Source organism: Microbacterium sp. ARD31, from assembly GCF_031844425.1.
This window is the reverse complement of sequence record NZ_JAUZVE010000001.1, coordinates 339,313-452,157: the sequence shown is the minus strand read 5'-3', so window position 1 is coordinate 452,157 and position 112,845 is coordinate 339,313. Positions and strand designations below refer to the sequence as shown.

General features: G+C 70.7%; 111 protein-coding genes and 5 tRNA genes (2 of these 116 cut by a window edge). 28 read left to right on the top strand and 88 right to left on the bottom strand.

Annotation, left to right across the window (positions count from 1 at the left end):
* Positions 1-868: the 5' portion of an aminopeptidase N gene (pepN, locus tag Q9S36_RS02265; protein WP_311283771.1), read on the bottom strand. Its footprint begins 1,682 nt before the window's first position; 868 of the gene's 2,550 nt are visible here — the first part of the coding sequence; the start codon lies at positions 866-868; the stop codon falls past the left edge of the window.
* Between the two features lie 124 nt (positions 869-992).
* On the opposite strand from pepN (Q9S36_RS02265), the gene Q9S36_RS02260 reads away from it, so the two are divergent.
* From Q9S36_RS02260 to lnt, 6 genes are read left to right on the top strand one after another with little or no spacing between them, the layout of a single operon-like run.
* Positions 993-1,529, top strand: coding sequence for a ribose-5-phosphate isomerase (locus tag Q9S36_RS02260; RefSeq protein WP_311283770.1), 537 nt, complete (start codon positions 993-995; stop codon positions 1,527-1,529).
* Complete coding sequence (locus Q9S36_RS02255; RefSeq protein WP_311283769.1) at positions 1,529-2,521, top strand: DNA-formamidopyrimidine glycosylase family protein; 993 nt, start codon at positions 1,529-1,531, stop codon at positions 2,519-2,521. Before Q9S36_RS02260 ends, Q9S36_RS02255 begins: the two co-directional genes overlap by 1 nt.
* A 22-nt stretch (positions 2,522-2,543) precedes the next feature.
* On the top strand, positions 2,544-3,188 hold the full coding sequence (locus Q9S36_RS02250) for an FMN-binding negative transcriptional regulator (protein ID WP_217531846.1): 645 nt from the start codon (positions 2,544-2,546) through the stop codon (positions 3,186-3,188).
* Entirely contained in the window at positions 3,185-4,687 is a 1,503-nt protein-coding gene (locus Q9S36_RS02245) for an amidohydrolase family protein (protein WP_311283768.1), read from the top strand. Before Q9S36_RS02250 ends, Q9S36_RS02245 begins: the two co-directional genes overlap by 4 nt.
* Before the next feature lie 10 nt (positions 4,688-4,697).
* Positions 4,698-5,228, top strand: a complete 531-nt coding sequence (locus tag Q9S36_RS02240; protein WP_253034435.1) for a gamma carbonic anhydrase family protein — start codon at positions 4,698-4,700, stop codon at positions 5,226-5,228.
* 47 nt (positions 5,229-5,275) lie between these two features.
* Positions 5,276-6,829 carry an apolipoprotein N-acyltransferase gene (lnt, locus tag Q9S36_RS02235; RefSeq protein WP_311283767.1) on the top strand — a complete coding sequence of 518 codons (1,554 nt, stop codon included), beginning with the start codon at positions 5,276-5,278 and terminating at the stop codon, positions 6,827-6,829.
* A gap of 3 nt (positions 6,830-6,832) precedes the next feature.
* On the opposite strand, the gene Q9S36_RS02230 is transcribed toward lnt, so the two are convergent.
* The 4 genes from Q9S36_RS02230 to Q9S36_RS02215 all read right to left on the bottom strand — a co-directional run bounded on the left by Q9S36_RS02230 (position 6,833) and on the right by Q9S36_RS02215 (position 9,495).
* Entirely contained in the window at positions 6,833-7,204 is a 372-nt protein-coding gene (locus Q9S36_RS02230; RefSeq protein ID WP_311283766.1) for an RNA polymerase-binding protein RbpA, read from the bottom strand.
* A 109-nt stretch (positions 7,205-7,313) separates the two neighbouring features.
* Positions 7,314-8,087 carry a glycerophosphodiester phosphodiesterase family protein gene (locus Q9S36_RS02225; RefSeq protein ID WP_253034437.1) on the bottom strand — a complete coding sequence of 258 codons (774 nt, stop codon included), beginning with the start codon at positions 8,085-8,087 and terminating at the stop codon, positions 7,314-7,316.
* Entirely contained in the window at positions 8,084-9,028 is a 945-nt protein-coding gene (locus tag Q9S36_RS02220; protein WP_217531858.1) for an SPFH domain-containing protein, read from the bottom strand. Before Q9S36_RS02220 ends, Q9S36_RS02225 begins: the two co-directional genes overlap by 4 nt.
* Positions 9,025-9,495 (bottom strand): NfeD family protein, encoded by a 471-nt coding sequence (locus tag Q9S36_RS02215; RefSeq protein ID WP_217531859.1) that lies wholly within the window; start codon positions 9,493-9,495, stop codon positions 9,025-9,027. The genes Q9S36_RS02220 and Q9S36_RS02215 overlap by 4 nt, the downstream gene beginning before the upstream one ends.
* 136 nt (positions 9,496-9,631) lie before the next feature.
* On the opposite strand from Q9S36_RS02215, the gene Q9S36_RS02210 reads away from it, so the two are divergent.
* Positions 9,632-10,393, top strand: a complete 762-nt coding sequence (locus Q9S36_RS02210) for an SDR family oxidoreductase (protein ID WP_311283765.1) — start codon at positions 9,632-9,634, stop codon at positions 10,391-10,393.
* 13 nt (positions 10,394-10,406) lie between these two features.
* Here the strand turns inward: Q9S36_RS02210 and Q9S36_RS02205 are convergent, their stop codons facing one another.
* A complete protein-coding gene (locus Q9S36_RS02205; protein ID WP_311283764.1) occupies positions 10,407-11,180 on the bottom strand; it encodes an AEC family transporter in 774 nt (257 codons plus the stop codon).
* A gap of 85 nt (positions 11,181-11,265) precedes the next feature.
* Here Q9S36_RS02205 and Q9S36_RS02200 point away from each other — a divergent pair, with 85 nt between their 5' ends.
* The gene (locus Q9S36_RS02200) at positions 11,266-11,730 is read left to right on the top strand and encodes a DUF2975 domain-containing protein (RefSeq protein ID WP_253034457.1); all 465 of its coding nucleotides are present in this window, start codon (positions 11,266-11,268) and stop codon (positions 11,728-11,730) included.
* Positions 11,730-11,957 (top strand): helix-turn-helix transcriptional regulator, encoded by a 228-nt coding sequence (locus tag Q9S36_RS02195; protein WP_217531867.1) that lies wholly within the window; start codon positions 11,730-11,732, stop codon positions 11,955-11,957. The genes Q9S36_RS02200 and Q9S36_RS02195 overlap by 1 nt, the downstream gene beginning before the upstream one ends.
* A gap of 149 nt (positions 11,958-12,106) precedes the next feature.
* Here the strand turns inward: Q9S36_RS02195 and Q9S36_RS02190 are convergent, their stop codons facing one another.
* Positions 12,107-12,619, bottom strand: a complete 513-nt coding sequence (locus tag Q9S36_RS02190; RefSeq protein WP_311283763.1) for a hypothetical protein — start codon at positions 12,617-12,619, stop codon at positions 12,107-12,109.
* Positions 12,620-12,750: 131 nt separating this feature from the next.
* Entirely contained in the window at positions 12,751-13,053 is a 303-nt protein-coding gene (locus Q9S36_RS02185) for a DUF427 domain-containing protein (RefSeq protein ID WP_311283762.1), read from the bottom strand.
* Between the two features lie 66 nt (positions 13,054-13,119).
* Between Q9S36_RS02185 and Q9S36_RS02180 the strand changes: the two genes are divergently transcribed.
* Positions 13,120-14,433, top strand: coding sequence for an MFS transporter (locus tag Q9S36_RS02180; protein ID WP_311283761.1), 1,314 nt, complete (start codon positions 13,120-13,122; stop codon positions 14,431-14,433).
* Between the two features lie 58 nt (positions 14,434-14,491).
* On the opposite strand, the gene Q9S36_RS02175 is transcribed toward Q9S36_RS02180, so the two are convergent.
* The 6 genes from Q9S36_RS02175 to polA all read right to left on the bottom strand — a co-directional run bounded on the left by Q9S36_RS02175 (position 14,492) and on the right by polA (position 22,456).
* Positions 14,492-14,749 carry a DUF6458 family protein gene (locus Q9S36_RS02175; RefSeq protein ID WP_064002034.1) on the bottom strand — a complete coding sequence of 86 codons (258 nt, stop codon included), beginning with the start codon at positions 14,747-14,749 and terminating at the stop codon, positions 14,492-14,494.
* A 90-nt stretch (positions 14,750-14,839) separates the two neighbouring features.
* Positions 14,840-15,601, bottom strand: a complete 762-nt coding sequence (locus tag Q9S36_RS02170) for an SGNH/GDSL hydrolase family protein (protein ID WP_311283760.1) — start codon at positions 15,599-15,601, stop codon at positions 14,840-14,842.
* Positions 15,602-15,621: 20 nt separating this feature from the next.
* Entirely contained in the window at positions 15,622-16,971 is a 1,350-nt protein-coding gene (locus Q9S36_RS02165) for an MFS transporter (RefSeq protein WP_311283759.1), read from the bottom strand.
* A 35-nt stretch (positions 16,972-17,006) separates the two neighbouring features.
* Positions 17,007-18,038: an LLM class flavin-dependent oxidoreductase gene (locus Q9S36_RS02160; RefSeq protein ID WP_311283758.1), complete on the bottom strand. Its 1,032-nt coding sequence runs from the start codon at positions 18,036-18,038 to the stop codon at positions 17,007-17,009.
* Positions 18,039-18,120: 82 nt separating this feature from the next.
* Positions 18,121-19,797 carry a DUF885 domain-containing protein gene (locus tag Q9S36_RS02155; RefSeq protein ID WP_311283757.1) on the bottom strand — a complete coding sequence of 559 codons (1,677 nt, stop codon included), beginning with the start codon at positions 19,795-19,797 and terminating at the stop codon, positions 18,121-18,123.
* 31 nt (positions 19,798-19,828) lie between these two features.
* Positions 19,829-22,456 (bottom strand): DNA polymerase I, encoded by a 2,628-nt coding sequence (gene polA, locus Q9S36_RS02150; RefSeq protein WP_311283756.1) that lies wholly within the window; start codon positions 22,454-22,456, stop codon positions 19,829-19,831.
* Positions 22,457-22,539: 83 nt separating this feature from the next.
* On the opposite strand from polA, the gene Q9S36_RS02145 reads away from it, so the two are divergent.
* Positions 22,540-22,986: a hotdog fold thioesterase gene (locus Q9S36_RS02145; protein WP_311283755.1), complete on the top strand. Its 447-nt coding sequence runs from the start codon at positions 22,540-22,542 to the stop codon at positions 22,984-22,986.
* A gap of 6 nt (positions 22,987-22,992) precedes the next feature.
* Here Q9S36_RS02145 and Q9S36_RS02140 read toward each other — a convergent pair whose 3' ends face one another.
* A complete protein-coding gene (locus Q9S36_RS02140; RefSeq protein WP_311283754.1) occupies positions 22,993-23,505 on the bottom strand; it encodes a GNAT family N-acetyltransferase in 513 nt (170 codons plus the stop codon).
* Positions 23,506-23,515: 10 nt separating this feature from the next.
* Positions 23,516-24,139, bottom strand: coding sequence for an ANTAR domain-containing response regulator (locus Q9S36_RS02135; protein WP_064002042.1), 624 nt, complete (start codon positions 24,137-24,139; stop codon positions 23,516-23,518).
* A 57-nt stretch (positions 24,140-24,196) separates the two neighbouring features.
* On the opposite strand from Q9S36_RS02135, the gene Q9S36_RS02130 reads away from it, so the two are divergent.
* A tRNA-Leu gene (locus Q9S36_RS02130) sits at positions 24,197-24,282 on the top strand.
* Positions 24,283-24,331: 49 nt separating this feature from the next.
* Here the strand turns inward: Q9S36_RS02130 and Q9S36_RS02125 are convergent.
* From Q9S36_RS02125 to pyrR, 34 genes are all read right to left on the bottom strand, one after another.
* A complete protein-coding gene (locus tag Q9S36_RS02125) occupies positions 24,332-24,598 on the bottom strand; it encodes a GlsB/YeaQ/YmgE family stress response membrane protein (RefSeq protein WP_064002043.1) in 267 nt (88 codons plus the stop codon).
* A 148-nt stretch (positions 24,599-24,746) separates the two neighbouring features.
* Positions 24,747-26,195 carry a pyruvate kinase gene (pyk, locus tag Q9S36_RS02120; protein WP_217531877.1) on the bottom strand — a complete coding sequence of 483 codons (1,449 nt, stop codon included), beginning with the start codon at positions 26,193-26,195 and terminating at the stop codon, positions 24,747-24,749.
* A gap of 49 nt (positions 26,196-26,244) precedes the next feature.
* Complete coding sequence (locus Q9S36_RS02115) at positions 26,245-27,711, bottom strand: glutamate synthase subunit beta (RefSeq protein WP_311283753.1); 1,467 nt, start codon at positions 27,709-27,711, stop codon at positions 26,245-26,247.
* Positions 27,704-32,308 (bottom strand): glutamate synthase large subunit, encoded by a 4,605-nt coding sequence (gltB, locus tag Q9S36_RS02110; protein WP_311283752.1) that lies wholly within the window; start codon positions 32,306-32,308, stop codon positions 27,704-27,706. Before gltB ends, Q9S36_RS02115 begins: the two co-directional genes overlap by 8 nt.
* Positions 32,309-32,361: 53 nt before the next feature.
* A complete protein-coding gene (gene lgt, locus Q9S36_RS02105) occupies positions 32,362-33,333 on the bottom strand; it encodes a prolipoprotein diacylglyceryl transferase (RefSeq protein ID WP_253034450.1) in 972 nt (323 codons plus the stop codon).
* Between the two features lie 10 nt (positions 33,334-33,343).
* Positions 33,344-34,144: a tryptophan synthase subunit alpha gene (gene trpA / locus Q9S36_RS02100; RefSeq protein ID WP_217531885.1), complete on the bottom strand. Its 801-nt coding sequence runs from the start codon at positions 34,142-34,144 to the stop codon at positions 33,344-33,346.
* A complete protein-coding gene (gene trpB / locus Q9S36_RS02095) occupies positions 34,141-35,400 on the bottom strand; it encodes a tryptophan synthase subunit beta (protein WP_311283751.1) in 1,260 nt (419 codons plus the stop codon). The genes trpA and trpB overlap by 4 nt, the downstream gene beginning before the upstream one ends.
* Positions 35,397-36,173 (bottom strand): indole-3-glycerol phosphate synthase TrpC, encoded by a 777-nt coding sequence (gene trpC, locus Q9S36_RS02090; protein WP_217531889.1) that lies wholly within the window; start codon positions 36,171-36,173, stop codon positions 35,397-35,399. The genes trpB and trpC overlap by 4 nt, the downstream gene beginning before the upstream one ends.
* A gap of 1 nt (position 36,174) precedes the next feature.
* Positions 36,175-36,402, bottom strand: coding sequence for a DUF6704 family protein (locus tag Q9S36_RS02085; protein WP_217531891.1), 228 nt, complete (start codon positions 36,400-36,402; stop codon positions 36,175-36,177).
* Positions 36,403-36,488: 86 nt separating this feature from the next.
* Entirely contained in the window at positions 36,489-37,079 is a 591-nt protein-coding gene (locus tag Q9S36_RS02080; RefSeq protein ID WP_217531893.1) for a Trp biosynthesis-associated membrane protein, read from the bottom strand.
* Positions 37,076-37,435: a phosphoribosyl-AMP cyclohydrolase gene (gene hisI / locus Q9S36_RS02075; RefSeq protein WP_064002052.1), complete on the bottom strand. Its 360-nt coding sequence runs from the start codon at positions 37,433-37,435 to the stop codon at positions 37,076-37,078. The genes Q9S36_RS02080 and hisI overlap by 4 nt, the downstream gene beginning before the upstream one ends.
* Complete coding sequence (gene hisF, locus Q9S36_RS02070; RefSeq protein ID WP_064002053.1) at positions 37,432-38,196, bottom strand: imidazole glycerol phosphate synthase subunit HisF; 765 nt, start codon at positions 38,194-38,196, stop codon at positions 37,432-37,434. The genes hisI and hisF overlap by 4 nt, the downstream gene beginning before the upstream one ends.
* A gap of 1 nt (position 38,197) precedes the next feature.
* A complete protein-coding gene (gene hisG, locus Q9S36_RS02065) occupies positions 38,198-39,040 on the bottom strand; it encodes an ATP phosphoribosyltransferase (RefSeq protein ID WP_217531897.1) in 843 nt (280 codons plus the stop codon).
* 45 nt (positions 39,041-39,085) lie between these two features.
* Complete coding sequence (locus Q9S36_RS02060; protein WP_064002055.1) at positions 39,086-39,349, bottom strand: phosphoribosyl-ATP diphosphatase; 264 nt, start codon at positions 39,347-39,349, stop codon at positions 39,086-39,088.
* A 52-nt stretch (positions 39,350-39,401) separates the two neighbouring features.
* On the bottom strand, positions 39,402-40,085 hold the full coding sequence (gene rpe, locus Q9S36_RS02055) for a ribulose-phosphate 3-epimerase (RefSeq protein ID WP_311283750.1): 684 nt from the start codon (positions 40,083-40,085) through the stop codon (positions 39,402-39,404).
* A 32-nt stretch (positions 40,086-40,117) separates the two neighbouring features.
* The gene (locus tag Q9S36_RS02050) at positions 40,118-41,470 is read right to left on the bottom strand and encodes a transcription antitermination factor NusB (RefSeq protein ID WP_311283749.1); all 1,353 of its coding nucleotides are present in this window, start codon (positions 41,468-41,470) and stop codon (positions 40,118-40,120) included.
* Positions 41,467-42,399 (bottom strand): methionyl-tRNA formyltransferase, encoded by a 933-nt coding sequence (fmt, locus tag Q9S36_RS02045; protein WP_311283748.1) that lies wholly within the window; start codon positions 42,397-42,399, stop codon positions 41,467-41,469. Before fmt ends, Q9S36_RS02050 begins: the two co-directional genes overlap by 4 nt.
* An 8-nt stretch (positions 42,400-42,407) precedes the next feature.
* Positions 42,408-44,357, bottom strand: a complete 1,950-nt coding sequence (locus Q9S36_RS02040) for a primosomal protein N' (protein WP_311283747.1) — start codon at positions 44,355-44,357, stop codon at positions 42,408-42,410.
* 4 nt (positions 44,358-44,361) lie between these two features.
* Positions 44,362-45,555, bottom strand: a complete 1,194-nt coding sequence (metK, locus tag Q9S36_RS02035; protein ID WP_311283746.1) for a methionine adenosyltransferase — start codon at positions 45,553-45,555, stop codon at positions 44,362-44,364.
* A 116-nt stretch (positions 45,556-45,671) separates the two neighbouring features.
* Positions 45,672-45,926, bottom strand: coding sequence for a DNA-directed RNA polymerase subunit omega (gene rpoZ, locus Q9S36_RS02030; RefSeq protein ID WP_064002061.1), 255 nt, complete (start codon positions 45,924-45,926; stop codon positions 45,672-45,674).
* Positions 45,927-46,034: 108 nt separating this feature from the next.
* A complete protein-coding gene (locus Q9S36_RS02025; RefSeq protein ID WP_217531909.1) occupies positions 46,035-46,574 on the bottom strand; it encodes a CoA-binding protein in 540 nt (179 codons plus the stop codon).
* The gene (locus Q9S36_RS02020; RefSeq protein ID WP_311283745.1) at positions 46,571-47,908 is read right to left on the bottom strand and encodes an O-acetylhomoserine aminocarboxypropyltransferase/cysteine synthase family protein; all 1,338 of its coding nucleotides are present in this window, start codon (positions 47,906-47,908) and stop codon (positions 46,571-46,573) included. The genes Q9S36_RS02025 and Q9S36_RS02020 overlap by 4 nt, the downstream gene beginning before the upstream one ends.
* A 25-nt stretch (positions 47,909-47,933) precedes the next feature.
* Entirely contained in the window at positions 47,934-49,952 is a 2,019-nt protein-coding gene (gene acs / locus Q9S36_RS02015) for an acetate--CoA ligase (RefSeq protein ID WP_311283744.1), read from the bottom strand.
* Complete coding sequence (locus Q9S36_RS02010; protein ID WP_311283743.1) at positions 49,949-50,773, bottom strand: ABC transporter permease; 825 nt, start codon at positions 50,771-50,773, stop codon at positions 49,949-49,951. Before Q9S36_RS02010 ends, acs begins: the two co-directional genes overlap by 4 nt.
* Before the next feature lie 2 nt (positions 50,774-50,775).
* Complete coding sequence (locus Q9S36_RS02005) at positions 50,776-51,798, bottom strand: aliphatic sulfonate ABC transporter substrate-binding protein (protein WP_311283742.1); 1,023 nt, start codon at positions 51,796-51,798, stop codon at positions 50,776-50,778.
* Positions 51,795-52,634 (bottom strand): ABC transporter ATP-binding protein, encoded by an 840-nt coding sequence (locus Q9S36_RS02000; protein ID WP_311283741.1) that lies wholly within the window; start codon positions 52,632-52,634, stop codon positions 51,795-51,797. Before Q9S36_RS02000 ends, Q9S36_RS02005 begins: the two co-directional genes overlap by 4 nt.
* A gap of 76 nt (positions 52,635-52,710) precedes the next feature.
* Positions 52,711-53,607 (bottom strand): guanylate kinase, encoded by an 897-nt coding sequence (gene gmk, locus Q9S36_RS01995; protein WP_064002068.1) that lies wholly within the window; start codon positions 53,605-53,607, stop codon positions 52,711-52,713.
* Positions 53,600-54,463: an orotidine-5'-phosphate decarboxylase gene (gene pyrF / locus Q9S36_RS01990; RefSeq protein WP_311283740.1), complete on the bottom strand. Its 864-nt coding sequence runs from the start codon at positions 54,461-54,463 to the stop codon at positions 53,600-53,602. The genes gmk and pyrF overlap by 8 nt, the downstream gene beginning before the upstream one ends.
* A complete protein-coding gene (gene carB / locus Q9S36_RS01985) occupies positions 54,460-57,747 on the bottom strand; it encodes a carbamoyl-phosphate synthase large subunit (RefSeq protein ID WP_311283739.1) in 3,288 nt (1,095 codons plus the stop codon). Before carB ends, pyrF begins: the two co-directional genes overlap by 4 nt.
* Positions 57,740-58,903 (bottom strand): glutamine-hydrolyzing carbamoyl-phosphate synthase small subunit, encoded by a 1,164-nt coding sequence (carA, locus tag Q9S36_RS01980; protein ID WP_311283738.1) that lies wholly within the window; start codon positions 58,901-58,903, stop codon positions 57,740-57,742. The genes carB and carA overlap by 8 nt, the downstream gene beginning before the upstream one ends.
* Positions 58,900-59,433 (bottom strand): hypothetical protein, encoded by a 534-nt coding sequence (locus tag Q9S36_RS01975; RefSeq protein ID WP_253035574.1) that lies wholly within the window; start codon positions 59,431-59,433, stop codon positions 58,900-58,902. The genes carA and Q9S36_RS01975 overlap by 4 nt, the downstream gene beginning before the upstream one ends.
* On the bottom strand, positions 59,430-60,734 hold the full coding sequence (locus tag Q9S36_RS01970) for a dihydroorotase (protein ID WP_311283737.1): 1,305 nt from the start codon (positions 60,732-60,734) through the stop codon (positions 59,430-59,432). The genes Q9S36_RS01975 and Q9S36_RS01970 overlap by 4 nt, the downstream gene beginning before the upstream one ends.
* A complete protein-coding gene (locus tag Q9S36_RS01965) occupies positions 60,731-61,702 on the bottom strand; it encodes an aspartate carbamoyltransferase catalytic subunit (RefSeq protein ID WP_217531931.1) in 972 nt (323 codons plus the stop codon). The genes Q9S36_RS01970 and Q9S36_RS01965 overlap by 4 nt, the downstream gene beginning before the upstream one ends.
* Positions 61,699-62,229 (bottom strand): bifunctional pyr operon transcriptional regulator/uracil phosphoribosyltransferase PyrR, encoded by a 531-nt coding sequence (gene pyrR, locus Q9S36_RS01960; RefSeq protein WP_064002075.1) that lies wholly within the window; start codon positions 62,227-62,229, stop codon positions 61,699-61,701. The genes Q9S36_RS01965 and pyrR overlap by 4 nt, the downstream gene beginning before the upstream one ends.
* Positions 62,230-62,337: 108 nt before the next feature.
* Here pyrR and Q9S36_RS01955 point away from each other — a divergent pair, with 108 nt between their 5' ends.
* Entirely contained in the window at positions 62,338-62,856 is a 519-nt protein-coding gene (locus Q9S36_RS01955; protein WP_311283736.1) for a hypothetical protein, read from the top strand.
* Between the two features lie 166 nt (positions 62,857-63,022).
* Positions 63,023-63,835, top strand: a complete 813-nt coding sequence (locus Q9S36_RS01950; protein WP_311283735.1) for a DUF559 domain-containing protein — start codon at positions 63,023-63,025, stop codon at positions 63,833-63,835.
* Positions 63,836-63,950: 115 nt separating this feature from the next.
* On the opposite strand, the gene nusB is transcribed toward Q9S36_RS01950, so the two are convergent.
* The 15 genes from nusB to Q9S36_RS01875 form a co-directional block, all read right to left on the bottom strand.
* Positions 63,951-64,358: a transcription antitermination factor NusB gene (nusB, locus tag Q9S36_RS01945; RefSeq protein ID WP_311283734.1), complete on the bottom strand. Its 408-nt coding sequence runs from the start codon at positions 64,356-64,358 to the stop codon at positions 63,951-63,953.
* Between the two features lie 7 nt (positions 64,359-64,365).
* Positions 64,366-64,926, bottom strand: a complete 561-nt coding sequence (efp, locus tag Q9S36_RS01940) for an elongation factor P (protein ID WP_064002079.1) — start codon at positions 64,924-64,926, stop codon at positions 64,366-64,368.
* 91 nt (positions 64,927-65,017) lie between these two features.
* Positions 65,018-65,461 carry a type II 3-dehydroquinate dehydratase gene (locus Q9S36_RS01935; RefSeq protein WP_311283733.1) on the bottom strand — a complete coding sequence of 148 codons (444 nt, stop codon included), beginning with the start codon at positions 65,459-65,461 and terminating at the stop codon, positions 65,018-65,020.
* A gap of 9 nt (positions 65,462-65,470) precedes the next feature.
* A complete protein-coding gene (locus Q9S36_RS01930; RefSeq protein WP_311283732.1) occupies positions 65,471-66,004 on the bottom strand; it encodes a GNAT family N-acetyltransferase in 534 nt (177 codons plus the stop codon).
* Entirely contained in the window at positions 66,001-67,080 is a 1,080-nt protein-coding gene (gene aroB, locus Q9S36_RS01925) for a 3-dehydroquinate synthase (protein ID WP_064002082.1), read from the bottom strand. The genes Q9S36_RS01930 and aroB overlap by 4 nt, the downstream gene beginning before the upstream one ends.
* On the bottom strand, positions 67,077-67,622 hold the full coding sequence (locus Q9S36_RS01920; protein ID WP_311283731.1) for a shikimate kinase: 546 nt from the start codon (positions 67,620-67,622) through the stop codon (positions 67,077-67,079). The genes aroB and Q9S36_RS01920 overlap by 4 nt, the downstream gene beginning before the upstream one ends.
* Positions 67,609-68,835 carry a chorismate synthase gene (gene aroC / locus Q9S36_RS01915; RefSeq protein WP_253035565.1) on the bottom strand — a complete coding sequence of 409 codons (1,227 nt, stop codon included), beginning with the start codon at positions 68,833-68,835 and terminating at the stop codon, positions 67,609-67,611. The genes Q9S36_RS01920 and aroC overlap by 14 nt, the downstream gene beginning before the upstream one ends.
* Positions 68,836-68,839: 4 nt before the next feature.
* Entirely contained in the window at positions 68,840-69,670 is an 831-nt protein-coding gene (locus Q9S36_RS01910; RefSeq protein WP_311283730.1) for a shikimate dehydrogenase, read from the bottom strand.
* Positions 69,670-71,022 (bottom strand): endolytic transglycosylase MltG, encoded by a 1,353-nt coding sequence (gene mltG / locus Q9S36_RS01905; protein ID WP_311283729.1) that lies wholly within the window; start codon positions 71,020-71,022, stop codon positions 69,670-69,672. The genes Q9S36_RS01910 and mltG overlap by 1 nt, the downstream gene beginning before the upstream one ends.
* Positions 71,023-71,042: 20 nt before the next feature.
* Positions 71,043-71,495, bottom strand: a complete 453-nt coding sequence (gene ruvX / locus Q9S36_RS01900; RefSeq protein ID WP_311283728.1) for a Holliday junction resolvase RuvX — start codon at positions 71,493-71,495, stop codon at positions 71,043-71,045.
* A complete protein-coding gene (alaS, locus tag Q9S36_RS01895) occupies positions 71,492-74,158 on the bottom strand; it encodes an alanine--tRNA ligase (protein ID WP_311283727.1) in 2,667 nt (888 codons plus the stop codon). The genes ruvX and alaS overlap by 4 nt, the downstream gene beginning before the upstream one ends.
* A gap of 68 nt (positions 74,159-74,226) precedes the next feature.
* Positions 74,227-74,478, bottom strand: coding sequence for an ATPase (locus Q9S36_RS01890; RefSeq protein WP_217531957.1), 252 nt, complete (start codon positions 74,476-74,478; stop codon positions 74,227-74,229).
* Between the two features lie 75 nt (positions 74,479-74,553).
* Entirely contained in the window at positions 74,554-75,183 is a 630-nt protein-coding gene (rpsD, locus tag Q9S36_RS01885; RefSeq protein WP_082886095.1) for a 30S ribosomal protein S4, read from the bottom strand.
* A gap of 166 nt (positions 75,184-75,349) precedes the next feature.
* Positions 75,350-76,252 (bottom strand): tetratricopeptide repeat protein, encoded by a 903-nt coding sequence (locus tag Q9S36_RS01880; protein WP_253034635.1) that lies wholly within the window; start codon positions 76,250-76,252, stop codon positions 75,350-75,352.
* On the bottom strand, positions 76,245-77,564 hold the full coding sequence (locus tag Q9S36_RS01875; RefSeq protein WP_253034634.1) for a replication-associated recombination protein A: 1,320 nt from the start codon (positions 77,562-77,564) through the stop codon (positions 76,245-76,247). Before Q9S36_RS01875 ends, Q9S36_RS01880 begins: the two co-directional genes overlap by 8 nt.
* Positions 77,565-77,693: 129 nt before the next feature.
* Here Q9S36_RS01875 and Q9S36_RS01870 point away from each other — a divergent pair, with 129 nt between their 5' ends.
* From Q9S36_RS01870 to Q9S36_RS01860, 3 genes are all read left to right on the top strand, one after another.
* A complete protein-coding gene (locus Q9S36_RS01870; protein WP_311283726.1) occupies positions 77,694-78,020 on the top strand; it encodes a dioxygenase in 327 nt (108 codons plus the stop codon).
* 58 nt (positions 78,021-78,078) lie between these two features.
* Entirely contained in the window at positions 78,079-79,341 is a 1,263-nt protein-coding gene (locus Q9S36_RS01865) for a DUF349 domain-containing protein (protein WP_374209360.1), read from the top strand.
* A 75-nt stretch (positions 79,342-79,416) separates the two neighbouring features.
* Positions 79,417-79,986 carry a type IV toxin-antitoxin system AbiEi family antitoxin gene (locus Q9S36_RS01860; protein WP_253034631.1) on the top strand — a complete coding sequence of 190 codons (570 nt, stop codon included), beginning with the start codon at positions 79,417-79,419 and terminating at the stop codon, positions 79,984-79,986.
* Here the strand turns inward: Q9S36_RS01860 and Q9S36_RS01855 are convergent.
* From Q9S36_RS01855 to pdxS, 10 genes are all read right to left on the bottom strand, one after another.
* A complete protein-coding gene (locus Q9S36_RS01855; RefSeq protein WP_311283725.1) occupies positions 79,965-82,232 on the bottom strand; it encodes a bifunctional (p)ppGpp synthetase/guanosine-3',5'-bis(diphosphate) 3'-pyrophosphohydrolase in 2,268 nt (755 codons plus the stop codon). The two genes, Q9S36_RS01860 and Q9S36_RS01855, sit on opposite strands and share 22 nt — an antisense overlap.
* 69 nt (positions 82,233-82,301) lie before the next feature.
* Entirely contained in the window at positions 82,302-83,291 is a 990-nt protein-coding gene (gene secF, locus Q9S36_RS01850; RefSeq protein WP_311283724.1) for a protein translocase subunit SecF, read from the bottom strand.
* Complete coding sequence (gene secD / locus Q9S36_RS01845; protein WP_253034628.1) at positions 83,291-85,006, bottom strand: protein translocase subunit SecD; 1,716 nt, start codon at positions 85,004-85,006, stop codon at positions 83,291-83,293. The genes secF and secD overlap by 1 nt, the downstream gene beginning before the upstream one ends.
* Positions 85,007-85,044: 38 nt before the next feature.
* A complete protein-coding gene (gene yajC, locus Q9S36_RS01840) occupies positions 85,045-85,494 on the bottom strand; it encodes a preprotein translocase subunit YajC (RefSeq protein WP_311283723.1) in 450 nt (149 codons plus the stop codon).
* A gap of 76 nt (positions 85,495-85,570) precedes the next feature.
* Positions 85,571-86,602: a Holliday junction branch migration DNA helicase RuvB gene (gene ruvB / locus Q9S36_RS01835; RefSeq protein WP_253034626.1), complete on the bottom strand. Its 1,032-nt coding sequence runs from the start codon at positions 86,600-86,602 to the stop codon at positions 85,571-85,573.
* Complete coding sequence (gene ruvA / locus Q9S36_RS01830) at positions 86,595-87,206, bottom strand: Holliday junction branch migration protein RuvA (protein ID WP_311283722.1); 612 nt, start codon at positions 87,204-87,206, stop codon at positions 86,595-86,597. The genes ruvB and ruvA overlap by 8 nt, the downstream gene beginning before the upstream one ends.
* A gap of 61 nt (positions 87,207-87,267) precedes the next feature.
* Positions 87,268-87,831: a crossover junction endodeoxyribonuclease RuvC gene (gene ruvC, locus Q9S36_RS01825; RefSeq protein WP_311283721.1), complete on the bottom strand. Its 564-nt coding sequence runs from the start codon at positions 87,829-87,831 to the stop codon at positions 87,268-87,270.
* A 53-nt stretch (positions 87,832-87,884) separates the two neighbouring features.
* Entirely contained in the window at positions 87,885-88,649 is a 765-nt protein-coding gene (locus tag Q9S36_RS01820) for a YebC/PmpR family DNA-binding transcriptional regulator (RefSeq protein ID WP_217531651.1), read from the bottom strand.
* A gap of 58 nt (positions 88,650-88,707) precedes the next feature.
* Positions 88,708-89,301, bottom strand: coding sequence for a pyridoxal 5'-phosphate synthase glutaminase subunit PdxT (gene pdxT, locus Q9S36_RS01815; RefSeq protein ID WP_253034623.1), 594 nt, complete (start codon positions 89,299-89,301; stop codon positions 88,708-88,710).
* Positions 89,295-90,185 (bottom strand): pyridoxal 5'-phosphate synthase lyase subunit PdxS, encoded by an 891-nt coding sequence (gene pdxS, locus Q9S36_RS01810; protein ID WP_311283719.1) that lies wholly within the window; start codon positions 90,183-90,185, stop codon positions 89,295-89,297. Before pdxS ends, pdxT begins: the two co-directional genes overlap by 7 nt.
* Before the next feature lie 39 nt (positions 90,186-90,224).
* Between pdxS and Q9S36_RS01805 the strand changes: the two genes are divergently transcribed.
* Positions 90,225-91,577 (top strand): aminotransferase class I/II-fold pyridoxal phosphate-dependent enzyme, encoded by a 1,353-nt coding sequence (locus tag Q9S36_RS01805; protein WP_311283718.1) that lies wholly within the window; start codon positions 90,225-90,227, stop codon positions 91,575-91,577.
* Positions 91,574-92,425, top strand: coding sequence for a pyridoxal kinase PdxY (pdxY, locus tag Q9S36_RS01800; protein ID WP_311283717.1), 852 nt, complete (start codon positions 91,574-91,576; stop codon positions 92,423-92,425). Before Q9S36_RS01805 ends, pdxY begins: the two co-directional genes overlap by 4 nt.
* 21 nt (positions 92,426-92,446) lie before the next feature.
* On the opposite strand, the gene Q9S36_RS01795 is transcribed toward pdxY, so the two are convergent.
* Together Q9S36_RS01795 and thrS are read right to left on the bottom strand one after the other, a co-directional pair.
* On the bottom strand, positions 92,447-92,995 hold the full coding sequence (locus Q9S36_RS01795) for an HIT domain-containing protein (RefSeq protein ID WP_311283716.1): 549 nt from the start codon (positions 92,993-92,995) through the stop codon (positions 92,447-92,449).
* Positions 92,992-95,001, bottom strand: a complete 2,010-nt coding sequence (gene thrS, locus Q9S36_RS01790; protein ID WP_311283714.1) for a threonine--tRNA ligase — start codon at positions 94,999-95,001, stop codon at positions 92,992-92,994. Before thrS ends, Q9S36_RS01795 begins: the two co-directional genes overlap by 4 nt.
* 155 nt (positions 95,002-95,156) lie before the next feature.
* Between thrS and Q9S36_RS01785 the strand changes: the two genes are divergently transcribed.
* Entirely contained in the window at positions 95,157-96,323 is a 1,167-nt protein-coding gene (locus tag Q9S36_RS01785; RefSeq protein ID WP_311283713.1) for an SLC13 family permease, read from the top strand.
* Between the two features lie 2 nt (positions 96,324-96,325).
* Here Q9S36_RS01785 and Q9S36_RS01780 read toward each other — a convergent pair whose 3' ends face one another.
* Both Q9S36_RS01780 and Q9S36_RS01775 read right to left on the bottom strand, forming a co-directional pair.
* Entirely contained in the window at positions 96,326-96,982 is a 657-nt protein-coding gene (locus tag Q9S36_RS01780; RefSeq protein WP_311283712.1) for a DNA alkylation repair protein, read from the bottom strand.
* A 1-nt stretch (position 96,983) separates the two neighbouring features.
* Positions 96,984-97,496 (bottom strand): glycine cleavage system protein R, encoded by a 513-nt coding sequence (locus tag Q9S36_RS01775; protein ID WP_253034616.1) that lies wholly within the window; start codon positions 97,494-97,496, stop codon positions 96,984-96,986.
* A 76-nt stretch (positions 97,497-97,572) separates the two neighbouring features.
* Here Q9S36_RS01775 and Q9S36_RS01770 point away from each other — a divergent pair, with 76 nt between their 5' ends.
* The gene (locus Q9S36_RS01770) at positions 97,573-98,616 is read left to right on the top strand and encodes an NAD(P)-dependent alcohol dehydrogenase (RefSeq protein ID WP_311283710.1); all 1,044 of its coding nucleotides are present in this window, start codon (positions 97,573-97,575) and stop codon (positions 98,614-98,616) included.
* 18 nt (positions 98,617-98,634) lie between these two features.
* Here the strand turns inward: Q9S36_RS01770 and Q9S36_RS01765 are convergent, their stop codons facing one another.
* Positions 98,635-98,985, bottom strand: coding sequence for a YnfA family protein (locus tag Q9S36_RS01765; protein ID WP_064002111.1), 351 nt, complete (start codon positions 98,983-98,985; stop codon positions 98,635-98,637).
* A 136-nt stretch (positions 98,986-99,121) separates the two neighbouring features.
* Here Q9S36_RS01765 and Q9S36_RS01760 point away from each other — a divergent pair, with 136 nt between their 5' ends.
* A complete protein-coding gene (locus Q9S36_RS01760) occupies positions 99,122-99,436 on the top strand; it encodes a hypothetical protein (RefSeq protein ID WP_311283709.1) in 315 nt (104 codons plus the stop codon).
* Between the two features lie 90 nt (positions 99,437-99,526).
* On the opposite strand, the gene Q9S36_RS01755 is transcribed toward Q9S36_RS01760, so the two are convergent.
* The 3 genes from Q9S36_RS01755 to Q9S36_RS01745 form a co-directional block, all read right to left on the bottom strand.
* Positions 99,527-99,598 (bottom strand) — tRNA-Val (locus Q9S36_RS01755).
* 24 nt (positions 99,599-99,622) lie between these two features.
* A tRNA-Cys gene (locus Q9S36_RS01750) sits at positions 99,623-99,696 on the bottom strand.
* 55 nt (positions 99,697-99,751) lie between these two features.
* Positions 99,752-99,823: transfer RNA gene (locus tag Q9S36_RS01745), tRNA-Gly, on the bottom strand.
* A 160-nt stretch (positions 99,824-99,983) separates the two neighbouring features.
* On the opposite strand from Q9S36_RS01745, the gene Q9S36_RS01740 reads away from it, so the two are divergent.
* Positions 99,984-100,056, top strand: a tRNA-Val gene (locus Q9S36_RS01740).
* Between the two features lie 260 nt (positions 100,057-100,316).
* Here the strand turns inward: Q9S36_RS01740 and Q9S36_RS01735 are convergent.
* From Q9S36_RS01735 to zapE, 3 genes are all read right to left on the bottom strand, one after another.
* On the bottom strand, positions 100,317-100,562 hold the full coding sequence (locus Q9S36_RS01735) for a hypothetical protein (RefSeq protein ID WP_311283708.1): 246 nt from the start codon (positions 100,560-100,562) through the stop codon (positions 100,317-100,319).
* 210 nt (positions 100,563-100,772) lie between these two features.
* Complete coding sequence (locus Q9S36_RS01730; protein WP_311283707.1) at positions 100,773-101,990, bottom strand: ammonium transporter; 1,218 nt, start codon at positions 101,988-101,990, stop codon at positions 100,773-100,775.
* A 195-nt stretch (positions 101,991-102,185) separates the two neighbouring features.
* Positions 102,186-103,217: a cell division protein ZapE gene (zapE, locus tag Q9S36_RS01725; RefSeq protein ID WP_311283706.1), complete on the bottom strand. Its 1,032-nt coding sequence runs from the start codon at positions 103,215-103,217 to the stop codon at positions 102,186-102,188.
* Positions 103,218-103,281: 64 nt separating this feature from the next.
* On the opposite strand from zapE, the gene Q9S36_RS01720 reads away from it, so the two are divergent.
* The gene (locus tag Q9S36_RS01720) at positions 103,282-103,986 is read left to right on the top strand and encodes a dihydrofolate reductase family protein (protein WP_311283705.1); all 705 of its coding nucleotides are present in this window, start codon (positions 103,282-103,284) and stop codon (positions 103,984-103,986) included.
* Here the strand turns inward: Q9S36_RS01720 and Q9S36_RS01715 are convergent.
* Positions 103,958-105,184 (bottom strand): alpha/beta fold hydrolase, encoded by a 1,227-nt coding sequence (locus tag Q9S36_RS01715; protein WP_311283704.1) that lies wholly within the window; start codon positions 105,182-105,184, stop codon positions 103,958-103,960. The genes Q9S36_RS01720 and Q9S36_RS01715 overlap by 29 nt on opposite strands.
* Before the next feature lie 25 nt (positions 105,185-105,209).
* On the opposite strand from Q9S36_RS01715, the gene Q9S36_RS01710 reads away from it, so the two are divergent.
* From Q9S36_RS01710 to Q9S36_RS01695, 4 genes are all read left to right on the top strand, one after another.
* The gene (locus Q9S36_RS01710) at positions 105,210-105,791 is read left to right on the top strand and encodes a DUF3000 domain-containing protein (protein ID WP_311283703.1); all 582 of its coding nucleotides are present in this window, start codon (positions 105,210-105,212) and stop codon (positions 105,789-105,791) included.
* Positions 105,784-106,980, top strand: a complete 1,197-nt coding sequence (locus Q9S36_RS01705) for a ribonuclease D (protein WP_311283702.1) — start codon at positions 105,784-105,786, stop codon at positions 106,978-106,980. The genes Q9S36_RS01710 and Q9S36_RS01705 overlap by 8 nt, the downstream gene beginning before the upstream one ends.
* Positions 106,981-107,052: 72 nt before the next feature.
* On the top strand, positions 107,053-108,258 hold the full coding sequence (locus Q9S36_RS01700; protein WP_253034609.1) for a thiolase family protein: 1,206 nt from the start codon (positions 107,053-107,055) through the stop codon (positions 108,256-108,258).
* A gap of 11 nt (positions 108,259-108,269) precedes the next feature.
* A complete protein-coding gene (locus tag Q9S36_RS01695) occupies positions 108,270-110,411 on the top strand; it encodes a 3-hydroxyacyl-CoA dehydrogenase NAD-binding domain-containing protein (protein ID WP_311283701.1) in 2,142 nt (713 codons plus the stop codon).
* Between the two features lie 56 nt (positions 110,412-110,467).
* On the opposite strand, the gene pepN (Q9S36_RS01690) is transcribed toward Q9S36_RS01695, so the two are convergent.
* Positions 110,468-112,845: the 3' portion of an aminopeptidase N gene (gene pepN / locus Q9S36_RS01690; protein WP_311283700.1), read on the bottom strand. 145 nt of this gene lie beyond the right edge of the window; the window shows 2,378 of its 2,523 coding nt (coding positions 146-2,523); its start codon lies beyond the right edge, outside the window — the gene reads right to left on this strand; it ends in the stop codon at positions 110,468-110,470.

Below are 112,845 nucleotides of genomic sequence, written 5' to 3'. Positions count from 1 at the left end.
CGGCATCCGTCACCTTCGAGCGGAACACGTAGGTCTCGGTGAAGGTGACGGCGCCGGCGTTCTCCATGGCGCCCGCGTTGAACTCGGGCACGAACAGCTGGTCGTACTTCGCGAACGGGTAGGGGACGCCGAACTTGTCCTCGAAGTAGGCGAAGCCCTGGCGGGTCTTCTCGAAGACGTAGTCGGCGTCGAGGTACTGCCACAGGCTCTTGCGCGCGTAGACGCCGAGCGAGATCGTGCGCCCGTCCGAGCTCGTGAGCTCCGAGAACACCTGCTCGTACGGACCGGCGACGAGGGCCGTGATGTACGACGAGATGCGCGGCGTCGGCTCGAACGACCAGGTCGCGAGGCCCTCACCCGCGGGCTGCGGCTCGGGGGTAGGGGAGTTGGAGACCACCTTCCACGCGTCGGGAGCCGTCACGGTGAAGCGGAACGTGGCCTTCAGGTCGGGCTGCTCGAAGACCGCGAAGACGCGACGCGAGTCCGGCACCTCGAACTGCGTGTAGAGGTAGACCTCGCCGTCGACGGGGTCGACGAAGCGGTGCAGGCCCTCTCCGGTGTTCGTGTACTCGCAGTCGGCGACGACGACGAGCTCGTTCTCGTCGGTGAGTCCCTCGAGCGCGATGCGCGAATCGGCGTACACCGCGGCGGGGTCGAGCGAGCGACCGTTGAGCGTGATCTCGCGGACGGTGCGGGCGATCAGGTCGACGAAGGTCGACGCGCCGGCGGTGGCGGCGAAGCGGATGACGCTCCGCGACGCGAAGACCTCGTCACCGGTGGTCAGATCGAGGGCGACGTCGTACGCGTGCGTCTCGACGGTCGCGCGGCGCTCCTGCGCTTCGATGCGGGTGAGGTTCTCTCCAGGCACGTTCGTGTCTCCCAGGGGTGAGGGTGGGGTGCCGTGGACAGGCGCTGCTGGCGCCGACGGCAACCGTCCCAGCCTACGCCGACGACTCGCCGGAACGGGGGATCCGCCTCCCTAGAATCGTCACATGCGCATCCACATCGCGACCGATCACGCGGGCATGGAGTTCTCGACCCGCCTGCAGCACCACCTGGCCGAAGCCGGTCACGACGTCGTCGACCACGGTCCCGTCACCTACGACCCCCTCGACGACTACCCGGCCTTCTGCATCCGCGCGGCCCAGGCGGTCGCCGAGGACCAGGCGCGCGGCATCCCGACGCTCGGTGTCGTGTTCGGCGGTTCCGGCAACGGCGAGCAGATCGCCGCGAACAAGGTGCGCGGCATCCGCGCGGCCCTCGTGTGGAACATCGCGACGGCCGAACTCGCGCGCGAGCACAACGACGCCAACGTCATCGCGATCGGCGCGCGCCAGCACACGTTCGACGAGGCGGTCGGGTTCATCGACCGCTTCATCGCGACCCCGTTCCCGGGGGAGGAGCGTCACGCGCGCCGCATCGCGCAGCTCGCGGCGTACGAGACGGACGGCACCCTCGAGGCCGATCCGCGCGCCGCGCAGCCCGACGTGCTCGACGCCTCGGAGACCTTCGACCCGGAAGCGGGCTGATGCCCGAGGGTCATTCCGTCCATCGCATCGCCCGTCAGTTCGACCGCAACTTCGTCGGCCGCCCGGTCGCCGCGTCGAGCCCGCAGGGACGTTTCGCGGAGGGCGCCGCCGTCCTCGACGGCCGGACCCCCACGCAGGTGCGCGCGGTCGGCAAGCAGATGTTCCTCGAGTTCGATGCGGACGTGTGGCTGCGGGTGCACCTCGGGATCTACGGCGCGTGGGACTTCGCGGGTGAGATCCTCCTCGACCCCACGATCGCGTCGGCGAACGGACGGATGGGGCAGACGAACCAGCGCGGGGTCGATCCGGTCTACGACGACGCGGGCGAGAACTCGCTGTCGTCGATCGGAGCGCCCCGTCGCACGCGCGGCGCGGTGCGGATGAGCGAGCAGACCCGCGGACTCGACGAGACGACGGATGCCGAGTGGCCGCCGCCCGTCGTCGGGCAGGTGCGCCTGCGACTGCTGACCGCGTCGACCTCCGCGGACCTGCGCGGCCCCACAGCGTGCGAGCTGCAGACCGTGGACGAGATGCTCGCCACCGTCGCCGCACTCGGACCCGACCCGTTGGTGGACGACGTGGCGGAGGGCGAGGAGCGTTTCGTCGCCGCCGTCCGGCGCAAGCCGACGCCCATCGGCCAGGTGCTGATGGATCAGAAGGTCGTGAGCGGGATCGGGAACGTCTATCGGGCCGAGCTGCTCTTCCGCGCGAACCTCAACCCGCACACGCCGGCGCGCGACGTGCCCGAGGAGACGGTGCGGGGTCTGTGGCAGGACTGGGTGCGCCTGCTCGCGATCGGTGTCGAGACCGGCCAGATGATGACGATGGACGACCTCGACCCGGAGGCGTACCGCCGTGCCATGGCGCACCGCGACGACCGACACTGGGTCTATCACCGCGCAGGGCTCCCATGCCGTGTGTGCGGCACGGCGATCGTCCTCGAGGAGATGGCCGCGCGGAAGCTGTACTGGTGCCCGCGGTGTCAGGCATGATCCGGGACGGGAAGGGCGCACGGTGAGGCAGAACCCGAGTTTCACGATGACGGATGCCGCCGAGCTCCGCCGCGTGATCGACGAGAACCCCTGGGTCACGATCGTGAGCGACACCGAGGCGGGATTGGTGGCGTCCCACTACGCGGTCCTGCTGGACCCGACACGCGAGGACCTGACGATCGTCGGGCACGTCGGACGCCCGGACGATCTCATCCACGGCCTCGGCGAGGCCGAGATCCTCGTCGTCGTCCAGGGCCCGCACGGATACATCTCGCCCGGCTGGTACGGCGACGGCCCCGCCGTCCCCACCTGGAACTTCGTCTCGGTGCACCTGCGCGGTGTACCCGAGATCCTCTCGGCGGAGGAGAACCTCGCTGTCCTCGACCGTCTCGTCGACCGGTTCGAGGGGTCGATGCCGCAGCCGCGCCGCATGTGGGAGGCGCCGAACGACGACGAGTTCGTGCGCCGGCTGGAGAAGGGCACGGTCGGCTTCCGACTGACTCCGACGCACGTGACGGCTAAGCGCAAGCTCAGCCAGAACCGTCCCGACGAGGTCGTCGACACGATCATCGACCGCCTCGACGCCGGTGACAGCCCGTATGCCGATCCGCGTCTGGCCGACGAGATGCGACGCGCCCACGACGCGATCCGGGCGGCACGCTCGTGACGGCGTCGCGCGGCGAGCAGGTCGACGTCATCGCCGGCGTCCGGTTGACCGGCGCCGGGCGGGTCGACCCGTTCGGCGACGCGCCGGTCGACGTGCACCTGCGCGGCGGCGTCATCACGGACATCGCCCCGGCCGGTGCGCTGCCCCGCCGTGGTGTCGTCGTCGAGGGCGACGGCGGATGGCTCGTCCCGGGGCTGTGGGACCACCACGTCCACACCGTGCAGTGGGCCCTCGTCGCGCAGCGGACGCCGCTCGGCGGCGTGACGAATGCGGTGCAGGCGGCATCCGTCATGGGGCACTCTCCCGTCCTCGACGACGGACGACGCGTCGGCACCGGCTTCCGTGACGCGCTGTGGCCCGACACCCCCTCGCTCCGTCTGCTGGACGAGCACACCGGCGAGGTCCCGACGTATCTCATCAACGCGGACGTCCACAGCGTCTGGCTGAACAGCGCCGCGTTCCGCCGCGAGTCGATCGCCCCGACCGCGGACGGCATCCTCCGCGAAGGACCGGCGTTCGAGATCTCGCGCCGGCTCAACGACGTGGATCCCCCCGTCTCGGACGGCTTCGTCCGCGACGCCCTCGACCGTGCCGCCGCCCGCGGCGTGACGGGCATCGTCGACCTCGACATGGCGTGGAACGCGGATGCCTGGGCCCGGCGCCTGAACGCCGGCTTCGATAGCCTTCGCGTCTCGTTCGGCGTGTACCCCGACCTCCTCGACCGCGCGATCGCCGTCGGACTGGCCACCGGCGACGCCGTCGACCCGCTCGGGCTGGTGCGCATGGGCTCCCTGAAGGTCATCACCGACGGCTCCCTCGGCACGAGGACCGCCGCGTGCTCGCATCCCTATCCCGACGATCCGCACAACATGGGTGTCCTGACGGTGGCTCCCGACGAGTTGGTGGACCTGATGATCCGGGCCACCGGCGCCGGGCTCTCCTGCGCGATCCACGCGATCGGCGACGTCGCGAACTCGCATGCCCTGGATGCCTTCGCCCTCACCGGCGCCACGGGCACGATCGAGCACGCTCAGCTCGTCGCGCACGCCGACATCCCGCGCTTCGCCCGACTCGGCGTCGGTGCCAGCGTGCAGCCCGAGCACGCCGTCGACGACCGGGACCTGACCGATTCGGTGTGGGCGGCGCAGACCGCGCTGCCGTACCCGCTGCGCGCCCTCGCCGATTCGGGGGCCAACCTGCTGTTCGGATCGGACGCTCCGGTGTCGCCGCTCGACCCGTGGGCCGCGATGGCGGCCGCCGTCCACCGCACCCGCGGGGGACGCGCCCCGTGGCGCCCCGAGCAGGGTCTCGACGCGGCGACCGCGCTCGGGGCGTCGACGGCGGGCGGCTCCGCCACCGGGAGTGCGCTCGAGCCCGGCCTGACCGCGGACCTCGCCCTGATCGACCGCGATCCTCTCGCCGCCGACGACCCCGGTCTCCGCGCGACACGCGTGGGCGCGACGACGGTCGCAGGCCGGCTCACCCACATCGCCCCCTGAGGAGACCCCGATGACCGTGTCCGACCAGGCCACCCTGCTCGCCCTCCCGGAGGCGACCCCCGAGGTCGCCGACTCCGCCTTCGTCGCCGCCGGCGCGCGCGTGGTCGGCGCGGTCACCCTCGGCGACCGCGCGAGTGTCTGGTACAACGCGGTCCTCCGTGGCGACAGTGCGCCGATCTCGATCGGTGCCCGCAGCAACGTGCAGGACGGCGTCGCCGTCCACGTCGACGCCGAACACGGTGTCGAGGTGGGGGAGGACGTCTCGATCGGCCACAACGCCGTCGTCCACGGCTGCCGCATCGGCGACGGCACCCTCGTCGGGATGGGCTCGGTGATCCTCTCCGGCGCGGTCATCGGTGCGGGATGCCTCATCGCCGGGGGAGCGGTCGTGCTCGAGGGCGCCGTCATCCCCGACGGCTCGCTGGTCGCGGGAGTCCCCGCGACGGTGCGTCGCCCCCTCACCCCGGAGGAGCGGGCGGGGATCCTCCGCAACGCCGCGATCTACCTCGACCACTCCGCCCGTCACGGCGACGCGGCGTGAGGCGGCTTTTCAGCGTCGCCATAGCGGGTCTCATCTAGGCTTCCTCCATGCGCGACCGCCCCCTCCTCCCGCTCTGGCTGGCCCTGCCCGTGGCGGTCGCCGGCGGCGCCGTCCTGGACCTCGCCTTCCCCGACATCGGGGTCTGGCCGCTCGCCTTCGTCGGCGCGGCGATGACCCTGGTGACGCTCATCGGCCGGTCCGCATGGGGTGCGGTCGCTGTCGGTGCGGCGTTCGCGGCATCCTTCTACCTGCTGCACATCGCGTGGGTCACCCGCTACCTCGGCCCGGTCCCGTGGTTCGCCCTCGCCGGGGTCGAGACGGTGCTGAATGCCGTGGGCGCGATCGCCATCACGCTGGCCTACAGATGGTTGCCGAAGGTGCTGCCCGGCCCGTGGGCGCGCGTCGCCGCACTGCCTGCCCTCGTGGCCGCCGCCTGGACGGCGCGCGAGCAGTTCGTCGGATCGTGGCCGTACACGGGGTTCCCGTGGGCGCGGCTCGGGATGAGTCAGTCCGACGGTCCGCTCGCCGAGCTCGCCTCGTGGCTCGGCGTCAGCGGCCTGACCTTCGTCATGGTCTTCCTGACGGCCGCCGTCATCGAGGCCGTCCGCCTGCGGGTGTGGCGTCGCGTACGGCTCGCCGTGCCCGCGGCCGTCGCCGCCGCCCTTCTCCTGCTGGTACCGCAGTTCCCGACGACGGATGCCGGGACGATGCGTGTCGGCGCGGTGCAGGGGAACGGCCCGTCGGGGTACTTCGACCAGCGCGAGCCCTACGCCGTCTTCCGCGCCCAGCTCGCCGCCACGCAGCCCCTGATCGGCCAGGACCTCGACCTCCTGCTGTGGCCGGAGGGAGGCGTCGACGCCGACCCGATCAACAACTCCTCCATCGCCGATGCGCTCGACGACCTCTCCACCCAGGTCGACGCGCCGCTCCTGGTGAACGCCGCGACCGAGCGCGGCGACAAGATCTACAACACCTCGATGCTGTGGCAGGCCGGCGCGGAGAACCCGCTCGCACTCCACGACAAGACGCGTCCCGTCCCGATGGGGGAGTACGTCCCCGACCGATGGTTCTTCGAAGCGCTCGCGCCCGACCTCGTCGGGTTGATCCAGCGTGAGTACACCCCGGGCACGAACCCGCCCTTCTTCGACGTGGACGGCGTCGGCGTCGGGCTGGCCATCTGCTTCGACGTGATCTACGACGACGTCATCTGGGACGGTGCCCGCGACGGCGCCGAGGTCTACATGTTCCAAACGAACAATGCCGACTTCCGCGGGACCGACGAGAACGTTCAGCAGCTCGGTTTCGCCCGCATGCGCGCCATCGAGACGGGCCGCTCGGTCGTCAACATCTCCACCGTCGGGACCAGCCAGGTGATCGCCCCGGATGGCTCCGTCATCGACGGCCTCGCCGCCGACACGGCCGGGGCGCTCCTGGTCGACGTGCCGCTACGATCCGGACTCACCCCCGCGGTCGTCCTCGGTCCGGCCCTCCAGTGGCTGCTGGGGTGGTCGGCGCTTCCGATGCTCGTCCTGCTCGGGATCCTCGCCCGCCGGCGCACAGAAGCGGCGCCGTCCGAAGAGGACGACGCCGCTGGAGTGTGAGGGTCAGGCGCTCAGCTTGTCCGAGCTGCCGCCGCGACGGGCGCGCAGCTGAGCGAGCCGCTCCTCCAGGAGCTCCTCGAGCTCGGGGATGGTGCGACGCTCCATCAGCATGTCCCAGTGGGTGCGTGCGGCCTTGTCACCGGAGTGGTCGACCACGGCGACCGTGTCGCCGATGCGTCGAACGGCCTCGGAACCGCAGGTGCGGCACTCCCAGGCCTCGGGAACCTCGGCGTCTGCCGCGAACGTGAGAACAGTCTCGCGCTCGCACTGGGTGCAGACGTAGGTGTGGTTGGTGCGCTCCACGAACACGACGCCCTCTTCGCTCTGTAGGCTCGAAGCGCCGAGACGCATGCCGCGCAGGCTGCGATCTGCCATTGTGTGGTCCTCTCGTCGTCGTCCTCAGGTATAACGAACTCACCTGTGCGGATCATCCGAGAAGACCTCAACGAGTGTGCTATTCACAGCCGATCTCCAGGACCGCCGGTTATACGCGAGATGCCCTCGTCGAGACGCCGACATCGGTCCGATCGGTCACGACGCCGTCGACGCCCATGTCCCACAGATGGCGCATGCGAGCGGGGTCGTCGACGGTCCACACGTGCACCTCGACGCCCGCCGCGTGCGCGGCGTCGATGAGGCGCGGGGACAGGATCCGGATGCCGCGATGACGCTCCGGGATCTGGAGTGCGTCGAGCCCCTCGAGGTGCCGCGCCGCGAGGCGGGGGAGCCGGGCCGTGACAGCCGCCAGCACCCGCGCGAGCGTGCGCGACCCCGCGGACGTCGCCGGCTCACCACCCCGCCCGCGGGCCGAGGTCAGGGCCGCGGCGCGGCGGGCGTCCGAGAAGCTCGTGAGGAGCACGCGGTGCGACTCGCGCGCGGTGAGCCTGCCGACGGGTTCGGCCGCGGCATCCGCCTTCACGTCCAGATTGAACCGCGCGTCCGGGAACGCATCGAGGACATCGGGCAGCACGGCGAGGCCGCCGCGCGTCGACATGATCTCGACGAGTTCGCGGGTGCGGACGGTCGCGACGGGGCGGGGGTCTCCGGTGACGCGTCGCAGATCGTCGTCGTGGAAGAGGATCACGTCGCCGTCGGCGGTGACGTGGCAGTCGGACTCGAGGTAGACGGTGCCGGTCGCGCGCGCGGCGGCGAGGGCGGCGACGGAATTCTCGACGACCTGCTCGGAGTCCGGCGGCACGAACCCGCGATGGGCGAGCACCCGCGGTGCCTCCTCACCGAGGAACCACGGATGCGTCATGGTGCCGGTGTCGTCCCGTCCGTCGGCCGGGCGGGTCCGCCGAACGCGGTGCTGAACGACTTGAGGGCATCGGTGAACTCGCTGGGGATGACCCAGAGCTTGTTCGACGCCCCTTCGCTGATCTTCGGCAGAGTCTGCAGGTACTGGTACGCGAGCAGCTTCTCGTCGGGGTCGCCCTTGTGGATCGCGTCGAAGACGTACTGGATCGCCTGGGCCTCGCCCTCGGCGCGGAGGACGGCTGCCTGCTTGTCACCCTCGGCCCGGAGGATCTCGGCCTGCCGGCGGCCCTCCGCTTCGAGGATCTGGGACTGCTTGGACCCCTCGGCGGTGAGGATCGCGGCACGCCGGTCGCGTTCGGCGCGCATCTGCTTCTCCATGGAGTCCTGGATGGACACGGGCGGATCGATCGCCTTCAGCTCGACGCGCGAGACGCGGATGCCCCACTTGCCGGTCGCCTCGTCGAGGACGACACGCAGCTGCGTGTTGATGTTGTCGCGGCTGGTGAGGGCCTCTTCGAGGTTCAGACCACCCACCACGTTGCGGAGCGTCGTCGTCGTGAGCTGTTCGACGGCACCGAGGTAGTTGTTGATCTCGTACGTCGCCGCGCGTGCGTCGGTCACCTGGAAGTAGACGACCGTGTCGATGGAGACGACCAGGTTGTCCTCGGTGATGACGGGCTGCGGCGGGAAGGACACCACCTGTTCGCGCATGTCCACCAGCGGGAGGAGCCGGTCGATGAAGGGAACGAGGAGGTTCAGGCCGGGGGAGAGGGTGCGCTGATAGCGACCCAACCGCTCCACGACACCCGCGTACGCCTGCGGGATGATCCGGATGGAGCGGAACAGGACGACGACGACGAAGATCGCGACGACGACCAGGAGGACGACGACGAAGATCTGGCCGACGAACGCGCCGACGTCGACGCGGGCGGGGAAGGTCATGCGGGGTTCCCTTCTTCGGGTGCCACCACGACGGTGGCGCCGCGGACGGCGGTGACGGTCACACGTTGACCCGGGATGACGGATGCCGTGGCGTCGAGCAGACGGGCGGTCCAGGTCTCGCCGTTGTCGAGCTTGACCGAGCCGTCGCCGTCCACGAACGCCGAGACCGCCCGCGCCGACATCCCGGTGAGCGCGTCGACGTTGGTCGGGACGTGCTGGCTGGAGCGATGCAGGGCGCGCAGCAGGAGCGGGCGGATCGTGAAGAGGAGGAGCGCCGACACCGCGGCGGCGGCGAGCACCTGGAGCCACCACACCCCTCCGGCGAGGTTCGCGCCGAGGCCGCCGATGAGGGTGCCGGCGGCGAGCATCAGGAACGTGAACTCGAGGGTGAGCAGCTCGATGATGACGAAGAGGACCGCGAGCACCAGCCAACCGATCCACAGGTACTGGATGAGATCGGGGAACATTGTCGGCTCCTTCGGTGAGCGTGTCCTCGCACCCTACCAACCGGGGTCGACGGCCAGGCCGAACCGCCCCCGATTGATAGGCTCGTCCCCGTCCCGTCCGTCTCGTGCACCCGCCGAGCACCCCGCAGGAGTCCCCATGTCGCAGCCCGTTCCCGCCGCATCCCTGACCGGCCAGACCGCCCTCGTCACCGGATCGTCCCGCGGGATCGGCGCCGACACCGCCCGCTACCTCGCGCAGGCGGGCGCGAACGTCGTCATCAACTTCCGCAACAAGGCACCGCGCGCCGAGAAGCTCGCGACGGAGCTGCGCGGCCTCGGAGTCGATGTGCTCACGGTCGGTGCGGACCTCACGGATCCGGCATCCGTCTCGGAGATGTTCGCCGCGGTGAAGGAACGCTTCGGTTCCCTCGACATCCTCGTGCTCAATGCCTCCGGCGGCATGGAAGGCGGCATGGCCGAGGACTACGCACTGACGCTCAACCGCGACGCCCAGGTGGGAGCCCTCGAGGCGGCGCTCCCGATGATGTCCGAAGGCAGCCGGGTCGTGTTCGTGACGAGCCACCAGGCCCACTTCATCGAGACCACGCCGACCATGCCCGAGTACGAGCCGGTCGCTCGCTCCAAGCGCGCCGGCGAGGACGCCCTCCGCGAGCGGATCCCGGCCCTGACCGAGAAGGGCGTCGAGTTCGTCGTCGTCTCGGGCGACATGATCGAGGGCACGATCACGGCGACCCTGCTCGAGCGTGCGAACCCCGGAGCGATCGCGGAGCGCCGCGAGAGCGCCGGCAAGCTCTACAACGTCGCGGAGTTCGCCGCCGAAGTCGCCCGGGCCGCCGTCGAGCCGATCCCGGCCGACCACACGCGTCTCATCGGCGACACCAGCTCCTTCGGCGCCTGACACCGCCGGCCGCTCAGGCCGAAGGCCCCAGCAGCAGCACCACGAGGAACAGCACGGGGACGCATCCGATCGTCGTCAGGAAGACGGTGTCGCGCGCGATGGTCCTCCCCGTCGCGTACCGCTGCGCGTAGTTGAAGACGTTCTGCGCGGTCGGGAGGGCCGCCAGCACGGTGACGACGAGGACCTCGGCGGGGGAGAGGCGGAACAGCAACGCGGCCACCGCCCAGGCGACGACGGGCATGGCGACCAGTTTCAATCCTGTCGCCAGGAGGATGTCCCGGCGACGCCCCGACGGTCCGAGGACGCGTTGGCCGTTGAGCGAGATACCGTAGCTGATCAGCAGGATCGGGACGGCGGCGTTCGCCACGAGTTGCAGGGGATCGAGGACGATGGGCGGCAGCGGGATGCCGGTCGCCGACACGATCGTGCCGAGGAGCGACCCGACCACGATCGGGTTGGTCACCGTCCGCCGAAGGATCGGCCAGGGACGCCGGCCGGCAGGGGAGGTGAGCGCCTCGAAGATCGCCATCGTGATCGGCGTGAGCACGAGGAGCTGGAAGAGGATGACGGGAGCGGGGTAGGCCGCGCTTCCGAGGACGTAGAGCGACAGGGGGATGCCGATGTTGTTCGAGTTCACCTGCCCCGCCGACAGCGCGCCGATGAGCACCTCACCGGCCGGGCGCCGCCAGATGACGCGCGCGACGAGAACGTAGACGGCGAACATGGCGACCGCCGCGATCGCCGAGACCGGCAGCAGCGACGAGAAGAGCGTGCGGACTGCGAGCACCCTTCGAGCCTAGGGCGGGTCTCCAGTTGCGGAGGACCGGGGGAGAGGCTATCGTTTTTCGATAGATTGAGATCGAAAGGCGATGATGAGCACAGCAACGATCCTGACGCTCCGAACGGCGCTGGTGGCGTCCCTCGTGGGCTCGCTCCTCGTGCAGGTCGGCATCCTTCCCGCGATCTGGCGGGACCTCGAGACCGTGCCGCTCGCGTGGCGGGTGGCCGCCGTCTCGATCCTCGCACTCTGGGTCGTGTGCCTGCAGGTCGTCGCGGTGTGCATCTGGCGGCTCGTCTCGATGGCCGCCGTGGAGGCCGTGTTCTCGGTCGGTGCTTTCCGCTTCGTCGACATCATCATCGGTGCGATCACGGTCGCCGCCGTCCTGACCGCCGGCCTCGCCACGCTGCTCGTGCCCGGAGACGTCGCCCCGGGTGTCGTCGGCCTCATCTACGGAGCCGCCGTGGCGACGGGCGGAGTCGCGCTCGTCGTGGTCGTCATGCGCTCACTGCTGCGCAAGGCGATCGAGATGCGCACCGAGCTGGACGAGGTGGTCTGATGCCGATCATCGTCGACATCGACGTCATGCTCGCACGGCGGAAGATGGCCGTCGGCGACCTGGCCGCACGCATCGGCATCACGCCGGCCAACCTCGCCGTCCTGAAGAACGGTCGCGCCAAGGCGGTGCGGTTCACCACCCTAGATGCGCTGTGCGAGGTGCTGGAGTGCCAGCCCGGCGACCTCCTGCGCTGGGAACCGGAGGCATCGATCCAGGACGAGTCCTGAACGTCTGCGCTCGCCGGCACGTCCGCGAGACTGCACGTGCGCTCCGAGACCGTGGCCTCACCCCGCCGTCTGGGCGCGCGCCTGCAGTTTCCCGGGGATAGAGATGGCACCAGCACTCATGAGCGATCGAAAACAGCCGATAATGCACATTATGTCAACTCAATGATGCGAGCGCTCGGCCCCGCTCTCCTCGACCGAGTGCGCTGAGGATGCGTCGACGAGCTACAGGGCGAGCGGCAGACGGGTCGTCGACAGGCCGACGTCACGAGGAAGCGTTCGAACGGGAAGGTCGCCATGCCGATGGCGACCGAACTGCCGCGAACGGTCGACACGCCGCGTTCGACTCCCGTCATCGCACCGGCGGGCGCCCGCCGCTGCAGTTCGGCCTTCGTGGGATCCACGAGGTCGTCGCCCAGGACCCAGGCCGTCCATCCGGTCAATATGATCACCTCGGGGTCGATGATCGACGCCAGGTCGCCGAGTGCGACGCCGAGGTAGTGCGCGGTCCGTTCGAGCACCTCCTCGACGACCGGATCTCCCCCGGACTCGCGGTGCGTGCGCGCGAATCCGTCGACGAACTCGCGTTGCGGCACGCGGGCCAGTTCGTGATCCGGTGCGATCTCACGGAGGGTCTGCTGGATGCCGGGGGCCATCCCGGCCATCAAGGAAGCGCTCGGCGACGACGTCGCCCCCTCCCCGGTGCCCGCGCTCGACGGCGGCCAGCCCATCCCGTCACCGCGGGTTCGTCCGCGCCGCCGAGCTCGGCCCGCTGCACGAGTGAGCGGATGCGGCGTCAGGCGCCGACCGTGACCCTCGGCGAGAAGGCGACGTAACCCGAGAAGTCCGCGCCGACGCGGTCGAACGCCGACGGGTACGGGTTCGGGTACGACCAGGCGCCGTCCGCGAGGCGCTCGGAGCCCGCCTCGATGTGGAAGTACTGGCACTCGCCCTTCCACGGACACGTGTACGGCGTCGGACTCTCGACGAGCACGCCGTCCTTCACCGACGAGGGCGGGAAGTAGGCGTTCCCCTCGATGCGGATGATCTGGTCGTCGTCCGCCTCCGCGATGACGGTGTCGCCGATGGTGGCCTTCATGTCGTCCTCCGTTCGCCCGGGTGGGGTGGAGCCAGCGTACGCCCGCCGGAGAGTAGCGTGGGCGGGGTGAGTCGAACCGGTCCGAGCGTGCGCGCATGGATCATCTGGGGCACCGGCGTCGCCGCGTACGTCCTCGCCGTCACCAACCGCACCTCGCTCGCCGCGGTCGGCGTCGACGCGGCGGAGAGGTTCCAGGCGGATGCCGCGACCCTGTCGTTGTTCGCGGTCGTCCAGCTGGCCGTCTACGGCGGGATGCAGATCCCCGTCGGCATCCTCCTCGACCGCTTCGGCTCGCGTCCGATCATGACCGCCGGCATGATCCTCATGGCCATCGGTCAGCTGACGATGGCCCTCTCCCCCAGCGTCGGTGTCGCGATCGTCGCGCGCATGCTCCTCGGTGCGGGTGATGCGGCGGTGTTCCCGGGTGTGCTCCGCCTCGTCGCGACCTGGTTCCCCGCGCAGCGCGGACCGCTCATGGTGCAGCTCACCGGCATCCTGGGTCAAGCGGGTCAGCTCGTCGCCGTCATCCCCATCGCGACGATCCTTCACGCGACCTCCTGGTCGGTCACCTTCGGCGGAATCGCCGGACTGTGCGTCCTGTTCGCCGTCCTCGTGTTCGCGCTCGTCCGCAACCGTCCACCGGACCTCGCGCGCGACGTCAGCGTCGACACCGACACGGGGGCGATCCGGGTCGTGACCTCGACGATCGACACCGGTGTCGGCATCCGCGCCGCCCTCGCGCATCCGGGCACCCGTCTCGCGTTCTGGTCCCACTTCACGACCCCCTTCGCGGGCACGGCGTTCATCCTCCTGTGGGGTTTCCCGTACCTGACGGCGGGCGAGGGCCGGACCGTCGCCGAGGCGGGCGCCCTCACCTCGCTCTACGTGTTCGCCGGCATGGCCCTCGGCCCCGTCCTCGGCGAGCTCTCGCGGCGCGTCCCGCACCGGCGCTCCCGCGCGCTCGTCCTGCCGGCCGTCGGCTTCCAGTTCGCGGCGTGGTCGGCCGTCATCCTGTGGCCGGGCCCCGCGCCCCTCTGGCTGCTGATCGTCCTCCTCGTCGCCCTGGCGATGGGAGGACCGGCGTCGATGATCGCCTTCGACCACGCCCGCACGCACAATCCGTCGCACCGGCTCAGCACCGCGACGGGCGTCACGAACGCCGGCGGCTTCCTCGCCGCGCTGCTGGCGATCTTCGCGATCGGCCTCGTCCTCGACCTCCAGGGCGCGGGCACCCCCGACACCTACCGGCTCGAGGCCTTCCGCATCGCCTTCCTCGTCCAGATCCCGCTGTGGCTCGTGGGCGCGACGTTCATCAGCATCGAGCGGCGGCGCACCCGCATCCACCTCGGGATGGATCCGCCCCGCCGGCCGCGCCGGTGACCGCCCGCACGACGAAGGCCCGCCCCCTGGGGGACGGGCCTTCGAAGTCTGTCACGCGTCAGTACGTGCCGTCTCCCGACGTGCGCGTCTCGGAGCGGGTGACCCGCTCCCCCGCAACAGGGTCGACCGTTCGGACGGTCGACTCGCTGGAACGCCGCCGCAGCATCAGCACGAGTCCGATGATGAAGACGACAGCGCCGGCGGCCATCAGGATGTAGCCGATCATGTCGAGGTTGACGTACTGGACGTCGACGTTGACGGCGAACACCAGGATGGCCCCGATGACGAACAGCACGATTCCGGTTCCGATGCTCATGCGCACACTCCCTTTCTAGGCTGTGTGCTCCGATCATCCCGGATGCTGCAAAGATCCTGGATGGTCTTGACAGGACGGTCGAATCCGGTTTCAGCGCGGTTCGACCGTCAGCCACTCCGCGAACTTCGGCTCGCGTCCGTCTCCCGACGAGGTGCCCGTGAGCCGGCGCCGCAACCAGGGCGCGAGGTGCTCGCGGAAGTACCGGCCGCGACCGAGGGCGACCGCCGTGTCGTCCTCCTCCAGCCGCCACCACTCGGTCGGGGGCTGCTCCCCCAGCGCCTCCAGCACGCGCGCGGCGACGCGGTGATGCCCGCGCGCGTTCATGTGCAGCCGGTCCGCCGACCAGAACGACGGGTCCGAGAGCTCGCGGTCGGGCCAGTTCAACGCGACGACCAGGTCGTGGCGTCCGCGGATGCGGTCGGTCACCGCGCGAGACAGTTCGTCGCCGCGTCTCTGGATGAGGCCCGCCAGCGGCAACTGCGCGGACGGGTTCGCCCCCGACAGGACGATCATCGTGACGCCCTCCTCGTCGCAGCGGCGGAGCACGTGCGAGAACGCGTCGGCGATGCGCGCGATCGGCGTGCGCGGACGCAGCATGTCGTTGCCGCCACCGTTGAAGGACAGGTGAGTCGGCCGGAGGGCGAGCGCGCGTTCGAGCTGCTCCTCGACGATCGGCTGCATGAGCTTGCCGCGGATGGCCAGGTTCGCGTACGAGATCGCTGCGCCGCGGGAATCCGCCCAGCCCTGCGCGACGAGGTCCGCCCAGCCGCGGACGCTCCCGTCCGGCAGCTCGTCGCCGACACCCTCCGTGAACGAGTCCCCGATCGCGACGTAGCGGATGTCCTGCGGCATCCCTCCAGCGTAGGACGCGCTCACTCGGCGAGGCTCCGCCCGCGGGACTCGGCGAGCCCCCACGTCGCCGCGGCGGCGACGGCGAAGAACGCGCTGAGGACGACGAAGACCACCGGGACGCCGCCGATCGCCTGGAGCGCGGGGACGGCCGGCGGCGCCAGGATCGACGCGATCCGGCCGATGCCGGCGGCCCAGCCCGCGCCCGTCGCGCGCAGCGACGTCGGATAGGTCTCGGGGGTGACGGCGTACAGGGCGCCCCACGCGCCCAGGTTGAAGAAGGACAGCGCCATCCCGGCTCCGAGGATCATGGCCACCGTCGTGGCCTGGCCGAACACGATCGCCGCCACCGCGGATCCCGCGAGGAACACCGACAGTGTCGCGCGGCGGCCCCACACCTCGATGAGCCAGGCGGCGACCGCGTACCCCGGTACCTGGGCGAGCGTGATGATGAGGGTGAACTCGAAGCTGCGCACGAGACCGAACCCCTGCGAGACGAGGAGCGTCGGGATCCAGATGAACGCGCCGTAGTAGGAGAAGTTCACGCAGAACCACACGGCCCACAGCGCAGCGGTGCGCCGCCGCATCCCTGACGCCCAGAGTCCTCGCAGCCGCATCGCCACGGTCGTGGCCGGAGCGGCCGGCGCCTCGACCGCGTCGACCGCGGCCGGAGCGAGGCGTCCGAACACCGCGGGAGAGGCCTCGAGGCCCGCCACGACCCGTTCGGCGTCCGCCGTCCGCCCGCGGGAGGCGAGCCAGCGCGGCGACTCCGGCAGCCCCCAGCGCACGACGAGCGCGTAGACCGCGGGGATCGCGCCGATCGCGAGCGCCCACCGCCACCCCTCTGCGGCCGTCGGGATCACGAGGTACCCGATGAGCGCGGAGGCCGTCCATCCGACCGCCCAGAACGCCTCGAGCACGACGATGATGCGTCCCCGCATCCGTGCCGGTGCGAACTCGCTCACGTAGGTGCTCGCCACGGGCAGTTCGGCGCCGAGACCCAGGCCGACGACGAAACGCAGCGCGATGAGCGCGACGAGACCGCCCGCGAGCGCACTCGCGCCCGTCGCGATGCCGTAGACGAGGAGCGTCAGCGCGAAGACGGAGCGGCGTCCGATGCGGTCGGCGAGCAGTCCGCCGACGGTGGCGCCGACCGCCATGCCGGCGAAGCCCGCCGAGGCGACCCACGACGTCTGCGAGGTCGATAGCTGCCACTGGTCCACAAGGGCCGCGATCACGAAGGAGATGAGCCCGACATCCATCGCGTCGAGCGCCCAGCCCGTTCCCGATCCGGCGAGGACGCGCAGGTGGGTGCGCGTGAACGGCAGCCGATCGAGACGGGCGGTCAGCGTGCCGGTCGAGGTCGCGGTCATCCCTGCATCGTACGAGGGTCGGGGCCGCGCCCGCGTCACTCGCCGAGCATCTCGCGCACGAGCGGGATGACCTTCGTGCCGTAGAGCTCGACCGAGCGCATGAGCTTGTCGTGGCCGAGGGTGCCGTTGGCGTACTTCAGGTCGAAGCGGCCGGCCCCCAGGGTCCTCACCGTGTCGGCGATCTTCCGCGCGACGGTCTCGGGCGAGCCGGCGTAGATCGACCCCTCGGGTCCGATCTCGTGCTGGAACCGCATCCGGCTGTACGGCGGCCACCCGCGGTCGCGGCCGATCGTGTTGTTCTGCGCCTCGAAGCCCGGGTACGCCTCCTCCCACGCCTGTTCGTCGGTGTCGGCGATGTGACCAGGCGAGTGGATGCCGATGGGCTGCGCCTCGGTGCCGAGCTCGCCGATCGCGCGGTGGTAGAGGTCTACGTACGGGCGGAAGCGCGCGGCCGGGCCGCCGATGATGGCGAGCATGAGGCCGTACCCGTAGCGCGCGGTGCGGACCACCGATTCGGGGGATCCCCCCACGCCGACCCAGGCCCGGATGCCCGCCTCGGTCTTCGGGAAGACGTCCGCCTGCTGCAGTGCGGGGCGGGTCGTCCCCTGCCACGTCACCGGCTTCTCCTGGCGCAGGAGCGAGAACAGCTCGAGCCGCTCCTCGAAGAGCGTCTCGTAGTCCGACAGATCGAAGCCGAAGAGCGGGAAGGACTCGATGAACGACCCGCGCCCGAGGATCACCTCGGCGCGCCCCTCGGAGATCGCTGCGAGCGTCGCGAAGCGCTCGTAGACGCGTACCGGGTCGTCGCTGGAGAGGACGGTCACGGCCGTCCCGACCCGGATCCGTTCGGTGCGCGCGGCGATCGCGGACAGCACGATCTCGGGGCTCGAGACGGCGTACTCGGCGCGGTGGTGCTCCCCGACCCCGATGAAGTCGACCCCCACCTGATCGGCGAGTTCCGCCTGCGCCAGCAGGTTGCGGATCGCCTGCGCGCCCGACACGCGCTCGCCCCGCTCGTCGACGGTGATGTCCCCGAAGGTGTCGAGGCCCAGCTCCACTGCGGTCATGTCCGCCCCTTTCATTCAGCTGAATGAACGATAACGGGGATGCCGGCTATTCCCGGCATCCCCGTTCGTCTGTCTGCGTCGCTCAGCCGTCGCGCAGAGCGGCCCGCAACGTGTCGAGACCGACGCCGCCGAGGCGGAGTGCCCGCATGTGGAACTGCTTGATGTCGAAGTCGGCGCCCCCGCGCTGCGCCGCCTCGTCGCGGATCTGCTCCCAGATACGCTGGCCGACCTTGTACGACGGGGCCTGGCCGGGCCAGCCGAGGTAGCGGTTCACCTCGAAGCGGATGAACTCGTCCGACATGTTGACGTTGCGACGCATGAACTCGAGCGCGTAGTCGGCATCCCACACCCCGGTGCCGTCCAGACGCGGCTTGCCGAGGTGCACGCCGATGTCGAGGACGACACGGGCGGCGCGCATCCGCTGACCGTCGAGCATCCCGAGGCGGTCGGCCGGGTCGTCGAGGTAGCCGAGCTCGGCCATCAGGCGTTCGGCATAGAGCGCCCAGCCCTCGGCGTGGCCGCTCGAGCCCGCCAGGAGTCGGCGCCACGAGTTGAGCTCTGCGCGGTTGTAGACGGCCTGGGCGATCTGCAGGTGATGCCCGGGGACGCCCTCGTGGTACACGGTCGTGAGTTCCCGCCAGGTGTCGAACGAGTCGACGCCCTCGGGGACCGACCACCACATGCGCCCGGGCCGCGAGAAGTCGTCGGTGGGCCCGGTGTAGTAGATACCGCCCTCGTTCGTGGGGGCGATCATGCACTCGAGGCGACGGATCGGCTCGGGGATGTCGAAGTGCGTGCGACCGAGTTCTTCGACGGCGCGGTCGCTCGTCTCCTGCATCCAGGCCTGCAGCGCCTCGGTGCCGTGGAGCTTGCGGCCCTCGTCCTGCTCGAGGAAGGCGACCGCCTCCTCGACGGTGGCGCCGCTCTTGATCTCGTTCGCGATGGCCTCCTGCTCGGCGACCATGCGGGCCAGTTCCTCGACCCCCCACTCGTAGGTCTCGTCGAGGTCGATCGTCGCACCCAGGAAGCTGCGGGAGTGGAGGGCGTAGAGCTCCCGGCCGACGGCGTCGGTCTCGGACGCGACGGGTACCAGCTCGTCGCGCAGGAATGCGGCGAGCTGATCGTAGGCGACCCGCGCGGCGCCGGCGTTGTCGGCGAGGTCGCGGGCCAGCGAGGCGGGGAGGTGCCCTTCGGCGGGCGCGGCCTCACCGACGAAGGACGCGAAGAAGCCCGTGTCGCTCGTGTAGCGCGCGATCTGCGTCACGACCTCCCGGACCTGCCGCTGCGCGGGGACGACACCCTCCGAGATGCCCTGTCGGAGTGTCTCGACGTAACCGGCGAGGGCCCCCGGGATGGCGGCGAGGCGGGTGGCGACGACCGACCAGTCGTCGACCGTGTCGGTCGGCATCAGATCGAACACGGAGCGGATGTCCTGCGACGGCGAGGCGATGACGTTCAGGTCGCGCAGGTGCGACTTCGCCGCGTGGAGGTCGAGGTGGAGCCCCAGCTCGGCCGAGAGGTCCATCTTCGTGACATCGTCGACGTCGTCGACCGCGTCCGCGGCGTCGAGCGCGCGGAGCGTCTCGGCTGCAGCGGCGGCCAGACGCTCGTGCCCGGCGGGCGAGTAGTCGTCCAGTCGGCCGTTGTGCTCCGTGCGCCCGATGTAGGTCGCGAGGCTCGGGGAGAGTTCGGCCAGCGTGTCCACCCAGCGGTCCGCGATCGTGTCGATCGGAGTGGGTGTGCGTTGTGCGTCGGTCATCCTCCGAGCGTAGAGCGTCGCACGCTCCGCGTCAGTGAGCCGCCTCGTCCCAGTCACCGCCCCGGCCGATCTGCACCTCGAGCGGCACCGAGAGGTCGGCCGCGTCGCCCATGCGCGTGCGGACGATCTGCTCCACGGCATCCCACTCCCCCGTGGCCACCTCGACGACGAGTTCGTCGTGGATCTGCAGCAGCACGCGTGAGCCGAGGCCCTGATCGAGGAGGTCCTGGTGGATCTCGACGAGGGCGATCTTCATGATGTCCGCGGCGCTGCCCTGGATGGGAGCGTTGAGCGCGGCCCGCTCGGCGTTCTCGCGGAGCACCCGGTTGGGGCTCGTCAGGTCGGGGAACGGGCGGCGGCGACCGAAGATCGTCTCGGTGTACCCGTCGATGCGGGCCTGCTCGACCGAGGACCGCAGGTAGTCCCGCACGGCGCCGAACCGCGCGAAGTACTCGAGCATGAGCTGCTTCGCCTCGGACTGCTCGATGCGCAGCTGCTTCGACAGGCCGAACGCACTGAGGCCGTAGACGAGCCCGTAGGACATCGCCTTGACCTTGGTCCGCATCGGAGCCGTCACCTCGGCGGGCTCGACGCCGAACACGCGGGCGCCCACGAACCGGTGCAGGTCCTCGCCCGAGTTGAACGCCTCGATGAGGCCGGGGTCGCCGGACAGGTGCGCCATGATGCGCATCTCGATCTGCGAGTAGTCGGCCGTCAGGAGGGTCTCGTACCCCGCCCCGACCTCGAACGCCGCGCGGATCCGGCGCGACTCCTCGTTGCGGATCGGGATGTTCTGCAGGTTCGGATCCGTGCTCGAGAGCCGACCCGTCTGGCTGCCGGTCTGGACGTAGGTCGTGTGGATGCGGCCGTCGTCGGCGATTCCGACCGTCAGCGACTCGATGATCTGGCGCAGCTTCGTGGCCTCGCGGTGCTGCAGCAGCAGGCCGAGGAACGGGTGCGGATTCGTGTCCTGCAGGTCGGCGAGGACCGCGGCATCCGTCGAGTACCCGGTCTTGGTCTTGCGGGTCTTCGGCAGTTCGAGCTGGTCGAACAGCACCTCCTGCAACTGCTTCGGCGAGCCGAGGTTCACTTCGCGCCCGATGATCGCGTACGCGTCCTGCGCGATTGCGTCGGCGCGGGCGGCGAGCTCGCCCGAGAAACCCGACAGCTTGTCGCGCGAGACCGAGACGCCCGCGAGCTCCATGTCGGCCAGGGCGTCGAGGGTCGGGAGCTCGATGTCGGTCAGCACCGCGGAGACGGATGCCGGGAGCTCCGCCCGCTCGGCGGCCGCGACGCGCAGGGCGAACCAGGCGAGCTGACCCGGGGTCGCGCCCTCGGTCTCGGGCACCAGCTGCGACGGGTCGGCCTCGGGGAGCTTCTCGTCCAGGTAGCGGTCGACGAGGTCGGCGAGGTTCTTGTCGGGCAGACTCGGCCGCAGCAGCCACCCGGCGAGGAGGACGTCGAATGCCAGGCCGCCGAGGCGCACACCCGCCCGGCGCAGCGCCTTCACCTGCGGCTTCGCGTCGACCATCACCTTCGGCGCGTCGCCCTGCAGCCACGGGGCGAGCGCCGTGCGGGCGGACTCATCCCACGCGGTCTCGCGCACCGCGTCCGTCGTCGCGACGCCGACGCGGGTCGGGAGCCCGCCGGCGACCGCGACGGTGAGGGCGAGCTCGCCGGTCTGCTCCGCCAGCCACGCTGCGAGGGTCGCGGCATCCGTCTCCTGCGGTTCGGGGGCCGCGACCTCGGGAGCGGGCGGCTCCGCGTCCGCACCGAACGCGTCGAAGACGCGCGGCAGGAGGGTCCGGAACTCCAGGCGGGCGAAGATGTCGCGGACCGCCTGCGTGTCCATCGGCTGGACCGCGAGGTCCTGCGGGGTGAGCTCGAGCTCGACGTCGCGCAGGAGGGCGTTGAGCTGACGGTTGCGGCGGACGTCGTCGAGGTGCTCGCGGAGGTTGCCGCCGACGACCCCCTTGATCTCGTCGGCGCGGTTCAGCAGCTCGTCGAGCGACCCGAACTGCGTGAGCCACTTGACCGCCGTCTTCTCGCCGACCTTCGGGACGCCCGGGAGGTTGTCGCTCGTCTCGCCGACGAGCGCCGCGATGTCGGGGTAGTTCTCGGGCGGCAGGCCGTACTTCTCCACGACGGCGTCCGGGGTGTAGCGCTTCAGCTGCGAGACCCCTTGCACGCTCGGGTAGAGCAGCGTCACGTCGTCGGTGACGAGCTGGATCGTGTCGCGGTCGCCCGAGCAGACGAGCACCTGGAAGCCGCTCTCGACACCCTGGGTCGCGAGCGTCGCCAGGATGTCGTCGGCTTCGACGTCCTCCTTCGTGAGGACCGGCACCCCCATCGCCGCGAGGCAGTCCTGCAGCAGCGGGATCTGCCCCTTGAACTCGGCCGGGGACTCGGACCGGTTCGCCTTGTAGTCCTCGTAGACGCGGCTGCGGAACGACTGCCGCGAGGTGTCGAACGCGACCACGAGGTGCGTGGGACGTTCGGCCTTCACGAGGTTCACGAACATCGACAGGAAGCCGTAGATGCCGTTGGTGTGCTGGCCGTCCTTCGTCGAGAAGTTGTCGACCGGGAGCGCGAAGAACGCCCGGTAGGCCAGCGAGTGGCCGTCGACGACGAGCAGAGTAGGCTGTGCGGAGTCGCTCACCCAGCCAGCCTAGTTCGGGCGTGCGACATCGACTCCCCCGCAGCGGCGCCGGGTCGGCGCCACCCGAAGCCGAGGTCCGAGCCATGTCCGAGAACGCCCCCTCCCCCGACGCCCTCTCCGCCGGCGACGGCCTGAGCTGGGCGAAGGACCGCGGCCTCGGCGCCCTCGCCGAGAAGATGGGGATCGAGCTCGTCGAGTTCACCCTCGAGAAGGCGGTGGCACGGATGCCGGTGGCCGGCAACACCCAGCCGGTCGGTCTCCTGCACGGCGGCGCCTACGTCGTGCTCGGCGAATCGCTCGGATCGATGCACGCCAACCTGCACGCGGGACCGGGGCGCCTCGCCGTCGGCATCGACATCAACGCGACCCACACCCGCTCCGCGACGGAGGGCTGGGTGACGGGCGTGTGCACCCCGCTGCATCTCGGCCGCAGCCTCACGGTGCACGAGATCGTGGTGACCGACGACCGGGGCAGACGGTGTTCGACGGTCCGGATCACCAACATGGTGCGGGACCGGCCGGCATCCTGACCCGGCTCAGCGCGAGACGGCGTATGTGAAGCCGATGTGCGAGTCGACGAAGCCCAGCCGCGTGTAGAACCGGTGCGCCTCGGTGCGCGCCGCATCCGACGTGAGCTGGACGAGGGATGCGCCCACGGCACGCGCCGCGACGTCGGTGACCCACGTCATCATCCCGGCTCCGATCCCGCCCGAGCGCTGCGAGCCGGCGACACGCACGGCCTCGACCATGAGGCGAGTACTCCCCCGCCGCGCCATGCCCGGCACCACGGTCAGCTGCATCGTCCCGACGATGCGACCCTCGCGCTCAACGACGAACAGGTCGTTCCCGTCTGCGGCGAGGATGCGCCGCAGCCCCCGCAGGTAGAGCGGACGAGCGTCGGATGCCGCGACGTCGCCGCGGCCCGCGCTGACGGGGTCATCCGACAGCAGCGCGACGATCGCGTCGAGGTCGCCCTCCTCCGCACCGCGGAGCGTGATCGTGCCGCGAGGGGAGGCGAGGTCGACCGGGAGATCGAACTCGTCGATCACGGCGACCGCGTCAGGACTTCTTGGGCGCGAGCTGCTCGATGATCGCCTTCGCGACGTCCTGCATGGTCAGTCGGCGGTCCATCGACGCCTTCTGAATCCAACGGAAGGCCTCGGGCTCGGACAGGCCCATCTTCTCGTTGAGCAGGCCCTTGGCGCGGTCGACGAGCTTGCGGGTCTCGAAGCGCTCGACCATGTCGGCGACCTCGGCCTCGAGCGTGATGATCTGCTCGTAGCGTGCGAGGGCGATCTCGATGGCCGGCAGGAGGTCGTTCGGGGTGAACGGCTTCACGACGTAGGCGAGGGCGCCCGCCTCGCTCGCCCGCTCGACGAGCTCCTTCTGACTGAAGGCCGTGAGGAGGACCACGGGGGCCACGTGGTTCTTGCTGAGCTTCTCCGCCGCGCTGATCCCGTCGAGGATCGGCATCTTCACGTCCATGATGACGAGGTCGGGACGCAGCTCGGTGGCCAGCTGGACGGCGGTCTCACCGTCGCCCGCCTCGCCGACGACGTCGAAGCCGCTGTCACGCAGGATCTCGACGATGTCGAGGCGGATCAGCGACTCGTCCTCCGCGACGACGACGCGTCGGGGAGCCGGGGCAGCCTGGGGGGCGGTGGAGGGTTCCTGCTCAGTCACCCGTCCATCCTAGGCCAGGGCGACCCGCCATCCTGCGGTATCGTCGTTGAGGCTCGCGCCGGTGTGGCGGAATGGCAGACGCGACCGACTCAAACTCGGTTGCCCGAAAGGGCGTGTGGGTTCGACTCCCACCACCGGCACCACAGCGGAACGGCGCCCCCGCAGGGGCGCCGTTCCGTGTTCTCCGCGTCGTCAGGTGGTCCGACGACGGCCGACGATCAGGCCGTAGATCAGCAGGACGATGAGCGAGCCGCCGATGGCGAGCAGCCACGTCTGAATGCTGAAGAACTCTTCAAGGGGCGCGTTGAACAGCACGCTGCCCAGCCACCCTCCCAAGAGCGCTCCGACGACGCCCAGGATGAGCGTGACGAACCAGCCCCCGCCCTGCTTGCCCGGAAGGATCAGCTTGGCGATGGCGCCGGCGATGAGCCCCAGGATCAGAAAACCGAAGAATCCCATGATGACCTCCTGTGATCGGGTGGTGACTACTTGCCGCCCGACCCTACGCCCGCCGGAATCTCCGGCCGGGGGCCTTCCGCCGTGGCATCCCGAGTGCTAGAAAGCGGGCAGTCCCGAAGGACTGCCCGCTTCCGACGACCGTGAGGCGTCAGCTCTCCGCCTTGTAGATCGGTGCCTTGCCGTGGACGGCGTCGCCGATCTTGTGGATGCGGATGTCGTTGGTCGCCCCGATGATCCCGGGAGGGGAACCGGAGATGACCACGACCTTGTCGCCTTCCTCGAGGAGGCCGCGCGAGAGGAAGTAGTCGTCGACCTGCAGGAACATGAGGTCCGTGTGGGCCACATGCTCGACGAGGGCCGACTGGATGCCCCACGTGATCGCCATCCGGCGACGGATCGCCGGGTCGATCGCGAACGCCAGCATCGGGATGCCGGGGCGCAACCGCGACATGCGGCGGGCGGTGTCTCCCGACTCGGTGAACAGGCAGATGAACTTCGCCTCGACGAACTCCGCGACCTCGTTCGCGGCGAGGGTGATGATGCCTCCCTGCGTCCGCGGCTTGGCCGTCAGCGGCGGGATGCGCTCGAGCCCGTGGGTCTCGGTCGCGTCGATGATGCGCGCCATCGTCTCGACGACGCCGACGGGGTGCTTGCCGACGCTCGTCTCGCCCGAGAGCATGACGGCGTCCGCGCCGTCGAGGACGGCGTTGGCGACGTCGCTCGTCTCGGCGCGGGTGGGGACCGGGTTCTCGATCATCGTCTCGAGCATCTGCGTCGCGACGATGACGGGCTTGGCCATGCGGCGGCAGAGCTCCACCGCGCGCTTCTGCACGATGGGCACCGCCTCCAGCGGGAGCTCGACGCCCAGGTCGCCTCGGGCGACCATGATGCCGTCGAACGCGTCGATGATCTCCTCGAGCGCGTCGACCGCCTGCGGCTTCTCGATCTTGGCGATGACGGGAACCTTGCGGCCTTCCTCCGCCATGATCTCGTGCACGCGCGTCACGTCGGCGGCGTTGCGCACGAACGAGAGGGCGATGATGTCGGCCCCGGCGCGCAGACCCCAGCGGAGGTCGGCCTCGTCCTTCTCGGAGAGGGCCGGGACGTTGACGGCGACACCGGGCAGGTTGATGCCCTTGTTGTTCGACACGTAGCCCGCGACGATGACCTCGGTCGTGACGACGGGGCCCTCGACACCGGTGACCTGGACGCGGACCTTGCCGTCGTCGATCAGGAGGAAGTCGCCCTTCTTCACGTCGTCGGGCAGCCCCTTGAAGGTCGTGCCGACGATCTCCTTCGTGCCCGCGATGTCCTCGGTCGTGATCTTGAAGACGTCGCCCACGGCGAGGAAGTGGGGGCCTTCGGCGAAGCGACCGAGACGGATCTTCGGTCCCTGAAGGTCCACGAGGACGGCGACGGCACGGCCGGCGTCATCCGACGCCTTCCGGACGTTGGCCAGTCGGGCGTCGTGGTCGGCGTAGTCGCCGTGGCTGAGGTTGAAGCGGGTCACGTCCACACCGGCGTCGATGATCGCGCGGACCATCTCATAGCTCTCGGTGGCGGGACCCAGCGTGGCGACGATCTTCGCGCGTCTCACAGAAATAGCTCCGTCGGGTAGTGATTCGGGATCTGGGATCGGTTACAGCCTAGGCGTGCGGGAGACCGATCGCGACGTCGGTCGGACGGACCGGCGCCGGGAGGCTGGTCGATCCCATGAGGTACTCGTCGACAGCCGAAGCGGCCGCGCGTCCCTCCGCGATCGCCCAGACGATGAGGGACTGGCCACGCCCGGCATCCCCCGCCACGAACACGCCCGGGGCGGTCGACTGCCAGTCATCGGCACGCTCGACGTTGCCGCGTGTGTCGAACACCGTGCCGAGCTGCTCCTCGAGGGCGGTGCGTTCGGGGCCGGTGAAGCCCATCGCGATGAGGACGAGGTCGGCGGGGATCTCGCGCTCGGTCCCGCTCTTGGGGACGCGGCGGCCGTCGACGAACTCGGTCTCGGCCACGCGGAGGGCACGCACCTCGCCCGCCTCGTTGCCGAGGAACTCGACCGTCGAGGCGAGGTAGGAGCGTTCGCCGCCCTCTTCGTGCGCCGAGGCGACCTCGAAGATCGTGGGCATCATGGGCCACGGCTGGTGGTCCGGCCGCGACTCCGGCGGCTGCTTGCCGATCGCGAGGTTCGTGACGCTCAGCGCGCCCTGGCGGTGAGCCGTTCCGATGCAGTCCGCACCGGTGTCGCCACCCCCGATGACGACGACGTGCTTGCCCTCGGCGTGGATCTGGTGGGGAACCTGGTCGCCCGCGACCGCCTTGTTCGACTCCACGAGGTATTCCATCGCGAAGTGCACGCCGTCCAGGTCACGACCGGGGATGGCGAGGTCGCGCGGCACGGTGGCGCCGGTGGCGACGACGACCGCGTCGTAGCGGGCGCGCAGGTCCGCCCACGACAGGTCCTTGCCGATCTCGACGCCGGCGCGGAAGCGGGTGCCTTCGTCGCGCATCTGGCGCAGGCGCGTCTCGAGGTGGCGCTTCTCCATCTTGAAGTCCGGGATGCCGTAGCGCAGCAGACCGCCGATGCGGTCGTCGCGCTCGTACACGGCCACGGTGTGACCGGCACGTGTCAGCTGCTGTGCGGCGGCGAGACCGGCGGGTCCCGATCCGACGACCGCGACCGTCTTGCCGGTGAGGCGTCCGGGGGGCTCCGCCTCGACCCACCCGTTCGCGAACGCCTCATCGATCGTCGAGACCTCGATCTGCTTGATCGTGACGGCCGGCTGGTTGATGCCGAGCACGCAGGCGCTCTCGCAGGGGGCCGGGCACAGTCGACCCGTGAACTCGGGGAAGTTGTTCGTCGCGTGCAGCCGCTCGATCGCCGCGCGGCCCTCGCCGCGCCACGTGAGGTCGTTCCACTCCGGGATGAGGTTGCCGAGCGGGCAGCCCTGGTGGCAGAACGGTACGCCGCAGTCCATGCAGCGGCCGGCCTGACGGCGGAGCACGGCCTGATCGCCCTGCTCGTACACCTCCTTCCAGTCCATGATGCGGACGGGAACGGGCCGGCGCGGCGGCAGCTCGCGCTCGGTGACTTTGAGGAAGCCCTTGGGATCAGCCACCGGTCACCTCCAGGATGCGGGTCCAGACGACGTCGCTGTCGGGGTCGAGCCCCTCGGCGGCCGCCTCCTGGCGGGTTTTCAGAACGGCCGCGTAGTCCCGCGGCAGGACGCGCGTGAAGTTCGCGATCTCGGTGTCGAGGTTCGCGAGCAGTCGCTCGGCGAGGTCCGAGCCGGTCTCCTCGACGTGCCGGGTCAACAGGTCGCGGAGGATCTCGACGTCGCCGGCACCCAGCTCGAGCAGCTCGAGTTCGCCGGTCGCGAGCGCCTCGCGGTTGATGAGCGTCCGGTCGAGCCGGTAGATGTAGGCCGAACCGCCCGACATCCCCGCACCGAGGTTCCGCCCCGTGGGCCCGAGGATGACGGCGAGCCCGCCGGTCATGTACTCGAGTGCGTGGTCGCCCACGCCCTCGACGACCGCGGTCGCGCCGGAGTTGCGGACCAGGAACCGCTCGCCGACCACGCCGCGCAGGAACATCGAGCCCCGCGTCGCGCCGTAGCCGATGACGTTGCCGGCGATGACGTTCTTCGATGCGTCGAAGGTCGCCGCACGCGGCGGCCGGACGACGATCTCGCCGCCGGAGAGTCCCTTGCCGACGTAGTCGTTCGAGTCGCCCTCCAGGCGCAGCGTGATCCCCGACGGGAGGAACGCGCCGAAGGACTGCCCCGCCGACCCGGTCAGGTTGACCTCGATCGTGCCGGAGGGCAGACCGTTCTCGCCGTGCACCTTGGTGACGTGGTGGCCGAGCATCGTGCCGACGGCGCGCTCGGTGTTGCGCACCGGCAGGTCGATCGTCAGGTGGCCGCCGTGCTCGACGACGTCGCGCGCCCGGTCGAGCAGGGCGACGTCGAAGTGCTCTTCGAGCTCGTGCTCCTGCTCCTGCACCCGGCGTCGCGGTGCGTCGTCGGAGAAGGCGGGACCCCGCAGGATGGGCGACAGGTCGAGGCCGTGCGCCTTCCAGTGGTCGACGGCGGGCTGCACGTCGAGGACCTCGGTGTGCCCCACGGCCTCGTCGATCGAGCGGAAGCCGAGCTCGGCGAGGTACTCGCGGACCTCCTGGGCGATGAACTCCATGAAGTTGACGACGTGCTCCGCCTTGCCCGTGAAGCGCTTGCGCAGCTCGGGGTTCTGCGTCGCGACACCCACGGGGCAGGTGTCGAGGTGGCAGACGCGCATCATGATGCACCCCTCCACCACGAGCGCACTCGTCGCGAAACCGAACTCCTCGGCGCCCAGGAGCGCGGCGATGAGCACGTCGCGCCCGGTCTTGAGCTGACCGTCGGCCTGCACGACGACGCGGCCGCGCATGTCGTTGATCATCAGCGTCTGCTGCGTCTCGGCGAGCCCGAGCTCCCACGGGGTGCCCGCGTGCTTGAGGGAGTTGAGCGGGCTCGCGCCCGTCCCCCCGTCGTGACCGGAGACGAGGATGACGTCGGCCAGCGCCTTCGCGGTGCCGGCCGCGACCGCGCCGATGCCCGACTGGCTCACGAGCTTGACGTGCACCCGCGCGGACGGGTTGGCGCGCTTCAGGTCGAAGATGAGCTGCTTGAGGTCTTCGATCGAGTAGATGTCGTGGTGCGGCGGCGGCGAGATCAGGCCGACGCCCGGGGTGCCGCCGCGCGTGCGGGCGATCCACGGGTACACCTTGCCGGGAGGCAGCTGACCGCCCTCGCCGGGCTTGGCGCCCTGGGCGAGCTTGATCTGGATGTCGTCGGCATGCGTGAGGTACATGCTCGTGACACCGAAGCGTCCCGACGCGACCTGCTTGATGGAGCTGCGCCGCTCGGGGTCGAGCAGACGGTCGACGTCCTCGCCGCCTTCACCCGTGTTGGACTTCGCTCCGAGACGGTTCATCGCGATCGCGAGGGTCTCGTGCGCCTCCTTCGAGATCGAGCCGTAGCTCATCGCGCCCGTCGAGAAGCGCTTGACGATCGAGGACACCGGCTCGACCTCGTCGATCGGCACCGCCGGACGCACCCCGGTCTTGAGGCGGAACAGTCCGCGGAGCGTCTTGAGCTCGGCGGCCTGTTCGTCGATCAGGTGGGTGTACTCGCGGAAGATGTCGTACCGACGGGTCCGCGTCGCGTGCTGCAGACGGAAGACCGTGTCGGGGTTGAACAGGTGCGGCGAGCCGTCGCGACGCCACTGGTACTCGCCACCGGTCCACAGCCGCTCGTGCGCACGGGCGGCCTGGTCCGCCGGGTAGGCGAACTCGTGACGGGCCAGGTTCTCGCGCGAGATCTCCTCGATCCCGATGCCGCCGAGCTTCGTCTCCGTGCCGGTGAAGTAGGTGTCGACGAACTCCTGCGACAGGCCGACGGCCTCGAAGACCTGCGCACCCGCGTACGAGGACACCGTCGAGATGCCCATCTTCGACATGATCTTCAGCACGCCCTTGCCGAGCGCGTAGATCAGGTTGCGGACGGCCTTCTCGGGCTCGACACCGGTGATGTAGCCCGCGCGGACGAGGTACTCGACCGTCTCCATCGCGAGGTACGGGTTGACCGCCGACGCGCCGTAGCCGATCAGGGTCGCGACGTGGTGCACCTCGCGGACGTCGCCCGCCTCGACGACGAGACCGACCTTCATGCGGTTCTCGTTGCGGATGAGGTGGTGGTGCACCGACGAGAGCGTCAACAGGGACGGGATCGGAACCAGGTCCGAGGTGGAGTCGCGATCGCTGAGGATGATGAACTCGACGCCGTCGGCGATGGCGGCATCCACTTCGGCGTTGATCTCGTCGAGGCGCGCACGGAGCGAGTCCGCGTCGTCGTCGGCGCGGTAGAGACCGCGGATCGTGATGGAGCGCCGACCGGGGAGGGCGCGGTCGATGTTCTGCAGCTTCGCGAGTTCGTCGTTGTCGATGACCGGGAAGTCGAGCGTGATGACGCGCGTGTGGTCCGGTCCGGATGCCAGGAGGTTCCGCTCGGGACCGAGCCCGAGCCCGAGCGAGGTGACGACCTCTTCGCGGATGGAGTCCAGCGGCGGGTTCGTGACCTGCGCGAACTGCTGCACGAAGTAGTCGAACAGCAGGCGGGGACGCTCGCTGAGGACGGCGATGGGGGTGTCGGAACCCATCGCACCGAGCGGCTCGGCGCCCGTCTGGCCCATCGGCGTCAGGAGGATGCGGACCTCCTCCTCGGTGTAGCCGAAGGTGCGCTGGCGGCGCGTGATCGAGGCGATGGGGTGCACGATGTGCTCGCGCTCGGGGAGGTCTTTGAGGCGCACGCGACCCTCGTCCAACCACTCCTGCCACGGGTGCAGGGTGGCGAGGTCGCGCTTGATCTCCTCGTCCTCCACGATGCGCCCCTGCGCGGTGTCGACGACGAACATGCGTCCGGGCTGCAGACGACCGCGACGCTTGATGCGCTCGGGTTCGAAGTCGAGCACACCGGTCTCACTGCCGATGACGACCAGTCCGTCGGTGGTCTCGGTCCACCGACCCGGACGCAGGCCGTTGCGGTCGAGCGTCGCCCCCACGAGCGAGCCGTCGGTGAAGATGAGGGCGGCCGGGCCGTCCCACTGCTCCATCTGCATCGAGTGGTACTCGTAGAAGGCGCGCAGGTCGGCCGGGATGTCGGCCTGCTTCTCGTAAGCCTCGGGCACCATCATCATGATCGCGTGCGGCAGGCTGCGCCCGGTCAGCGTCAGCAGCTCGAGCACCTCGTCGAACGAGGCCGAGTCGCTCTGGCCCGGGCTGCAGATCGGCAGGAGCGGACGGATGTCGCCGAGCAGCTCGGACTCGAGCTGCGACTGACGCGCCCGCATCCAGTTGCGGTTGCCGTTGACGGTGTTGATCTCACCGTTGTGCGCCAGCATGCGCAGCGGCTGGGCGAGCGGCCACGACGGGAACGTGTTGGTGGAGTACCGCGAGTGGACGACGGCGAGCTCGGTCGCGAACCGCTCGTCCTGCAGGTCCGGGTAGAACGGCTCGAGCTGCAGGGTCGTGACCATGCCCTTGTAGCCGAGGGTGCGGCTCGAGAGCGAGACGAAGTAGGCGTCCAGCTCGTGCTGGGCGCGCTTGCGCAGGCGGTAGGCCCGCCGGTCGAGCGCGATGCCCGACAGCGCCGGCGCGTCGCCGACCGCCGGCCGCGACACGAACAGCTGCTCGAAGGCCGGACGGGCGTGGAACGCCAGCTTGCCGAGGTTCTCGTCGGCCGTCGGCACCACGCGCCAGCCGAGGACGGTGAGGCCCTCGCTCCGCGCGATCGCCTCGATCGCGCTCTTCTGGGCCGCGCGCTCGTCGTGGTCCGTCGGGAGGAACGCGAGACCCGCGGCGTACTCCCCCACGGGCGGCAGGTCGATGTCGACCACCGCGCGCAGGAACGCGTCGGGCATCTGCGTCAGGATGCCGGCGCCGTCACCGGTACCGGCATCCGACCCGATCGCGCCGCGGTGCTCGAGGTTGCGCAGCGCGGTGAGGGCGAGGTCCACGATGTCGTGGCCCGCCTCACCGCGCAGCGTCGCGACCATCGCCAGACCGCAGGCGTCCTTTTCGAACGCCGGGTTGTACATCCCCTGTTTCGCAGGGAACGAACCACCGGCGATGGTCCCGGCCGACCGGGTCGTGGTGTCTTCGTGACGGGAGCTCGAGGGCATGCCTACCGTCCTCACATGGGTGCTCAACCTGGGACGACGTCGGCCCTGCGGTGCTATCGGGTGGTGACTGAGCTTGTGGCCGAGTCGGAGGATTCTTCGGACGCGGGGGGTGCGCTCACGTCGACGAAGTCATCGGTTCCCTGCGAGTGTACCGCGCCCGGAGGCGTCCATTCGCGTCCCGGCTGATACGGCGACGGCTCGAACCCGGGGTGCCGGCGCTTCTGCACGATCATGATGACCAGACCCACGACGACGCCGAGGATCGCGGCCCACACGTTGGTGCGCAGACCGAGGTAGACCTCGCTCGGGTCGATGCGGATGGACTCCCACACGATGCGACCGGCGCAGTACCAGACGAGGTAGAGGCCGAACAGCCGGCCCCACTGCAGACGGAAGCGGCGACCGGCCGCGGCGATGATGATCACACCCATGACGTTCCAGATGACCTCGTAGAGGAAGGTCGGGTGGAAGAGGGTGCCTTCGGGCAGACCCGCCGGCCAGGCCGGGTTCGGGTACCTGATCTCCAGGCCCCACGGCAGGTCGGTGGGCAGGCCGTAGAGCTCCTGGTTGAACCAGTTGCCGAAGCGGCCGAACGCCTGCGCCAGCAGGAGCGCGGGCGCGAGCGCGTCGGCGAAGGTCCAGAAGCGGATGCCGCTCCACTTGCAGCCGAGCCACGCACCCACGGCGCCGCCGATCAGGGCGCCGAAGATGGCGATGCCGCCCTCCCAGATGCGGAAGATCGCCCACAGGTCCTTGTCCTCGCCGAAGTAGAACCCCGGGTGCGTGAGGACGTGGAAGATGCGTGCGCCGATGATGGCCAGCGGCACCGCGAGCAGCGCGATGTCGATGACGACCCACGGCTCCGCGCCGCGCTTGGTCAGACGGCGGTTGGTCCAGAACGTGGCCACCACGATGCCTGCGAGGATGCAGAGGGCGTAGAAGTAAATCGTCAGTGGGCCGAGCTGGAACGAGTTGATCGGCGGGCTGGGGATGCTCGCGACGACGGAGAGGGCTGCAGAAGTCACGACGGCGAGTCTACGCGGTGCCCGGACGCGGACCTGCGCCGCGGGACAGCTCACGGGTCGTCGCGGCGAGGCCGTCCACACCGCCGTCGCGGAGCGCGCGCACGAGCGCGGTGCCCACGATGGCGCCGTCGGCGTAGTCGAGGACACCGTCGACTTGGTCGGCCGTCGAGATGCCGATGCCGACGCAGGCGTTCTCGACGCCGTGCGCGCGCAGGCGATCGACGAGGGCGCGGGCCGCGGCATCCAATTCCGTCCGCTCCCCCGTGATGCCCATCGTCGAGACGGTGTACACGAAACCGGTGGAGTGCTCGGCGATCATCCTGATGCGCTCGTCGGTCGAGGACGGTGCCGCGAGGAAGATGCGATCGAGCCCGGTGCGCTCGGACGCGGCGATCCACTCGGCCGCTGCGTCGGGCGTGATGTCGGGGGTGATGAGTCCCGCACCGCCGGCGGCGGCGAGGTCGTCGGCGAACCGGTCCACGCCGTACTGGAACACGGGATTCCAGTACGTCATGACGACGATCGGCACATCGACGCGTTCGGCGATGGCGCGGACGGCCGTGAACGTGTCGCGGAAGCGGAAGCCCGCCGCGAGGGCGGCCTGCGTGGCCTCCTGGATGACGACGCCGTCCATGACGGGGTCGGAGTAAGGCGGGCCGAGCTCGAGGATGTCCGCGCCGTTGTCGGCCAGGGCCACGGCGGCGTCGATGCTCGTCTGCAGGTCGGGGTATCCGATCGGGAGGTAGCCGACGAACGCGCCCCGACCGGATTCCTTCGCGGCGGCGATCGCGGCGGCGACGCGCGAGGTCACAGCTCGACCCCTTCGCCGCTGCCGTGCTCGGGGTCGGCCGGGATCTCGACGGGCTCCTTGTCGGCGTCGTACAGCTCGAACCAGCGCGCGGCGGTGTCCATGTCCTTGTCGCCGCGGCCGGAGAGGTTGACGGCGAGGATCGCGTCCGGACCGAGCTCGCGGCCGATGCGGAGTGCGCCGGCGAGGGCGTGCGCCGATTCGATCGCGGGGATGATGCCCTCGGTGCGGCTCAGCAGGCGCAGCGCCTCCATGGCCTCGGTGTCGGTCGCGGGGATGTACCGCGCGCGGCCGATGCTCGCGAGCCACGCGTGCTCGGGCCCGACGCCCGGGTAGTCGAGGCCGGCGGAGATCGAGTGCGACTCGGTCGTCTGCCCGTCCTCGTCCTGCAGGACGAAGGTCTTCGCACCGTGGAGGATGCCGGGACGGCCGCGTTCGATGGACGCCGCGTGCTTCGGCGTGTCGACGCCGTCACCGGCAGCTTCCACTCCGTACAGCGCGACGCCTTCGTCGTCGAGGAACGCGTCGAACATGCCTATCGCGTTCGACCCGCCGCCGACGCACGCGATGACGGCGTCGGGGAGGCGGCCGGTCTCGTCGAGGAGCTGCTGACGCGCCTCCTCGCTGATGACCTTCTGGAAGTCGCGCACCATCGCGGGGAACGGGTGCGGGCCCGCGGCGGTGCCGAAGATGTAGTTGGTCGTCTCGACCGAGGCGACCCAGTCCCGGTACGCCTCGTTGATGGCGTCCTTGAGGGTGCGGGAGCCGGTCGTGACCGGCACGACCTCAGCGCCCAGCAGCCGCATCCGAGCGACGTTGAGGGCCTGGCGCTCGGTGTCGACCTCGCCCATGTAGATCGTGCACTCGAAGCCGAACAGCGCGGCGGCGGTCGCGGTGGCGACGCCGTGCTGGCCGGCGCCGGTCTCGGCGATGACCCGCTTCTTGCCGAGCTTCTGCGTGATGAGCGCCTGACCGATCACGTTGTTGATCTTGTGCGACCCGGTGTGGTTGAGGTCCTCGCGCTTGAGGAAGATACGTGCGCCGCCCGCGTGCTCGGCGAACCGTGGCACCTCGGTGAGGGCGGAGGGCCGCCCCGCGTAGACGTTCAGCAAGCGGGCGAACTCGGCCGCGAAGGCGGGGTCGGCCTTCGCGTCCTCGTAGACCGCCGTGAGCTCGTCGATCGCCGCGATCAGCGACTCGGGCATGTATCGCCCGCCGAACTCGCCGAAGAAGGGACCGTTCACTGCGCGAAGACTCATGAGCCTGCCTCCAGGAAGGCGGCGAGCGTCGACACGGGGTCGTTCGTGACGAGCGCTTCGCCGATCAGGACGACGTCGGCGCCGGCGCCGCGGTAATGGGCGACGTCGGCGGGTGAGAGCACGGCGGACTCGGCGATCTTGATCACGCCGTCCGGCAGCTCGGGGGCGAGCCGGCCGAAGAGGTCCCGGTCCAGCTCGAAGGTGGAGAGGTTGCGGGCGTTGACGCCCACCAGGCGCGCGCCGATGTCGCCCGCGCGCGCGACCTCTTCGGCGGAATGGGTTTCGACGAGCGGCGTCATGCCGAGTTCGACCACGAGGTCGTACAGCTCGGCCAGCACGCGCTGCTCGAGACCGGCGACGATGAGGAGGACGAGGTCGGCGCCGGCGGCGCGGGCCTCGAACACCTGGTACGGCGTCGCGATGAAGTCCTTGCGGAGCACCGGGAGGGTGACGGCTGCCCGCACCGACTCGAGGTCGGCGAGCGAACCCTTGAACTTGCGCCCCTCGGTGAGCACCGAGATCGCGGACGCTCCCCCGATCTCGTAGCGACGCGCCTGCAGCGCGGGATCGGGGATGTCAGCGAGATCACCGCGCGACGGGCTCGCGCGCTTGACCTCGGCAATGATCTTGACGCTGTCGGCGGGGGCGAGAGCGGCCAGCGCATCGATGGCGGCAGGCTGCGCGAGCGCGAGCTTCTCCACCACGGCCAGGGGGCGGACGGTCTCCCGCTCCCGTGCATCCTCCACCGCGCCGGCCGTCAGGTCGGCGAGCACGTCAGTGCTGCTTCGAGACGGTCTTGGATCCGCCGACGCCGTAGCCCGCCTTGGTCATGATGTAGCCGACGATGAGGCCGATGACCAGCAGGACGACCGAGAGCCAGACCATGAGCGGCATCTCGAGGAAGAAGAAAACGGTGCCGATCGTCAGGGCGATGAGCATGATGACGACCGTCGTCCATGCCGCCGGGGAGTGTCCGTGGCCGGGGTCCTCGATGCCGCTCATTGTTCTCCTTCGCATGCAGGTTCGGGGCGGCCGGAGCCGCACCACCAGTCTAGCGGGGCGGGCACCCTCCCCTCGCCCCGGACGCGTCAGCTCGTCGGATCCTCACCGCGGGACAGGTCGTCCCAGGAATCGATGCTGTCGCGGGGGCCGGTCCCTGCGGCCCCCGTCGTGCGGTACTTGCGGCCGCCGGCGCTCCACCGGTGGGCGGTCGCGAGGATGAGGACGCCGCCCAGCACGATGAGGACGGATGCCGCGGCCGTCACCCCGGGCCAGGGCGTCGCCGTGATCCCGGACACGATGCCGGAGATACCCTGCGCGCCGCTGAGGCCCGTGGCATCCGTCACCGGCCCTGCGACGGCGTCGATGGGCTGCTCCGCTGCGATGCGGTACGAGCCCCAGCCGAGCCCCGCCCCCAGGCCGATCGCGACGACCGCGAAGACGTAGCGGAGCGCACGCCCGACGATCGTGAGCGCGAGGCCGAGCGCGAGCGCGGCGAGGCTGAGCGGCGCGAGCACCGCCAGCGCGTCGGCGCCGGGGACCGGGACCGCGAGCTGCGAGCCGTCGTTCAAGGTCGCGTTCAGCCAGGTCTGGGTCGACCCGATGATGCCGACCGCGCCGCCGAGGAGGATCGCCAGCACGGCGGACAGCCGCATCCGGCGCGCGGTGGCCTCGGTCACGAGAACTCTCCGATCACGGGGTCGAGGTCGTCGGCGTCGAAGCACGTGCGGTCGCCGGTGTGGCAGGCGGCCCCGACCTGCTCGACGCTCACGAGGAGGGTGTCGCCGTCGCAGTCGAGGCGCACGCCGCGGACGAACTGCGCGTGGCCGGAGGTGTCGCCCTTGCGCCAGTACTCCTGCCGCGACCGGGACCAGAACGTCACGCGACCCTCGGTGAGCGTGCGGCGGAGGGCCTCGGCATCCATCCACCCCAGCATGAGGACCTCGCGCGTGTCGTGCTGCTGCACGATCGCGGGCACGAGGCCGTCGGCGTTGTAGACGACCCGCGCCATGCGTTCGTCGATCGATCCGGTCATCGCCGCACCTCCACACCCGAGGCCGCGAGGGCCTGTTTCACGTCGCCGACGGTCAGCTGGCCGGAGTGGAAGACGGATGCCGCGAGCACCGCGTCGGCGCCGGCCTCGATCGCCGGGGCGAAGTGCGCCGCGTCGCCGGCGCCGCCCGAGGCGATCACGGGCACGGACGAGACCTCGCGCATGAGGGCGACGAGCTCGAGGTCGAAACCGTCCTTCGTACCGTCCGCGTCGATCGAGTTGACGAGGAGCTCGCCCGCACCGCGCTCGATCGCCTCACGCGCCCAGGCGAGCGCGTCGAGGTCGGTCAGGGTGCGGCCGCCGTGGGTCGTGACGGCGAACCCGGAGGCAGTGTGCGGTGCGCGCTTGACGTCGAGCGACAGGACGAGCACCTGCGCGCCGAACCGGTCGGCGATCTCGCCGAGGAGCTCCGGCCGCGCGATGGCCGCCGAGTTCACGCCGACCTTGTCGGCACCGACGCCGAGGAGGCGGGCGACGTCCTCGGCCGAGCGCACGCCGCCGCCGACCGTGAGTGGGATGAAGACCTGCTCGGCGGTGCGCTGCACGACGTCGTAGGTCGTGTCGCGCGCGTCGACGGTCGCGGTGACGTCGAGGAAGGTGATCTCGTCCGCACCCTGCTCGTAGTACCGGCGGGCGAGTTCGACGGGGTCGCCCATCTCGCGCAGGTTCTCGAAGTTGACGCCCTTCACGACCTTGCCGGCGGCCACGTCGAGGCACGGGATGACCCGGCAGACGAGCGACACGTTAGAGCCTCGCGTTGTGGATCGCCGTCACGAGGATCGCGCGGGCGCCGATCTCGTACAGCGCGTCCATGACCTGGTTCACGGTCTTGCGCGGGCTCATGACGCGCACGGCCACCCACTCCGGGTCGCGCAGCGGCGAGATCGTCGGGGACTCGATGCCCGGGGTCAGCGCGACCGCCTGGTCGACGAGGTGCGCCGGCAGGTCGTAGTCGATGAGCACGTAGCGGCGGGCGACCATCACGCCGCGCAGGCGCCGCAGCAGCGTCTCGGTGCCGGGCGCCTCGGTCGGGGCGCCGATGAGGACCGCCTCGGACTCGAGCAGAACGGGGCCGAAGATCTCGAGCCCGGCCTGGCGGAGCGTCGTCCCCGTCGAGACGACGTCGGCGACGGCATCCGCCACCCCCAGCTGCACGGCGGACTCGACCGCTCCGTCGAGGGGCACGAGGTCCACAGCCACGCCGTGCTCGTCGAGGTAGCCGTCGACGAGGCCCGGGTAGGCCGTCGCGACACGCAGACCGTCGAGGTCGGAGAGCTCGGTGAAGCGTCCTGGAGGACCGGCGAATCGGAACGTCGAGCCGCCGAAGCCGAGCTGCTCGATCTCGCGGGCCCCCGGCATCCGGGCGTCCAGCAGCAGGTCGCGGCCGGTGATCCCGACGTCGAGCGCGCCGGAACCGACGTAGGTCGCGATGTCCTTCGGACGGAGGTAGAAGAACTCGACGTCGTTGACGGGGTCGATGACGTGGAGGTCCTTGGGGTCACGTCGGCCGGTGTACCCGGCTTCGGCGAGCATCCCCGCCGTGGTCTCGGCGAGCATGCCCTTGTTGGGGACGGCGATGCGCAGCATGGAACGTCTTTCGGTGTGAGGTATGCGGACGGCGGGAAGGACCGATCAGAGATGTCGGTACACGTCCTCGAGCGTCAGCCCCTTCGCGAGCATCAGCACCTGCAGGTGGTACAGCAGCTGCGAGATCTCCTCGGCCGTCTCGGCGTCGGACTGGTATTCGGCGGCCATCCAGACCTCGGCCGCCTCTTCGACGATCTTCTTGCCGATCGCGTGGACGCCCCGGTCGAGCTGCGCGACGGTTCCGGATCCCTCGGGACGGGTCTGCGCCGTCTCGGTCAGCTCGGAGAACAGTCCGTCGAAGGTCTTCACACCATCCAGGGTACCGGCACGGCGCCGCGGTCCGGTTCCCGTGACGAGGCCGTCAGTGCCGGTGAGCGGATGCCGCGGCCGACCGGAGGGCGCGGATCGCCGCGCCGGGGTCCTCGGCGCCGAACACCGCGGAGCCCGCCACGAACGTGTCGGCCCCGGCCTCCGCCGCCTGCGCGATGGTCGACTCGCCGATACCGCCGTCGACCTGCAACCAGACCTGCGACCCGCGCTGGCGCGCCTCGTCGGCCAGGCGACGGAGCTTCGGCATCTGGTCGGCCATGAAGCTCTGCCCGCCGAAGCCGGGCTCGACGGTCATCACGAGGATCTGGTCGAACTCGTCGAGCACGTCGAAGAGCTGCTCCACGGGGGTCGCCGGCTTCACGGCGACACCGGCGCGCGCCCCGATGTCACGCAGGCGCCGCGCGAGCGCGACGGGTTCGGCGGCCGCTTCGAGGTGGAAGGTGACGGATGCCGCGCCGATCTCGGCGTAGCCCGGCGCCCACCGGTCGGCGTCGCTGATCATGAGGTGCACGTCGAGCGGCACCGGACTGGTCGCCTGGATGCGCGCGACCATCTGCGGGCCGAACGTCAGGTTGGGGACGAAGTGGTTGTCCATCACATCGACGTGGACGAAGTCCGCCGACGCGATGCGGGCGAGCTCGGCCTGCATGTTCACGAAGTCGGCGGCGAGGATGCTGGGGTTGATGCGTACGTCGGAATGGGCCACGTCAGCCATTATCCCGGCGCCCCGTCGTCTTTCCTGCAGGGTCACGAACGGCGCAGGAGCCAGATCGACATGGCGTCGGTCGCGTGACGGTGCGGCCACAGCTGCGCGCGACCGGAACCGTCGGCCGGTGCGGCGAGATCGATGTCGCCGCCGGAGATCTCACGGAGCACCGCGCGGGCGTCGAGCTGGGTGATCTCGGCGCCGAAACGACGCTCGACCTCGGCCACCACACCCGCCGTCTCGGCCAGGTGCGGGGAGCACGTGACGTAGGCGACGACCCCGCCGGGAGCGAGCGCATCGACCGCCGCGGTGAGGAGCTCGGTCTGCAACTGCGTGAGCTCGGGGACGTCGGCGGGGGCCTTGCGCCACCGCGCCTCGGGGCGCCGACGGAGGGCACCGAGTCCGGTGCACGGCGCGTCGACGAGGATGCGATCGTAGACGCCCCGCCCGGCACGCGAGCGGCCGTCCTCCTCCGACACCGGCACCTCGAGCGGGACCGCGGCGACCGACTGGCGCACCAGTCGCGCGCGTGCCGGGGAGAGCTCGTTCGCCTCGAGCCGGGCGTCGTGCGTGACCGCCTCGGCCGCGAGGACCGCCGTCTTGCCGCCCGGAGCGGCGCACAGGTCGAGCCAGCGCTCGCCCTTGCGGACGGGCAGCGCACGGGACAACGCGAGGGCGGCGAGCTGGGACCCCTCGTCCTGGACGCGCACAGCGCCGCCCGAGGCGCGCACGATGCGATCGGGGTCACCGCCGGCGAGCCGGAAGCCCAGCGGCGAGAACGGCGTGCGATCGGCGTCCGCCGGGATCTCGCCCACGCCCGGGAGGGCCGACAGCGTCACCGTGGGCGCGGCGTTGTCCGCCGCCAGCAGGTCGAGCAGCTCCGCCTCACGCCCCTCCGCGGCGAGGGCGCGCCGGAAGGCGCGGATGATCCAGACGGGATGGGCGTAGCGCACCGACAGCCGCTCGTCGTCGGAGCGGGCAGCATCCTCGATGCGCGACAGCCACTCCTCCTCGTCCCGCTCGGACACGCGGCGCAGGACGGCGTTCGCGAAACCCGTCGCACGACGTCCGGCGACGCGCCCCACGAGGTCGACCGTCTCGTGGACCGCGGCGTGCGCGGGGACGCGCGTCGCCAGCAGCTGATGCGCCCCCAGCCGCAGCGCGTCCAGGACGGCGGGGTCGATGCCCGAGACCGGGCGTGCCGCGGCGATCTCGATGATCGCGTCGTAGGTGCCCACCCGGCGGAGCGTGCCGTAGGTGAGTTCGGTGGCGAGGGCGGCATCCGCCGTCGACAGACGGGCACGCTCGAGTTCTCGCGGGAGCAGGAGGTTGGCGTAGGCGTCCTCCGCGCCGACCGCGTGGATGACGGTGTACGCGACGTCACGCGCGGTCACGAGGACTCCCCCGGCAGGTCGGCGCGCGGATCGTCGGACCGGAGGCCACGCCACCAGTCCGCGGCGGGCATGGCGCCCTTGCCGGCCGGCTGCACGGTGCGCAGGAGCAGCGTCCCCTCCCCCGTCCCCACGAGCACGTCCCGGCCGACGAGAGCGAGCCGGCCGACCTCGAGGTCGATGTCGGGACCGCGCAGGGCGGCATGGACCTTCACGCGGGCGCCGCCGACGGAGAGGTGCGCGCCGGGTTCGGGGGTCGTCCCGCGGAAGCGGTCGACGACCCGGTCGGCGGGCTGCGTCAGGTCGAGCGCACCGTCCACCTGCGTGAGCTTGGGCGCGAGCGTCGGCTCCCCCTGCTGCGGGATCGGGGCGGCGGTGCCGTCATCGATCGCGTCGACGACGCCGGACACCAGCTGAGCACCCGAGACCGCCAGGTCGGCGAGCACGTCACCTGCGGTCGCCCCGCGCGGGACGTCGTAGCGCATCTCGTCGTACACGTCGCCCGCATCCAGGGCCGGGACGAGCTGGAACACGGCGGCGCCCGTCACCCGGTCGCCCGCGATGAGCGCGTGCTGCACCGGCGCGGCGCCGCGCCACTTGGGCAGCAGCGAGAAGTGCAGGTTGATCCATCCGTGCCGGGGCGTCGAGAGCAGGGGCTCCCGCACGAGACCGCCGTACGCGACGATGACACCGAGGTCCGCGCCGAGGGCGGCGATCTCGGCGGTCGCCGCTTCGTCGAGCCGGTCGGCCTTGACGACGGTCAGTCCGAGCTCCTCGGCCGCCACCGCGACCGGGGACGGCGTCAGCACGCGCTTGCGTCCGACGGGGGCGTCGCGACGGGTGACGACGCCGACGATCTCGTGGGACGAAGCCGCGAGGGCACGGAGCGAGGGGACGGCCGGTTCGGGGGTTCCGGCGAAAACGACGCGCATTCAGGTCCTCACAGGTCGAGCTCGGGCACATCGAGCCGAACCCTGAGTGTAGTCCGCGGCCCCGGACCCCGCCGTCGACCGCGGACGGCGTCGGCGACGACCGAGGCCCGCAGCTGCTCGGCCACCGCCCGCCCGTGCGCGTAGTCGACCCGCACCAGCGCACGCGCGCCGTCGTCGGTCGGCACCGGCCCCAGCACGCTGAGGGGACCCAGGCCCGGAACCGCCTCGCGCAGCTCGGCGAGGGCGCGGTCGACGGATGCCGCGGCCCCCTCGACGGCGGCGACCCGGACCGTCGGCGGCATGAGCAGCGGCGCCCGATCGGACAGTTCCGCGCGGGCGTAGGCCGCGTGCGTCCAGGTCGCGAGCGCACGCGCGACCGGACCGGTGACCCCGACGAGGTGGACCGGCGCGCCGGGCGCCGCGAGGGCGGCGGCGTTCGACCACCACCGGAGGCACGACTCGCCGATGCGCAGCTGCTCGGCCATGAGCATCTTGTCGCCATCCAGGAGGATCACCGCGCGGTACCCGCCCTCCGCAGGCGGCTCCGCGCCCCGCGTCGCGATGACGAGGGCGGGACGGGCGTCGACGGACACGACGGGGTGATCGCCGTCGGCGACGACGACCCGGATGCCGGGGAACGCCCGCCCGAGCTCGTCGGCGGTGCGCTCGCTGCCCGACGACGCCATCCGGAACCGCGTCCCCTGGCAGTTCGCGCAGGTCCAGTTCGGCGCCGACCGACCGCACCAGCCGCAGTCCGGGGTGGCTCCCGGTCGGCGCGCGCGGAGCGGCCCCGCGCAGTGCCGACACCGCGCCGGGTGACGGCACTCGGCGCACACGAGCACGGGCGAGTACCCCGGACGGGCGACCTGCACGAGCACCGGACCGTGCTGCAGGGCTTCGCGCGCGGCGGCGAAGGCCGCGGACGGCACGCGGGCGCCCCGGTACTCGGCCTCGTGCGTGGCCGACAGGACGACCCGCGGGCTGACGCGGCGCTGCGCGGGCACCTCGCGCACCCAGCCGAGCTGGACGAGGCGTTCGACGTCCGTCGTCCGGGTGTGACCGGCGAAGACGAGGGCGGAATGCTCCTCCTCCTGCCGCACGAGCGCCGCATCGCGGGCGTGGACCCCGGGACTCAGCGGCTCGGCGAGCAGCGGGTCGCCGTCGTCCCACAGGAGGACCGCACCGACGTCGTGGGCCGGGGCGTAGACGCTCGATCGGTTGCCCACCACGACGCAGGGCGCAGGGCTCAGCATGCGGAGGTAGGTCGCGAAGCGCTCCGGACCCGACCGCCGGGCGTCGTCGCGGACGACGGCGTCCGCCGGCACGAGCGCCGCGAGCGCCTCCAGGACCTGCGACTGGTCGCGGTGGTCCGGCACGACGATGAGCGCGCTCCGGCCGCCGTCCAGGACGAGGGTCGCGAGCGACGCGAGCAGATCCGCCCACGCGCCGCGCAGCTGCCCGGGCGAGGGATGCGGGGGCGCATCCACCGCGAGCCGCTCCCCCGCGAGCACCGCGTCGGCGAGCCCGGGGTACGCCGATGCCACCGCGCGTGCGCGGGTCGCGGCATCCGGGTCCACCGTCGGCGCCGCGGGGGGCTCGGCTGCGACCCACGCCTTCTCGGCGCGCACCATCCGCTTGGGGACAGCCAGACGCAGGATGTCGCTCGCCGAGCCGGCGGCGCGGTCCGCCACGCGTCGGGCGAGCCGGTAGAGCCCGTCGGGGAGGATCGGGACGAGGGAGACGACCGCGGCAACCTCGGACAGCGGTCTCCCGCCCGGCTCGACCTCGGCGCGCTCGATGACCCAGGCCTCGACCACGCGTCCGGCGCTCCGAAGCGGCACCTTCACACGCACGCCCGGGCGGACGTCCTCCCGGAGGGCGCTCGGGACGGCGTAGTCGAAGAGCCGATCGAGCTGCGGCAGCGGCGAGTCGATGAGGACTCGCGCGACGTCGATCACGGGGTCAGAGACCGGCGGCGGCCCGCAACGCGTCGACGCGGTCGGTGCGCTCCCAGGTGAACTCGGGGAGTTCGCGCCCGAAGTGGCCGTACGCGGCGGTCTGCGCGTAGATGGGACGCAGCAGGTCGAGGTCGTCGATGATCGCCTGCGGACGCAGGTCGAACACGTCGCGGATCGCGGCCGTGATCGCCTCGTCGGAGACGTGACCGGTGCCGAACGTCTCGACGTAGAGCCCGACCGGCGCGGCGCGGCCGATGGCGTACGCCACCTGCACCTCGAGACGATCGGCCAGACCCGCCGCGACCGCGTTCTTGGCGACCCAGCGCATCGCGTACGCCGCCGAACGGTCGACCTTGGACGGGTCCTTGCCGCTGAACGCCCCGCCGCCGTGTCGGGCGGCGCCGCCGTAGGTGTCGATGATGATCTTGCGTCCCGTCAGGCCCGCATCGCCCTTCGGACCGCCGACGACGAAGGGGCCGGCCGGGTTGATGACGTACCGGACGTCCGAGACGTCGAGCCCCGTCTGGGCGAGGACGGGGTCGATGACCTCGGCCTGGACCGCCGCGCGGAGCGCCGGCAGCGAGATGTCGGGGTTGTGCTGCGTCGACAGCACCACGGTGTCGACGGTGCGCGGCGTCGTGCCGTCGTACCCGAGGGTCACCTGCGTCTTGCCGTCGGGACGGAGGAAGGGCAGGGCGCCGCTGCGGCGGGCGTCGGTCAGCCGTTCCGCGAGGCGGTGCGCCGTCCAGATCGCGGTCGGCATGTACTGGGGCGTCTCGTTCGTGGCGTAGCCGAACATGATGCCCTGATCGCCCGCCCCGAGCGCGTCGACGGGGTCCACCGAACCGCCTTCGCGGTGCTCGAGCGCGTTGTCGACACCCGCGGCGATGTCGCCGGACTGCTCGCCGATCGAGACCGTCACGCCGCAGGAGTCGCCGTCGAAGCCGGTCTCGGACGAGGTGTAGCCGATGCGATTCACGACACGACGAACGATCCCGGGGATGTCGACGTAGCCGTCGGTGCGCACCTCGCCCGCGACATGGACGAGCCCCGTGGTGACGAGGGTCTCGACGGCGACGCGGCTGCCGGGGTCGACCTCGAGCAGGGCGTCGAGGATGCTGTCGGAGATCTGGTCGCAGATCTTGTCGGGGTGACCTTCGGTCACGGACTCCGACGTGAACAGGCGCAGCGCGGTCATCGGTCCTCCAGAGGGCGGATCGGGGGTGTGGAAACCATCATGCCCGCGGTCCCCGACATGGGGGATTCGCGGGCATGAGGATGACGCCGTGTGGCGCCCGGGTCATGACGTCGAGGTCACTCGGCCGCGCGCAGGCGCAGCTTGTCCTCGTGGATCTCGTGGAGGGCGATCGTAAGGGGCTTGTCCTCGACGTTCGAGTCGACGAGGGGGCCCACGTTGTCGAAGAGGTTGCCCTCGTGGAGGTCCGAGTAGTAGTCGTTGATCTGACGCGCACGCTTGGATGCGTAGATCACGAGCTGGTACTTCGAGTCGACCTTGTCGAGCAGTGCGTCGATGGGCGGGTCGATGATGCCCTGGTCACGGTTGGCCATGGTGGTCCTCCAGGATCGGTGAGGCGAGAAGACTGCACGGACGCGCGTGTGCGCGGCGCGGCATCCCGCCAGTCTACAGGGCGCGCGGTGGTTCCGCCGCGCGGGCGGTCACCGGCTGAGCAGCTGCCGCTTCGAGCTCAGCACCCCGGTGTCGAACCCGGCGAGGTGGAGCCCGCCGTGGAAGCGCGCGTGCTCGATCTTGACGCAGCGGTCCATGACGACCGACAGTCCCGCGTCGGCGGCGATCTTCGCGGCTCCCTCGTGCCACGAGCCGAGCTGCAGCCAGAGGGTCGAGGCGCCGGCATCCACCGCCTCCTGGGCGACGCCCGGCAGGTCGTCGTGCTTTCGGAACACGTCGACGATGTCGGGGGCGACGGGGAGGTCGGCGAGCGAGGCGTACGCGGGCTGCCCGAGGATCTCAGTGGCGCGCGGGTTGACGTAGTACACGTCGTACGGCGAACTCCCCCGCAGGTAAGTCGCGACGAAGTAGCTCGCCCGCGCCGGGTTGTCGGAGGCGCCGACGATGGCGATCGTCTTCGCGCGGCGGAGGATCTCGAACCGCTCCTGCGCTCCGGCCGACGGCCACGTGCGGGGGGCGGAGTGGTGCCCGGCGGGCGTGGGCAGGGCGCACGCATTCGTGTCGCTCATCGGCTGACTCCTGTGGCTCGGGTGAGGGCCTGATCGAGGTCCCAGATGATGTCCTCGGGGTCTTCGAGACCGACCGAGATGCGGATGAGGTCGGCGGGGACGCCGGCGGCGACGAGCTGTTCGGCGCTCAGCTGCTGGTGCGTCGTCGAGGCGGGGTGGATGACGAGGGTCCGCGCGTCGCCGATGTTGGCCAGGTGGGAGGCGAGCTGCAGCGCGTCGATGACGGCCTCCCCTGCGCGGCGTCCCGCGGCCACCCGCTCCGCCTCGGTCGACCTGTCGTCGCCCGCCTTCACGCCGAACGCGAAGACCGACCCCGGTCCGAGCGGCAGGTACTTCTGCGCCCGTGCATGGTGCGGATGACCGGGAAGCCCCGCCCACGTCACGAACGAGACGCGGGGGTCGGAGTCCAGCCACTCGGCGACGATGCGCGCATTCGCGAGATGCGCGTCGATGCGCTGCGGCAAGGTCTCGACGCCCTGCAGCAGCAGGAACGCGGAGTGCGGGCTGAGCGCCGCACCGATGTCGCGGAGCTGCTCGGTGCGGAGCTTGGTGAGGAAGCCGTACTCGCCGAAGTTGTCCCACCAGCGGATGCCGCCGTAGGAGGCCACCGGCTCGGTCATCTGCGGGAACTTCCCGTTGCCCCAGTCGAACGTCCCCTTCTCGACGACCACGCCGCCGAGGGTGGTGCCGTGCCCGCCGAGGAACTTGGTGACCGAATGGATGACGATGTCCGCGCCGTGCTCGAGCGGCCGGGCGAGGTAGGGGGTCGCGAGGGTCGAGTCGACGACGAGCGGGATGCCGGCCGCGTGAGCGACCTCGGCGAGCCCCTCGATGTCGGCGATCTCGCCCGACGGGTTGCCGATCGTCTCGACGTAGAGGACCTTCGTCTCGGGCCGGATCGCCGCGGCGTAGTCGGCCGGATCGCTCGAGGCGACGAACGTGGTGTCGACGCCGAAGCGGCGGAGCGTCACGTCGAGCTGCGTGACGGTGCCGCCGTAGAGCTGCGCCGACGCGACGACGTGGTCGCCGACGCCGACCAGGGCGGCGAACGTGATGAACTCCGCACTCATCCCCGACGCCGTCGCGACCGCGCCGATCCCACCCTCGAGCGATGCGAGGCGCTCCTCGAGCGCGGCGACGGTGGGGTTGCCGATGCGGGAGTAGATGTTGCCGTACTTCTGCAGCGCGAACAGGTTCGCGGCATCCGTCGCGTCGTCGAAGACGAACGAGGAGGTCTGGTAGATCGGCACGGCGCGGGCGCCGGTGGCGGCATCCGGGGTCCCTCCAGCGTGAAGGGCGCGGGTGCGGAAGCCGAAGCGGTGTTCGTCGGTCATGTCTTCTCTCTCGGGATGCCGCGTGTCAGGCCGCGGCGAGGGCGGCGGCGATCTCTGCGACGGCGTCGGGGTTCTGCAGCGACGTGGTGTCGCCGAGCGGCGCGGGCTCGCGGCCGGCACGGCGGTCCTGCTCCGCCTGCCACAGCTGGGCGAGCAGGCGGCGGAGGATCTTGCCGGAACGGGTCTTCGGCAGGTCCGGGACGACGAGCACATGGCGGGGCTTGGCGACCGGCCCGATCTCACGCGCGACGTGCGCGCGGAGGTCGGCGGCATCCGGCTCCCCCGCCCCGGACGGGACGACGAAGGCCGCGACCGCGTGGCCGGTCACGGGATCGGCGACACCCGTCGTGCCCGCCTCGCCCACCGTCTCGTGCGCCACGAGCACCGATTCGATCTCGATCGTCGACAGACGGTGACCGGAGACGTTCACGACGTCGTCGAGTCGTCCGAGGATGCGGATGTGGCCGTCGGCGTCGCGGGTCGCGCCGTCGCCGGCGACGTAGTAGCCGCCGTACTCCCCGTGCCCGGCGTAGGCCGACCAGTACGCGTCGCGGTAGCGGTCCGGGTCACCCCACACGGTCCGCGCCATGCCCGGCCAGGGGCGGCGCACGACGAGCGTTCCCGAGCGTCCCGGCGGGACCTCGCGGCCTTCGGCGTCCACGACGGCCGCGTCGATCCCCGGCAGCGGGACGGTCGCGGAGCCGGGCTTCAGGGTCGTGACGCCGGGCAGCGGGGCGATCATCGCCGCACCGGTCTCGGACTGCCACCACGTGTCGACGACGGGCACCTCGTCGCGGCCGAACGTGCGACGGAACCACACCCACGCGGCGGGGTTGATCGCCTCGCCCACGGTGCCGAGCAGGCGGATGCGAGACAGGTCATGACCGGCCGGGAGCGCGTCGCCGAACCAGGTCATGAAGGTGCGGATGAGGGTGGGAGCCGTGTAGTAGACGGTCACCCCGTAGCGCTCGATGATCTCCAGATGACGCTCGCGGTGCGGCGTATCGGGCGTCCCCTCGTAGATGACCTGCGTGAGACCATTCGAGAGCGGCCCGTAGATCTCGTAGGTGTGCGCGGTGACCCAGGCGAGGTCGGCGGTGCACCAGTGCACGTCGTCGGGCTTCGCGTCGAAGTGGGCCCAGTGCGCCCAGCTCGCGTGCGTGAGGTACCCGCCCGAGGTGTGCACGAGGCCCTTCGGCCTGCCCGTCGTGCCGGAGGTGTAGATGATGAAGAGCGGATGCTCCGCCTCGAACGCCGGCGCCGCGTGGACGGGCGCCGCCGTGTCGACCACCTCGTGCCACCAGACGTCGCGACCCGGGGTCCACGCGACCTCGTCGCCGGTGCGCCGGACGACCAGCACGTGCTCGAGGGCCGGCAGTCCCGCAGCCGCGGTGTCGGCGGCGGACTTCACCTCGACCGCTCCCCCGCGGCGGAACTGCCCGTCGCTCGTGACGAGCAGCTTCGCGCCGGTGTCTTCGAGGCGGAACCGCAGCGCCTCGGCCGAGAACCCGCCGAACACGAGCGAATGCACGGCGCCGATCCGTGCGCACGCGAGGGTGATCACGACCGTCTCGACGAGGACCGGCAGGTAGACGACGACGCGATCGCCCGGACGGATGCCGAGGGCGGTGAGCGCGTTCGCCGCCTGCGACACCCGACGCTGCAGGTCCGCGTACGTGACGGCGGTGCGGTCGCCGGGCTCGCCTTCGAAGTAGAGAGCGACCTTCTCACCTCGCCCGGCGGCGACGTGGCGGTCGACGCAGTTCACGGCGACGTTCAGGGTGCCCCCGTCGAACCAGCGGGCGACCGGGACGGCCAGTGTGCCGTCGTCGGAGCGGGCGGGGGGCTGCCAGTCGAGCGCGGTGTGCCAGGGGGTCGTCCAATCCAGGCGCCGCGCGGCACGCTCCCAGAAGGCCAGGGGATCCGCGGCAGCCTCCCCGTACGCATCGGCGGTCACGTTGGCCTGCGCGGCGAACGTGGGCGGCGCCGGGTAGGCGCGGGTCTCGACGAGGCGCAGCTCGTCGTCTGCGGTCGTCGAAGTCATGACCACTTCCGCAGGACACGGCGCTGGAGCAGGGTGACGAGCGCGTTCGAGAGCACCCCGAGGCCCGCCAGGATCACGATCGCCAGGAAGATGCGGTCGACGCGTCCCGTGCTCTGCGAATCGGTAAGCAAGTATCCGAGACCCATCGAGGCGGAGATGAGCTCCGCGGCGACGAGGAACAACCACGCCTGCGCGAGCGCCAGGCGCAGACCCGAGACGAGGGAGGGGACGGTCGCCGGCAGCTGGACGGTGCGGAACAGCTCCCACCCGCGGAGACCGAACGAGCGCGCCATCTCGACGAGGTGCGGATCGACATGGCGGAGGGCGCCCGCGACGGTCGTGAAGACCGGGAAGAACGCGCCGATCGCCACCAGCGTCACCTTCGGCTCCTCGCCGATGCCCATCCACAACAGCAGGAGCGGCACCAACGCCAGCGACGGGATCGCGCGGAAACCCGCGAGGATCGGGCTGAGCAGGACGTCCCCGGAACGGGTCAGCCCGACGACCGCGGCGACGGCGAGGCCCACGACGGACCCGACCGCGAAGCCGAGGACGACGCGCTGCACCGAGATCGCGATGTGGCGCCACAAGGTGCCGTCTTGGGCGAGCCCCATCGCCGCGTTCAGGACGTCGACCGGCGCGGGCAGGCGATAGGTCGGGATCACCCCGAACGCCGTCACCGCCTGCCACAAGGCGAGGAGGGCGACGGGGACGACGAGTCCGCCCACGACGCGGACGCTCGTGCGGGACCAGAACGGCCGCACCGCCGCCGCGCCCGAGGGCGCCGCGGCGGTGGTGGTCGCCTCTGCGGAGGCCGTCACGATCAGCCTGCGGCCTTCTCGGCGAACGTCGGCTCGATGATCGTGTCGAGCGCCGTGTCCACGGCATCCTGCCCACCGGTCACCGCGTCGGAGTCGACGAGCACCGGAGCGATCTTCTCGAGGACCGCCAGCTGGGCGTCGCCGGGGATGGCGCTGACGTCGAGGTTCGAGCGCTCGGAGATGACGGTGGTCGCGACGGCGGGGTCGATCCCGGCGACCTCGGCGAGGAGCGCCGCGGTCTCGTCGGGGTTCGCCAGAGCCCACTCGCGGGCTTCCTCGTATGCGTTGACGACGACCTGCGCGACATCGGCGTGGTCGGTGAGGAACTCCTCGGTCGCGTTGAGGAAGCCGTACGAGTTGAAGTCGACGTTCCGGTAGATCAGCTTGTCGCCCGACTCGACCTCGGCGGCCGCCATGATCGGGTCGAGACCGGCCCACGCGTCGACCGATCCGCCGTCGAGGGCCGAGCGGCCGTCGGCGTGCTGCAGGTTCTGCACCTCGACGTCCGAGACGCCGAGTCCGGCCGTCTCGAGCGCCTGCAGCAGGAAGAAGTACGGGTCGGTGCCGCTGGTCGCCGCGACCTTCTTGCCCTTCAAGTCGGCGACCGAGGTGATGTCGCTGTCGGGGCCGACGACGATCGCCGACCACTCGGGCTGCGAGTAGACATCGATGACCTTGATCGGCGAGCCGTTGGCGCGGGCCAGCAGCGCGGCGGAGCCGGCCGTGGAGCCGACGTCGAGCGAACCGGCGCGCAGCAGCTCGTTGGCCTTGTTCGACCCGGCGGACTGCGTCCACTCGACGTCGACGTCGTCGCCGAGCGCCTTCTCGATGAGGCCCTGGTCCTTCACGACGAGGCTCAGCGGGTTGTAGGTCGCGAAGTCGATCGACAGCGTGTCGGTGGACCACTCCCCCGTGCTCTCGGAGGTGGAGGCGGCGTTCTCGCCGGCGAGGCACCCCGTGGCCATGAGCATCACCGCTCCCGCCACGACGATCGTGGGGGCGGTGCGGCGGATGACGGTGCTCATCGGGTCTCCTGAGGGGTCGAGCGGTGGGTGTCGACGCCGAGTCCGTCGAGGAGCTCGGCGCGGAGGTCCGTGAAGCCGCGATCGGCGCGGTCACGGGGGCGGATGCCGGGGACCTCGATCACGCGTGCGATCGAGGATTCCGGGGATCCGGCGTCGATCGCACGCAGCTGCAGCACGCGGTCGGCGAGGTAGAGGGCTTCCTCGACGTCGTGCGTCACGAGGACGACGGTCGTCGGTTCGGCGGAGTGGATGTCGAGGAGGAGGTCCTGCATCCGCAGCCGCGTGAGCGCGTCGAGGGCGCCGAACGGCTCGTCGAGCAGCAGCACCTCGGGTCCGCGGGCGAGGGCGCGCGCGAGGGATGCGCGCTGCGCCATCCCCCCGGAGACCTCGCTCGGGCGACGCGTCGCGGCGGAGGTCAGCCCCACGAGGTCGAGCAGCTCGGCGACGCGGGCTCTCGTCGCGGCGCGCGCGGTGCCGCGCGGCATCCCGAGTTCGACGTTCTCGGCGATGCTGCGCCACGGCAGCAGGCGCGGCTCCTGGAAGGCCACGGCGGTGCGCTCGTCGGTGTCGCGGAGCGGCGTGCCGTCGACGGTCACCGACCCCGCGGTCGGGGTGTCGAGGCCTGCCAGCAGACGCAGGAGCGTGGACTTGCCGCACCCGGACGGACCGACCACGGCGACGATCTCCCCGGGGTCGATCGTCAGGTCGACGCCGCGGAGCACCGAGACGGCGCCGTTCGCGCCGGCGAAGGTGCGTTCCACACCCGCGAGCGACACCGCCCCGGGTGCCGAGGCGGGACTCGACGCAGGTGCGGTGGCGGTCAGGACGGTGGACATGCGTCCAGCTTTCCGGACCGCCGCCGTCCCGCCTCATCGGCTGTAACGGTCTGAAACGAATCGTTCCCAGCGGGCGTCAGCGGGCGAGGTCCGCCACTTCGGCGGCAGCCCGGGCGACGTCGTCGTTCACGACGCGGTAGTCGAACTCGCCCTGCGAGGCCAGCTCGACCCGGGCGGTCTTCAGGCGGCGTGCCCGCTCCTCCTCGCCCTCGGTGCCCCGCCCCACGAGGCGGTTCACGAGCTCGTCCCAGCTCGGCGGCAGAAGGAAGACGAGCGTCGCGTCCGGCGCGGCGGCCCGCACCTGACGCGCACCCTGCAGGTCGATCTCGAGCAGCACCGTCCGTCCTTCGGCGAGGGCGGCGTCGATGGGACGACGCGGCGTGCCGTACCGGTAGGCGTTGTGGACCGTCGCGTGCTCGAGGAGCTCGCCGTCGCGCACCATCCGGTCGAACTCCGCGTCGTCGACGAAGAAGTAGTGCTCCCCCTCGACCTCGCCCGGCCGGGGCGGCCGCGTCGTGGCCGAGACCGACAGCAGGATCTCGGGGTGGTGCTCCTTGATGTGCGCGGCGACGGTGCCCTTGCCGACCGCGGTCGGGCCGGCCAGGACAATCAGCCGGCTGCGCTCGGCGCGCGCCCGGGGCTCGGGCAGGCGACGGTCGAGGTACTCCTGCAGCACCTGACGCTGACGGATGCCGAGACCGCCGATCTTCTTCACCGGTGCGATCTGCAGGTCGGCGAGGATCCGGTCGCGCTTGCCCTCGCCGATGGCCGGGATCGCGGTCAGGAACTCAGTCACGCGCATGGCGGCCGCCGCGGACTGGGGCTCGGCCCACGCGCGTCGCAGGAGGTCCTGCGGGCTGATGACGCGCGTCGAGACGTCGCGCTTGAGCGCGGCACGCTCGCGGCGTGCCGCGACTGCGCGTCGCGATGCGGCGGCGCGGTCGACCTCGGGAGGGGTGCGGGAGTCAGGCATGTCGTGCGTCCTGGAGTTCGGAGTTGTGGGTGTCGATGGCCGCGCCGATCCCGTCGGGACCCGCGCCGAGGATGCTGCGGCTCGCACTGGCGAGCACCTGCGGAGCGAGCGGACCGAACCGCTCGGTGAGGTCGCGCAGGCGGGCACCCTGCGCGCCGAACCCCGGGGCGAGGATCGATGCGCGGTGCAGCGAGGCATCCGACAGTCCGAGGTCGGCGCGTTCCACTGTAGCCCCGACGACGAACCCCACCGGTCCGAACCTGTCGTCCCCGACGACGGCCGACGCGTTGGCGGCTCCGGCACGCTGCGCGACCCAGTCGGCCACCGTCTGGCCGCGCTCCGCGTCGACCGCCGTGACCTCGGCGGATTGGAGGCCCGCGGCCTCGGGGTTGCTCGTCGCGGCGAGGACGTACACGCCCTTGCCCGCACGCACGGCGGTCGCGATCGTGCCGCGCAGCGAGTCCGGGCCGAGGTACGGGCTGACCGTCACGGCATCCGATTCCAACGGGGACCCGGCCGCCAGCCACGCCTCGGCGTACCCGTCCATCGTCGTGCCGATGTCGCCGCGCTTGGCGTCGGCGATCACGACGAGCCCCGCCGCCCGCGCGGTGCCGATGACCTCCTCGAGTGCGACGAACCCCGCCGACCCGTACCGCTCGAAGAACGCCACCTGCGGCTTGACGACGCCGACGCGGGTGCGCGCGGCATCCACCACGCGCAGGCCGAACTCGCGGACGCCCGCAGCGGATGCCGGGAGCCCCCACGCGTCCAGGAGGGACGCGTGGGGGTCGATCCCGACGCACAGCGGGCCGCGGGCGTCGACCGCCGCGGCCAGCCGTGAACCGAATGAGGTCACACCGCCGCCTTCCGGTCGGCGGCGTACTCCTGGAGGCTACGGACCGCGAAGCCCTCGCGGAGGACCGGCATCGCGGACACCGCGGCGCCGAGGACGGCCATCGTCGTGAACAGCGCCTTGTCGGCAGCCACGGCGGCGGCGCGGATCTCGTACCCGTCGGCGCGGGCGATGCCGCCCGAGGGCGTGTTCACGACGATGTCGATCTCGCCCGCGTTGATGAGGTCGACGACGTTCGACTCACCGGAGTCCTGCGTCTCGGAGTACTTCGAGACGACCTCCACCCGGATGCCGTTGCGGGCCAGGATCTCGGCCGTGCCCTCGGTGGCGATGAGCGTGTAGCCGAGCTCCTGCAACCGGTGGGCGGGCAGGATGACGGCGCGCTTGTCGTCGTCGGCGACCGACAGGAACACGGTGCCCGAGGTCGGCATCCCGCCGTACGCGGCCGCCTGGCTCTTCGCGAACGCCGTCGGGAAGTCCCGGTCGATGCCCATGACCTCGCCGGTCGAGCGCATTTCGGGACCGAGGACCGAGTCAACGGTGCGACCGTCCGCGGTCCGGAACCGCTTGAACGGCAGCACGGCCTCCTTGACGGCGACCGGAGCGTCGAGCGGAACGCGCGAGCCGTCCTGCTCGGGCAGGAGGCCTTCGGCGATGAGCTCGGCGATCGACGCGCCCGCCATGATGCGGCTGGCGGCCTTGGCCATCGGGATGCCGAGGGCCTTGGACACGAACGGCACGGTGCGCGATGCGCGCGGGTTGGCCTCGATGACGTACAGGACGCCGGCCGAGACCGCGAACTGCACGTTCAGCAGGCCCCGTACCCCGACGCCCTCGGCGATCGCGTGGGTCGCGGTGCGCACGCGGTCGATCTCGCCGCGTCCGAGCGACATCGGCGGCAGGGTGCACGACGAGTCGCCGGAATGGATGCCGGCCTCCTCGAGGTGCTCCATGACGCCGCCGATGTAGAGCTGCTCGCCGTCGAAGAGCGCGTCGACGTCGATCTCCACGGCGTCGTCGAGGAAGCGGTCCACGAGCAGCGGCGCGTCCTCGCGGATGATCGCCTGGTCGGCGATGCGGACGAAGTAGTCGCGCAGGCTCTCGGTGTCGTAGACGATCTCCATGCCGCGTCCGCCGAGCACGAAGCTCGGGCGCACCAGGACGGGGTACCCGATCTCCTCGGCGATCGCGATGGCGCCCGCCTCGTCGGTGGCCGTGCCGTGGCGCGGCGCCATGAGTCCCGCCCGGTCGAGCAGCTGCGAGAACTGTTCGCGCTCCTCGGCGATGTCGATCGCGGCGGGCTTCGTGCCGAGGATCGTGTAGCCGGCGGCCTCGATCCCCTTCGCGAGTCCGAGCGGGGTCTGACCGCCGAGCTGGCAGACGACGCCGACGATCTCCCCCGACTGCGCCTCGGCGTGCAGGACCTCGAGGACGTCCTCGAGTGTGAGCGGCTCGAAGTAGAGCCGGTCGCTCGTGTCGTAGTCCGTCGAGACCGTCTCGGGGTTGCAGTTGACCATGATGGTCTCGAAACCGGCATCCGACAGCGCGAAGGACGCGTGGACGCACGAGTAGTCGAACTCGACGCCCTGGCCGATGCGGTTCGGTCCCGAGCCGATGATGACGACCTTGCGGCCCTCGCTCGGTGTGACCTCGGTCTCGCGGTCGTACGAGGAGTAGTGGTACGGCGTGAGGGCGGGGAACTCGCCCGCGCACGTGTCGACGGTCTTGTAGACCGGGCGCAGTCCGATGCTGTGACGGATGCCGCGCACCTCCGCTTCGCCGAGGCCGCGGATCTCCGCGATCTGGGCGTCGCTGAAGCCGTGGTCCTTCGCGAGGCGCAGGACGTCCTCGGTCAGGTCGTCGGCCTCGCGGATGTACTCGGCGACCTCGTTGATCAGGATCATCTGGTCGAGGAACCACGGGTCGATCGCCGTCGCCTCGAACGCCTGCTCGAGCGTCGCGCCCTTGCGCAGCGCCTGCTGCAGCACGACGATCCGGCCGTCGGTCGGGGTCTTCGCGATCTCGAGGAGCTCCTCCACCGAGCGCTCCTCGGGGCCCCAGTGGAAGCTCGAGCCGCGCTTCTCGAGGGAGCGCAGCGCCTTCTGCAGGGCGGTCGTGTAGTTGCGGCCGATCGCCATCGCCTCGCCCACCGACTTCATGGTCGTCGTCAGCGTCGTGTCGGCGGCGGGGAACTTCTCGAAGTTGAAGCGGGGCACCTTGACGACGACGTAGTCGAGCGTCGGCTCGAAGCTCGCCGGCGTCGCCTTCGTGATGTCGTTCGGCACCTCGTCGAGGCGGTAGCCGATCGCGAGCTTCGCGGCGAGCTTGGCGATCGGGAAGCCGGTCGCCTTCGAGGCGAGGGCCGACGAGCGCGAGACACGCGGGTTCATCTCGATGACGATGATGCGGCCAGTCTGCGGGTCGACGGCGAACTGGATGTTGCAGCCGCCGGTGTCGACGCCGACGGCGCGGATGATGTCGATGCCGATGTCGCGGAGCTTCTGGTACTCGCGGTCGGTCAGCGTCAGCGCAGGTGCAACGGTGATCGAGTCGCCCGTGTGCACGCCGACCGGGTCGACGTTCTCGATGGAGCAGACGACAACCGTGTTGTCGGCGGTGTCGCGCATCAGCTCGAGCTCGTACTCCTTCCAGCCGAGGATCGACTCCTCGAGGAGCACCTCGGTCGTGGGAGAGTCGCGCAGGCCCGCGCCGCCGATGCGACGGAGGTCCTCCTCGTCGTACGCGAACCCGGAGCCCAGGCCGCCCATCGTGAACGAGGGGCGGACCACGAGCGGGTAGCCGAGCTCGGCGGCGCCGGCGAGCAGGTCGTCCATCGTGTGCGCGATGACGCTGCGCGCGACATCGGCGCCGGACTCGAGGACGAGCTCCTTGAAGACCTGGCGGTCCTCGCCCTTGCGGATGGCGTCGACCTTCGCGCCGATGAGCTCGACGCCGTACTTCTCGAGGATGCCGCGGTCGTGCAGCGCCATCGCGGCGTTGAGCGCCGTCTGGCCGCCGAGGGTCGGCAGGATCGCGTCGGGCTTCTCCTTGGCGATGATCGTCTCGATGACCTCGGGGGTGATCGGCTCGACGTAGGTGGCGTCGGCGAAGTCGGGGTCGGTCATGATCGTCGCGGGGTTCGAGTTGACGAGGATGACGCGCACGCCCTCCTCGCGGAGGACCCGGCACGCCTGGGTGCCGGAGTAGTCGAACTCGCAGGCCTGACCGATGACGATCGGGCCCGATCCGATGACGAGGACGCTGTTGATGTCGTCGCGCTTAGGCATTCTGGGTCGTCTCCTGAGTGGCGATCACGAGGTCGCGGAAGCGGTCGAAGAGGTAGTTCGCGTCGTGCGGGCCGGCAGCGGCCTCGGGGTGGTACTGCACGCTGAACGCCGGGAGATCGAGGGCACGCAGGCCCTCCACCACGTTGTCGTTGAGACCGACGTGGCTCACCTCGACGCGGCCGTAGCCGTTCGGGCTGTCGATGACGCCCTCGATGGGCGCGTCGACGGCGAACCCGTGGTTGTGCGCCGTGATCTCGACGCGACCGGTCGTCTTGTCGAGGACGGGCTGGTTGATGCCGCGGTGCCCGAAGGGCAGCTTGTACGTGCCGAACCCGAGAGCGCGGCCGAACAGCTGGTTGCCGAAGCAGATGCCGAAGAAGGGCAGGCGCGCATCCAGCACCTCGCGCAGCAGTGCGACGTGACGGTCGGATGCCGCGGGGTCGCCGGGGCCGTTCGAGTAGAAGACCGCCACCGGGTCGATCGCCTGGATGTCGGCGAAGGTGATCGACTGCGGGAGGACGTGCACCTCGAACCCGCGGGCGGCGAGGTTGTTCACGGTGGCCTGCTTGACGCCGAGGTCGAGGATCGCGAGGTTGCCGATCTTCTCCCCCACCGCCGGGGTCACCTCGGCGGCGGCGACCGAGACGTCGGCGGACAGGTTCTGCCCGCTCATCTCGGGAGCCGCGCGCACGATGCGCAGCTGCTCGTCATCGGTGAGGGATGCGGCATCCCCCGAGAAGACGCCGCCGCGCATGGAGCCGGCCGAACGGAGCACACGCGTCACCGCGCGGGTGTCGACGCCGCTGATGCCGACGATGCCGTCGCGGACGAGGGCGTCTTCGAGCGAATGGTCGGCGCGCCAGTTCGAGACGATGCGCGACGGGTCGCGGACGACATAGCCCGAGACCCAGATGCGGCGCGACTCGTGGTCCTCGCCGTTCATGCCGGTGTTGCCGATGTGGGGCGCGGTCTGCAGGACGATCTGACCCGCGTAGGACGGGTCGGTGATCGTCTCCTGGTAACCGGTCATCGCGGTGGCGAAGACGACCTCGCCGAGGGTGGTGCCGCGCGCGCCGTAGGCGTGACCGGGGTGGCGGGAACCGTCTTCGAGGACGAGGACGGCGGGTTCGGGAGCCTGGAATCTCTGAATGCTCATGCGTCGCTTCCGGGAGTCTGCTGGGGGGAGGTGGGAGTGGGGGTGGCGGGGAGGATCCCGGCGATCGCGTCGGCGAGCGAGCGGGCCGAGGTGTCCTGCGGGCGGAGGTAGCTGTCGACGAGAGTGCCCTCGGGCGTCGTCCACGCGACGCGGACGAGCCCGTCGCGCTCGACGACCCGGTCGATGGCGACCGTGGCCTGTCCCGCGTCGACGAGGCGGTCCGCCGCGAGGAAGACGCGCGGCTGGCCAGTCAGATCGAGCGCGACGCCGCGGTCGGTGACGGTGACGTCGACGCGCGAGCGGAAGGCGAGCCCGCGGATCGCGAGCCGCTCGAGCGGCTCGTCGTGGCGCGTCGTCGCGACGTACAGTCCCTCGGACCGCAGTCGCGTCGTGGCGCCGGCCGGCGCCTCGCCGACGGGAGCGGTCAGGCCCGCATCCCGCCGGGATCGTCGTCGCCACGCGAGGAGGCCCGCGAGGATCAGGAGCGCCGCGACCGCCGCCATGATGAGGCCGGCGGCCTCGCGGCTCACGGGGCGACCTCGTCGACGACGACGCCGTCGGCCACGGTCTGTCGCCCGCGGAAGAACGTCGCACGCACCTCGCCCGGCAGCTCCCGCCCGAGGTAGGGCGAGTTGACGCTCCGGCCCCGCAGGTCGTCGGTGCCGAACACGCGGACCGGGTTCGCGTCGTAGAGGGTGAGGGATGCCGGGGCGCCGACCGCGAGCGGCGTGCCGGCGTCGGCGAGGCGGCCGATGCGGGCCGGAGCGGTCGACATGACGCGCGCCACGTCGGCCCACTCCAGCAGACCGGTCTCGATCATCGCGGCGTGGACGACGCGGAGCGCCGATTCGAGCCCCACCATGCCGTTCGCCGCCGCCTGCCACTCGCACGTCTTGGCCTCGGCCGGGTGCGGTGCGTGGTCGGTGGCGACGATGTCGATCGTGCCGTCGGCGAGGCCCTCGCGGACGGCCATCACGTCCTCGTCGCGCCGCAGCGGCGGGTTCACCTTGAACCGCGGGTCGTAGCCGCGGACGAGCTCCTCGGTGAGCAGCAGGTGGTGGGGCGTGACCTCGGCGGTCACGTGGATGCCGCGCTTCTTGGCCCACCGGATGAGGTCGACCGATCCCGCGGTGGAGAGGTGGCACACGTGCAGGCGCGATCCGACGTGCTCGGCCAGGAGCACGTCGCGGGCGATGATCGACTCCTCGGCGACCGCCGGCCAGCCGGTCAGCCCGAGCTCCGCCGAGACGGTGCCCTCGTTCATCTGCGCGCCCTCGGTGAGCCGCGGGTCCTGCGCGTGCTGCGCGACGGCGCCGTCGAAGGACTTCACGTACTCCAGCGCGCGCCGCATGATGAGCGGGTCGAAGACGCAGAAGCCGTCGTCGCTGAAGACGCGGACGCGGGCACGCGACGACGCCATGGCGCCGAGCTCGGCGAGCCGCTCCCCCTTCTGCCCGACCGTGACGGCGCCGATCGGCTGCACGTGGACGTAGCCCGCGGCCTCGCCGAGGGCGAGCTCCTGTTCGACGACGCCGGCCGTGTCGGCGACGGGTGAGGTGTTCGGCATCGCGAAGACGGTCGTGTAGCCGCCCGCGGCAGCCGCCCGCGATCCGGTGAGGATCGTCTCGGACGCCTCGTAGCCGGGCTCGCGGAGGTGGGTGTGCAGGTCGACGAGTCCCGGCAGCGCGATCAGGCCGTCGGCATCCACCGTCCGCGCCCCGGCGCCGCTGAGTCCGGAACCGAGCTCGGCGATGACACCGTCCCGGATCAGGATGTCGGCGGCGATGCCGCCGTCGATCCGCGCTCCGCGGATGAGGGTGGTCTCGGTCATCGAGCCTCCTCCTGTGCGTCGTGGGTGGGTCGCTCCCCCGCCAGGAGCAGGTAGAGCGCCGCCATGCGCACCGACACCCCGTTCGCGACCTGTTCGAGAACGGTCGAGCGTGGCGAATCGGCGGCGTCGGCGGAGATCTCCAGACCCCGGTTCATGGGCCCGGGATGCAGGACAATGCTATCGGTCGGCAGGGCGGCCATCCGCGCGGCATCCAATCCCCAGCGCCGCGAATACTCCCGCTCAGTCGGGAAATAGGCGGCATTCATCCGCTCGAGCTGGATGCGGAGCATCATGACCGCGTCGGGGGCGTCGGCGATGGCCTGATCGAGGTCGTAGAGGACGGTGACCGGCCACGCCGTCACGTCCTGCGGGACGAGGGTCGGCGGCGCGACGAGGGTGACGCGCGCCCCGAGGGTCGTGAGCAGCCAGACGTTCGACCGGGCGACGCGTGAGTGCAGGATGTCGCCGACGATCGCGACGTGCAGGCCCGACAGGTCGCGACCCCGACTGTCGTCGCCGAAGAAGCGCTTGCGGATCGTGAAGGCGTCGAGCAGCGCCTGCGTCGGGTGCTCGTGGGTCCCGTCACCCGCGTTCAGGACGCCGGCGGAGATCCATCCACTCGTCGCGAGCGTGTGGGGGGCACCGGAGGCGCCGTGGCGGATGACGACGGCGTCGGCCCCCATCGCCTGCAGGGTCTGGGCGGTGTCCTGGAGCGACTCGCCCTTGGAGACGGACGACCCCTTCGCGGAGAAGTTGATGACGTCGGCGGAGAGCCGCTTGGCCGCCGCCTCGAAGGAGATGCGGGTGCGGGTCGAGTCCTCGAAGAAGAGGTTCACGACCGTCTTGCCCCGGAGCGTCGGGAGCTTCTTGATCTCGCGCGACTGCGTGTCGCGCATGTCCTCGGCGACGTCCAGGATGCGGAGGGCGTCGGCGCGGCCGAGGGTGCGCGTGTCGAGCAGGTGCCTCATGACGCGATCGTCACCTCCTCGGCCCCGTCGACGTCGGCGAGGCGGACGTTGACGCGCTCGTCGCGCGAGCTCGGCAGGTTCTTGCCCACGAAGTCGGGCCGGATCGGCAGTTCGCGGTGACCGCGGTCGACGAGGATCGCGAGCCGCACGGCGGCGGGACGGCCGATGTCCTGCAGCGCGTCGAGCGCCGCGCGGATGGATCGCCCCGAGAAGAGCACGTCGTCGACGAGGACGACGGTCTTGGCGTCGATCCCGCCGGCGGGGATCTCCGTCGGGCGGGGGGTGCGGGTCGGGTTGCGGTGCAGATCGTCGCGGTACATCGTCACGTCGAGCGCGCCGACCGGGACGGTGGCTCCGGTGAACGAGGCGATGAGCGCCGCGATCCGCTCGGCGAGGGTGACGCCGCGGGTGGGGATCCCGAGGAGCACGAGCCCATCGGGGCCCTTGTTCGACTCGAGGATCTCGTGAGAGATGCGCGTGAGTGCGCGGGCGATGTCGCTGTCGTGCAAGACGATGCGCGAAGTCATCCGCCGCTCCCTTCTCCGCCTCACAGGACGGTGTTAAAGGTTGCTTGTGTGCGACCAGTCTAACGGGGTGCGCCCGCTCGGCATGCCAGGATGACTCCGGGGGAAGACATGACACCTGTACGCACGCCCATCGTGGTGACCGGGACGGTCCTCGTCGTTCTGTACGCGCAGCTGATGTACGTCGTCACCCAGATCCTCACACAGCTGTCGACCGTGCCGGGGCGGACGCTCGGCCAGATCGCCGTCGCCGCCGAGGCGGCCGGTGAGCCCGTCTTCACGCCCCTCGCCGTCGCCCTCCCGCTCGTCGGGGTCGCGCTGGCGGCGGCCGTCCTCGTCGCCGCGATCATGTTCCCCGTGTTCCGGACGGAGTGGGTCGCGCTCGCGTACCTCGCGCTGCTCGTCTGCGGTCTGCCCGCCTACGTCGGCGTGGCCTTCGGCGTCGGGATGTCCCTCGGCGACCTCGGCGACGTGCTGCCCATCGGCGGCTCGGACTCCGAGGTCGGGCTCGTCCTCATGAGCACGAGCTTCGTCGCCTGCTTCCTCGCCCTCGGCGTCGGGGCGGGGATCCTCGTGCACCGCGCCGGGCGCGGTGTCGGGAAGCTCGCCGCCTTCCGCCCCGCACGCTGAGATCTGCTTTCGCGCGGAAGGACGGTGGCCCGCGCGTCCGCTGGAAGGCCGATCTCCGCTCGGGTGCCGGTCACTGGATCCCTCCACACCCGCTGCGGTCGGATCACTCGCCCCCAACGACACCCGCGAGTGTGATCGCATGCGGCCATCGGGGCACGCTCGACGGATGGACATCCGCGAATGGGTGCGGCACCGCGGCGGCGTGGTGCGGACCTCAGATCTTCGGGATGCCGGGTTCTCCCGACATCGGATCGGCACGGCGGGCCTGGAACGACCGCGCCGCGGCTGGGTCGCCGAGCAGGGAGCCGATCCGCTCCTGTACAGCGCGGCACGCGCGGGCGTGGTCCTGACGTGCGTCACGCAGGCGCGGCGGCTCGGTCTCTGGACGCTGGACGACTCCTCACGGCCGCACGTGGGCGCGCCACCGGCATCCGGTGCCGTTTCTGCGCGCGGCGCGCGCGTCCACTGGAGCGCGCCGCTGATCGCACGCGTGCCGGGCGCGCTGGAGGACCCCATCGAGAACGTCCTCGCGATCGTCGCGGAGTGCCGGCCGTTCGAACTGGCGCTCGCCGTCTGGGACTCCGCGCTGCGGCAGGGCCTGGTGTCCGCGGCGGTCATGCGACGCTACGCCCTCCGTCCGGCCGCGCGGCGCGTGCTCGAGGATGCCTGTGCTCACCTCGATTCCGGCCTCGAGACCTTCGTCTCGGTCCGTCTCCGCTGGATTCCGGCCACCGTCCACCCCCAGGTGTATCTGCACGGTCACCGGGTCGACTTCCTCATCGGGGCCAGGCTCGTGCTGCAGATCGACGGAGGCCATCACGTCGGAGCACAACGCGATGCCGACAACGCGCACGACACCCTCCTCGCCCTGCACGGCTACACCGTGATCCGTGTCGGGTACGCCGACGTCGTGGACCGGTGGCCCGACGTCCAGGATCGGATCCTCCGAGCGCTGGCGCAGGGCCTCCACCTCGCCTGACCGGGCTTCCGTCCGGCGGAGATCTGCGTTCCCGCGGACGGATGCCGCCGCAAACGTCCTCGCGAAGACGGATCTCCGCTCGAGCGCAGCGACGCCGCCCGCCGGATGCCGCGTGTCAGCTCCGCGCGATGCGGGCGAGCACGCCGTGCACGAACGAGCCGGAGTCGTCGGTCGAGAACTCCTTCGCGAGCTCGACGGCCTCATCGATCGCGACGGCCGTGGGCACGTCGTCGTTGTGGAGGATCTCCCACACGCCGATGCGGAGGATCGCGCGGTCGACCGCGGGCATCCGCTCGAGCTTCCAATCGCGGGCGTGGGTGACGATCTGCTCGTCGATCTCGCTCTGCGTGTCGATGACGCCGTCGACGATCTCGCGCGCGTAAAGCCACGACGCCTCGCGGGCGGGCTCGCTCGCGGCGCGCTTCGCCTCAGCGGCGAGGGTCACGGCGAGCTCGTCGCCGCGGATGTCCGACTGGTACAGGATGTCGAGGGCGCGCTTGCGCGCCTTGCTCCGTGCGCTCATCGGTCGGTCAGTTCACGCGGCCGAGGTAGTCCCCGGTGCGCGTGTCGACCTTGACCTTGGTGCCCTGCTCGACGAAGAGCGGGACCTGGATCTCGTAGCCGGTCTCGAGGGTGGCGGGCTTCGTGCCGGCCGACGAACGGTCGCCCTGCAGGCCCGGCTCGGTGTAGGTGATCTCGAGAACGACCGACGCGGGCATCTCGACGTACAGCGGGTTGCCGTTGTTCAGCGCGATCTGGACCTGCTGGTTCTCGAGCAGGTAGTTCGCGGCGTCACCGACGACCGTCGAGGACACGCTCAGCTGGTCGTAGTCCGACACGTCCATGAAGACGTAGCTGTCACCGTCGTTGTAGAGGTAGGTGAAGTCGCGGCGGTCGACGTTCTCGATCTCGATCTTCGCGCCCGCGTTGTAGGTGCGGTCGACGACCTTGCCCGAGACGACGTTCTTGAGCTTGGTGCGGACGAAGGCACCGCCCTTGCCGGGCTTCACGTGCTGGAACTCGACGACGCTCCAGAGCTGTCCGTCGATGGACAGGACGACGCCGTTCTTGATGTCTGCAGTGGATGCCATGAGAGTGCGGTTTTCCGTTCGATGAGTTCGGGGGCCGGAGCGGCCGACGATCGATTCTACGGGATGCCGCGGCATCCGCCCCGGGAACGGGTCAGTCCGCGAGCCGCGCGACGAGCGCGCGCGTGGCCTCCGCGTACCCCGCGACGCCACGCCCGACGACATGGACCACCGCGACGTCGGCGACGTAGGAGTGGTGGCGGAACGCCTCGCGCGCCATCACGTCGGAGATGTGCACCTCGGCGACGGGCAGGGCGACACCCGCGAGGGCGTCGCGCAGGACGACGGAGGTGTGGGTGAGGCCGCCCGGGTTGATGACGATGCCGGCGCAGTCCGTGCGGGCCGCGTGGATCGCGTCGATCAGCACACCTTCGTGGTTGCTCTGCACGGCGCGCACCTCGTAGCCGGACTCCGCCGCGGTCCTTGCGACCAGGGATTCGACGTCGGCGAGCGTCTCGGTGCCGTAGACCTCGGGTTCGCGGATGCCGAGCAGGTTCAGGTTCGGTCCGTTGACGAGCAGGAGGCGGCGGGTCGACACGTCAGCACCCTATCGGGCGGCCCTGTGCATCTGGATCTCGAACCCCGCTGCGGTGTCGACGCCGAGCCCCGTCGGCGTGAACCCGAGCCGGCGGTAGGCCGTCTGCGCCCGCGCGTTGTCGGTGTGGACGTCGAGCGTCAGTCCGTTTGCGCCCGCTTCCTCCGCCCACGCCGCGGCCACCTCCACGAGTGCGTCGAGGATGCCGCGGCCGCGGTGATCGGCGTCGACGAAGACCCCGACGAGGTCGGCCTGGGGCGCGTCGACTGTCCGGCCGAGGGTGTCGGTCGAGCCCGCCGCGCGCAGCAGCACGGTCACCGAGCCCACCCACCGCTCCCCCGCGACGGCGACGAACTGCGCGGCGTCTTCGCCCATCGCGGCGTCCGCGGTGCGCTGCTGCCAGAAGTCGTCGGCCTGGGCGAGCGCCTCCTCGGCGGTGGAGAGGAAGGCGATCGATGCCACCGGGTCCCGCAGCGCGCGGAGGCGGAGATCGCGGACCTGCCGCCACTCCTGCAGGCGCACCCGCCGGACGACGGCATCCGTCACCCGGCGACCTCCTGGTACGCCGCGAACAGGATCGACTCGTCGGGCGCCTGCATGACCGTCGGCTTGCCGATCGCGTCGAGCACGATGAAGCGCAGCATCCCGCCGCGGGCTTTCTTGTCGCGCTGCATGACGCCGAGCAGGTGCTGCCACCCGTCCATGCGGTAGCTCACGGGCAGCCCGAGCAGATCGAAGATGCGGCGGTGCCGGGCGACGTCCTCGTCGGAGAGGCGGCCGGCGAGGCGCGAGAGCTCCGCGGCGTACATCATGCCGATCGAGATGGCGGCGCCGTGGCGCCAGCGGTAGCGCTCGGCGTGCTCGATGGCGTGTCCGAGCGTGTGGCCGTAGTTGAGGATCTCGCGCAGGCCCGCCTCGCGGAAGTCCTCGCTCACGACGCGCGCTTTCATCTCGATGGCGAGCTCGATGCAGCGGCGGAACTCCGCCGTCGTCGGGTCGACGGCGGCCTCGGGGTCGCGCTCGACGATGTCGAGGATCTCGGGGAACCAGATGAAGCCCGCCTTGACCACTTCCGCGAAGCCCGCCACGGTCTCGTTGCGGGGCAGGGTGTCGAGCACGTCGAGGTCGCAGATCACCGACCTCGGCGCCCAGAAAGCGCCGACGAGGTTCTTCCCCTCGGCCGTGTTGACCCCGGTCTTGCCGCCGACGGCGGCGTCCACCATGCCGAGGACGGTGGTCGGGATCTGCACGATCTGCACGCCCCGCAGCCAGGATGCCGCGACGAACCCGGCGAGATCGGTGACCGCACCGCCGCCGAAGCCGATGACCGCGTCCGAGCGGGTGAAGTCGGCCTGCCCCATGACCTGCCAGCAGAAGGCGGCCACCTCGATGCGCTTGCCGTCCTCGGCGTCGGGCACCTCGGCGGTCAGGACCTCGAGGGTGCCGTCGGCGAGGAGCGTCTCGCGCAGGTCGGCGGCCTTCGCGCCGAGCCGCGGCGTGTGCACGACGAGCACCTTCTTCACCGTGGGCGCGAGGTGCTCGCGGACACCGGCGAGGAGCCCGCGTCCGACGTGGATGTCGTACGGCGTCGCTCCCGTGACGCTGATGGTCGTGTGGCTCATTCGTGTGCTCCGAAGGGGTCGGCGGAGGGGGCTGCCCACTCCGCGATGGCGGTCACGATGTTCTCGAGCGGGCCCGACGAGGTGTCGAAGGTCGCATCGGCGACCGCCTCGTAGACGGGACGCCGCTCGGCGTAGATCCGCTCCCAGCGGGCGATCGGGGTCTCGTCGCCCGCGGTGAGCAGGGGCCGGGTCGCCGCCTCGCCGAGCCGACGCGCGACGACGCGCGGGGCGACCGTCAGGAGGGCGACCCGGTGCGCCTGCAGCCGCTGCCGGGTGGTCTCGTCGAGCACCGCGCCCCCGCCGAGCGACACGACGCCCCCGGTCTGGAGTGCTGCCGCGACGGCGTCGCGCTCGAGCGCACGGAAGTGACTCTCGCCGTGCGTCGCGAAGATATCGGCGATCGGGCCGTGCTGACGGACGATCGCGGCGTCGGTGTCGGTGAAGCTGCGGCCCAATCGCTTCGCGACGCGCTTGCCGACGCTCGTCTTGCCGGCCCCCATGGGGCCGATGAGGACGATCGCCTGGCGCTCAGGCGAGGTCATGCGCGAGCAGCGCCGCCTCTGACGCAGGGGTCGTCTTCAGCGTCTCGGGGATCGCCGCGAGGTAGGTCTCGAGGTTCCGCCGCGTCTCGCGCACGCTGTCACCGCCGAACTTCTCGAGGACGGCATCGGCCAGCACGATCGCGACCATCGCCTCGGCGACGACGCCGGCCGCGGGGACCGCGCAGACGTCCGAGCGCTGGTGGTGCGCGGCTGCGGTGTCGCCGGTGGCGACGTCGACGGTGCGCAGCGCGTGCGGGACCGTCGCGATCGGCTTCATGCCCGCGCGGACGCGCAGGACGGTGCCCGTCGACATGCCGCCCTCGGTGCCGCCGGCGCGGTCGGACGCGCGGGTGATGCCGTCCGCCGTCGCGAAGAGCTCGTCGTGGGCCGCGGATCCGCGGCGGCGCGTGGTCTCGAACCCGTCGCCGACCTCGACGCCCTTGATCGCCTGGATGCTCATGAGCGCCTGGGCGAGCTTGCCGTCGAGGCGGCGATCCCAGTGCACGTGCGAGCCGAGCCCCGGCGGCAGTCCGTAGGCGAGTACCTCGACGATGCCGCCGAGGGTGTCGCCGTCCTTCTTGGCGGCATCCACCTCCGCGACCATGCGCTCGGACGTCTGCGGGTCGAAGCAGCGCAGCGGATCGGCATCGAGCGTCGCGACGTCGTCCGGACCGGGGAGCGCGGAGCCCTCGGGCACCTGCACGGGACCGATCGACAGGGTGTGGCTGACGAGGCGGATGCCGAGCTCCGACAGGAAGCCGCGGGCGATCGCGCCGAGCGCGACGCGCGCCGCGGTCTCGCGGGCGCTGGCGCGCTCGAGGATCGGGCGGGCCTCGTCGAAGTCGTACTTCTGCATGCCGACGAGGTCGGCGTGGCCGGGACGGGGGCGCGTCAGAGCGGCGCCGCGCCCGCGCGAGCGCTCGGTCATCTCGACCGGTTCCGGGTTCATGACCTCGACCCACTTCGGCCACTCGGTGTTGCCGATGCGCAGGGCGATCGGGCTGCCCAGCGAGAGGCCGTGCCGCACGCCTCCGGAAAGGTTCAGCTCGTCCTCCTCGAACTTCATCCGCGACCCGCGTCCGTAGCCGAGCTTGCGGCGGGCGAGGTCGGCGCGGATCGCGTCGAGCGAGACGGGCACGCCGGAGGGCAGACCCTCCATGATGGCGACGAGTTCGGGGCCGTGGGATTCGCCGGCGGTGAGCACGCGGAGCATTGCTCTAGTCTCCCACGAGCGCGCGGCGCATGACGGCCACCACCTCGTCCTCGCGCGGCAGCGGCTGATCGACTCCCCCCGAGGCGAACGCGCGGATCTGCAGCACGGCCTGATGCAGCAGCATCCCCGCCCCGCCCTGCGCGGGCGCGCCGATGCGGTCCCACGCCCGCGACAGATCCGTCGGCCAGTGGCCGTAGACGACGTCGAGGAGTGCGCCGCCGGCGGCGGCGAGACCAGCCGCGACGGACTCGTCCACCGAGACGCCGCCGGGGAGCGTCGCGATCGTGACGTCCACGGACGCGTGAGTCGCGGAGTGGAGCGGCACCGCGTCGACGCGGAGCCGGAGCCGCTCCCCCAGGTCCTTCAGCGAGGCGGCCGCGGCGGGACGGCGTGCCGCGATCCACACCCGCTGCACGCCGATCTCCGACAGCGCGACGAGCGCAGCGGATGCCGTCGCCCCCGCACCGACGATGCGCGCCCGGTCGGCGGCCACAACACCGGCCTCCGCCAACGCGGCGACGATGCCCCCGGCATCCGTGTTGAAGGCATGCCACCCGGAGCCGGACCGGACGAGCGTGTTCGCCGCGCCGGTCAGTGCCGCGCGGGCGTCGTGCTGCCCGGCGGCGGCGTAGGCGACGTGCTTGAGGGGCATCGTGAGCGAGAGCCCGCGGTGCTCGGGGCCGAGCGAGGCGAGCTCATCGGCGAAGGAGGCCTCGTCGACCCGCCGCCGACCGTAGGTCCAGTCCCACCCCAGCAGCGCGTAGGCGGCCGTGTGCATCGCCGGCGACAGGCTGTGCTCGATCGGATCGCCCCAGACCTCCAGGGCGACCGGCATCAGGAGCAGCCTCCGTCGGGGTTGTCCCGGCACCACTTCTGGTACTGCGCGACGGCCTTCTCGTGCTCGGCGAAGGTCGCGGAGAACACGGTCTCGCCGGTGTCGAGGTTGACGGTGACGAAGTACTGCCACGGCCCTTCGGCAGGCTCCAGCGCCGCCTTGATGGCGAGTTCACCGGGGTTGGCGATGGGCGTCACCGGCAGGCCGGGGTTGACGTAGGTGTTCCACGGGTTGTCGTCCTCGAGCTCCTCCGCGCGCGAGCTCGTGCCACCCTCCCGATCGGCGAAGGGGTACTGCGCGGTCGAATCCATCTGCAGCTTGCCATTCGTGTCGCTGATCGACGGGTCAAGCCGATTCTCGATGACGCGCGAGACCTTGTAGAAGTCGTCCTCGTAGCGGGCTTCCTTCTCGATGATCGAGGCGACGATGAGGATGCGCTCCCGCTGGTCGGCCGGGACGCCGGCATCGTCGAGGGCAGTCACCGTCCGGTCGACCATCGCCTGGATCACCTGCGTCGCCGTGACGTCGGGGTCGAAGGTGTAGGTCGCCGGGAACAGCCAGCCCTCGAGGCTCTGCGCCTTGACACCGTAGGCGGCGGGGTCCTTCACGGCGGCCTCGACGTCCTCGATGGGCAGACCGACGCCCTCGGCGATACGGGGCACCGACTGGGCGACGGTGAGCCCCTCGCGCAGCTGCGCCGTGTACTCCTGCTTGTTCGCGGGATCGAGGAGCGCCGTGAACGCCGCCTCCGAGGTCATCTTCTGCTGCAGCGAGTAGACGCCGGGCTTCAGGACGTTCGGGTCCTCGCCGCTGTCGATCAGGTACGAGTAGAACGCGTCCGAAGTCTTGGTGACACCGGCGTCGAAGAGCGTCTGAGAGATGTCGGCGCCCGTCTGACCCGAGACGATCGTGACACTCGCCTCGCCCTCGGCGAGTCCGGCGTCGAAGTCCTTCGGCTCCTCCCACCCCATGACCGCACGGATCTGGTCCTCGTAGGTGTTCCAGACGTAGAAGCCTCCCGCGGTGAGCCCGCCGAGGATCGCGAGGATGATCACGAAGACGCCCCAGGCGGCGACGCGGCTCTTCCGTCGGTCACGATCGTGTCGCTTCGTGGAGCTGGAGGGTGCGGCCAGCCCCTTCTCCTCGAAGAGAGCGTCGATCGGTGCCGTCGAGGAGACGGATGCGCGCGGCGTCGTCTGCGGCCGCGTCGGGGCGGGAGCACCCGTCGGTGCGTCACCGCTCGCGCCCTGCTGAGCCTGACGCGCGGCGCGCCGGGACACGGGGGCGCCGGTGGTCGCGGTCTCGTCCGCGGGGGCGCCGGAATGGTCGTCGCGCGAAGGCGTCTCGGGCATCGGTGGACTCCTGCGTCTTCCTACAGCGCCGCACCGGCCGGGTTACCGGTGCTCTTCTCGACGTCGATCGCCTGCTGGAGGAGGACGACCGCGGCGATCTGGTCGACAATCCTACGAGATGACTTCTGCGAACGCCCGTTCTGCCGGAGGACGGCGTTGGCCGACACGGTGCTGAGGCGCTCGTCGACGAGGCGCACGGGCACCTCCAGCGCGGCATCCAGAGCGATCGCGAACTCGCGGGCGTCGGTCGTCGAGGCGGTCTCCGCTCCCCCGAGACTGATCGGCAGACCGACCAGCACCTCCATCGCGTCGTATTCACGGGCGATCTCGACGATGCGGGCGACCGAGGTCTCCGCACGCGGCACCGTCTCGACCGGAACGGCGAGCAGACCGTCGGGATCGCACCGCGCCACGCCGACACGGGCGCGCCCGACGTCGATCCCGAGGCGCACCCCGCGGCGGAACCCGCTCACGCGGCAGCGCTCTCCAGCGCCGACACGATGCCCTGCAACGCCGCCGGCAGTGCCGAGGCATCCGTCCCGCCGCCCTGCGCGACGTCGTCGCGTCCGCCGCCGCCGCCGCCGAGCACACCCGCCGCCGAGCGTGCGAGCAGGCCCGCCTTGGCGCCCGCGGCGCGGGCCGCCTCGTTCGTGGCGACGATGACGACGGGGCGCCCGCCGACCTCGCCGCCGAGCGCGACGACGGCCGCGTCGGTGCCGAGGCGCTCGCGCACCTGCAGGGCGAGCGAGCGCAGGTCGTCGGCGGAACCGACGGTGCCGACGGACTGGGCGACGACGCTGTGCGCACCGGCGCGGACAGCGGATGCCGCCAGCGTCGGGACGCGCTCGCCGAGGGCCTTGGCCTCGAACTGGGCGATCTTCTTCTCCGCGGCCTTGAGGCTCGCCTGCAGTTCCGCGATGCGCGCGGGCAACTGGTCGCGAGGGATCTTCAGCCCCGACGTGAGCTGCGACACGATCGCGCGCTCGGCGGCGAGCTCGCGGAAGGCGTCCTGACCCACGAGAGCCTCGACACGACGGTTCGACGCACCGACGGAGGACTCCCCCACCAGGTTGATGAGACCGATCTGTGCGCTCGAGGACACGTGCGTCCCGGCGCACAGCTCACGCGACCAGGGTCCGCCGATGTCGACCATGCGCACACGGTCGCCGTACTTCTCGCCGAACAGCGCCATCGCGCCAGCCGACTTGGCCTCGTCGAGGGAAAGGACGCGCGTCGTGACCTCGAGGTCGTCGCGGACCGCGTTGTTGGCGATCTCCTCGATCTCGCTGCGGGTCTCGGGCGAGAGCGCCTGACCCCACGAGAAGTCGAACCGGAGGTATCCGGCACGGTTGAGGGAGCCCGCCTGCGTCGCCCCCTTGCCGAGAGTGTCGCGGAGCGCGGCGTGGACGAGGTGGGTCGCCGAGTGCGCCTGCGCGGCCGCGCGGCGGTTGGCGGCATCCACCACCGTCGTCGCGGCGTGACCGACGGCGACCTCGCCCGTCGTCACCTCGACGGTGTGACTGACCAGTCCCGGCACGGGCTTCTGCACGTCGAGGACCTCGAGCTCGTAGCCCGGGCCGACGATGACGCCCTTGTCGGCGACCTGGCCGCCGGACTCGGCGTAGAGCGCGGTCTCGGCGAGGATCACCTCGGCGATCTGGCCCTGAGAGGCACGGTCGGCGGGTGCGCCGCCGACGAGGATGCCGAGCACGCGGGACTCGGTCTCGAGGTCGGTGTACCCCGTGAAGACCGTCTCGCCCAGCGCGCGGAAGTCGCGGTAGACGCTCGTGTCGGCCAGCTGGCCCTTGCGGGAGCGCGCATCGGCCTTCGCGCGCTCGCGCTGCTCCTTCATGAGGGCGTCGAAGCCGGAGCGGTCGACCGTGAGCCCGGCCTCCTCGGCGATCTCGAGGGTGAGGTCGATCGGGAAGCCGTAGGTGTCGTGCAGCAGGAACGCCTGGGAGCCACTGAGCGACGTCGACTGGGACGACTTCGCGGACTCGATCGAGGTGTCGAGGATCTCAGAACCGCTCGCCAGGGTCCGGAGGAACGTCGCCTCCTCCGCGAGGGCGTACTGCGACAGCCGCGCGTAGTCGGTCTCGACGACCGGGTACGACTCCTTCATGGCGTCGCGGGAGACGGCGAACAACTCGGCGAACGTCGGACCGTCGACGCCGAGCAGGCGCATCGAACGGATGGCGCGGCGCATCAGACGGCGCAGGATGTAGCCGCGGCCGTCGTTGGAGGGCGTCACCCCGTCCGAGAGCAGCATGAGCGAGGACCGGATGTGGTCGGCCACCACGCGGAAGCGCACGTCGTCGTCGTGGTTCTCGCCGTACCGCTTGCCCGACAGCTCGACGGCCTTGTCGAGGACGGGACGCACCTGGTCCGTCTCGTACATGTTGTCGACGCCCTGCTTGATGAAGGCGACCCGCTCGAGGCCCATGCCGGTGTCGATGTTCTGCGCCGGGAGGTCGCCTACGATGTCGAACTCGTACTTCGAGCGGACGTTCGTGATCTCGTACTGCATGAAGACGAGGTTCCAGATCTCCACGTACCGGTCGTCGTCGGTCGCGGGACCACCGTCGACGCCGTAGGCCGGGCCGCGGTCGAAGAAGATCTCCGAGCACGGGCCGGCCGGGCCGGGAAGGCCGGTCGTCCAGTAGTTGGTGTCCTTGCCGAGTCGTTGGATGCGCTCCTCGGGCAGCGTGGAGTGCTCGAGCCAGAGCTTGATCGCCTCGTCGTCCTCCTCGTAGACGGTGACCCACAGATCCTTCGGGTCGAAGCCCAGGCCGCCCTCCTCCTCGGACGTCGTGAGCAGCTCCCAGGCGTAGCGGATCGCGCCTTCCTTGAAGTAGTCGCCGAACGACCAGTTGCCGAGCATCTGGAAGAAGGTGCCGTGGCGAGGGGTCTTGCCGACCTCTTCGATGTCGTTCGTGCGGATGCACTTCTGGTTGTCGGCGGCGCGCTTGTAGGGCGCGGGCACGTCGCCGGACAGGTACGGGATGAAGGGGACCATGCCCGCCACCGTGAACAGTAGCGCCGGGTCGTCGCTGACGAGGGATGCCGAGGGCACGATCGTGTGCCCCTTCTTCTCGAAGTAGTCCAGGTAGCGCCGGGCGATCTCAGCGGTCTTCATCGTGTGTCCTCAACTGCAGGCGGGATCGGTCGCATCCGCGAGGAGGCGACCGGGAGATGTGGGGGCGGTCAGTCGTCGAGCTTCGCTGCGGCCGAGCGGCCGGCGGCGGCGACGTCGGCGGCGAGGTCCTTCGCGTCGGCGACGATGCCGTCGATCTTCGCTTCCTGCGCCCGGTAGGCGTCGGCCATCCGGTCGGTGAACTCGGAGATCCGGAGATCGACCTCGGAGAGCAGCTCCTGACCTCGGGGGTCCTTGTTGACCAGGTGCGCGACGACGAAGCCACCGGCGATGCCCAGCAGGAACCAGAGGACGCTCTTCATGGGATCCATGTTAGGTGCAAAGCAGAAGGGGCGCCGGGTGAACCCGACGCCCCTTCGAACCGCTCGATCCGGAGATCAGCGCGCGGCGTAGTACTCGACGACGAGCTGGACTTCACAGGTCACGGGGACCTCGGCGCGCTTCGGGCGACGCTCGAGACGTGCCTGGAGCTTGTCGAGCTCGACCGAGAGGTAGCCGGGAACCGGAGGCAGGACCTCGGCGTGACCGCCGGCGGCTGCGACCTGGAACGGCTCGAGAGCCTCGCTCTTGGGCTTGACGTGGATCGTCTGGCCCGGCTTCACGCGGAAGGACGGGCGGTCGACGAGCTGGCCGTCGACGAGGATGTGACGGTGCACGACGAGCTGACGAGCCTGTGCGGTGGTGCGGGCGAAGCCGGCACGCAGCACGAGCGAGTCGAGACGCATCTCGAGGAGCTCGACGAGGTTCTCACCGGTCAGCCCTTCGGTGCGGCGGGCCTCGTTGAACGTGTTGCGCATCTGCTTCTCGCGGATGCCGTATTGCTCGCGCAGACGCTGCTTCTCGCGGAGACGGACGGCGTAGTCGCTGTCCTGCTTGCGCTTGGTGCGGCCGTGCTCACCGGGAGCGTAGGGACGCTTCTCGAGGTAGCGGGCGGCCTTAGGGGTCAGTGCGACGCCGAGGGCGCGCGAGAGGCGCACCTTGCGGCGGTCCTGGGACTTCGTTGCCACGAAATCTTCCTTCCATGACGTGGCCATGTCTTTCACGGCTCACGGGCGTATCGCCGTCTCTCGCCCTTCCGGACTGCACGCCGGGGCACGCCGAAAGGTGGGAAAGAGAGAAGAGGATGCCCGAAAACACGGTTTCGAGCCGATCAAGTCTAACAGACGGGCCGGATCATCCCCGGCCGCGTGCCAGATCGAGGGCGCCGGGCGGATAGAACGGCACGGACTCCTCCGACACGTCCTCGAGGCGGTACCAGCCGACGGTGGTGTCGCCGTCGAGTACGGGCAGGCGGTCGCCCCGCGGGTGAGCCTCCAGCTCGGGGCTCCGGATCGCGAAGACGTAGGCGATCTCGTGCCCCGGCCGGCCCTCGTTGTCGAAGATGTTCTCGACCACCCCGACGAGTCGGGTCTCGGTGACGGTCACCCCCAGCTCCTCGGCGATCTCGCGTCGGACGGCCGCCTCCGCGGTCTCGCCCGGCTGCACTCCTCCGCCGGGAGCGCGAAGGAACGCGGGACGGGCCGGCGTCGCGGCGTACTCCTCGGCGAGGACGTGGCCGTCGCGGATCAGCACTGCGACGGCGATGACCCGGATGCGGGGGCGTGTGCGGACGTCCGCCGCATAGGCGCGCAGCGCACGACCGTAGAGGGGAACCTCGTCCGCGAGAGCGCCGAGCGCGGTCCGCAGGGCACGCGCGGGCTTGTCGTCGTCGTAGAGCGCGAGGGCCTCGAATCCTGCCGCCGCCGCGGACAGCGGGTCGGCGGGATCGATCCCCTTGAGGGCCGCCATCGCCCCGGAGGCATCGCCGACGTTCCGGAGCGAACTCGCGAGCTGGATGATCGCCTGACTGCGCAGGGGCGGGCGGAGTCCCGCATCCAGCGCGCGCCGGTACAGCGGGATGGCGGCCGCCTCCTCCCCGAGGAAGTCCTCGACCGATGCCCGCTCGAACAGGCACCGCGCATCGTCCTCCGGGCGCCCGGCGAGGGCGTCCGCCATCGCCGATCGCAGCGCTTCCGGCTTCCCGTCGTCGGCGCCCTCCCAGATGGCCTCGATGCGGCGCTCCCAGGGGTCAGTCACCGAGGATCTTCCGGATCTTCTCCAGGCGGGCGGAGATGTCGCGCTCGACGCCGCGCGACGTCGGCTCGTAATAGCGTCGGCCGCGCAGCTCGTCGGGGAGGTACTGCTGGGTCGCGACGCCCACGTCGAGGTCGTGCGGGTAGACGTAGCCCTTACCGTGACCGAGGCGTTTGGCTCCCGCGTAGTGCGCGTCGCGCAGGTGCACCGGCACCCGCCCGAAGCCGCCCGCGCGGACGTCCGCGATCGCGGCGTTGATGGCGTTGTACGCCGCGTTCGACTTGGCCGTCGTCGCCAGGTACGCCGTCGCCTCCGCGAGCGGGATGCGGCCCTCCGGCATCCCGATGAAGGCCACGGCGTCGGCGGCCGCGACCGCGATCTGCAGCGCCTGCGGATCGGCGAGGCCGATGTCCTCGGCGGCCGAGATCACGAGCCGTCGCGCGATGAAACGCGGGTCCTCCCCGGCTTCGATCATGCGGGCGAGGTAGTGCATGGCGGCATCCGGATCCGAACCGCGGATCGACTTGATGAATGCACTGATGACGTCGTAGTGCTCGTCGCCCTGCCGGTCGTAGCGCAGGAGAGCGCGGTCGACGGCCTGGGCGACGTGTTCAGCGGTGATGACCGGGGTGTCCTCCCCGGGCTCCGCCATGGCCGCGGCGGCCTCCAGCGAGGTGAGGGCGCGGCGTGCGTCGCCCGAGGCGAGGTGGACGAGCGCGGCACGTGCGTCGTCCGAGAGCTCGACGGCCCCGGCGAGTCCGCGAGCGTCGGTCACGGCGCGGTCGATCAGCATGCCGAGGTCGGCGTCCGTCAGCGGCTGCAGGGTGAGCAGGAGCGAGCGCGACAGGAGCGGCGAGATCACCGAGAACGAGGGATTCTCGGTGGTCGCGGCGATGAGGATGACCCATCCGTTCTCGACGCCGGGCAGCAGGGCGTCCTGCTGCGCCTTGGTGAACCGGTGGATCTCGTCGAGGAACAGGATGGTCGACGTCCCGTACAGGTCGCGCTGGGTCATCGCCTCCTGCATGACCTCGCGCACGTCCTTCACGCCCGCGGTCACCGCGGACAGTTCGACGAACCGACGGCCCGACGTCCGCGCGATGGCCTGGGCGAGCGTCGTCTTGCCCGTGCCGGGCGGGCCCCAGAGGATCACCGACACGGCTCCGGTCGTCGCGCGGCCGGGGTCGGCGAGCGCCACGAGCGGGGAGCCGGGGCGCAACAAGTGCGTCTGCCCTGCGACCTCGTCGAGCGATGCGGGCCGCATCCTCACGGCCAGCGGCGTCGCACCACGGAAAAGCGCGTCACTCTGGGCCATCCCCCCAGGCTAACCGCCCCCACCGACATCGTGCCGAGGCTGCGGGGCTCCGGTTTGGAACGGATGCCGGGGACTGAATACTCTGCAGATGGCCGCGCGGGCGTGTGCGGCGCCGACGAGAGGATCACCGTGGCAGCGGGCAGGGGCAAGGGGCGCGACAGCGCGCAGGAGCGCGAGCGTGCCCGACTGTATGACGCGCGGCGCCGGTTCCACGCCTCCGTCATCCAGCGCAGGCGCCGGGACAACCTGATCGCGGGCGTCGCCGGCGGCCTCCTGATCGCCGCCTTGCTGGGTGCGCAGGTCGCCTATTACACGCTCGGGCCGGGCATGCCGGAGCCAGCGCCGACACCGACCGCGCCCACCTCCCCCAGCGGGACACCCACCCCGGGACCGAGCGGGTCGCCGACGCCGTCCCCCTCGCCGTCGGGCTCGCCGACCCCCTCTCCGACCCCGTGACCGCCGTACTAGGCTGAGTCACTAATCCGACCCCCATGCGGCGCATGCCGCCGACGAGGTGACCCCCGTGAGTTCCGCCACCCCTGAATCCGCCGAGACCCAGCCGTGGGGCCGCGTCGACGACGACGGCACCGTTTCCGTCCGTGAGGGCGACCAGTGGCGTGTCGTCGGGCAGTACCCCGACGGCACCCCCGAAGAGGCGCTGGCCTACTTCGAGCGCAAGTTCGCCGACCTCGCCTCCGAGGTGACGCTCCTCGAAGTGCGCCACCGTCGCGGCGGCGCCTCCGCATCCGACCTCCGTTCCACGGCACGCACCATCCGGGAGCGCCTGGACGGTGCCGCCGCCGTCGGCGACCTGGCCGCGCTCGAAGCCCGCGTGACGGCACTCGAAGGCGCCCTCTCCGAGGCGAGCGCCGAGGAGGCTCAGGCGCAGCGTGCCGCAGTGGATGCCGCGGTGGCCGAGCGCGAGTCGATCGTCGCCGAGATCGAAGCGATCGCCGCGAAGGACCCCCGCTCCATTCAGTGGAAGCAGACGACCGCGGACGTGGCCGCCCTGTTCGCCCGCTGGCAGGAGCACCAGAGCAGCGGCCCGCGCCTGCCGAAGGCCGTCGGTCAGCAGCTCTGGAAGCGGTTCCGCGACGCGCGCGCGGTGATCGACAAGAACCGCCGCGAGTTCTACTCGAGCCTCGACGAGCAGCACAAGGCCGCCCGCGACGCGAAGACCCGACTGGTCGAGCGCGCCGAGGCCCTCGCGCCGCAGGGTGAGGACGGCATCGCCGCCTACCGCACGCTGCTCGACCAGTGGAAGTCCGCCGGTCGCGCGGGCAAGAAGGCGGACGACGCACTGTGGGCCCGTTTCAAGGCCGCTGGCGACGTGCTCTACGGTGCGCGCATCGAACGCGAGAACGCCGACGTCGAGGCGTCCAAGGAGAAGATCGAGGCCAAGCGCGCACTCCTCGACGAGGCCGCCGGCGTCGCGAAGGAGAAGGACAACGGCAAGGCGCGCGCGCTCCTCACCAACATCCAGCGCCAGTGGGATGAGATCGGTCGGGTCTTCCCTCGCGACACGGAGCGCGGCCTGGACGACCAGCTCCGCAAGGTCGAGACCGCGCTGAAGGCGCGCGAGGACGAGGACTGGAAGCGCAACAACCCCGAGACGAAGGCGCGTCAGAACGACATGACGAGCCAGCTCCAGGATGCGATATCCAAGCTCGAGGACGAGCTCGCCGCCGCCGAGGCCTCGAAGGACAAGGCCGCGATCGCCAAGGCGAAGGACGCGCTCGAAGCCCGCAAGGGCTGGCTGCGCGCTCTCGGCGGCTGACCGCCTCCGACACAGCACCGACGCCGCGGCGGGATTCTCCACAGAGTCCCGCCGCGGCGTCGTCGTCTCGGCGCGGTGGCGCAGACTGCCCTCATGTGGCCGTTCCTCTACTTCGCCGATGACCGCCTGTCGACCGCCGAGTTGACCGCAGCCCGGCTGGATGGAGACCTCGTCGAGATCGGCGAGGCGTTCATGCCCGCCGATGCCGTCGAGACGCGCGAACTGCGTGCGGCCTCGTTCCGCGGGGTCGCCGGGGTCCACCGGGCCGTCACGCACGCGAGCGCGGCGTGGGTGCACGGGGCGATCCCCGAACCGCCCCTCATCCAGACCCTGCAGCGCGCCGGCCGGACGCGGGCTGCCGTCCCCCTCGACACCCGCATCCGCTTCCGCGACGTGGCCCTGCCCGCCTCCGACGTCGAGACCATCAGCGGCGTAGCTGTGACGACGCCGGTGCGGACGCTCGTCGACCTCGTCCGGGACGCCGTCGTCGGCGCCGGTCCGTCACAGCTGGTCGACGACGTACTGGCGTGGCGCCCGGAGCTCCTCGCGGATGCGCTGAGCTGGGTCGAGACCTCCGGACCTGTCCACCACAAACGGGCGGCCGCCACCGAGCTCCGGCGTCGTCAGGACGAGGTGACCCGGTAGACGTCGTACACGGCGTCGATCCGGCGGACGGCGTTCAGCACGCGGTCGAGGTGCACCGTGTCGCCCATCTCGAAGACGTAGCGGCTGAGGGCGAGGCGGTCGTTGGTCGTCTGAACGGATGCCGAGAGGATGTTCACATGGTGCTCGCTGAGCACCCGCGTGATGTCGCTCAGCAGGCCCGACCGGTCGAGCGCCTCGACCTGGATGTGCACGAGGAACACGCTCTTCGACGTCGGCGCCCACGACACCTCGATCATCCGATCGGGCTGGTCGCGCAACGCCGCCGCGTTCGTGCAGTCCGCGCGGTGGACCGAGACCCCGCTGCCGCGCGTGACGAACCCGACGATCTCGTCGCCCGGCACCGGCGTGCAGCACTTGGCGAGCTTCACGAGGATGTCGGGAGCACCCCGCACCAGCACGCCGGAGTCGCCGCCGCGCGGCGCCCTAGACCGACCGCCGGCGGGCAGGTCGATCGGACCGGTGGAGGTGTCCTCCTCCTCCGAGCGCACGAGCGCGGTGACCTTCTCGATCACGGACTGGGTCGAGACGTGTCCTTCGCCGACTGCGGCGTAGAGGGCGGTGACGTCCTCGTAGCGCAACTGGTGAGCCACCGCGGTGAACGAGTCCTGGCTCATCAGACGCTGCATCGGCAGGTTCTGGCGGCGCATCGCACGGGCGATCGCGTCCTTGCCCTGCTCGACGGCCTCGTCGCGGCGCTCCTTCGTGAACCAGCCGCGGATCTTGTTGCGCGCCCGGGTGCTCTTGACGAACGCCAGCCAGTCCTGGCTCGGCCCGGCATCCGGGTTCTTCGAGGTGAACACCTCGACGACGTCACCCGAGTGGAGTTCGGACTCGAGCGGCACGAGGCGGCCGTTGACCTTCGCGCCCATCGTGCGGTGGCCGATCTCGGTGTGGACGGCGTACGCGAAGTCGACGGGGGTCGCCCCGGCCGGAAGACCGATGACTCGTCCCTTCGGCGTGAAGACGTAGACCTCCTTCGCACCGATCTCGAACCGGAGCGAGTCGAGGAACTCCCCCGGATCGGCGGTCTCGGCCTGCCAGTCCGAGATGTGCGCCAGCCAGGCCATGTCCTGGTCGATGGCCTTGGAGTCGGCCTTGCCGCCGGCGATCTGCTCCTTGTACTTCCAGTGCGCCGCCACACCGTACTCGGCCTGCTGGTGCATCTCGTGGGTGCGGATCTGGATCTCGACCGTGCGCCCGCCGGGACCGATCACGGTCGTGTGGAGGGACTGGTAGAGATTGAACTTCGGCGTGGCGATGTAGTCCTTGAACCGCCCGGGGATCGGGGTCCACCGTGCGTGGATCGCGCCGAGCACGGCGTAGCAGTCGCGGACCGTGTTCACCATGATCCGGATGCCGATGAGGTCGTAGATGTCGTCGAACTCGCGACCGCGAACCACCATCTTCTGGTACACGGAGTAGAGCTGCTTCGGCCGACCCATGACACGACCGCGGATACGGAGATCGCGTAGGTCCGTCTCCACGGCGTCGATGACCGTGTGCACGTACTGCTCGCGCTGCGGGGTGCGCTGCTTGACCAGCGAGTCGATCTCCGCGTAGAGCTTCGGGTGCAGGACGGCGAACGAGAGGTCCTCGAGTTCGCTCTTCGCGGTCTGGATGCCGAGGCGGTGCGCCAGCGGCGCGTAGATCTCGAGGGTCTCGCGGGCCTTCTTGGCGGCCTTCTCGGGCGGAACGAAGCCCCATGTGCGCGCGTTGTGGAGGCGATCGGCGAGCTTGATGAGGAGCACGCGGATGTCCTTCGACATCGCGACGATCATCTTCCGCACGGTCTCGGCCTGCGCCGCATCGCCGTACTTGACCTTGTCGAGCTTCGTGACGCCGTCCACGAGCATCGCGACCTCGTCGCCGAAGTCCGCCGTCAACTGGTCGAGCGAGTAGTCGGTGTCTTCGACCGTGTCGTGCAGCAGGGCCGCCGCGATGGCGCGGGGGCCGAGGCCCAGCTCGGCGAGGATCTGCGCGACGGCGAGGGGGTGCGTGATGTACGGCTCGCCGCTCTGACGCTTCTGCGTCGCGTGCGCCTTCGCGGCGGTGCGGTAGGCCCGCTCCACGATCGCGATGTCGCCCTTGGGGTGGTGCATGCGCACCGTGCGCATGAGCTCCTCGAGCGCGTCCCGCGAGGGGGCGCGGGAGAAGATGCGCGGCACGAGCCGGCGCAGCGACTGGCCCCCGGTCGCGGTTCCTGTCGGGGTGACCGCCTCAGCCATGCGATCGCCTCCCGTCTGTCCGCACGCGCGTGGAACTGGAGGACAATCCTACGCCCGCGCGCATCCGGCTCAGACCGCGGCGACGGCGGCCGAACGGGCCTCGATGACGCGCTGGTCCCGCGCCTTGAGGTCGGACTCGTTCTCGCGCAGGAGCGAGTACAGCGGGGCCGCGACGAACAGCGTCGAGTAGGCCGCGACGATCGTTCCGACGAAGATCGAGAGGGAGATGTCGGTGAGCGTCTGCGCACCGAGCCACAGGGCGCCGATGAAGAGGATCGCTCCCGTCGGCAGCACGGCCACGACGGTCGTGTTGATCGAGCGGACGAGTGTTTGGTTCACCGCGAGGTTGACCGACTCGCCGAACGTCCTGCCGGACTTCTCCCCGTCCTCGAACGTGTTCTCGCGGATCTTGTCGAACACGACCGTCGTGTCGTACAGCGAGTACGACAGGATCGTGAGGAAGCCGATGACGGCCGCCGGAGAGATCTCGAAACCGAACAGGGCGTAGACCCCGATCGTCACGACGAGCACGTCGACGAGACCGATCATCGCCGCGACGGACATCTTCCACGTGCGGAAGTACAGCGCCAGGATCAGGAAGGTCAGCACGAGGAATATCGCCAGACCCCACAACGACTGCCGGGTGACGCTCTCACCCCAGCTCGGACCGATGAAGGACGAGCTCACGCTGTCATCCGGAACGTTGAACGCCTCGACGAGGGCGGAGGTCACTTCGCGCGTCTCCAGCTCGCCGAGCTGGTCGGTTTGGATGCGGAGGCTGTCGTCGCCGACCGTCGTGACGCGGGTCGCGGCATCCGGGACGACGGACTGCACCGCGTCGGTCGCGCGCAGCTGATCCGGGGATGCCACGTCGTTGACGGTGAACTGCGAACCGCCCGTGAACTCGATCGAGAACTGGATGGGGCGGAAGACCGGCACCAGCGCCGAACCGATCACGAGGATCGCGGCGATGAGGAACCACAACCGGCGACGGCCGACGAACGGGAAGGAGACCTTCCCCGTGTACAGGTCGTTACCGAAATCGTTCATGGAGCGCATCAGTCGTCCCCCTCCCCTGCGGAGCGGGTATCGCCGCTCTGCTGCGCGAGCTTGCGCTCGGCGATCGTCTGACGGCGCACCGCCTCGCTCCGCGATCGCGAGGACCGCTTCTCGGCCTGCGACTTGCCGCCGGCGGCGACCGGTGCGCGGAACTGCGCACGACCGCGGTACACCGCGCCGAGAGCGGTCGGGTCGAGCCCGGACAGCTTGTGCCCGCCGCCGAAGAATTTCGTCCGGGCCAGCAGCTGCAGCACCGGGTGCGTGAAGAGCACGAAGATGAGCACGTCGATGACGGTCGTGAGACCCAGCGTGAAGGCGAAGCCCTTCACGGTCGCGTCGGCGAGGATGTAAAGCACCACGGCGGCGAGGATGTTGATCGACTTCGAGATGTAGATCGTCCGCTTGGCGCGTGCCCAGCCGTCCTCCACGGCACTCGTGATCGACTTGCCGTCACGGAGCTCGTCTCGGATGCGCTCGAAGTAGACGATGAACGAGTCGGCGGTGAAGCCGATCGTCACGATGAGGCCCGCGACACCGGCAAGCGACAGGCGGAAGCCCATGCGCCAGGCGAGGATGCAGAGCGTGATGTAGGTCAGGATGCCCATCACGGCGAGCGAGGCGATGATGACCGACCCGAGCGCGCGGTAGACCACGAGCGAGTAGACCGCGACGAGGGCGAGACCGATGAGCCCCGCGACGAGGCCGATCAGCAGTTGCTGGGAACCGAGCGTCGCCGAGATCGCGTTGCTGCTCTGCACCTCGAAGCTCAGCGGCAGGGCACCGTACTTGAGCTGGTCGGCGAGGGTCTTCGACGTCTCCTGGTCGAAGTTGCCGGTGATCTGCGGCTTGCCGTCGGTGATGACCGCGTTCATCGACGGGGCCGAGATGACCTCGCCGTCGAGCACGAAGGCGAACTGGTTCTGCGGCGGCTGCAGGTTGAACAGACGCTGGCTGATCTCGCCGAAGGTCTCCGTCCCGGCGCTGTCGAAGACGATGTTGACGGCCCACTGACCGTTCTGCGAGTTGAGGCCGTTCGTCGCGTCCGAGATGGCCGAACCGTCGAGTTCGACCGGTCCGAGCAGGTACTTCGCCGACCCGTCGGCGTCGCACGTGATGAGCGGCTGGTCGGCGGGCTCCTGTGCGGCGTCGTTCGCGGGGTTCGCGCAGTCGTAGGCGAGGAACTCGGCCTGGACCTCCTCCGTCGCCCACGACAAGTCGCTGCCGTTGGTCGGCGACGGGGTGGGCGTCGCGTTCAGCGAGGGGCCCGGGGTCGGGTAGGGCGTCTCCTTGCCGTCCTCGCCGATGAAGGTGTTCGTCGGAGCGGCGGTGTAGAGCACCGCGCGCAGCTGCATCTGCGCCGAACGGCCGATGCGGTCGCGGGTCTCCTCGTCGGCGATGCCCGGGAGCTGGACGACGATCTGGTTGCCCGCCTGCGTGGTGATGTCGGTCTCACCGACACCCGAGGCATCCACGCGCTGGCGGATGATCGAAACCGCCTGCTGCATCTGGTCGGCGGTGGGCTGCGCCCCCTCCTCCGTCTGCGCCTGCAGGATGATCTGCGTGCCGCCCTGCAGGTCGAGGGCGAGCTCGGGAACCCACGAGCTCCGCTCGAACAAGTAGACGCCCGCGGCGTTCACGCCGAAGAGGACGGCCGTCAGGGCCAGGAGTCCGATCAGTGCGCGCCACGCGCGCCGGACGGGGGTGGATGAAGCCACGGAGGGAACTTTCGTGAGGGGCCGCCGGAGCGGGGAGGTCAGGCCTTGGGCTTGTCGTCCGCGTCGGGGGTGCCGTCGACCGGGCGCGGGTCGACGTCGGCCTCGTCGCGGGAGACGATCACGTCGTCACCGGGGACCTGCTCGGTCTCATCGACGACGGGCTCCTCCTCCTCGACGGCGCGCAGGATCGCCTGACTGTGGACCTCGACGACCATCCCCGGGGCGAGCTCGACGTGGGCAGGCTTCGAGAGGTCGGTCGGGTCGTACTCGACGATCGTCCCGTAGAGGCCGCCCTGGAGCAGCACCTTCACGCCGGGCACCATCTGCAGGGCCTTCTTCTCCTGCTCCTCCTTCATCCGCTTCGTGCGACGACGCGAGCTGATGAACATGAAGACGAGCAGACCCGCCAGCAGGATGAGCAGGCCGTAGTCCGTGAAGAAGTTGCCTCCGGTGGCCTGCGTGGTGTTCTGCTGGGAGAGAAGCAACATGAACGGGTGTCCGCCTTTCGGGTGGGCACGCCGCAGCGATGCGGCGAAGAGGGTGGGAGGCCGGAGCCTTCAGCGATTATAGGTCATCGAGGGTCAGCGCCCCGTCGTGGCGGGGGATGCCCAGGTGCGCGTACGCCTCGGGGGTCGCGACGCGCCCGCGGGGGGTGCGCCCCATGAAGCCGATGCGCACGAGGTAGGGCTCGACGACCGACTCGATGGTGTCGGCCTCCTCCCCCACCGTCACCGCGAGGGTGTTGAGCCCCACGGGGCCGCCGCGGAAGCGGCGTACGAGAGCGTCGAGCACCGCGCGGTCGAGCCGGTCGAGTCCCAGATCGTCGACGTCATACAGGTCGAGCGCGGCGGACACGTCCGCCGTCGTCGCCTGCGTCGAGGAGCCACCGTGGACCACGACGTAGTCCCGCACCCGGCGCAGCAGCCGATTCGCGATGCGGGGTGTGCCGCGCGACCGACGCGCGATCTCGGCGCGGGATGCCGCCGGCAGGTCGACGTCGAGCATCACCGCCGAACGGGCGATGACCTGCTCGAGCTCGATCGGCTCGTAGTACTCGAGGTGGGCGGTGAAGCCGAACCGGTCGCGCAGCGGGTTCGGCAGCATTCCCGACCGCGTCGTCGCGCCGACGAGGGTGAAGGGAGCGAGATCGAGCGGGATGCTGGTGGCCCCGGCCCCCTTGCCGACCATGATGTCGACCCGGAAGTCCTCCATCGCGAGGTACAGCATCTCCTCGGCCGAGCGCGCCATCCGGTGGATCTCGTCGATGAAGAGGACCTCGCCGGGCACCAGGCTCGACAGCAGGGCGGCGAGATCTCCGGCGTGCTGGATCGCGGGACCGCTCGACATCCGCAGAGGACGCTCGCTCTCGTGCGCGACGATCATCGCGAGGGTGGTCTTGCCGAGCCCCGGAGGGCCCGACAGCAGGATGTGGTCGGCCGGACGCTGCTGGATGCGGGCGGCATCCAACAGCAACTGCAGCTGCCCGCGCACCTTCATCTGACCGACGAACTCGGCGAGCGACCCCGGGCGCAGCGCGCCTTCGACGGCGAGTTCGCCCTCGTCCTCGGGAAGGCGCTGGTCGCGGGCCTCAGACACCGGTGCGCTCCGCACGTGCGGGACCGAGATGGGCGAGAGCGAGCTTGAGCAGCGCCGGCACGGTGGCTCCCGCGGGCGCCTCGGCCAGGACGTTCTCGGCGGTCTCCGTCGCGACGCGCTCGCTCCACCCCAGCGCGACGAGCGCCGCCGCCAGTTGCACGCCGAGACCCTGCGCGGCGGGGAGGCCGGGCGTCGTCCGGGCCGGCGCGGTGAGCTTGCCGGCGAGCTGCACGACGATCAGCTTGGCGGTCTTCGGGCCGATGCCCGAGACGCGGCGGAAGGGCGCATCGTCCTCATCGGCGACCGCGGTCGCGATCTGATCGACCGTGAGGGCCGAGAGCACCCCGAGCGCGGACTTCGGTCCGACACCCGAGACGCTGAGCAGATGGCCGAACACATCCAGTTCGGACCGGTCCTCGAAGCCGAACAGCAGCATGGCGTCCTCGCGGACGATCATCGAGGTGTGCACGAAGACCTCGTCGCCGAGGTGGAGCTGCCGCGCGTGCTGCGCCGTGACGGCGACCGCGTAACCGACCCCGTGCACGTCGATGACGACCGAGTCGGGTTCGAGGTGCAGCACACGGCCGCGCAGCGAGGAGATCATGATCCGAGCCTAAGCGAGCCTTCGGACCTATGTTCGAGCGACACACCTGGGACGGGCGGTCTCAGCGTCGCGTCGCCTTTTCGGCGGCGGCCCACGCACGCTGGGCGGGGGTGAGCTCCGCGGCGGCGCCTCCCGCGGCGGGACCGCGACGCCACGCGTGGCAAAGCGCGAGGGCCAGCGCGTCGGCGGCGTCGGCGGGCTGCGGCAGCGCGTCGAGGCGCAGCACCCGCGCGACCATCGTCTGCACCTGCAGCTTCTCGGCGTTGCCGTAGCCCGTGATGGCGGCCTTGACCTCGGACGGCGTGTGCGTCGCGGCGGGCAGCCCATGCTCGGCGGCGAGCAGCAGCGCGATGCCGCTGGCCTGCGCCGTCCCCATGACGGTGCTGCGGTTCTGCTGGGCGAAGACCCGCTCGACGGCCACGACGTCCGGCCCGTGATCGGTGATCACCGCGCGGATGCCGGCCGCGATGCTCGCGAGCCGCTGCTCGATCGGCGCATCGGTCGCCGAACGGACGACACCGACGTGCACGAGCGTGGCCGACCGATCGGCGCGCACGTCGACGACCCCCACGCCGCAGCGGGTGAGTCCCGGATCGATGCCGAGGACGCGAAGAGCGGATGCCACTCCCCCACGCTAGGCGGGAGGTGCGGCATCCGCTCGTCGGCGCGCCTGCGGAGTCAGTCCTCGTCGTCGGTTTCGAGCTCGGCCTGGACCTCGGGCGTCAGGTCGAAGTTGGCGTAGACGTTCTGCACGTCGTCGCTGTCCTCGAGGGCGTCGATGAGGCGGAAGATCTTGCGCGCGGTGTCGGCGTCGATCTCGACCTTGAGGTTCGGGACGAACTCGACGTCGGCCGAGTCGTACTCGATGCCGGCGTCGGTGAGCGCGGTGCGCACCGAGACGAGATCGGATGCCTCGGTGACGACCTCGAAGCCCTCGGCCCGCGGCTCGATCTCCTCGGCACCGGCTTCGAGAGCCGCCATCATGAGGTCGTCCTCGGTCGTCCCCTCACCGGAGACGACGATGACGCCCTTGCGCGTGAAGTTGTACGCGACCGATCCGGGATCGGCGAGGGTGCCGCCGTTCCGGGTGAGGGCCGTGCGGACCTCCGCGGCGGCACGGTTCTTGTTGTCGGTCAGACACTCGACCATGAGCGCCACGCCGTTGGGTCCGTAGGCCTCGTACATGATCGAGGTGTACTCGACCGACTCGCCGCCGATGCCGGCGCCGCGCTTGATGGCGCGGTCGATGTTGTCCTTCGGGACCGAGGTCTTCTTCGCCTTCAAGACGGCGTCGAAGAGGGTCGGGTTGCCCTGCAGGTCCGCACCACCCAGCTTGGCGGCGACCTCGATGTTCTTGATGAGCTTCGCCCACGACTTCGCACGACGCGCGTCGATGACGGCCTTCTTGTGCTTCGTGGTGGCCCACTTAGAATGTCCGCTCACGGGACTCCTCTCGGAAAAAGCGCGGGGTCCAGTCTACGACCGTGCCGACACGGGGCCGCTACGCGTCGCGCACGCTCGCAAGGAACAACTCGTGGAAACGGGTCTCGGCATCGAGCTCCGGGTGGAAGGAGAGACCGATGACCGCACCCTGGCGCACCCCCACGACCCTGCCGTCGGGGAGGGCGGCGATCGCCTCGGCCGCCGGTCCGACCTCTTCGACGACGGGGGCGCGAATGAAGGTCGCGCGCACCGGCGGCTCGCCGACCGCCGGCACCGCCAGCTCGGTCTCGAAGGACTCGACCTGGCCGCCGAACGCGTTCCGGCGCACCGTCACGTCCAGGCCGCCGAACGTCTGCTGCCCGGCGATCCCGTCCGCGAGGCGATCGGCGAGGAGGATGAGGCCGGCACAGGTGCCGTACACCGGCATCCCCTCCGCGATGGCGGAACGGATGGGCTCCTGCATCCCGAACGCGCGGGAGAGCTTGTCGATGACACTCGACTCGCCCCCGGGGAGCACGAGCCCCCGCACCTGCGCGAGCTCCTCCGGCCGCCGGACCGGGACGACGTCGGCGCCGAGCTCGGCGAGCACGCGCGTGTGTTCGCGGACGTCGCCCTGGAGGGCGAGGACACCGACGCGGGGAGCGGTCACCATCCCCGCTCGGCGAGCCGGTGCGGTGCGGCGAGGTCGGAGACGTTGATGCCGACCATCGCCTCACCGAGCCCCCGTGAGACGTCGGCGATCACCTTCGCGTCGTCGTGGAACGTCGTCGCCTTGACGATCGCCGCGGCACGTTCGGCGGGGTTGCCGCTCTTGAAGATGCCCGAGCCCACGAAGACGCCGTCGGCTCCGAGCTGCATCATCATGGCCGCGTCCGCGGGTGTCGCGACACCGCCGGCGACGAAGAGGACGACGGGCAGGGTGCCGGTCTCGGCGACCTCGGCGACGAGCTCGTAGGGCGCCTGCAGTTCCTTGGCCGCGACGTAGAGCTCGTCCTTGGGCAGCGCGGCGAGGGCGGCGATCTCCCCGCGGATCTTGCGGATGTGCTTCATCGCCTCGGACACGTCGCCGGTGCCGGCCTCGCCCTTCGAGCGGATCATGGCCGCACCTTCGGTGATGCGTCGCAGGGCTTCGCCGAGGTTCGTCGCCCCGCAGACGAACGGCACCGTGAAGTCCCACTTGTCGATGTGGTTCACGTAGTCGGCGGGTGAGAGCACCTCGGACTCGTCGATGTAGTCGACGCCGAGCTCCTGCAGCACCTGCGCCTCGACGAAGTGCCCGATGCGCGCCTTGGCCATCACCGGGATGGAGACCGACGCGATGATGTCGTCGATGAGGTCGGGGTCGCTCATGCGGGCGACGCCGCCCTGGGCGCGGATGTCGGCGGGCACGCGTTCGAGCGCCATGACGGCGACGGCGCCGGCGTCCTCGGCGATCTTGGCTTGGTCGGCGGTGACGACGTCCATGATGACGCCGCCCTTGAGCATTTCGGCGAGGCCGCGCTTCACCCGCGCGGTTCCAGTCGTGGTCGTTGGCATAGGCCAAAACCTAGCACGACACGGACATAGACTCGTCCCATGGCAGACGATGTCCTGGCGATCGGCGGCGAGACCGCCGCTGAGATCGCGGACAGCATCCGTGCCCTCATCGATCGAGGCGACCTCACTCCCGGCGCCGCGCTCCCCTCCGTCCGCGCGCTCGCCGACCTCGTCGGGGTGAACCGCAACACGGTCGTCGCCGCGTACCGCCTCCTCGCCGCCGCCGGCGCGGTCGCGACCGCCGGCCGCGCCGGTACCCGCGTCGCGCCGCGGTCGGACCCGGCGCAGGAGGGTTTCGCCGCCGACACCGTGCTGCGCGACATCGGGACGGGGAACCCGGACCCCGCGCTCATCCCGGATCCCTCGCATGCGCTGTCGAGCCTCGCGGGTCGGCCCGTCCTCTACGGCGAACCGACGATCGACCCCGACCTCGAGGCGTGGGCGTCTCAGTGGATCGCGAAGGATCTGCCCGAACGCGCCGAGCTGCGCCTCACCATCACGGGCGGCGCGGTCGACGCGCTCGAGCGCCTCTTCGCCGACGCCCTCACCCGCGACGACGCCGTCGGGCTCGAGGATCCCTGCTTCCTCTCCGCCCTCCGCACGGTAAGGATCGGCGGTTACCGGCCGGTCCCGATCCCCGTCGACGATCAGGGAATGACGGTCGCCGGGCTGCGCGCCGCGCTCGACGCCGGCGTGCGCGCCATCGTGTGCACTCCGCGCGCGCAGAACCCCACCGGTGTGAGTCTGACCGCCGAGCGGGCGGCGCAGCTGCGCGCCGTGCTGGAGCAGCATCCGTACGTCCTCGTCATCGAGGACGACCACTTCTCGATGCTCTCGCGCGAGCCGTACCACTCGATCATCGGACCCGGGCACCGACGGTGGGCCCTCATCCGCTCGGTGTCGAAGTTCCTCGGGCCCGACATGTGCCTCGCGGTCACCGCGAGCGACCCCGAGACCGCCGAGCGCCTGGCGCGCCGACTGAGCCCCGGGTCCACGTGGGTGAGCCACCTACTGCAGCGTCTCGTGCTCGCGCTCGTCTCCGACGACGCCGTCCTGGCCGGGGTGGAGCGCGCCGCACGCCATTACCGCGCACGTAACGACCGCTTCGCCGCGGAACTGACGCGACTCGGCCTGCCCACCGCGGCGGGCGACGGGCTGAGCGTGTGGGTGCGTGTCCCCGCTCCCGCCCGCGCCGTCGCCGAGCAGCTCATGCGTCGTGGGTGGCTCGCCCGTCCCGGCGACGAGTTCGTCCTCGCCGATCCCGCGGCGACCCACCGCCTGCGCCTGACCGTCCACGATTTGTCCGACACCGACCTCGCGCGCCTGGCCGCCGACGTCGCCGCCTCGGCGCGAGCCATCGCGCCCTCACCGGAAGCGAGTACCGCCCCGTGAAGATCCTCTCCATCCAGTCCGCCGTCGCGTACGGTCACGTCGGAAACTCTGCCGCAGTGTTCCCGCTGCAGCGCATCGGCGTCGAGGTGTACCCGGTGTACACCGTGAACTTCTCGAACCACACCGGGTACGGCGCGTGGCGGGGCCCGCTCATCAGCCCGCAGGACGTCGCCGACGTCATCACCGGCATCGAGGAGCGCGGCGCGTTCGGCGAGATCGACGCCGTCCTCTCGGGGTACCAGGGCGGCGAGGGCATCGGCGACGTCATCCTCGACGCGGTCGCCCGGGTGAAGGCCGCCAACCCGAACGCGATCTACGCGTGCGACCCCGTCATGGGCAACGCGAAGAGCGGATGCTTCGTGGCCCCGGCCATCCCGGTCCTGCTGCGCGAGCGGGTCGTCCCGGCCGCCGACCTCATCACGCCGAACCAGTTCGAACTGGGGTTCCTCACCGGGACCGAGCCGTCGGACCTCGAGTCGACGCTCGCGTCGGTCGACGCCGCCCGGGCGATGGGCCCGTCGACGGTCCTCGTCACGAGCGTCGAGCGTCCCGACCGCCCCGAGGGGACGATCGAGATGCTCGCGGTCACGGACGACGGCGCGTGGATCGTCCGCACCCCCCACATCCCCATGAAGGCCAACGGCTCGGGTGACGTCACGGCGGCCCTGTTCACGGCGCACTTCCGCCGCACCGGCGACGCGGCGGACGCCCTCGCGCGGACGACCTCGAGCGTCTTCGACCTGCTGCAGCAGACGTACGACGCGGGTTCGCGCGAGCTCCGACTGATCGAGGCGCAGGAGGCCTACGCCCACCCGCGCATGCAGTTCGAGGTCACGCAGGTCCGCTGACGTGGCGGGGCGGCCGGCTCGTCAGATGACGGGCCAGCCGTCGGCCACGGCCTGCCGAACCTCGCCGAGCAACTGCGGCAGGGCCTTCGTCTTGGCGATGATCGGGAAGAAGTTCGCGTCCGTCGCCCAGCGCGGCACGACGTGCTGATGCAGGTGCTCCGCGACGCCCGCACCGGCGACCGTGCCCTGGTTCATGCCGAGGTTGAACCCGTCGCACTTCGCGACCGTGCGCAGGACCCTCATCGCGACCTGGGTCAGCGCGCCGATCTCGGCGACCTCCTCCGGGGTCGCGTCGTCGTACGTCGCGAAGTGACGGTACGGGCAGACCAGCAGGTGTCCCGAGTTGTACGGGAAGAGGTTCAGCAGGACGTAGGCGGTCTCACCGCGCGCGACGATGAGACCCTCCTCGTCGGTCTTGCCCGGGGCGGCGCAGAACGGGCAGTCGTGCTTCAAGGGCTCCGGACCCGCCTGGATGTAGGCCATCCGATGCGGCGTCCACAGTCGCTGGAACTCGTCGGGCACGCCCGCCAGCTCGGCGGCAACCTCCACGCGGCGGTCGTCGTCCGTCATGCCAGGTCCTCCGCGGTGTTCACGAGCGTGCGGTCCGCGATCGCCGCGACGATCTTGTCGATCGCCTCGTCGACGGGGATGCCGTTGGTCTGCGAGCCGTCACGGAACCGGAACGACACCGTGCCCCCCGAACGGTCCTGCTCCCCCGCGATGAGCTGAAGGGGGACCTTCTGGGTCGTGTGGGTGCGGATCTTCTTGGGCATGCGGTCGTCGGAGTGATCGACCTCGGCGCGGACGCCCTCGGTGCGCAGGCGCGCCACGATCTCGTCGAGGTACGGCCCGTACTCCTCGGCGACGGGGATGCCGACGACCTGGACCGGAGCGAGCCACACCGGGAAGGCCCCCGCGTAGTGCTCGAGCAGGATCGCGAAGAAGCGCTCGATCGAGCCGAACAGCGCACGGTGGATCATGACGGGGCGGTGCTTCTCACCGTCGGGACCGGTGTACTCGAGCTCGAACCGCTCGGGCTGGTTGAAGTCGAGCTGGATCGTCGACATCTGCCAGGTGCGACCGATCGCGTCACGTGCCTGGACCGAGATCTTCGGGCCGTAGAACGCGGCCCCGCCCGGGTCGGGCACGAGCTCGAGACCGGAACCCTCGGCGACCTCACGGAGGGTCTGCGTCGCCTCGTCCCACAGGCTGTCGTCGCCGATGAACTTGGGGTTGCCCTCCTCCTTCGTCGACAGCTCGAGGTAGAAGTCGTTCAGCCCGTAGTCGCGCAGGGTCTTCAGCACGAACTCGAGACTGTGCTCGAGCTCGCCCTTGACCTGGTCGGCGGTCACATAGATGTGGGTGTCGTCCTGCGTCATCCCCCGCACACGGGTGAGGCCGGCGAGCGTGCCGCTCTTCTCGTAGCGGTAGACCGAGCCGAATTCGCTGAGCCGCAGCGGCAGTTCGCGGTAGCTGCGTCCGCGCGAGCGGAAGATCAGGTTGTGGAACGGGCAGTTCATGGGCTTGAGGTAGTACTCCTGGCCCTCGCGTGAGACGTGACCGTCGGCATCCACCACCTCGTCGAGCACCATCGGGGGGTACATGCCGTCGGCGTACCACTGCAGGTGACCGCTCGTCATGAACAGGTCGCCCTTGGTGATGTGGGGCGTGTTCACGACCTGGTACCCGTTGGCGAGGAGGCTCTCGCGCATGTAGCGCTCGATCTCGTACCGGATGATTCCGCCCTTGGGGTGGAACACCGACAGGCCGGGCCCGATCTCTTCGGGGAAGGAGAAGAGGTCGAGGTCCTTGCCGAGCTTGCGGTGGTCGCGCTTGGCGGCCTCCTCGAGTCGGTGCTGGTAGGCGCGCAACTCGTCCTTCGTGGGCCACGCGGTGCCGTAGATGCGCTGCAGCTGCGGGTTCTTCTCGCTGCCGCGCCAGTAGGCCCCGGCGACGCGAGTGAGGTCCCAGCCGTTGCCGGCGATGCGGGTGCTCGGGACGTGGGGCCCTCGGCAGAGGTCCTTCCACGCGGTCTCACCGTCGCGGGTGACGTTGTCGTAGATGGTGAGTTCGCCGGCGCCCACCTCGACGGACGCGCCCTCGGCCGCCTCCTGCGACCCGCCCTTCAGCCCGATCAGCTCGAGCTTGAACGGCTCATGGGCGAGCTCGGCGCGGGCCTCGTCATCGGTCACCACGCGGCGGACGAAACGCTGTCCTTCACGGACGATGCGCTCCATCTCCTTCTTGATGGCCTTGAGGTCCTCGGGGGTGAAGGGCTCCTCGACGCCGAAGTCGTAGTAGAAGCCGTCGGTGATCGGCGGGCCGATCCCGAGGTTCGCCTGCGGGCGGACGCGCTGCACCGCCTGCGCGAGGATGTGGGCCGTCGAGTGGCGCAGGATGCTCAGCCCGTCGGGGCTCGACACGGTGACCGGCTCGACGCCGTCGAGAGAGTCGACGACCGTCGCGAGGTCCTTCAGCTCGCCGCGGATGCGGAGCGCGACGATGGAGCGGTCGGGGAACAGGGCGAAACCGTCGGCGGGAAGGGCGACATCCGCCGGGGCGATCGGATCAGACAAGGGGAGATCTCCAGAAGGTGGCTCGGATCACGGTGACTCAGCTTCGAGCGCTGTACGCGCTCCGCCCGCTCAGGCCCGCGGCGTTCGCGTGCCGGCGAGGTGGGACACCCGGCTGTTCTGCATCATGCGAGTCTACTGGGCCGCCGGGAGGGGCGATGATGGATGCCGTGAAGCTCGCTCTCGCGGGGGTCGTCCTGCTCGCGGGCGCGATCGTCGCCGTCGCCACCGGCATCCTGCCTCTCTCCGAGCTGGGCGTGGTCGCCGAGCGCGTGCTCCCGATCCTCGCGTTCGTCGTGGCGGTCACCGTCGTCGCGGAGCTCGCGGCGAAGGCCGGGGTCTTCGACGTCACGGCGTCGTGGCTGGCGCGGATGTCCCGGGGACGCACCGCTCTGCTCTGGGCACTCGTCGTGGCCCTCGCGATCGTGACCACCGCGTTCCTGTCGCTCGACACCACCGCCGTCCTCCTCACCCCCGTCGTGATCACCGTCGCACGCGCGAACGGGCTGCCGCCGCTGCCGTTCGCCCTCGCGACGGTGTGGCTGGCGAACACGGCGTCGCTCCTGCTGCCGGTGTCGAACCTCACGAACCTCCTCGCCCTGGCCCGGATGCCGGGGGCCGCCGACCCGGCCTCGTTCGTGCTCCTGCTCGGACCGTCCGCCGCCCTCGCCGTCCTGGTGACCGTCGCCCTCCTGTGGGTCATCCACCGGCGCTCGCTGGTCGGCTCGTTCACGGTGGCCCCGCCGCCGCGGGTGAGCGACCGGGTGCAGCTCGTCGCGGCATCCGTCATCGTCCTCACCCTGCTGCCGTTGCTCGTGAGCGGGATCGAGCCGTGGATCCCCGCGACGGTGGCGGCGCTCGCCCTGATCGGTCTGTTCGCGTGGCGCTCGCCGAAGGCTCTGGGGCTGCGGCTCGTGCCGTGGTCGCTGCTCGTGTTCGCTGCCGGGCTCTTCTCGGCCGTCGCCGCCCTCGAGGCGTGGGGCTCGGGACAGCTGGCGACGGCGGTGGCCGGATCGGGGTCGGCGCCGGTCGACCTGCTGCGGATGTCGGGAACGGCGCTCGTGACCGCGAATGCGCTCGACAACCTTCCCGCGTATCTGCTGCTCGAATCGACGGCGGACACGCCGGAGCGCCTGGCCGCCGTGCTGATCGGCGTGAACGCCGGTCCGCTCATCACGCCGTGGGCGTCGCTGGCCACCCTGCTCTGGCACCAGCGGCTCGTGGCGGCGGGAGTGCACCTGCCGTGGCGTCGCTTCATCCTGTGGGGTCTCGTGGCGGCTCCCCTCGTCGTCGCCGCGGCCACCGTCCCGCTGCTCCTGCGCTGACCTCAGAGGTGCTTCAGCGCCTCGCGACGGCTGAGCGGACTCAGCGCGTGGGCGGCAACGTAGGCGGACACCCATTCCGGGTAGGCCCGGGCGGCGTCGCGCAACGCCCAGCCGATGGCCTTGCGGATGAAGAACTCGCCGTCGCGGAGGTTCGGCTCGAGCGCGTCGGTCAGCAGGCGCAGGTCCGTCCGCTCGCGGCGACCGAGCTGGCTGAGGATCGCGAGGCGTCGCAGCCACAGCTCCTCGCTCACACACCACCCGCGCACGAGGGCGTCTCCGTCGCGGGGATGCTCGTCGAGGAGTTCGCGGATGCGGCCGCTCAGTTCGTCCGTGACGTCCCACCATCTGCCGGTGCGCACCATGTGCTCGACGAGCGGCACGATCCGCAGGTCCGCGCGGGCGGGCGGCACGGCCAGGAGCATCATGGCCGCGTACCGCTCCTCGCGATGGGATGCCGCATCCCACAGCTCCCGCGCGTCGTCGAGGATGCGCAGGGGGTCGGTCTCCCCCGCGGCCGCCGCCCGCGCGATCCGTCGCGTCTCCGGCACCCGCACGCCGAGGAACGGGAGGTCGGACTTCATGTACGCCTGCTGGCCGGCCGCGCGGGACGGGTCTGCTGCGGCCCGCAGGCGGGAGCGGATCACGTCGACGCGGTGCACGTCAAGCGACGGTGAGGTCCACCTGGATCTCGCCCGCGAGCTCCTCCAGCGCGGCCGTCACCGGCGCGGCATCCGCTCCGGCCGGCACGCGGAACGCGACCGTCGCCTCGAAGAGCGTCCCGCCCGCCATCGGCGCGTCGAGCGTCCGACTGCGGAAGGTGTCGATGCTCAGCGCGTGGGCGGCGATCGCCGCGGTCACGTCGCGCACGATCCCGGGGCGGTCGTTGCCGAGGACGGTGACCTCCATCGCGCGCTCGACGGGTTCGGTCACCGAGGCCACGTGTCCGCCGTGGACGGTGACGCGCAGCATCCCGTCGAGTCCTTCGAGCGCCGTGACGAGGTCGGCCTCACGGTCGTCGTCGATCGAGACGAGCACGATGCCGGCGAAGGCGCCGGCCAGCTCGGCGAGCTCGCTGCGCTCCCAGTTGCCTCCCGCGGCCGAGACCTGCTCGGCGAGGGCGTTGACAAGTCCCGGGCGGTCGTCGCCGACCACAGTGAGCACGAGGTGGGCCATGGCGGGATCCTATCGGTCGGGATGCCGCGGCGCAGGGGCATGCGCCGCGAGACGCATGCGGCGTAGCGTGCCGCGCATGAAGGCACTCCAGTACACGCGCATTGGTTCACACCCCGAGGTCGTCGAGATCGAGAAGCCGACTCCAGGTCCCGGGCAGGTGCTGCTCAAGGTCACCGCGGCAGGCGTCTGCCACTCGGACGAGTTCGTCATGGGGCTCAGCGAGGAGGAGTACACCGCCGCGGGATACACCCTGCCGTTGACCCTCGGGCACGAGGGGGCGGGCATCGTCGAAGAGCTCGGCGAGGGCGTCGAGCACCTGCAGGTCGGCGACGCCGTCGCGGTGTACGGACCGTGGGGATGCGGGCGCTGCCGCAACTGCGCGCAGGGCAAAGAGAACTACTGCACGAACGCGCAGTCCGAAGGGATCATGCCTCCCGGCCTCGGCGCACCCGGATCGATGGCGGAGTACATGATCGTCGACAGCGCCCGTCACCTCGTTCCGCTCGGCGATCTGGACCCCGTGAAGAACGTCTCCCTGACGGATGCCGGGCTCACCCCGTATCACGCGATCAAGACCTCGCTGCCGAAGCTCGGCGCCGGCACGACCGCCGTCGTGATCGGGACGGGCGGTCTCGGGCACGTCGCGATCCAGATACTGCGTGCCGTATCGGCGACGACGGTCATCGCGTTGGACGTGAATGACGAGAAGCTGGCGCTCGCGCGGGAGGTCGGCGCGCATCACGCCGTGCTGAGCGATGAGAAGGCTGTCGACGCCATCCGCGACCTCACCGGCGGCCTGGGTGCGAATGCGGTGTTCGACTTCGTCGGTGCGCAACCGACCATCGCCACCGCGGTCGGCGCAGCGGCCGTCGACGCCGACGTGACCATCGTCGGGATCGGTGGGGGCACGGCTCACGTGGGCTTCGGATCCATCGCCTACGACGCCGCCGTCCGCATCCCATACTGGGGATCGCGCAGTGAGTTGATCGAGGTACTCGACCTCGCACGATCGGGTCAGGTGTCGGTCGAGGTGCAGCGGTACTCCCTCGACGACGGCCCGAAGGCCTATGAGGCGCTCGCGGCCGGGAAGGTGCGGGGGCGCGCGGTCATCGTCCCCTGATCGGCCGCGGGGTCGCGATCATCCGTCGACGGCGTCGGTCACCACTGGCGCGAAGATGATGATCGCGGCCCCGACCAGGGCGACACCGGAGCCCACGTAATCCCACACGGTGGGGCGGAACCCGTCGACGACGATCCCCCAGGCCAAGGATCCGGCGACGAACACTCCCCCGTACGCGGCGAGCACCCGTCCGAAATGAGCGTCGGGCTGCAGGGCGGCGACGAAGCCGTAGGCGCCGAGGGCGACGATCCCGAGCAGCGCGAACCACCATCCGCGGTTCTCCCGCACGGCCTGCCAGATCAGCCAGGCGCCGCCGATCTCGGCGACGGCGGCGAGGACGAACAGGACGATGATCCGGGCGGTGGTCATGTCCGCATTTTCTCAGCGACCTGTGACGACCGTGTGACACGTCCGGCCGGTGCGCGGGAATGGCCCGCGCGGGTGAGAGGATGACCGTGGAGACCGCAGCTCCGCCCTTCTGTACGCCTCGACCAGGGTCGGTTCCATGGGACTCCTCGCCTACAACAGCACCACACGCTTCGACATCGACGATCGCACTCTCGCGCACCTCGAAGCCGTCATCTACGCCAAGCTCCGCCGCGGCGAAGCCTTCCTCTTCACGTGGTCGCGCGCCGCGGGTGAAGGCACCGGCCGCACGACCGTGTGGATGAACCGGGCGTCGAGCCTCGCCTTCCGCCGGCGGGGCGACACCCGCATCCCGCTCAACCACGAGTGGGTCGAGCGCCTTATGGCTGCCGCGAACTCCCCCGCCGGACTCCACGAGCTGCCCGAGACGGAGCAGGTCGCAGCCGTCGGCTGACCCCTCGCTGCGCGGGCCCGGGGCGCCTCGGGCCCGCGCAGCGCCGCCCGCGCACAACAAAAAACCCCCGGAGAACCGGGGGTTTGTCTGTGCGCGATACTGGGATCGAACCAGTGACCTCTTCCGTGTCAGGGAAGCGCGCTACCGCTGCGCCAATCGCGCCCGTGAAGGCTGTTGAGTTGTGAGTGGAGGTGGCGACGGGATTCGAACCCGTGTGGACGGCTTTGCAGGCCGCTGCCTAGCCACTCGGCCACGCCACCGTGTGTGGTTTGACCCACGTGACGCGATCTCCCCGGAGGAAGATCCCCACACTCGAGCGGATGACGAGATTCGAACTCGCGACCCTCACCTTGGCAAGGTGATGCGCTACCACTGCGCTACATCCGCATTTCGTTCCGGATCTCTCCGGCACTCGTTAAACAGTAGACGATTCCGGGCCCAGTGCAAAACCGAGCACGCCCCGCGCGTGTCATCCCCCGCACCCCCGCGCCGGTTCGGTCCGAGCCTTCCGATCCGGTATGCTCGGACACCGGCCCGAGTGTCATTCGGGCGATTGGCGCAGTTGGTAGCGCGCTTCCTTCACACGGAAGAGGTCGTCGGTTCGAGTCCGGCATCGCCCACCGAACAAGCCCCGGCAGGTCTCAGACCACCGGGGCTTCGCCCTTGTCCGGATCAGTGTGGACCGACGACCCGGGCCCGTCGAGCAGCTGAGGCGATCCCCGAGATCCAGGGGTCCCCATGCCCCGTCAGCACCACGCCCGCCTCGGTCGCCTCGAGCGCGTCGAGGGAGCGCAGCGCGGTCGCTGCATCCTTCGTCGCCGCATTCGCGACGATCTGCGGACCGCGCTTGCCGGTGTACGGATCGAGCGTGACGAGCGCGTCACCCGACAGCAGGACGCCGCGCGTCGCGAAGTGACGTGCGCGTGCACGAGGAGGACGGCATCGATGTCCTGACGACGCAGGCCCAGGTCGCCGAGAGGGCGTCGAGGACCTTTCCCGTGGCGGACAGTCCGGCGTCGACGAGCGTCACACCTTCGGGATCCCGGATCACGTAGCAGTTCGTGACCGCCACGGTCATGCGGAAGAAGCCGGGACGGTCCTCCACCCAGGCCGTCGACGCCTTCATCCCTCCGGCCCCCGACCTGCGTCGATCTCGCCGCGGTAGCGGTGTCCACTTCCTGGAGCAGCTGCTCATCGCAGAATCGCTACCGCTTCGGGGTCCGCGACCAACGGCTCGCAGTCGGGCCCCGACCGGTGAGCTCACCCCCAGACCCGTGGACGCACGGAAGGGGCGCCGCGGATTCGTCCGCGGCGCCCCTTCGGTGCGAGGTGCGTATCAGTCGACGAGAGCGTAACCCTCTTCGCCGTGGACGACGGTGTCGATGCCGGCGATCTCGTCCTCGTTCTTCACCCGGAAGCCGATCGTCTTCTCGATTGCAAAGCCGATGACGAAGGCGACCACGAACGAGTAGATGAGGACCGCGAAGGCGGCGACGGTCTGCGAGATCAGCTGGCCCGCGTCACCACCGGTGAACAGGCCGGTGCCGGTCGCGAAGAAGCCGAGGTACAGGGTGCCGAGGACACCGCCGACGAGGTGCACGCCGACCACATCGAGCGAGTCGTCGTAGCCAAGCTTCCACTTCAGCTCGATCGCGAGGGCACAGACCGCGCCGGCGATGACACCGAGCAGGAGCGCCCATCCCGGCGCCAGAGCGGCGCACGCGGGGGTGATGGCGACGAGACCGGCGACTGCACCGGAGGCTGCCCCGACCGACGTCGCCTTGCCGTCCTTGAGCTTCTCGACGAGAGTCCAACCCAGGATCGCGGCGGCGGTGGCGCCGAGCGTGTTGATGACGATGGTGCCCACGGCCTGGTCCTCGGTGCCGAGCAGACCGAAGGTGCCCTCGGCACCCGCGTTGAAGCCGAACCAGCCGAACCAGAGGATCGCGGCACCGAGCATGACGAGTGGCACGTTGTGGGGCTTGTGGATGCCCTTCTGGAACCCGACCCGCTTGCCCAGAACCAGCGCGAGGGCGAGAGCGGCTGCACCGGCGTTGATGTGGACAGCGGTACCACCGGCGTAGTCGATGACTCCGGGCAGCCCCGTGTTGTCACCCCAGTTGAAGATCCAGCCGTCGCCCCACACCCAGGCGGCGACGGGGAAGTAGACGACCGTTGCCCAGATGCCCGCAAAGATCATCCACGCGCCGAACTTTGCGCGGTCGGCGATCGCGCCCGAGATGAGGGCCACCGTGATGATCGCGAAGGTGGCTCCGTATGTGGCGCCGACGAGGGTGTCGCTGTCCGCCGCGGCGAGCCCGAAGTCGACGAACGGGTTACCGGAGAAGGCGAACGTGCCTCCGCCGAGGCTCATGTTGAACCCGAACAGGATCCAGAGGACGCCGATGAGACCCATGGCGCCGAAGCTGAGCATCATCATGCTCACGACGCTCTTGGCCTTGACGAGACCCCCGTAGAAGAACGCGACGCCCGGCGTCATGAAGAGTACGAGGGCTGTCGCGGCGACAGACCACGCGAGGTTTCCGCTGTCCATGAAGTTCCTCACTCATGTGTTGTGTAACTCGGTCCCGGCGCGCCTGTTCATTCGGGTAGGCAGCGCTGTCGGGCGCGATCAGTTTGGCGCCGTCGAGTTTCCGCGGCGGGATGCGTCGTGTTTCGCGCCGATTACGAGCGGGTCGAGCAGGTAAACATCAGGTTTCCCGGCTCTGCGAGTGAGGCGACGAGCACCCTAGGAGTGGGTGAGAGCCACCAGGCGCGAGACGGCGCGGAGGTACTTCTTGCGGTATCCGCCCGCGAGCATGTCCTCGCGGAACACGGAATCGAGCGGAGTCCCGGTGGCGCGGATCGGGATCTGCGCGTCGTACGCGCGGTCGACGAACGCCACGAAGCGCAGGGCGGCGGACTGGTCGTCGAATCCGACCACGTTCCGCAGGCCGATGGTCCCGATCCCCTCGATGAGGCGGATGTACCGCGACGGGTGCACCGAGGCGAGATGGCGGATGAACGCCCCGAAGTCGTCATCGGAGACGAGAGCGGATGCCGCGGCATCCGTCATCGCGCTCTCGTAGGCGACGTCGTCGAGGACGACCGCGTGACCGTCGACGGCGCGCTGCCGGTAGTCGGTGCCGTCGATCCGAATGGTCTGGAAGTGTTCGGCCATCGCATGGATCTCGCGGAGGAAGTCCTGCGCGGCGAACCGCCCCTCCCCCAGTGCGTTCGGCGGGGTGTTGGAGGTTGCGGCGAGCTTCGTGCCGGTGGGGACGAGCTCGGCGATGAGTCGCGTCATCACCATCGTGTCGCCCGGATCGTCGAGCTCGAACTCGTCGATGCACAGCAGGTCCGCGCCGCGGAAGAGTTCGACGGTCTTCTGATAGCCCAGCGCCCCGACCAGCGCGGTGTACTCGATGAACGAGCCGAAGTACTTCCGGCGTGCCGGCATCGCGTGGTAGATCGCGGCGAGCAGGTGGGTCTTGCCGACGCCGAAGCCGCCGTCGAGGTACACGCCCGGCTTCATCGGCGCTTCGCGCTTGGCGCGTCGGAAGAAGCCTCCCCGCGCGGCGGGTGCCCCACGACCCGAGCTGAAGACCTCGAGCAGGTCCTTGGCCCCCTGCTGCGAGGGATAGGCCTCGTCGGCGCGGTAGGTCTCGAAGGTGGCCCCGTCGAACTGCGGCGGCGGCACGAGAGCGGCGACCATCTCGGCACCGCTCACCTTCGGATCGCGTTCGCTCAGGTGCGTGGTTCCGGAGGAGGTGAGGGGCACCCGACCAGCCTAGCCGCCGGGCGCAGTCCCCTTCGCGGCCCGCAGCGCGTGCGAGGATGGCGGCGTGTGGGTGACCGAGGTGCTGCCGTCGACCGGGGAGCGGGTTGATGCCGCGACGCCCAAGGGGCGCGCATGGTTGGCCGACCGGTACGCGCCGGCCGCGGACGCCTGGGTCCGCCTCAACATGATCACCTCCTTGACGGGGTCGGCCGTCGGCCCGGACGGCACGAGCGACACCCTCACGAACCGCGCCGACCGCGCGATCCTCGGCGTCATCCGCGCGGGCGCGGACGCCGTCGTCGTGGGAGCGCAGACCGTGCGAGCCGAGGGGTACGTCCTCCCCCGTCGCTCCCGCCTCGTGGTCGTGTCGCGAGCGGGTGACCTCGCCGGGCACCGACTCGAACCCGCCGCCGACGGACCCGAAGACCAGGTGCTCCTCCTGCTGCCCCCGGACGCGCCGACCCCGCGCCCCGTGCCCGGTGTCACCCTCGTCCGCGTCACGCTGGACGACGGACGGATGCCGGTGCCCGGCATCCTTTCCGCCCTCGCCGACCGCGGCATCCGACGCATCGTCTGCGAGGGCGGCCCGTCGTTGGCCGGACAGTTCGCCGCGGCCGACGTCGTCGACGAGTACTGCATCACGGCAGCGCCCCGGTTGGTCCCGAGCGCCGGACCGTTCCTGCCGCTGACGGACGCCGTCGACACGACACCCGCGGGCGTGCTCGTCGACGACGACGGATTCAGTTACCTGCGTCTGCGTCGCCGGTGAGGTCCCGCGCCGACAGCCAGTCGCGGATGTCCGAGGTCCAGCGCTCCTCGTCGTAGTTCCACAGCTTCGTGTGCCGGGCCCCCTCGAACTCGTCGAGCGTGACGAGGTCGGGACGTCGATCCCGCAGCGCACGGGAGGCCGCCGGCGGCACGAAGTCGTCCGCCGCGCTGTGCAGGATCAGGATCGGCGCGACGAGCTCGTCCGCGCGGGCGAGGACGTCGAGACGGTCCCACGGGATCGGGTCGCCCGCCCCCGTCAGCGACGACGCCCATGGGCGGGTCAGCGCGTCGAGGGCGAGATGCGTCAGCGGGCGCGGGATGCGGGTGAGGTCGGCGTGATGCGTCAGCACGCGGCGCCAGTCGACGACGGGCGAGTCGAGGATGACGCCGGCGATGAGGTCGCGGTGGGCAGATCCCGCCGCCAGCTGCAGCGCGATCGCGCCGCCCATCGACCACCCCATGAGGATGATGCGCCGCGCCCCGGCGCGGCGGGCGTAGCCGATCGCGCGGTCGACGTCGCGCCACTCGGTCGCGCCCAGTGCCGAACTCCCTCCGCGGCTGCGCGGGGCGTCGGCATCGTTGCGGTAGGAGGTGAGCATCGAGGTGATCCCCGCGGCATGGAAGACCGGCACGGCCCGCAGGGTCTCCGCACGCGTCGTGCCGCGTCCGTGGATGTGCACCGCCCAGACGTCGCTCCCGCCGTCCGCGGGGAACACCCACGCGGGGCACGACCCGAGCGAAGTGCTGACCGAGACCTCCTCGAACGGGAGATGCAGTTCGGCGGGATCGGAGAAGTACCACCCGCTGAAGGCTGCGGCGGCGTCGAGGCGATCCGACTCGTCGATCTGGGTGAGGAGCTTGCGGGTGACGGTGTCCGTCCCCGCGGCGAGCACGGTGCCGAGCTTGATGTAGCTCTGCGTCCCGGTGGTGAACAGGCCGTAACGCCCCGGGAGGACGGTGTCCGCCGAGCGCGAGAGCGTGATGGTCTGCGCGGCGACGTCGACGTCGACGTCGACGAGGGTCGTGTCCGGCACCCGAGCGGAGAGCGTCACGACGCGCCGCGCGACGCGACCGGCGAGGAGCGCGAGCAGTCCCGTCGTGCTGACGAGCGCCGTGGTGAGTGCGACGACTGTGCTGCGCATCGTGGGAACGGTCCCGGGTCGGGCCGCGTCGGGGACGGCGCGCCTGGAAGCCTTCATGGTGCCCTCACTCTAGTCTGTCGCCGTGACCGAACCCCCGACCGGGACGCCGGAGTTCCTCGCTGTGAGCGACGCGTTGCGCGCCCTGCACTTCCGCGAGGACTTCGTCGTTCGTGAGATCGCCGCACCGGCATCCCTCGCCCCCGAGGCCATCGCCTTCGCGGGCGACGTGCGTCCGGACGACGACGGTGAATCCCCTTACGGGACGGGCCGGATCGTCATCCTCCATGACGCCTCGGAACCGGATGCCTGGGGCGGCTCCTGGCGGATCGTCTGCTTCGCGCAGGCCCCTCTCGAACCCGAGATCGGCACCGATCCCCTGCTGGCCGACGTAGCCTGGTCATGGCTGGTCGATGCACTCGCAGCGCGTGGAGCGACGTTCCACGCGGCATCCGGCACAGCGACCAAGACCCTTTCGAAGGGTTTCGGAACGCTGGCCGCCGAGGGCGACGGTGCGCAGATCGAACTCCGCGCGTCGTGGTCCCCCGACGGGGATCCGACCGGTCACATGGACGCCTGGGGCGAGCTGGTCTGCATGTTGGCAGGTCTCCCCCCGGGTTCGGAGAACATCGCCGTGTTCGGCGGACAGCGGAGTACACGTGGCTGAATACGAGGTCATCGCCGATCTGGATGCGGCGGCGGCCGCAGCGTCGCGCCTGGCGGCCGGTCACGGTCCCGTGGCCGTCGACGTCGAGCGGGCGTCGGGCTTCCGCTACTCGCAACGCGCCTACCTCATCCAGGTCTACCGGCGCGGCAGCGAGGTGTTCCTGTTCGACCCGCCCGCGATCGGTGACCTCTCCGCCCTGCAGGCGGCGATCGGCGACGAGGAGTGGGTGCTGCACGCCGCCAGCCAGGATCTGCCGTCGCTGCGCGAGGCCGGACTCGAGCCGCCCCGCATCTTCGACACCGAACTCGCCGCCCGACTGCTCGGTCGCGACCGGGTGGGTCTGGGCGCCGTCGTCGAGGACACGCTCGGCATCACCCTGGCCAAGGCGCACTCAGCGGCGGACTGGTCGACCCGGCCGCTCCCCCAGGGGTGGCTCGAATACGCTGCGCTGGACGTGCTGCACCTGATCGACGTCCGCGACGCCCTGGCGACCGAACTCGATGAACAGGGCAAGACCGCCTTCGCCCAGGAGGAGTTCGAGGCAGTGCGCACCCGCGCCCCCAAGCCGCCGCGCGAAGAGCCGTGGCGCCGGCTGAGCGGGCTCCACACGGTGCGCGGTCGCCGCGCGCTCGCCGTCGCCCGTGCGCTGTGGCAGGCCCGCGAGGACTACGCCCGCGAAGAGGACGTCTCCCCGGGAAGGCTCGTGCCCGACCGCGCGCTCGTCGCGGCCGTCATCGCAGACCCCGCGACCAAGCAGGACCTCGCCCGCGTGAAGGAGTTCACGGGACGCGCGAGCCGCAGTCAGCTGGACCGCTGGTGGGCGGCCATCGAGGCGGGGCGCGCAGATCCCGCCCTGCCCGCCGAGCGGGGCCCGGGTGACGGGATGCCGCCGCCCCGGGCATGGGCCGATCGCAACCCCGCGGCGGACGCGCGCTTGAAGGCCGCCCGGCCTCTCGTGGAGGCGCGCGCCGAAGAGCTGGGGATGCCGACGGAGAACCTCCTGACGCCCGACCTGCTCCGCCGTGTGGCCTGGCATCCGCCGGCCGAGGTGACGGCCGAGTCGATCGGCGATGCCCTCGGCGAGCTGGGCGCGCGCCCGTGGCAGATTGCACAGACTGCACAGGTGATCGCCACGGCCTTTGTCGATTCCGTGCAGGTGCCCGACGCGGCATCCGAGACCGCTTCGTAGGTTCGACCCAACCGATTTTCGCGGTATCGCGGCCTCCTTAGGCTGGGTGGGAACCCAATCATTGGAGGCAGTGTGGCCGAGCTTTCGGACGTCTATTTCGTCGACGGAATGCGCACCCCGTTCGGGCGTGCGGGCGAAAAGGGCATGTATTGGAACACGCGCGCCGACGACCTCGCCGTCAAGGCGACGATCGGCCTCATGGAACGGAACCCCGACGTCCCGGCTGAGCGCGTCGACGACGTCGCGATCGCCGCGACGAGCCAGACCGGCGAGCAGGGGCTGACCCTGGGGCGGTCGGTGGCGATCCTCGCGGGGCTTCCGCAGACGGTCCCCGGCTTCGCCATCGACCGGATGTGCGCGGGCGCCATGACGAGCGTCACCACGATGGCCGGGGCGATCGGCGTCGGCATGTACGACGTCGCGCTCGCGGGCGGTGTGGAGCACATGGGGCACTACCCGATCGGCGGCAACGCCGACCCCAACCCGCGGTTCGTCGCCGAGAAGATGGTCGATCCCGGCGCCCTCAACATGGGAGTCACGGCGGAGCGCATCTTCGACCGGTTCCCGCAGCTCACGAAGGAGCGCTCCGACCGGTTCGGCATGCTGAGCCAGCACAAGGCGCAGGCGGCCTACGAAGCCGGCAAGTTCCAGCCCGACCTCGTCCCCGTCGCGGTGAAGGATGCTGCCGGCGCGTGGGGACTGGCGACCGAGGATGAGGGCCGTCGTCCGCAGACGACGATGGCCGACCTCGCCGCCCTCAAGACGCCGTTCCGCCCGCACGGTCGCGTGACGGCCGGCACCTCCTCCCCGCTCACCGACGGCGCGACCATGTCGCTCCTCGCCGGCGGCGGCGCGGTCAAGGAACTGGGGCTCACGCCGAAGATGCGGATGGTCTCGTTCGCCTTCGCGGGCGTCCAGCCCGAGATCATGGGCATCGGCCCGATCCCCTCGACCGAGAAGGCGCTGAAGAAGGCGGGCCTCACGATCGACGACATCGGCCTGTTCGAGCTGAACGAGGCCTTCGCCGTGCAGGTCATCTCGCTGCTCGACCACTTCGGCATCGCCGACGACGATCCGCGCGTGAACCCCTGGGGCGGCGCGATCGCGCTCGGGCACCCGCTGGCGGCATCCGGTGTCCGCCTCATGATCCAGCTGGCGGCGCACTTCGCGGAGCGACCCGACGTCCGTTACGGCCTCACCGCGATGTGCGTCGGCCTCGGACAGGGGGGCTCCGTCATCTGGGAGAACCCGCACTACAACGGCAAGAAGAAGAAGTGAGGCAGCCGACCATGACGAACTACGACCGGATCGACTTCTCGCCCCTTCTCGCCCTCTCCGACAGCGAGGTCGTGACCCACTCCCCCGTCCGCGACATCACGCTCGCCAGCGGCAAGGTCCTCGCCCTCATCACGCTCGACAACGGCCGCGACCACACCCGCCCCAACACGCTGGGCCCGGCGACGCTCACCGAGCTCGGCGCGACGCTTGACACCCTGGCGACGCGGGCGGCCGCGGGCGAGATCGACGCCGTCGGCATCACCGGCAAGCAGTACATCCTGGCCGCCGGCGCCGACCTCAGCGAGGTCAGCACCGTCGGTTCGGTGGAGAACGCGCGACTCATCGCCCAGCTCGGCCATCACGTGCTCGGCAAGCTGTCCGACCTCGGCGTGCCCTCGTTCGCGTTCGTGAACGGGCTCGCGCTCGGCGGCGGCCTCGAGATCGCGTTGAACTCGACCTACCGGACGGTGGATGCCTCGGCTGCGGCGATCGCCCTCCCGGAGGTCTTCCTCGGGATCATCCCCGGCTGGGGCGGCGCGTACCTGCTGCCGAACCTCATCGGCATCGAGAACGCCCTCGAGGTCGTCATCTCGAACCCGCTGAAGCAGAACCGGGTGCTCAAGCCGCAGCAGGCGTACGACCTCGGCATCATGGACGCGATCTTCCCCGCCTCGAGCTACCTCGAATCGTCGCTGCGCTGGGCCGACGACGTCCTCACCGGCGCCGTCAAGGTCGAGCGCAAGAACGCCCCCGGCAAGATCGAGCGCCTCACCAAGTGGCCCATCGCGATCAAGATGGCCCGCGGCATGCTCGAGTCGAAGATCGGAACGGTGCCCCGGTCGCCGTACGTGGCTCTCGACCTGCTCGACAAGGCCAAGAGCGGCACCAAGGCCGAGGGCTTCGCGCGGGAGGACGAGGCGCTCGCCTCGCTCGTCACGGGCGACCAGTTCGCGGCATCCATGTACGCGTTCGACCTCGTGCAGAAGCGCGCGAAGCGGCCGGTTGGTGCGCCCGACAAGGCTCTCGCGAAGAAGGTCACGAAGGTCGGCGTCATCGGTGCGGGACTCATGGCCAGCCAGTTCGCGCTGCTGTTCGTGCGCAAGCTGCAGGTGCCCGTGCTCATCACGGACCTCGACCAGGCGCGCGTCGACAAGGGTGTCGCGTACATCCACGACGATATCGGCAAGCTCGAGGCGAAGGGCCGGCTCGACGGCGACACCGCCAACAAGCTGCGCGCCCTCGTGACCGGGACGACGGACAAGTCCGCGTACGCCGACTGCGACTTCGTCATCGAAGCCGTCTTCGAAGAGGTCGGCGTCAAGCAGGCCGTCTTCGCCGAGATCGAGGCCGTGGTGGCCGAGGACGCGATCCTCGCGACGAACACCTCGTCGCTGTCGGTCGAGGAGATCGGCGCGAAGCTCGCGCACCCCGAGCGACTCGTCGGCTTCCACTTCTTCAACCCGGTCGCGGTCATGCCGCTCATCGAGGTCGTGAAGACGCCGAAGACGTCGGATGCCGCCCTGTCGACCGCCTTCGTCGTCGCGAAGGGCCTCGGTAAGAACGCGGTCCTCACCGCTGATGCGCCCGGCTTCGTCGTGAACCGACTGCTCGCCAAGGTCATGGGCGAGGCGGCCCGCGCCGTCTACGAGGGCACACCCGTCGCCGATGTCGAGAAGGCGTTCGCTCCGCTGGGCCTACCCATGGGACCGTTCCAGCTCATCGACCTCGTCGGCTGGAAGGTCGCCGCGCACGTGCAGGACACGATGGTGCGCGCCTTCCCCGACCGCTTCTACGCGAACGAGAACTTCCACGAGCTCGCCGCGCTCGACGCGGTGGTCGAGAAGGACAAGGGGGGCCGGGTGACCGGCTTCACGAAGGCCGCCGAGAAGGTCGCGAAGAAGGCGACCGGATCGACACCGGCATCCGCTGAGGAGATCCTCCGCCGGGTGCAGGACGGCCTCGCGCAGGAGATCAAGCTGATGCTCGACGAGGGCGTCGTGCCCGAGGTCGAGGACATCGACCTCTGCCTCATCCTCGGCGCGGGTTGGCCCTTCATCGACGGTGGCGCCACGCCGTACCTCGACCGCGAGGGAGCCAGCGAGCGGGTGTTCGGCGAGACGTTCCACCACCCGCCGATCCGCGGCATCGCCTGATCGGACGGCAGGAAGGGAGCGGCCCCGGGGTGGATCCCCGGGGCCGCTTCCGTGCGTCAGCGTGCCTCGAGCACCGCCTGGGCCGCACGGACCCGCAGGTCGCGCGCCAGGTGGTCGCGCTCCTCGAGGACGATGCGGCGGAGCGAGCCCGGCGCGTCCGGATGTTCGGCCAGCCACGCGTCGACCGCCGCGGTGTCCTCCGTGGCGGGGAACAGCCCGCGCACCAGACGCGCCGCGATCTCGATGCTGCGCGAGCGCCAGACCGGCAGGATCCGGGCGAAGTAGTCGTCGTCGAACGCCGTCACGAGCGGCCGGCTCGCACCCGCTCGGACTCCTCGGATGACCGCGCCCAGGTGATCGTTCGTCAGGGTCGGGTCGTCCCACGCCGCGCGCCACGCATCGGCACGGACGGATGCCTCGGGCCGAGCAGCGAGAGCGGCGAGACGCGCCGTACGGCCCGACGACGTGGCATCCCGCGCCGCCTCCTCCTCGATGCGTCTCGCGTCCGCCCGGCCCGAGGCGGCGAGTCCGAACACCCACCCCCAGCGCAGGTCGGGGTCGAGCGCGAGCCCCTCGGGGGTCGGGGCCCGACCGTCGAGGATCGCCGTCATGAGCTCGGCGCGACCGTCCGACAGCTCAGCGGCCACCCCGACGGCACGCGCCCAGATGAGCTGCGCGTCCGAACCGGGGGCCGCGGCGTCCATCGCGGCCCCGGCGGTGTCGAGCCACGCATCCGCCGCCGCGGCACGGGCGGCGTCCGGGACGTAGTGGCGGACCGCAAAGGCCGCGTGGGCGAGGACGTCCGCGAGCAGGGCGGGGTGCGGTTCCTGCGGCGCATGCCGTGCCGCGATGGCGAGGTAGACGGATGCCGCGAGCTCGCCGTCCCGGACGGCGTTCCACAGCGCAGCCCAGACGACCCCCCGCGCGACCGCATCCGGCATGGTCGACAGACCCTCCCGGACCGCGGCGAGCGACCGGTCGTCGAGCCGCACCTTCGCGTACGACCGGTCGTCGACGTTCGCCACGACCACAGCGGCGTCGGGGAGGACGGGGGCGGTCACGACCGTCCGCTCCTCGAACAGGTCGACGGCGACGTCGCCGCGGACCACGAGCCGCCCGCCCTCGTCGTCCCAGAGCCCGACGCGGACGGCATGGGGCCTCGCGACGTCCTGCGCGACCGCGAGGGGGGCGCGCTCGGTCGTGAGGGTGGGCAGACCCGTCGTCTCGAGCCACGCGGCGCTCCACGACCGCAGGTCGCGGCCCGAGGCCTCTTCGAGAGCCGCCAGGAGGTTCTCCAGCGTCGTGTTGCCGTAGGCGTGCGCCGCGAAGTAGCGGCGCGCTCCGCGGAAGAACGCCTCCTCGCCGACGAAGCCCACGAGCTGCTTCAGGACCGAGGCGCCCTTGGCGTAGGTGATCCCGTCGAAGTTGAGCTTGGCCGCCTCGAGATCGGGGATGTCGGCGACGATCGGATGCGTCGTCGGCAGCTGGTCCTGCACGTACGCCCAGCCCTTCCGCCGGCTCGCGAAGGTGACCCAGGCATCCGGGTGGAGCCCCGTCGCGACGTTCGCGTGGGTCCCCATGAAGTCGGCGAACGACTCCTTGAGCCACAGGTCGTCCCACCACCGCATCGTCACGAGGTCGCCGAACCACATGTGGGCCATCTCGTGCAGGATCGTGTTCGACCTGGCTTCGCGCTGGGCCGCCGTCGCCGCTCCCCGGAAGACGTACGCCTCGGTGAACGTCACCAGCCCGGGGTTCTCCATCGCGCCGAGGTTGTACTCCGGGACGAAGATCTGGTCGTACTTGCCCCACGGGTAGTCCTGGTCGAACGCGCTCGTGAAGAAGTCCAGGCCGCGACGGGTGATGTCGAGGATCTCGTCCGCGTCGAGGTGCTCCGCGAGCGAGGCGCGACAGAGCACCCCGAGGTCGACGCTCTGGCGCTCACCGCGCCACACACCGTCCACGCGGTGGTACGGGCCCACCGCGACCGCGGTGACGTAGCTCGAGAGCGGCGGCGTCTCGGCGAACGAGACCCGGACGCCGCCGTCGACGTCGGTGCGCCCGGTCTCCGCACCGCCGGAGAGGATGACACCGGCGCCCGCGGCCGTGACGTGGAAGGTCCACCGCGCCTTCAGATCGGGCTGCTCGAAGCAGGGGTAGACCCGGCGGCTGTCGGCGGGCTCGTACTGCGTGTAGAGGTACACCGCGCCGTCGACCGGGTCGGTGAAGCGGTGCAGACCCTCACCCGACCGGCTGTACCGGCCGCGCGCGCGGATCCGCACCGTGTTGCGTTCGGCCAGGCCCGTCAGTCGGATGCGGGCGCCGTCCCAGTCGACCTTTCGGGTCTCGCCGTTGATCTCCACCTCGTCGACCGACGCGCCCAGGAAGTCCACCCAGGTCTCCGAGGTCGCCGCGTCGAAGCGGAGGATGCTCT

Coding starts and splice junctions, on each gene's coding strand:
- Q9S36_RS02260 (WP_311283770.1), top strand. CDS start 993: ATGCGCATCCACATCGCGACCGATCACGCGGGCATGGAGTTCTCGACC.
- Q9S36_RS02255 (WP_311283769.1), top strand. CDS start 1,529: ATGCCCGAGGGTCATTCCGTCCATCGCATCGCCCGTCAGTTCGACCGC.
- Q9S36_RS02240 (WP_253034435.1), top strand. CDS start 4,698: ATGACCGTGTCCGACCAGGCCACCCTGCTCGCCCTCCCGGAGGCGACC.
- lnt (WP_311283767.1), top strand. CDS start 5,276: ATGCGCGACCGCCCCCTCCTCCCGCTCTGGCTGGCCCTGCCCGTGGCG.
- Q9S36_RS02230 (WP_311283766.1), bottom strand. CDS start 7,204: ATGGCAGATCGCAGCCTGCGCGGCATGCGTCTCGGCGCTTCGAGCCTA.
- Q9S36_RS02225 (WP_253034437.1), bottom strand. CDS start 8,087: ATGACGCATCCGTGGTTCCTCGGTGAGGAGGCACCGCGGGTGCTCGCC.
- Q9S36_RS02220 (WP_217531858.1), bottom strand. CDS start 9,028: ATGACCTTCCCCGCCCGCGTCGACGTCGGCGCGTTCGTCGGCCAGATC.
- Q9S36_RS02215 (WP_217531859.1), bottom strand. CDS start 9,495: ATGTTCCCCGATCTCATCCAGTACCTGTGGATCGGTTGGCTGGTGCTC.
- Q9S36_RS02210 (WP_311283765.1), top strand. CDS start 9,632: ATGTCGCAGCCCGTTCCCGCCGCATCCCTGACCGGCCAGACCGCCCTC.
- Q9S36_RS02200 (WP_253034457.1), top strand. CDS start 11,266: ATGAGCACAGCAACGATCCTGACGCTCCGAACGGCGCTGGTGGCGTCC.
- Q9S36_RS02195 (WP_217531867.1), top strand. CDS start 11,730: ATGCCGATCATCGTCGACATCGACGTCATGCTCGCACGGCGGAAGATG.
- Q9S36_RS02190 (WP_311283763.1), bottom strand. CDS start 12,619: ATGGCCGGGATGGCCCCCGGCATCCAGCAGACCCTCCGTGAGATCGCA.
- Q9S36_RS02185 (WP_311283762.1), bottom strand. CDS start 13,053: ATGAAGGCCACCATCGGCGACACCGTCATCGCGGAGGCGGACGACGAC.
- Q9S36_RS02175 (WP_064002034.1), bottom strand. CDS start 14,749: ATGAGCATCGGAACCGGAATCGTGCTGTTCGTCATCGGGGCCATCCTG.
- Q9S36_RS02170 (WP_311283760.1), bottom strand. CDS start 15,601: ATGCCGCAGGACATCCGCTACGTCGCGATCGGGGACTCGTTCACGGAG.
- Q9S36_RS02165 (WP_311283759.1), bottom strand. CDS start 16,971: ATGACCGCGACCTCGACCGGCACGCTGACCGCCCGTCTCGATCGGCTG.
- Q9S36_RS02160 (WP_311283758.1), bottom strand. CDS start 18,038: ATGACCGCAGTGGAGCTGGGCCTCGACACCTTCGGGGACATCACCGTC.
- Q9S36_RS02155 (WP_311283757.1), bottom strand. CDS start 19,797: ATGACCGACGCACAACGCACACCCACTCCGATCGACACGATCGCGGAC.
- Q9S36_RS02145 (WP_311283755.1), top strand. CDS start 22,540: ATGTCCGAGAACGCCCCCTCCCCCGACGCCCTCTCCGCCGGCGACGGC.
- Q9S36_RS02125 (WP_064002043.1), bottom strand. CDS start 24,598: ATGGGATTCTTCGGTTTTCTGATCCTGGGGCTCATCGCCGGCGCCATC.
- gltB (WP_311283752.1), bottom strand. CDS start 32,308: ATGCCCTCGAGCTCCCGTCACGAAGACACCACGACCCGGTCGGCCGGG.
- trpB (WP_311283751.1), bottom strand. CDS start 35,400: ATGAGTCTTCGCGCAGTGAACGGTCCCTTCTTCGGCGAGTTCGGCGGG.
- Q9S36_RS02085 (WP_217531891.1), bottom strand. CDS start 36,402: ATGAGCGGCATCGAGGACCCCGGCCACGGACACTCCCCGGCGGCATGG.
- hisI (WP_064002052.1), bottom strand. CDS start 37,435: ATGACCGGATCGATCGACGAACGCATGGCGCGGGTCGTCTACAACGCC.
- hisG (WP_217531897.1), bottom strand. CDS start 39,040: ATGCTGCGCATCGCCGTCCCCAACAAGGGCATGCTCGCCGAGACCACG.
- rpe (WP_311283750.1), bottom strand. CDS start 40,085: ATGGCTGACGTGGCCCATTCCGACGTACGCATCAACCCCAGCATCCTC.
- fmt (WP_311283748.1), bottom strand. CDS start 42,399: ATGCGCGTCGTTTTCGCCGGAACCCCCGAACCGGCCGTCCCCTCGCTC.
- metK (WP_311283746.1), bottom strand. CDS start 45,555: ATGACCGCGCTGCGCCTGTTCACGTCGGAGTCCGTGACCGAAGGTCAC.
- rpoZ (WP_064002061.1), bottom strand. CDS start 45,926: ATGGCCAACCGTGACCAGGGCATCATCGACCCGCCCATCGACGCACTG.
- Q9S36_RS02025 (WP_217531909.1), bottom strand. CDS start 46,574: ATGAGCGACACGAATGCGTGCGCCCTGCCCACGCCCGCCGGGCACCAC.
- Q9S36_RS02020 (WP_311283745.1), bottom strand. CDS start 47,908: ATGACCGACGAACACCGCTTCGGCTTCCGCACCCGCGCCCTTCACGCT.
- acs (WP_311283744.1), bottom strand. CDS start 49,952: ATGACTTCGACGACCGCAGACGACGAGCTGCGCCTCGTCGAGACCCGC.
- Q9S36_RS02005 (WP_311283742.1), bottom strand. CDS start 51,798: ATGAGCACCGTCATCCGCCGCACCGCCCCCACGATCGTCGTGGCGGGA.
- Q9S36_RS02000 (WP_311283741.1), bottom strand. CDS start 52,634: ATGTCCACCGTCCTGACCGCCACCGCACCTGCGTCGAGTCCCGCCTCG.
- gmk (WP_064002068.1), bottom strand. CDS start 53,607: ATGCCTGACTCCCGCACCCCTCCCGAGGTCGACCGCGCCGCCGCATCG.
- carB (WP_311283739.1), bottom strand. CDS start 57,747: ATGCCTAAGCGCGACGACATCAACAGCGTCCTCGTCATCGGATCGGGC.
- carA (WP_311283738.1), bottom strand. CDS start 58,903: ATGAGCATTCAGAGATTCCAGGCTCCCGAACCCGCCGTCCTCGTCCTC.
- Q9S36_RS01970 (WP_311283737.1), bottom strand. CDS start 60,734: ATGACCGAGACCACCCTCATCCGCGGAGCGCGGATCGACGGCGGCATC.
- Q9S36_RS01965 (WP_217531931.1), bottom strand. CDS start 61,702: ATGAGGCACCTGCTCGACACGCGCACCCTCGGCCGCGCCGACGCCCTC.
- pyrR (WP_064002075.1), bottom strand. CDS start 62,229: ATGACTTCGCGCATCGTCTTGCACGACAGCGACATCGCCCGCGCACTC.
- Q9S36_RS01955 (WP_311283736.1), top strand. CDS start 62,338: ATGACACCTGTACGCACGCCCATCGTGGTGACCGGGACGGTCCTCGTC.
- Q9S36_RS01950 (WP_311283735.1), top strand. CDS start 63,023: ATGGACATCCGCGAATGGGTGCGGCACCGCGGCGGCGTGGTGCGGACC.
- nusB (WP_311283734.1), bottom strand. CDS start 64,358: ATGAGCGCACGGAGCAAGGCGCGCAAGCGCGCCCTCGACATCCTGTAC.
- efp (WP_064002079.1), bottom strand. CDS start 64,926: ATGGCATCCACTGCAGACATCAAGAACGGCGTCGTCCTGTCCATCGAC.
- aroB (WP_064002082.1), bottom strand. CDS start 67,080: ATGAGCCACACGACCATCAGCGTCACGGGAGCGACGCCGTACGACATC.
- Q9S36_RS01920 (WP_311283731.1), bottom strand. CDS start 67,622: ATGACCTCGCCTGAGCGCCAGGCGATCGTCCTCATCGGCCCCATGGGG.
- aroC (WP_253035565.1), bottom strand. CDS start 68,835: ATGCTCCGCGTGCTCACCGCCGGCGAATCCCACGGCCCCGAACTCGTC.
- Q9S36_RS01910 (WP_311283730.1), bottom strand. CDS start 69,670: ATGCCGGTCGCCCTGGAGGTCTGGGGCGATCCGATCGAGCACAGCCTG.
- mltG (WP_311283729.1), bottom strand. CDS start 71,022: ATGCCCGAGACGCCTTCGCGCGACGACCATTCCGGCGCCCCCGCGGAC.
- alaS (WP_311283727.1), bottom strand. CDS start 74,158: ATGAAGACCGCTGAGATCGCCCGGCGCTACCTGGACTACTTCGAGAAG.
- Q9S36_RS01890 (WP_217531957.1), bottom strand. CDS start 74,478: ATGAAGAGCGTCCTCTGGTTCCTGCTGGGCATCGCCGGTGGCTTCGTC.
- Q9S36_RS01875 (WP_253034634.1), bottom strand. CDS start 77,564: ATGGCCCAGAGTGACGCGCTTTTCCGTGGTGCGACGCCGCTGGCCGTG.
- Q9S36_RS01855 (WP_311283725.1), bottom strand. CDS start 82,232: ATGGCTGAGGCGGTCACCCCGACAGGAACCGCGACCGGGGGCCAGTCG.
- secF (WP_311283724.1), bottom strand. CDS start 83,291: ATGCGCTCCATGAACGATTTCGGTAACGACCTGTACACGGGGAAGGTC.
- yajC (WP_311283723.1), bottom strand. CDS start 85,494: ATGTTGCTTCTCTCCCAGCAGAACACCACGCAGGCCACCGGAGGCAAC.
- ruvA (WP_311283722.1), bottom strand. CDS start 87,206: ATGATCTCCTCGCTGCGCGGCCGTGTGCTGCACCTCGAACCCGACTCG.
- pdxT (WP_253034623.1), bottom strand. CDS start 89,301: ATGGTGACCGCTCCCCGCGTCGGTGTCCTCGCCCTCCAGGGCGACGTC.
- pdxS (WP_311283719.1), bottom strand. CDS start 90,185: ATGCCAACGACCACGACTGGAACCGCGCGGGTGAAGCGCGGCCTCGCC.
- Q9S36_RS01805 (WP_311283718.1), top strand. CDS start 90,225: ATGGCAGACGATGTCCTGGCGATCGGCGGCGAGACCGCCGCTGAGATC.
- Q9S36_RS01795 (WP_311283716.1), bottom strand. CDS start 92,995: ATGACGGACGACGACCGCCGCGTGGAGGTTGCCGCCGAGCTGGCGGGC.
- Q9S36_RS01785 (WP_311283713.1), top strand. CDS start 95,157: ATGATGGATGCCGTGAAGCTCGCTCTCGCGGGGGTCGTCCTGCTCGCG.
- Q9S36_RS01775 (WP_253034616.1), bottom strand. CDS start 97,496: ATGGCCCACCTCGTGCTCACTGTGGTCGGCGACGACCGCCCGGGACTT.
- Q9S36_RS01770 (WP_311283710.1), top strand. CDS start 97,573: ATGAAGGCACTCCAGTACACGCGCATTGGTTCACACCCCGAGGTCGTC.
- Q9S36_RS01765 (WP_064002111.1), bottom strand. CDS start 98,985: ATGACCACCGCCCGGATCATCGTCCTGTTCGTCCTCGCCGCCGTCGCC.
- Q9S36_RS01760 (WP_311283709.1), top strand. CDS start 99,122: ATGGGACTCCTCGCCTACAACAGCACCACACGCTTCGACATCGACGAT.
- Q9S36_RS01735 (WP_311283708.1), bottom strand. CDS start 100,562: ATGAAGGCGTCGACGGCCTGGGTGGAGGACCGTCCCGGCTTCTTCCGC.
- Q9S36_RS01730 (WP_311283707.1), bottom strand. CDS start 101,990: ATGGACAGCGGAAACCTCGCGTGGTCTGTCGCCGCGACAGCCCTCGTA.
- Q9S36_RS01715 (WP_311283704.1), bottom strand. CDS start 105,184: ATGAAGGCTTCCAGGCGCGCCGTCCCCGACGCGGCCCGACCCGGGACC.
- Q9S36_RS01695 (WP_311283701.1), top strand. CDS start 108,270: ATGACGAACTACGACCGGATCGACTTCTCGCCCCTTCTCGCCCTCTCC.